At 71.2% G+C, this 112,116-nt stretch carries 108 protein-coding genes and 1 tRNA gene (1 of these 109 running past the window's edge); 52 read left to right on the forward strand and 57 right to left on the reverse strand.

The features are described 5' to 3' along the window. Positions 1-81 precede the first annotated feature (81 nt). Positions 82-1,116, reverse strand: coding sequence for an alcohol dehydrogenase AdhP (gene adhP / locus ACFRAL_RS08775; protein WP_378881846.1), 1,035 nt, complete (start codon positions 1,114-1,116; stop codon positions 82-84). Positions 1,117-1,333: 217 nt separating this feature from the next. On the opposite strand from adhP, the gene ACFRAL_RS08780 reads away from it, so the two are divergent. Together ACFRAL_RS08780 and ACFRAL_RS08785 are read left to right on the forward strand one after the other, a co-directional pair. Then, positions 1,334-2,590 (forward strand): WS/DGAT domain-containing protein, encoded by a 1,257-nt coding sequence (locus tag ACFRAL_RS08780; protein ID WP_378881849.1) that lies wholly within the window; start codon positions 1,334-1,336, stop codon positions 2,588-2,590. Between the two features lie 66 nt (positions 2,591-2,656). Next, complete coding sequence (locus ACFRAL_RS08785; RefSeq protein ID WP_378881852.1) at positions 2,657-3,556, forward strand: hypothetical protein; 900 nt, start codon at positions 2,657-2,659, stop codon at positions 3,554-3,556. A gap of 37 nt (positions 3,557-3,593) precedes the next feature. On the opposite strand, the gene ACFRAL_RS08790 is transcribed toward ACFRAL_RS08785, so the two are convergent. After that, positions 3,594-4,100, reverse strand: a complete 507-nt coding sequence (locus tag ACFRAL_RS08790) for a flavodoxin domain-containing protein (protein WP_336396624.1) — start codon at positions 4,098-4,100, stop codon at positions 3,594-3,596. A gap of 125 nt (positions 4,101-4,225) precedes the next feature. Between ACFRAL_RS08790 and ACFRAL_RS08795 the strand changes: the two genes are divergently transcribed. After that, a complete protein-coding gene (locus ACFRAL_RS08795; RefSeq protein ID WP_378881855.1) occupies positions 4,226-6,199 on the forward strand; it encodes an ABC1 kinase family protein in 1,974 nt (657 codons plus the stop codon). On the opposite strand, the gene ACFRAL_RS08800 is transcribed toward ACFRAL_RS08795, so the two are convergent. Beyond that, on the reverse strand, positions 6,180-8,768 hold the full coding sequence (locus ACFRAL_RS08800; RefSeq protein WP_378881858.1) for a cation-translocating P-type ATPase: 2,589 nt from the start codon (positions 8,766-8,768) through the stop codon (positions 6,180-6,182). The genes ACFRAL_RS08795 and ACFRAL_RS08800 overlap by 20 nt on opposite strands. A gap of 158 nt (positions 8,769-8,926) precedes the next feature. Here ACFRAL_RS08800 and ACFRAL_RS08805 point away from each other — a divergent pair, with 158 nt between their 5' ends. Both ACFRAL_RS08805 and ACFRAL_RS08810 read left to right on the forward strand, forming a co-directional pair. Further along, complete coding sequence (locus ACFRAL_RS08805) at positions 8,927-10,651, forward strand: GAF domain-containing protein (protein ID WP_378881861.1); 1,725 nt, start codon at positions 8,927-8,929, stop codon at positions 10,649-10,651. After that, positions 10,648-11,283 (forward strand): response regulator transcription factor, encoded by a 636-nt coding sequence (locus ACFRAL_RS08810; protein WP_336396628.1) that lies wholly within the window; start codon positions 10,648-10,650, stop codon positions 11,281-11,283. Before ACFRAL_RS08805 ends, ACFRAL_RS08810 begins: the two co-directional genes overlap by 4 nt. Positions 11,284-11,295: 12 nt before the next feature. Here the strand turns inward: ACFRAL_RS08810 and ACFRAL_RS08815 are convergent, their stop codons facing one another. Both ACFRAL_RS08815 and ACFRAL_RS08820 read right to left on the reverse strand, forming a co-directional pair. After that, complete coding sequence (locus ACFRAL_RS08815) at positions 11,296-11,769, reverse strand: hypothetical protein (protein WP_378881863.1); 474 nt, start codon at positions 11,767-11,769, stop codon at positions 11,296-11,298. A 37-nt stretch (positions 11,770-11,806) separates the two neighbouring features. Then, complete coding sequence (locus tag ACFRAL_RS08820) at positions 11,807-12,646, reverse strand: universal stress protein (protein WP_378881866.1); 840 nt, start codon at positions 12,644-12,646, stop codon at positions 11,807-11,809. Between the two features lie 186 nt (positions 12,647-12,832). On the opposite strand from ACFRAL_RS08820, the gene ACFRAL_RS08825 reads away from it, so the two are divergent. The 3 genes from ACFRAL_RS08825 to ACFRAL_RS08835 are packed head-to-tail and all read left to right on the forward strand — an operon-like array spanning position 12,833 to position 15,464. Further along, positions 12,833-13,585: an SDR family NAD(P)-dependent oxidoreductase gene (locus ACFRAL_RS08825; RefSeq protein WP_378881869.1), complete on the forward strand. Its 753-nt coding sequence runs from the start codon at positions 12,833-12,835 to the stop codon at positions 13,583-13,585. A 1-nt stretch (position 13,586) separates the two neighbouring features. After that, complete coding sequence (locus tag ACFRAL_RS08830) at positions 13,587-14,048, forward strand: pyridoxamine 5'-phosphate oxidase family protein (protein WP_378881872.1); 462 nt, start codon at positions 13,587-13,589, stop codon at positions 14,046-14,048. A gap of 51 nt (positions 14,049-14,099) precedes the next feature. After that, positions 14,100-15,464, forward strand: a complete 1,365-nt coding sequence (locus ACFRAL_RS08835; RefSeq protein WP_378881875.1) for an MBL fold metallo-hydrolase RNA specificity domain-containing protein — start codon at positions 14,100-14,102, stop codon at positions 15,462-15,464. A gap of 73 nt (positions 15,465-15,537) precedes the next feature. Here ACFRAL_RS08835 and ACFRAL_RS08840 read toward each other — a convergent pair whose 3' ends face one another. Then, on the reverse strand, positions 15,538-16,029 hold the full coding sequence (locus ACFRAL_RS08840; protein ID WP_378881878.1) for a universal stress protein: 492 nt from the start codon (positions 16,027-16,029) through the stop codon (positions 15,538-15,540). A 138-nt stretch (positions 16,030-16,167) separates the two neighbouring features. On the opposite strand from ACFRAL_RS08840, the gene ACFRAL_RS08845 reads away from it, so the two are divergent. Beyond that, a complete protein-coding gene (locus ACFRAL_RS08845; RefSeq protein WP_336396636.1) occupies positions 16,168-16,371 on the forward strand; it encodes a hypothetical protein in 204 nt (67 codons plus the stop codon). Positions 16,372-16,401: 30 nt separating this feature from the next. Here ACFRAL_RS08845 and ppsA read toward each other — a convergent pair whose 3' ends face one another. Continuing rightward, the gene (gene ppsA / locus ACFRAL_RS08850; protein ID WP_378881882.1) at positions 16,402-18,822 is read right to left on the reverse strand and encodes a phosphoenolpyruvate synthase; all 2,421 of its coding nucleotides are present in this window, start codon (positions 18,820-18,822) and stop codon (positions 16,402-16,404) included. A 199-nt stretch (positions 18,823-19,021) separates the two neighbouring features. Between ppsA and ACFRAL_RS08855 the strand changes: the two genes are divergently transcribed. Next, a complete protein-coding gene (locus tag ACFRAL_RS08855) occupies positions 19,022-19,510 on the forward strand; it encodes a GyrI-like domain-containing protein (protein ID WP_378881885.1) in 489 nt (162 codons plus the stop codon). A gap of 76 nt (positions 19,511-19,586) precedes the next feature. Beyond that, on the forward strand, positions 19,587-20,000 hold the full coding sequence (locus ACFRAL_RS08860) for a DUF5655 domain-containing protein (RefSeq protein ID WP_378881888.1): 414 nt from the start codon (positions 19,587-19,589) through the stop codon (positions 19,998-20,000). A 151-nt stretch (positions 20,001-20,151) separates the two neighbouring features. Here the strand turns inward: ACFRAL_RS08860 and ACFRAL_RS08865 are convergent, their stop codons facing one another. Beyond that, complete coding sequence (locus ACFRAL_RS08865; RefSeq protein ID WP_378881891.1) at positions 20,152-20,433, reverse strand: hypothetical protein; 282 nt, start codon at positions 20,431-20,433, stop codon at positions 20,152-20,154. 198 nt (positions 20,434-20,631) lie between these two features. Between ACFRAL_RS08865 and ACFRAL_RS08870 the strand changes: the two genes are divergently transcribed. Continuing rightward, the gene (locus ACFRAL_RS08870; RefSeq protein ID WP_336396642.1) at positions 20,632-20,961 is read left to right on the forward strand and encodes a hypothetical protein; all 330 of its coding nucleotides are present in this window, start codon (positions 20,632-20,634) and stop codon (positions 20,959-20,961) included. A gap of 18 nt (positions 20,962-20,979) precedes the next feature. Here ACFRAL_RS08870 and ACFRAL_RS08875 read toward each other — a convergent pair whose 3' ends face one another. From ACFRAL_RS08875 to ACFRAL_RS08885, 3 genes are read right to left on the reverse strand one after another with little or no spacing between them, the layout of a single operon-like run. Continuing rightward, positions 20,980-24,405, reverse strand: a complete 3,426-nt coding sequence (locus ACFRAL_RS08875; protein ID WP_378881894.1) for an error-prone DNA polymerase — start codon at positions 24,403-24,405, stop codon at positions 20,980-20,982. A gap of 51 nt (positions 24,406-24,456) precedes the next feature. Beyond that, on the reverse strand, positions 24,457-26,187 hold the full coding sequence (locus tag ACFRAL_RS08880) for a DNA polymerase Y family protein (RefSeq protein ID WP_378881896.1): 1,731 nt from the start codon (positions 26,185-26,187) through the stop codon (positions 24,457-24,459). Between the two features lies 1 nt (position 26,188). Further along, positions 26,189-26,992, reverse strand: a complete 804-nt coding sequence (locus ACFRAL_RS08885; protein ID WP_378881898.1) for a hypothetical protein — start codon at positions 26,990-26,992, stop codon at positions 26,189-26,191. A gap of 108 nt (positions 26,993-27,100) precedes the next feature. Here ACFRAL_RS08885 and ppk2 point away from each other — a divergent pair, with 108 nt between their 5' ends. After that, the gene (gene ppk2 / locus ACFRAL_RS08890; RefSeq protein WP_336396646.1) at positions 27,101-27,913 is read left to right on the forward strand and encodes a polyphosphate kinase 2; all 813 of its coding nucleotides are present in this window, start codon (positions 27,101-27,103) and stop codon (positions 27,911-27,913) included. Here the strand turns inward: ppk2 and ACFRAL_RS08895 are convergent. Beyond that, entirely contained in the window at positions 27,865-28,785 is a 921-nt protein-coding gene (locus ACFRAL_RS08895; RefSeq protein ID WP_378881901.1) for an EamA family transporter, read from the reverse strand. The genes ppk2 and ACFRAL_RS08895 overlap by 49 nt on opposite strands. 39 nt (positions 28,786-28,824) lie before the next feature. Between ACFRAL_RS08895 and ACFRAL_RS08900 the strand changes: the two genes are divergently transcribed. Next, on the forward strand, positions 28,825-29,343 hold the full coding sequence (locus ACFRAL_RS08900; RefSeq protein ID WP_378881903.1) for a MarR family winged helix-turn-helix transcriptional regulator: 519 nt from the start codon (positions 28,825-28,827) through the stop codon (positions 29,341-29,343). 18 nt (positions 29,344-29,361) lie between these two features. On the opposite strand, the gene ACFRAL_RS08905 is transcribed toward ACFRAL_RS08900, so the two are convergent. The 4 genes from ACFRAL_RS08905 to ACFRAL_RS08920 all read right to left on the reverse strand — a co-directional run bounded on the left by ACFRAL_RS08905 (position 29,362) and on the right by ACFRAL_RS08920 (position 33,330). Next, the gene (locus ACFRAL_RS08905; protein ID WP_336396649.1) at positions 29,362-29,859 is read right to left on the reverse strand and encodes an HNH endonuclease; all 498 of its coding nucleotides are present in this window, start codon (positions 29,857-29,859) and stop codon (positions 29,362-29,364) included. 385 nt (positions 29,860-30,244) lie between these two features. Further along, entirely contained in the window at positions 30,245-31,171 is a 927-nt protein-coding gene (locus ACFRAL_RS08910) for a M23 family metallopeptidase (RefSeq protein WP_378881906.1), read from the reverse strand. Between the two features lie 307 nt (positions 31,172-31,478). After that, positions 31,479-32,180 (reverse strand): metal-dependent transcriptional regulator, encoded by a 702-nt coding sequence (locus ACFRAL_RS08915; protein WP_378881908.1) that lies wholly within the window; start codon positions 32,178-32,180, stop codon positions 31,479-31,481. A gap of 316 nt (positions 32,181-32,496) precedes the next feature. Beyond that, positions 32,497-33,330, reverse strand: a complete 834-nt coding sequence (locus tag ACFRAL_RS08920) for an endonuclease domain-containing protein (protein ID WP_378881910.1) — start codon at positions 33,328-33,330, stop codon at positions 32,497-32,499. 493 nt (positions 33,331-33,823) lie between these two features. Between ACFRAL_RS08920 and serC the strand changes: the two genes are divergently transcribed. Next, complete coding sequence (serC, locus tag ACFRAL_RS08925; protein ID WP_378881913.1) at positions 33,824-34,939, forward strand: phosphoserine transaminase; 1,116 nt, start codon at positions 33,824-33,826, stop codon at positions 34,937-34,939. On the opposite strand, the gene ACFRAL_RS08930 is transcribed toward serC, so the two are convergent. Then, complete coding sequence (locus tag ACFRAL_RS08930; RefSeq protein WP_378881916.1) at positions 34,915-35,595, reverse strand: TetR/AcrR family transcriptional regulator; 681 nt, start codon at positions 35,593-35,595, stop codon at positions 34,915-34,917. The two genes, serC and ACFRAL_RS08930, sit on opposite strands and share 25 nt — an antisense overlap. A 200-nt stretch (positions 35,596-35,795) precedes the next feature. Between ACFRAL_RS08930 and ACFRAL_RS08935 the strand changes: the two genes are divergently transcribed. From ACFRAL_RS08935 to ACFRAL_RS08960, 6 genes are all read left to right on the forward strand, one after another. Next, positions 35,796-37,448 (forward strand): ABC transporter substrate-binding protein, encoded by a 1,653-nt coding sequence (locus tag ACFRAL_RS08935; protein ID WP_378881919.1) that lies wholly within the window; start codon positions 35,796-35,798, stop codon positions 37,446-37,448. Positions 37,449-37,557: 109 nt separating this feature from the next. After that, the gene (locus tag ACFRAL_RS08940; protein ID WP_378881922.1) at positions 37,558-38,382 is read left to right on the forward strand and encodes an ABC transporter ATP-binding protein; all 825 of its coding nucleotides are present in this window, start codon (positions 37,558-37,560) and stop codon (positions 38,380-38,382) included. Next, a complete protein-coding gene (locus tag ACFRAL_RS08945) occupies positions 38,379-39,188 on the forward strand; it encodes an ATP-binding cassette domain-containing protein (RefSeq protein WP_336396657.1) in 810 nt (269 codons plus the stop codon). The genes ACFRAL_RS08940 and ACFRAL_RS08945 overlap by 4 nt, the downstream gene beginning before the upstream one ends. After that, entirely contained in the window at positions 39,185-40,264 is a 1,080-nt protein-coding gene (locus tag ACFRAL_RS08950; RefSeq protein WP_336396658.1) for an ABC transporter permease, read from the forward strand. Before ACFRAL_RS08945 ends, ACFRAL_RS08950 begins: the two co-directional genes overlap by 4 nt. 2 nt (positions 40,265-40,266) lie before the next feature. Further along, entirely contained in the window at positions 40,267-41,319 is a 1,053-nt protein-coding gene (locus tag ACFRAL_RS08955) for an ABC transporter permease (RefSeq protein ID WP_378881927.1), read from the forward strand. Beyond that, positions 41,316-43,673, forward strand: coding sequence for a glycoside hydrolase family 3 N-terminal domain-containing protein (locus ACFRAL_RS08960; protein ID WP_378881930.1), 2,358 nt, complete (start codon positions 41,316-41,318; stop codon positions 43,671-43,673). Before ACFRAL_RS08955 ends, ACFRAL_RS08960 begins: the two co-directional genes overlap by 4 nt. A gap of 73 nt (positions 43,674-43,746) precedes the next feature. Here the strand turns inward: ACFRAL_RS08960 and ACFRAL_RS08965 are convergent, their stop codons facing one another. Both ACFRAL_RS08965 and ACFRAL_RS08970 read right to left on the reverse strand, forming a co-directional pair. Further along, the gene (locus ACFRAL_RS08965) at positions 43,747-44,547 is read right to left on the reverse strand and encodes a DUF3027 domain-containing protein (protein ID WP_378881933.1); all 801 of its coding nucleotides are present in this window, start codon (positions 44,545-44,547) and stop codon (positions 43,747-43,749) included. Next, positions 44,531-44,914, reverse strand: coding sequence for a cold shock domain-containing protein (locus tag ACFRAL_RS08970; RefSeq protein ID WP_336396662.1), 384 nt, complete (start codon positions 44,912-44,914; stop codon positions 44,531-44,533). Before ACFRAL_RS08970 ends, ACFRAL_RS08965 begins: the two co-directional genes overlap by 17 nt. 161 nt (positions 44,915-45,075) lie before the next feature. Here ACFRAL_RS08970 and ACFRAL_RS08975 point away from each other — a divergent pair, with 161 nt between their 5' ends. The 3 genes from ACFRAL_RS08975 to ACFRAL_RS08985 all read left to right on the forward strand — a co-directional run bounded on the left by ACFRAL_RS08975 (position 45,076) and on the right by ACFRAL_RS08985 (position 48,793). Then, the gene (locus ACFRAL_RS08975; RefSeq protein WP_336396663.1) at positions 45,076-45,339 is read left to right on the forward strand and encodes a multidrug ABC transporter ATPase; all 264 of its coding nucleotides are present in this window, start codon (positions 45,076-45,078) and stop codon (positions 45,337-45,339) included. A 5-nt stretch (positions 45,340-45,344) separates the two neighbouring features. Continuing rightward, positions 45,345-47,063, forward strand: a complete 1,719-nt coding sequence (locus ACFRAL_RS08980) for a helicase-associated domain-containing protein (protein WP_378881936.1) — start codon at positions 45,345-45,347, stop codon at positions 47,061-47,063. 71 nt (positions 47,064-47,134) lie between these two features. Then, entirely contained in the window at positions 47,135-48,793 is a 1,659-nt protein-coding gene (locus tag ACFRAL_RS08985; RefSeq protein ID WP_336396665.1) for a DNA repair helicase XPB, read from the forward strand. A 36-nt stretch (positions 48,794-48,829) separates the two neighbouring features. Here ACFRAL_RS08985 and ACFRAL_RS08990 read toward each other — a convergent pair whose 3' ends face one another. After that, entirely contained in the window at positions 48,830-49,702 is an 873-nt protein-coding gene (locus ACFRAL_RS08990; RefSeq protein ID WP_378881939.1) for an alpha/beta fold hydrolase, read from the reverse strand. Positions 49,703-49,777: 75 nt separating this feature from the next. Here ACFRAL_RS08990 and ACFRAL_RS08995 point away from each other — a divergent pair, with 75 nt between their 5' ends. Beyond that, the gene (locus tag ACFRAL_RS08995; RefSeq protein WP_336396667.1) at positions 49,778-50,326 is read left to right on the forward strand and encodes a TetR family transcriptional regulator; all 549 of its coding nucleotides are present in this window, start codon (positions 49,778-49,780) and stop codon (positions 50,324-50,326) included. A 6-nt stretch (positions 50,327-50,332) separates the two neighbouring features. Here the strand turns inward: ACFRAL_RS08995 and ACFRAL_RS09000 are convergent, their stop codons facing one another. Continuing rightward, complete coding sequence (locus tag ACFRAL_RS09000; RefSeq protein ID WP_378881943.1) at positions 50,333-51,553, reverse strand: NAD(P)/FAD-dependent oxidoreductase; 1,221 nt, start codon at positions 51,551-51,553, stop codon at positions 50,333-50,335. A 206-nt stretch (positions 51,554-51,759) separates the two neighbouring features. Here ACFRAL_RS09000 and ACFRAL_RS09005 point away from each other — a divergent pair, with 206 nt between their 5' ends. From ACFRAL_RS09005 to ACFRAL_RS09015, 3 genes are all read left to right on the forward strand, one after another. Then, positions 51,760-52,452, forward strand: coding sequence for a response regulator transcription factor (locus ACFRAL_RS09005; RefSeq protein ID WP_336396669.1), 693 nt, complete (start codon positions 51,760-51,762; stop codon positions 52,450-52,452). Between the two features lie 282 nt (positions 52,453-52,734). Next, a complete protein-coding gene (locus ACFRAL_RS09010) occupies positions 52,735-54,231 on the forward strand; it encodes a HAMP domain-containing sensor histidine kinase (protein ID WP_336396670.1) in 1,497 nt (498 codons plus the stop codon). 141 nt (positions 54,232-54,372) lie between these two features. Next, entirely contained in the window at positions 54,373-54,660 is a 288-nt protein-coding gene (locus tag ACFRAL_RS09015; RefSeq protein WP_336396671.1) for a WXG100 family type VII secretion target, read from the forward strand. 76 nt (positions 54,661-54,736) lie between these two features. On the opposite strand, the gene groL is transcribed toward ACFRAL_RS09015, so the two are convergent. The 5 genes from groL to ACFRAL_RS09040 form a co-directional block, all read right to left on the reverse strand. Beyond that, positions 54,737-56,356, reverse strand: a complete 1,620-nt coding sequence (gene groL / locus ACFRAL_RS09020) for a chaperonin GroEL (RefSeq protein ID WP_336396672.1) — start codon at positions 56,354-56,356, stop codon at positions 54,737-54,739. Between the two features lie 187 nt (positions 56,357-56,543). Then, on the reverse strand, positions 56,544-56,744 hold the full coding sequence (locus ACFRAL_RS09025; RefSeq protein ID WP_336396673.1) for a cold-shock protein: 201 nt from the start codon (positions 56,742-56,744) through the stop codon (positions 56,544-56,546). A 150-nt stretch (positions 56,745-56,894) separates the two neighbouring features. Next, positions 56,895-57,464: a LytR C-terminal domain-containing protein gene (locus tag ACFRAL_RS09030; protein WP_378881948.1), complete on the reverse strand. Its 570-nt coding sequence runs from the start codon at positions 57,462-57,464 to the stop codon at positions 56,895-56,897. Between the two features lie 65 nt (positions 57,465-57,529). Beyond that, complete coding sequence (locus ACFRAL_RS09035; protein WP_336396675.1) at positions 57,530-57,778, reverse strand: DUF3263 domain-containing protein; 249 nt, start codon at positions 57,776-57,778, stop codon at positions 57,530-57,532. A gap of 9 nt (positions 57,779-57,787) precedes the next feature. Beyond that, on the reverse strand, positions 57,788-58,822 hold the full coding sequence (locus ACFRAL_RS09040) for a DUF2332 family protein (protein WP_378881952.1): 1,035 nt from the start codon (positions 58,820-58,822) through the stop codon (positions 57,788-57,790). A 127-nt stretch (positions 58,823-58,949) separates the two neighbouring features. On the opposite strand from ACFRAL_RS09040, the gene msrB reads away from it, so the two are divergent. Continuing rightward, positions 58,950-59,366 (forward strand): peptide-methionine (R)-S-oxide reductase MsrB, encoded by a 417-nt coding sequence (gene msrB / locus ACFRAL_RS09045; RefSeq protein WP_336396677.1) that lies wholly within the window; start codon positions 58,950-58,952, stop codon positions 59,364-59,366. Then, complete coding sequence (locus ACFRAL_RS09050; RefSeq protein WP_378881955.1) at positions 59,366-59,902, forward strand: nitroreductase family protein; 537 nt, start codon at positions 59,366-59,368, stop codon at positions 59,900-59,902. Before msrB ends, ACFRAL_RS09050 begins: the two co-directional genes overlap by 1 nt. A gap of 52 nt (positions 59,903-59,954) precedes the next feature. Here the strand turns inward: ACFRAL_RS09050 and pucL are convergent, their stop codons facing one another. From pucL to ACFRAL_RS09095, 9 genes are all read right to left on the reverse strand, one after another. Beyond that, entirely contained in the window at positions 59,955-60,854 is a 900-nt protein-coding gene (gene pucL / locus ACFRAL_RS09055; RefSeq protein ID WP_336396679.1) for a factor-independent urate hydroxylase, read from the reverse strand. A 1-nt stretch (position 60,855) separates the two neighbouring features. Beyond that, on the reverse strand, positions 60,856-61,182 hold the full coding sequence (gene uraH / locus ACFRAL_RS09060; RefSeq protein ID WP_378881958.1) for a hydroxyisourate hydrolase: 327 nt from the start codon (positions 61,180-61,182) through the stop codon (positions 60,856-60,858). Beyond that, the gene (gene uraD, locus ACFRAL_RS09065; RefSeq protein ID WP_336396681.1) at positions 61,179-61,676 is read right to left on the reverse strand and encodes a 2-oxo-4-hydroxy-4-carboxy-5-ureidoimidazoline decarboxylase; all 498 of its coding nucleotides are present in this window, start codon (positions 61,674-61,676) and stop codon (positions 61,179-61,181) included. The genes uraH and uraD overlap by 4 nt, the downstream gene beginning before the upstream one ends. A gap of 109 nt (positions 61,677-61,785) precedes the next feature. Then, a complete protein-coding gene (gene bcp / locus ACFRAL_RS09070; RefSeq protein ID WP_336396682.1) occupies positions 61,786-62,259 on the reverse strand; it encodes a thioredoxin-dependent thiol peroxidase in 474 nt (157 codons plus the stop codon). Positions 62,260-62,295: 36 nt separating this feature from the next. Further along, positions 62,296-63,210 (reverse strand): HpcH/HpaI aldolase/citrate lyase family protein, encoded by a 915-nt coding sequence (locus ACFRAL_RS09075; protein WP_378881963.1) that lies wholly within the window; start codon positions 63,208-63,210, stop codon positions 62,296-62,298. Between the two features lie 55 nt (positions 63,211-63,265). After that, entirely contained in the window at positions 63,266-64,618 is a 1,353-nt protein-coding gene (allB, locus tag ACFRAL_RS09080) for an allantoinase AllB (RefSeq protein ID WP_378881965.1), read from the reverse strand. A 3-nt stretch (positions 64,619-64,621) separates the two neighbouring features. Next, positions 64,622-65,434 (reverse strand): bifunctional allantoicase/(S)-ureidoglycine aminohydrolase, encoded by an 813-nt coding sequence (locus tag ACFRAL_RS09085; protein WP_378881968.1) that lies wholly within the window; start codon positions 65,432-65,434, stop codon positions 64,622-64,624. After that, a complete protein-coding gene (locus ACFRAL_RS09090) occupies positions 65,431-66,705 on the reverse strand; it encodes a DUF6986 family protein (RefSeq protein ID WP_378881971.1) in 1,275 nt (424 codons plus the stop codon). Before ACFRAL_RS09090 ends, ACFRAL_RS09085 begins: the two co-directional genes overlap by 4 nt. A 99-nt stretch (positions 66,706-66,804) precedes the next feature. Next, the gene (locus tag ACFRAL_RS09095; protein WP_336396687.1) at positions 66,805-67,761 is read right to left on the reverse strand and encodes a DMT family transporter; all 957 of its coding nucleotides are present in this window, start codon (positions 67,759-67,761) and stop codon (positions 66,805-66,807) included. A gap of 38 nt (positions 67,762-67,799) precedes the next feature. Between ACFRAL_RS09095 and ACFRAL_RS09100 the strand changes: the two genes are divergently transcribed. Continuing rightward, entirely contained in the window at positions 67,800-68,459 is a 660-nt protein-coding gene (locus tag ACFRAL_RS09100; RefSeq protein ID WP_336396688.1) for a hypothetical protein, read from the forward strand. Positions 68,460-68,498: 39 nt separating this feature from the next. Here ACFRAL_RS09100 and ACFRAL_RS09105 read toward each other — a convergent pair. Both ACFRAL_RS09105 and ACFRAL_RS09110 read right to left on the reverse strand, forming a co-directional pair. After that, positions 68,499-68,571 (reverse strand) — tRNA-Thr (locus ACFRAL_RS09105). Positions 68,572-68,608: 37 nt separating this feature from the next. Continuing rightward, the gene (locus tag ACFRAL_RS09110) at positions 68,609-69,571 is read right to left on the reverse strand and encodes a DsbA family protein (RefSeq protein ID WP_378881976.1); all 963 of its coding nucleotides are present in this window, start codon (positions 69,569-69,571) and stop codon (positions 68,609-68,611) included. 223 nt (positions 69,572-69,794) lie between these two features. Here ACFRAL_RS09110 and ACFRAL_RS09115 point away from each other — a divergent pair, with 223 nt between their 5' ends. Both ACFRAL_RS09115 and ACFRAL_RS09120 read left to right on the forward strand, forming a co-directional pair. Further along, positions 69,795-70,901, forward strand: coding sequence for an ABC transporter ATP-binding protein (locus ACFRAL_RS09115; RefSeq protein WP_378881977.1), 1,107 nt, complete (start codon positions 69,795-69,797; stop codon positions 70,899-70,901). A 69-nt stretch (positions 70,902-70,970) separates the two neighbouring features. After that, positions 70,971-72,278, forward strand: a complete 1,308-nt coding sequence (locus tag ACFRAL_RS09120) for a DUF4032 domain-containing protein (RefSeq protein ID WP_336396691.1) — start codon at positions 70,971-70,973, stop codon at positions 72,276-72,278. 59 nt (positions 72,279-72,337) lie between these two features. Here the strand turns inward: ACFRAL_RS09120 and ACFRAL_RS09125 are convergent, their stop codons facing one another. The 3 genes from ACFRAL_RS09125 to cysS form a co-directional block, all read right to left on the reverse strand. Further along, positions 72,338-72,979: an NAD(P)H-binding protein gene (locus ACFRAL_RS09125; RefSeq protein ID WP_336396692.1), complete on the reverse strand. Its 642-nt coding sequence runs from the start codon at positions 72,977-72,979 to the stop codon at positions 72,338-72,340. Between the two features lie 103 nt (positions 72,980-73,082). Further along, entirely contained in the window at positions 73,083-74,087 is a 1,005-nt protein-coding gene (rlmB, locus tag ACFRAL_RS09130; RefSeq protein WP_378881981.1) for a 23S rRNA (guanosine(2251)-2'-O)-methyltransferase RlmB, read from the reverse strand. After that, positions 74,080-75,501 carry a cysteine--tRNA ligase gene (gene cysS, locus ACFRAL_RS09135; protein WP_378881984.1) on the reverse strand — a complete coding sequence of 474 codons (1,422 nt, stop codon included), beginning with the start codon at positions 75,499-75,501 and terminating at the stop codon, positions 74,080-74,082. The genes rlmB and cysS overlap by 8 nt, the downstream gene beginning before the upstream one ends. Positions 75,502-75,580: 79 nt before the next feature. On the opposite strand from cysS, the gene ACFRAL_RS09140 reads away from it, so the two are divergent. Both ACFRAL_RS09140 and ACFRAL_RS09145 read left to right on the forward strand, forming a co-directional pair. Continuing rightward, positions 75,581-76,513 (forward strand): DMT family transporter, encoded by a 933-nt coding sequence (locus ACFRAL_RS09140; protein WP_378881986.1) that lies wholly within the window; start codon positions 75,581-75,583, stop codon positions 76,511-76,513. A gap of 54 nt (positions 76,514-76,567) precedes the next feature. After that, the gene (locus ACFRAL_RS09145) at positions 76,568-77,035 is read left to right on the forward strand and encodes a GNAT family N-acetyltransferase (protein ID WP_378881988.1); all 468 of its coding nucleotides are present in this window, start codon (positions 76,568-76,570) and stop codon (positions 77,033-77,035) included. Positions 77,036-77,040: 5 nt separating this feature from the next. Here ACFRAL_RS09145 and ispD read toward each other — a convergent pair whose 3' ends face one another. Together ispD and ACFRAL_RS09155 are read right to left on the reverse strand one after the other, a co-directional pair. Then, positions 77,041-78,243, reverse strand: a complete 1,203-nt coding sequence (gene ispD, locus ACFRAL_RS09150) for a 2-C-methyl-D-erythritol 4-phosphate cytidylyltransferase (protein ID WP_378881991.1) — start codon at positions 78,241-78,243, stop codon at positions 77,041-77,043. A gap of 87 nt (positions 78,244-78,330) precedes the next feature. After that, positions 78,331-78,813 carry a CarD family transcriptional regulator gene (locus ACFRAL_RS09155; protein WP_106816803.1) on the reverse strand — a complete coding sequence of 161 codons (483 nt, stop codon included), beginning with the start codon at positions 78,811-78,813 and terminating at the stop codon, positions 78,331-78,333. Positions 78,814-79,071: 258 nt separating this feature from the next. Between ACFRAL_RS09155 and ACFRAL_RS09160 the strand changes: the two genes are divergently transcribed. Further along, positions 79,072-79,518, forward strand: coding sequence for a DNA modification methylase (locus tag ACFRAL_RS09160; protein WP_378881995.1), 447 nt, complete (start codon positions 79,072-79,074; stop codon positions 79,516-79,518). Between the two features lie 69 nt (positions 79,519-79,587). Here the strand turns inward: ACFRAL_RS09160 and ACFRAL_RS09165 are convergent, their stop codons facing one another. Together ACFRAL_RS09165 and ACFRAL_RS09170 are read right to left on the reverse strand one after the other, a co-directional pair. Further along, the gene (locus ACFRAL_RS09165) at positions 79,588-80,271 is read right to left on the reverse strand and encodes a response regulator (RefSeq protein WP_378881998.1); all 684 of its coding nucleotides are present in this window, start codon (positions 80,269-80,271) and stop codon (positions 79,588-79,590) included. After that, positions 80,268-81,677: a sensor histidine kinase gene (locus tag ACFRAL_RS09170; RefSeq protein WP_378882001.1), complete on the reverse strand. Its 1,410-nt coding sequence runs from the start codon at positions 81,675-81,677 to the stop codon at positions 80,268-80,270. The genes ACFRAL_RS09165 and ACFRAL_RS09170 overlap by 4 nt, the downstream gene beginning before the upstream one ends. Positions 81,678-81,844: 167 nt before the next feature. Here ACFRAL_RS09170 and phoU point away from each other — a divergent pair, with 167 nt between their 5' ends. Beyond that, on the forward strand, positions 81,845-82,519 hold the full coding sequence (gene phoU / locus ACFRAL_RS09175; RefSeq protein WP_336396701.1) for a phosphate signaling complex protein PhoU: 675 nt from the start codon (positions 81,845-81,847) through the stop codon (positions 82,517-82,519). A 66-nt stretch (positions 82,520-82,585) separates the two neighbouring features. Here phoU and ACFRAL_RS09180 read toward each other — a convergent pair whose 3' ends face one another. Beyond that, complete coding sequence (locus ACFRAL_RS09180) at positions 82,586-83,335, reverse strand: phosphoglyceromutase (protein WP_336396702.1); 750 nt, start codon at positions 83,333-83,335, stop codon at positions 82,586-82,588. 81 nt (positions 83,336-83,416) lie between these two features. Between ACFRAL_RS09180 and ACFRAL_RS09185 the strand changes: the two genes are divergently transcribed. Next, positions 83,417-84,235, forward strand: coding sequence for a class I SAM-dependent methyltransferase (locus tag ACFRAL_RS09185; RefSeq protein WP_378882005.1), 819 nt, complete (start codon positions 83,417-83,419; stop codon positions 84,233-84,235). 7 nt (positions 84,236-84,242) lie between these two features. On the opposite strand, the gene ACFRAL_RS09190 is transcribed toward ACFRAL_RS09185, so the two are convergent. From ACFRAL_RS09190 to ACFRAL_RS09205, 4 genes are all read right to left on the reverse strand, one after another. Next, positions 84,243-85,355 (reverse strand): aromatic acid exporter family protein, encoded by a 1,113-nt coding sequence (locus ACFRAL_RS09190; protein ID WP_378882008.1) that lies wholly within the window; start codon positions 85,353-85,355, stop codon positions 84,243-84,245. 14 nt (positions 85,356-85,369) lie between these two features. Further along, positions 85,370-86,473: a YgfZ/GcvT domain-containing protein gene (locus tag ACFRAL_RS09195; protein ID WP_378882011.1), complete on the reverse strand. Its 1,104-nt coding sequence runs from the start codon at positions 86,471-86,473 to the stop codon at positions 85,370-85,372. 13 nt (positions 86,474-86,486) lie between these two features. Then, positions 86,487-87,089 carry an FABP family protein gene (locus ACFRAL_RS09200; protein ID WP_378882014.1) on the reverse strand — a complete coding sequence of 201 codons (603 nt, stop codon included), beginning with the start codon at positions 87,087-87,089 and terminating at the stop codon, positions 86,487-86,489. A 134-nt stretch (positions 87,090-87,223) separates the two neighbouring features. After that, positions 87,224-87,514 (reverse strand): hypothetical protein, encoded by a 291-nt coding sequence (locus ACFRAL_RS09205; protein ID WP_336396707.1) that lies wholly within the window; start codon positions 87,512-87,514, stop codon positions 87,224-87,226. Positions 87,515-87,649: 135 nt separating this feature from the next. Between ACFRAL_RS09205 and ACFRAL_RS09210 the strand changes: the two genes are divergently transcribed. From ACFRAL_RS09210 to pstB, 7 genes are all read left to right on the forward strand, one after another. Then, positions 87,650-88,354 (forward strand): response regulator transcription factor, encoded by a 705-nt coding sequence (locus tag ACFRAL_RS09210; RefSeq protein ID WP_336396708.1) that lies wholly within the window; start codon positions 87,650-87,652, stop codon positions 88,352-88,354. 110 nt (positions 88,355-88,464) lie between these two features. Further along, the gene (locus tag ACFRAL_RS09215; RefSeq protein ID WP_336396709.1) at positions 88,465-90,630 is read left to right on the forward strand and encodes an RNA degradosome polyphosphate kinase; all 2,166 of its coding nucleotides are present in this window, start codon (positions 88,465-88,467) and stop codon (positions 90,628-90,630) included. After that, positions 90,627-91,565 (forward strand): NUDIX domain-containing protein, encoded by a 939-nt coding sequence (locus ACFRAL_RS09220; protein ID WP_378882018.1) that lies wholly within the window; start codon positions 90,627-90,629, stop codon positions 91,563-91,565. Before ACFRAL_RS09215 ends, ACFRAL_RS09220 begins: the two co-directional genes overlap by 4 nt. A 163-nt stretch (positions 91,566-91,728) precedes the next feature. Beyond that, complete coding sequence (locus tag ACFRAL_RS09225) at positions 91,729-92,835, forward strand: phosphate ABC transporter substrate-binding protein PstS (protein WP_378882021.1); 1,107 nt, start codon at positions 91,729-91,731, stop codon at positions 92,833-92,835. A gap of 77 nt (positions 92,836-92,912) precedes the next feature. Continuing rightward, entirely contained in the window at positions 92,913-93,854 is a 942-nt protein-coding gene (gene pstC, locus ACFRAL_RS09230) for a phosphate ABC transporter permease subunit PstC (protein WP_378882024.1), read from the forward strand. A 1-nt stretch (position 93,855) separates the two neighbouring features. Further along, positions 93,856-94,962: a phosphate ABC transporter permease PstA gene (gene pstA / locus ACFRAL_RS09235; RefSeq protein ID WP_336396713.1), complete on the forward strand. Its 1,107-nt coding sequence runs from the start codon at positions 93,856-93,858 to the stop codon at positions 94,960-94,962. 32 nt (positions 94,963-94,994) lie between these two features. Beyond that, entirely contained in the window at positions 94,995-95,774 is a 780-nt protein-coding gene (pstB, locus tag ACFRAL_RS09240; protein ID WP_194396018.1) for a phosphate ABC transporter ATP-binding protein PstB, read from the forward strand. Positions 95,775-95,781: 7 nt separating this feature from the next. Here the strand turns inward: pstB and ACFRAL_RS09245 are convergent, their stop codons facing one another. The 6 genes from ACFRAL_RS09245 to sigK all read right to left on the reverse strand — a co-directional run bounded on the left by ACFRAL_RS09245 (position 95,782) and on the right by sigK (position 100,007). Continuing rightward, positions 95,782-96,669: an aminodeoxychorismate lyase gene (locus ACFRAL_RS09245; protein ID WP_336396714.1), complete on the reverse strand. Its 888-nt coding sequence runs from the start codon at positions 96,667-96,669 to the stop codon at positions 95,782-95,784. 169 nt (positions 96,670-96,838) lie between these two features. After that, on the reverse strand, positions 96,839-97,477 hold the full coding sequence (locus ACFRAL_RS09250; RefSeq protein WP_336396715.1) for a DNA-directed RNA polymerase subunit beta: 639 nt from the start codon (positions 97,475-97,477) through the stop codon (positions 96,839-96,841). 98 nt (positions 97,478-97,575) lie between these two features. Next, entirely contained in the window at positions 97,576-97,983 is a 408-nt protein-coding gene (locus ACFRAL_RS09255; RefSeq protein WP_336396716.1) for a VOC family protein, read from the reverse strand. A 78-nt stretch (positions 97,984-98,061) separates the two neighbouring features. Continuing rightward, positions 98,062-98,409 carry a helix-turn-helix transcriptional regulator gene (locus tag ACFRAL_RS09260; RefSeq protein WP_336396772.1) on the reverse strand — a complete coding sequence of 116 codons (348 nt, stop codon included), beginning with the start codon at positions 98,407-98,409 and terminating at the stop codon, positions 98,062-98,064. Positions 98,410-98,502: 93 nt separating this feature from the next. Then, positions 98,503-99,405, reverse strand: coding sequence for an anti-sigma factor domain-containing protein (locus tag ACFRAL_RS09265; RefSeq protein ID WP_378882144.1), 903 nt, complete (start codon positions 99,403-99,405; stop codon positions 98,503-98,505). Beyond that, positions 99,405-100,007: an ECF RNA polymerase sigma factor SigK gene (sigK, locus tag ACFRAL_RS09270; RefSeq protein WP_378882030.1), complete on the reverse strand. Its 603-nt coding sequence runs from the start codon at positions 100,005-100,007 to the stop codon at positions 99,405-99,407. The genes ACFRAL_RS09265 and sigK overlap by 1 nt, the downstream gene beginning before the upstream one ends. A gap of 209 nt (positions 100,008-100,216) precedes the next feature. Between sigK and ACFRAL_RS09275 the strand changes: the two genes are divergently transcribed. Both ACFRAL_RS09275 and ACFRAL_RS09280 read left to right on the forward strand, forming a co-directional pair. Further along, the gene (locus ACFRAL_RS09275; protein ID WP_378882033.1) at positions 100,217-100,882 is read left to right on the forward strand and encodes a fasciclin domain-containing protein; all 666 of its coding nucleotides are present in this window, start codon (positions 100,217-100,219) and stop codon (positions 100,880-100,882) included. 190 nt (positions 100,883-101,072) lie between these two features. Beyond that, on the forward strand, positions 101,073-102,581 hold the full coding sequence (locus tag ACFRAL_RS09280; RefSeq protein WP_378882036.1) for a serine/threonine-protein kinase: 1,509 nt from the start codon (positions 101,073-101,075) through the stop codon (positions 102,579-102,581). Positions 102,582-102,587: 6 nt separating this feature from the next. Here the strand turns inward: ACFRAL_RS09280 and ACFRAL_RS09285 are convergent, their stop codons facing one another. Next, entirely contained in the window at positions 102,588-103,088 is a 501-nt protein-coding gene (locus tag ACFRAL_RS09285) for a hypothetical protein (RefSeq protein WP_336396720.1), read from the reverse strand. Positions 103,089-103,582: 494 nt separating this feature from the next. Between ACFRAL_RS09285 and ACFRAL_RS09290 the strand changes: the two genes are divergently transcribed. Genes ACFRAL_RS09290 through ACFRAL_RS09310 form a run of 5 tightly spaced genes read left to right on the forward strand, consistent with a single transcriptional unit; the run spans position 103,583 to position 111,600 of the window. Further along, complete coding sequence (locus ACFRAL_RS09290; RefSeq protein ID WP_378882038.1) at positions 103,583-107,281, forward strand: nitrate reductase subunit alpha; 3,699 nt, start codon at positions 103,583-103,585, stop codon at positions 107,279-107,281. Beyond that, entirely contained in the window at positions 107,281-108,972 is a 1,692-nt protein-coding gene (narH, locus tag ACFRAL_RS09295) for a nitrate reductase subunit beta (RefSeq protein ID WP_336396722.1), read from the forward strand. Before ACFRAL_RS09290 ends, narH begins: the two co-directional genes overlap by 1 nt. Then, positions 108,969-109,592, forward strand: coding sequence for a nitrate reductase molybdenum cofactor assembly chaperone (narJ, locus tag ACFRAL_RS09300; RefSeq protein ID WP_378882042.1), 624 nt, complete (start codon positions 108,969-108,971; stop codon positions 109,590-109,592). The genes narH and narJ overlap by 4 nt, the downstream gene beginning before the upstream one ends. Beyond that, complete coding sequence (gene narI, locus ACFRAL_RS09305) at positions 109,592-110,377, forward strand: respiratory nitrate reductase subunit gamma (protein ID WP_336396724.1); 786 nt, start codon at positions 109,592-109,594, stop codon at positions 110,375-110,377. The genes narJ and narI overlap by 1 nt, the downstream gene beginning before the upstream one ends. Further along, on the forward strand, positions 110,374-111,600 hold the full coding sequence (locus tag ACFRAL_RS09310) for a nitrate/nitrite transporter (RefSeq protein ID WP_378882046.1): 1,227 nt from the start codon (positions 110,374-110,376) through the stop codon (positions 111,598-111,600). Before narI ends, ACFRAL_RS09310 begins: the two co-directional genes overlap by 4 nt. 112 nt (positions 111,601-111,712) lie before the next feature. Here the strand turns inward: ACFRAL_RS09310 and ACFRAL_RS09315 are convergent, their stop codons facing one another. Then, positions 111,713-112,116 carry the 3' portion of an isochorismatase family protein gene (locus ACFRAL_RS09315; protein WP_336396726.1) on the reverse strand. It continues 184 nt past the right edge of the window, so only the last 404 of its 588 coding nucleotides appear in the window; its start codon lies off the right edge, out of view; the stop codon is at positions 111,713-111,715.

Here is a 112,116-nt window from a genome sequence, read left to right on the forward strand (position 1 = left end):
GCCCCGGGCGCGGGGGGGGGGGGGGGGCCGGGGGGGGGGGGGGGGGGGGCGGCCGGGGGCCCCCCCCCCCCCCCCCGGCCGTCAGCGCTGCATCACGTCCGCGGTGTGGTAGGTGAAGACGAGCCTCGCCGGAACCGTCCCCTCCAGCACCTCGTCGACCGCGCTGTTGACCTGGTCCAGGTCGCGCGTCTCGGTGATGACCCGGGTGCGACCGGCGGCGTGAAGGGTGAAGACCTCGGTGAGGTCCTGGCGGGTCCCCACGATCGAGCCGATCACGCTGATGCCCTTGAGCACCGTCTCGAAGATGGGGAGCGTGATCGTGCCGTCGGCAGGCAGCGACACCAGGACGAGCCGGCCGCCGCGGTTGAGCGCGTCGAACGACTGACGGAAGACCGCCGGAGCGACGGCGAGCACGACGGCGACGTCCGCTCCGCCGAGGTCGCGGATCGCCTCCACCGGATCGGTGGTCCGGGCGTTGACGGTGTGGTCCGCGCCGAGCTCGGTCGCGAGGGCGAGCTTCTCCTCGGTGACGTCGACCGCGATCACCTTCGCGCCCACCAGTCGCGCGTACTGAACCGCGAGGTGGCCGAGGCCGCCGACGCCGAACACGGCGACCGTCTCGCCGGGGATCACGTGCGCGTTCTTGATCGCGGCGTACGTCGTGACGCCGGCGCAGGTGAGCGGCGCAGCATCCAGCGGCGTGACGCCGTCGGGGACCACCACCGCATAGCGCGCGTCGGCGAGCATGTACTCCGCGTACGCTCCGTCGACCGCGTAGCCGTTGTTGTACTGGCTCTCGCAGAGGTTCTCGCGGCCGTCCACGCAGTAGCGGCATTCGCCGCACGCGTGCCCGAGCCACGGCATCGCGACGCGCTGTCCGACCTGACGCGTGGTCACGCCCTCGCCGAGCGCCTCGACGATCCCGACGCCCTCGTGCCCGGGCACCAGGGGCAGGTTCGGCTTCACGGGCCAGTCCCCGCGCATCGCGTGGATGTCGGTGTGGCACAGTCCGCAGGCCTCGAGCCGGATCAGGATCTGTCCGGGCCCCGGCTGCGGGACGGGACGCTCCTCGACCTGGGCCGGCGTTCCGAGCTGTCGGACGACTGCACTTCGCATTTGTCTCTCCTCTGTGGGATCTGTACGGAACCAGCCTTGCGGCATGGCTGCCGCGCCGGTGGGACGTAAGTCCTCCGGCGCCGTGCCGCGCCCGGCGGGACCATCGACCCGCGGGACCGGTGGGCACCGCCGCACACTGGAGCACGCGCCCTCGGTGCCGCGATGCCGTCGGTGAGCGGAACGGATGCCGCACCACGGCGCGGGAGGGAGGCCTCACGTGCGACGGGAGCGAGCACTCAGACCGGCCGACGAGGCCAATCTCGTCCTCGACCACCCCGGCCAGGTCAACGTCTTCCTGGTCGCCGGCCTGCTCGCACCGGGAGGGTTCGTCTCGCACGCCGGCGAGCTCGACGCGGAGGCCGTCCGGGCGGCGGTGGGGCGCCGGGTCGCCGGCATCCCGGAGCTGCGACAGGTGCCCGTCCGCGCCGGCCGCCACCACGAGTGGGCGGAGCGCGAACCGGATCTCGCTGCGCAGGTCCGCGTCGTCCCGGCCATCGAGGGACTCGAGGAGCTCGAGCGAAGGTGCGGTGCCCTCATGGTCGAGCCCCTGCCGCTCACGAGACCGCCGTGGGAGCTGCTTCTCGCGCCGGCACCGGGCGGCGCCGCGATGATCCTCCGGATCCACCACGTCCTCGCGGACGGCATGGCCGCGGCGGACCTCATCCGGAGGCTGCTGGCGGACGCGACGGCGACCGCCGACGAGCCGATCGCTCCGCCGCGCCGCTCGTCCCCCGCCCTGCCGGCGGGCAGCCGCGTCGGCCGCGCACTGTTCGGGCTGCGGCGGACCATGACGACGCTGACCGCGCGGGGCCTTCCCGAGACGGTGCTGCTGGGTGCGCGCAGCAGTCGTCACGGCGTGATCTTCGCCGACGCCGATCTCGGGCGGATCGCCGCGGCCGCCCACGGCGTGGACGCGACCGTGAACGACGCCGCGCTCGCCGTCGCCGCGGCCGGGTACCGGGCCGCCCTCGCGCAGAGCGGTCATCCGGTGCCGTCGGAGCTGCCGGTGTCGGTCCCCGTCGCGCTGACGCGGCGCGGAGATTCCCGCAACCAGGTGGGGGTCATGCTCGTCCGCCTGCCGTTGCGCGGCGAGGAGGTGAGGGACAACGTCGCCCGGATCGCCGTGCAGACGCGGACGGAGAAGGTGCAAGCGCGCCGCCAGGGCACGCTGGAGCTCATGCGCGGACCGGTGGGCGCTCGGATCATGGACCGCATCGCGCACCGGCAGCATCTGGTCGGCGGGTTCGTGACGAATGTGCCCGGTCCGGCTCACGAGCTGCACCTCGCCGGCGCTGCGCTCACCCAGCTCTGGCCGGTCTCGGTGCTGGCCGCGAACGTGCGACTGGGCGTCGCGGTGGTCTCGTATGCCGGACGGCTCTGCGTCGGCGTGCACTTCGACGCCGGCTACATCGACGGAGCCGCTGTGGCATCCGCGGTGCGCACCGAGCTGGCCGCGCTCGAGTCGATCCGGTGAGCACCGCTCTCCTGCGCGGGACCTTCGGCCCGGGAGGGGCGGGCGCCGGCGGCCCAGGCTGGGGTCATGCTCTCATCCCGGCCTGTCGCCGGCTTCCTCGTGCGGGTCACGGTCGCGCACGTCGTGACCTACTTCGCGATCGGTCTCGTCGCGGCGGCGCTGCTCGACTACGAGGAGCTGTTCACCCAACCGGTCATCAGCGACTTCATGCGCCCGTTCGGCTCGGTGGCGGTGATCGTGGGTCCCCTGCTGCAGGTGGTCCGCGGACTGCTCATCGCGGCGGTGCTGCTGCCGTTCCGATCCGTCCTCGCCGGACGGCTCGGGTGGCTCTGGCTGTGGCTGCTGTTCATCGGCATCGGCATCCTCTCGACCCCGGCGGCGGCGCCCGGGTCGTTGGAAGGCGCGGTGTACAGCCAGCTGCCGTGGTGGTACCACCTCATCGGGATGCCGGAGATGCTGGTGCAGACGCTGCTGTTCAGCGTGCTCACGGCGTTCATCGCGCGCCACCCCGAGGGAGTGCTCACCGCCCTTCCTCCGGTGTTCGACCGCACCGTCCGCGCGATCGTGGTGGCGTGCCTGTCGTTCGTCGGCTACGCCGTCGTCTCCGTGGTCTTCGCTCTTGCGGCAGGGGCCGCTGTCGGGGCGTCGGAGAACCTCTCCCCCGCCGTGCAGGGCGTGTTCGTCGCGCCGTTCCTCGCCAACGGGATCATCGCGTTCTTCGCGACCTCCGAGGGCGCGTCGCGTCGTGCCGCCGCTGCCCTCCTCTCGTGGGCCGTCGGCGCGGCCGCCATCATCGCCTATCAGACCGTCGTCTTCGGAAGCGCCGGCGTCCTCTACGCGCTCGTCGCACCCGTTCTTCCGGCGATCATCCTGTGGCTCGCGACCGCCCGCAGGCACCACGACGTCGACGCCGCCGCCCGCGGCCAGGCCGAAGACGCGGCGAGCCGCACCGGCGCATCGCACTGAGAAACCCGGCGGGCCGGGAGCGGTTCGGGACCCGCGCTCACCCCGCGAGCTGCTCGGTCAGGCCATGCCCCCACTCGCGGGCGCGCTGGAGCTCCCCGTCGACGAGGGGTCCCTCGTAGCCCTTCACCAGGAAGCTCGCCGGATCCAGCACGTCGAACCCGAGCTTCCTCGCGAGGCGCGTGGCCGTGTGCGAGGCCGCCCCGGGCAGGAGCGCCATGTCGTCGACGCGCGTGTCGAACGCGGCGAAGGCGTAAGGCCGTTCCGGCGCGGGCAGTGCCTCCAGCCATTCGCGGATGCCTTCGGGCACATCCGTGAACGCGCCGCCGTGACGAGCCGCCTCCCGGCGTGTGACATCCCGGGACAGCGAGAAGACATGGGTGGGCGCCCCGACGACGACCATGTCGACGTCGGCGGGCACCGCGGTGGGCGCATCGACGACGTCCGCGACGGCGACATCCGCTCCGTCCGCCATGCCGTCGGCGATCGCCTGCGCGATGCGACGCGTGTTGCCGAACATCGATTCGTAGACCACCAGCGCGCGCATAGCGACTCCTTCCGTCGGCGGCTCCTGTCGCCGCTCCCCCTCCAGCGTCCTCGTCGGCGCCGCGAGGGATGGGGTCTTTGGTCCTTCCCCGCCGCCGCGGCAGTCGCGTCTGCAAGAATTCGGACATGCCGCAATGGCTCCTGTTCGGTCTGTTCTCGGTAGGTTTCGCCGCGCTCGCAGCCTGGGCCGCGCGGCGTCTTCTGGACGGGTCGGTGGGCTGGGTCCGCTCCGTCGTGACGGCGCTCGTCGTGTTCCTGGCCGCGCTTCCGCTGGCCACCTGGTCGCTGCGGGTCGCCGGCGTGGTGGAGGGCGACCGGATCGTCGCGGACACCCCCGTCGCCCTCTCGTTCCTCGCCCTCACGCTGGGCTGGCTGTTCGCCGCCGTCGTGGCCTGCGTCGTCACCCTCGAGTTCGCCTGGCCGTCGCACGGGCTGCGGAATCCGATCACTTCCATCCGCGAGGCGTTCCGCCGCCGCGACCGCGCGCGGCGGTACACGCAGATCCTCTCGATCGCCTCCCGTCACGGCATCGGGCTGTTCGGCACGCCTCGCACCCCGCCCGCACCGCGGGAGCTGGCGGTCGCCCTCGTCGCCGCCATGAACGAAGCGGGAGTCACCTTCGTCAAGCTGGGGCAGGTGCTCTCCGCCCGCGACGACGTGCTCCCTCGCGAGCTGGTGACGGCGTTCGCGACACTGCAGATGGAGTCGACTCCGATCCCCTGGTCCGAAGCCGAGGCGGCCATCCGCGCCGAGGTGAACGGGACGATCGACGACGTCTTCGCGCACATCGATCCGGAGCCGCTCGCCGCCGCCTCGGTCGCCCAGGTGCACGCGGCGCAGCTGCGCAACGGCGACGACGTCGTCATCAAGATCCAGCGCCCGCTCGCCCGGCGGCAGGTCACCACCGACCTCGACATCCTCCACCGACTGGCCACCGACCTCGAGCGGCGCACGGACTGGGCGAAGGAGTACGGCGCGGTCGCACTCGTCGACGAGTTCGCCCGCGCACTCCACGACGAGCTCGACTACCGCATCGAGCTCGACAACACCGAGATGCTGCGGGCCGCCACTGCGGCCTCCGCCTCGTCGCTGCGCATCCCCCGGACGTATCGCGAGCTCTCGACGGAGCGGATGCTGCTGCTGGAGCGCGTGGTGGGGACCCCGTTCACGCACGTCTCATCGGCGATCCTGCCTCCGGAGGAGTCGTCGGCGATCGCGGACGAGATCGTGAGGTCGGTGTTCGACCAGGTGCTGGTGCGCGGCGTCTTCCACGCCGACCTCCACGCCGGCAATCTCATCCTGGGCGACGCCCGAGAGGACGGAGCCGCGCGCGAGGTCACCCTCATCGACTTCGGGTCGGTCGGGATCGTCGAGAAGAGCCTGCGCCGCCTCCTCATCCCGCTGCTGATCGCGATCTCCAACGAGGACGACGCCGTGACCACGGACCTCGTGCTGCTGATCTGCGGCCACGGCGAATCGCTGAACAAGGCGGCGCTCCAGCGCGACATCGGCGTCGTGATCACCCGCGTGCACAACAGCCCCACACACGAGAACATCTTCCGGCTGCTCCTGGATGCGCTGCGCCGGCACCGCCTGGCCATCCCGCCGTCGCTGCTCCTCGTGCTGCGCACCCTCGGCTCGCTCGAAGGCACGCTGCGGCTGCTCCAGCCGGATTACGACCTCACGCGGCGGGGACTGGAACTCGCTCCGGCCACGGCGCTGCGGCGGATCTCGATGCACGACATGCTCCTGACGGCGCAGTCGCAGGGCGCCGTGCTCATCGAGGGGGCGCGCCGCCTCAGCCGCCGCATCGAGAGCATCTCGCGCGACCTGGACAGTGGCACGTTCTCGGTGCGCGTTCGGATGTTCGAGGGCGGACGGGAGCGCTCGTGGGTCGACGGGATCGTCTCCCGCATGACGATCACGATCGTGGGCGTGACCCTCGTGATCGCCGGCGTCATGCTCAGCGTCAGCGACACCGGCCCCATGGTCACCGACCAGGTGCCGGCGTTCTCGTTCCTGGGCAGCGTGCTCACCCTGGGCGGGCTCCTCCTGCTGCTGCGGAGCCTCAGCCGATCTTTCACGAGCCGCGGGTCGTAGCATCCGGCGCGGTTGATGCCGGGAGCCTCCCCTCCCGCTCGCGGATCCGGCGACGCCGAAGCTTCGAGAGCCCGTCGACCATCACGATCGCGGGCACCGCGAGCGCTGCCAGCCCCCATCCGAGAAGCGGCGGCCAGGCACCGCCGAGGAGGTCCACGAGGAACGGGATGCCGAGGAAGGCGACGAGCAGGACCGCCTGAGCGGCGACCGCGACGAGCAGCAGCCGGTTGGTCCGCGGGTGCATCCGCCACACCGGCCGGACCGTGCTGCGGCACGCGAACGCCGTCGCCATCTGGCCCAGCACGATCGCGGCGAACGCCGTCCCCGAGGCGCCGGCCATCACCGCCGGGTCCACGTCGTCACCCCACTGCCACCCCGCGACGAGCAGGACGCCCAGGAAGGCGCCGAGCGCGACGACGGCCTCGGTGAGCCCGAGCAGGAAGAACGCGCGTGAGAGCAGGGCCCGGTCCACGATCGACCGTCGCGCGGGCCCCTGCATCACGTCATCCCGCGCCGGTTCGGCACCGAGCGCCAGGGCGGGCAGCATGTCGCTCCCGATGTCGAGCGCGATCACCTGCATCACCCCGATCGCGAGCGGGACGGAGCCGCCCGAGAGCGCCCACACCACGAACGGGGCGAGCTCGGCGACGTTGTCGGTGAGGTGGTAGGTGAGGAAGCGCCGGATGTTCTTGAAGGTCGCCCTCCCGAGTTCGACGGCGGCCACGATTGTCGCGAGATGGTCGTCCAGCAGCACCACGTCGGCCGCCTCGCGCGCGACGTCGCTTCCGCTGGCCCCCATGGCGACCCCGACGTCGGCTTCGCGCAGCGCGGGCGCGTCGTTGACGCCGTCCCCCGTCATGGCGACCACGTGCCCGTGGCCGCGAAGGGCCCGGGCGATCCGCAGCTTGTCGGCGGGCGTCGCCCGCGCCACCACCACCCCGTCGTCGTGGTCGACAGCGTCGGCCAGCTCCTCGTCCGTGGTGGGCAGGCTCGGCCCGTCCAGGACGACCCCCCGGGGGCCGAGCAGACCGACCTCGCGGGCGATCGCGGCACCGGTGCGCGGGTGGTCGCCGGTGATCATCGCGATCCGGATGCCGGCATCCCGGCATTTCTCCAGCGCCTCGCGCACCCCCGCGCGGGGCGGATCCTCCAGGGCCAGCACCCCGGCGAAGTCGAGGTCGTGCTCCATCTCGGGCGACGGCGCGGCGGTCCAGGTGCGGGTGGCGACGGCGAGCACGCGCCTGCCCGCGCCCGTCAGCTCGTGCACGGCGTCCGCGATATGAGGGGGAACCGCGCGGCAGCGGGCCAGGACCGCCTCCGTCGCACCGAGCACCGACACCTGATCGCCGTCCAGCGACGAGCTCAGCAGGCGGTCGGCCGTATAGGGCACGCGATGACCTGTGGCCTCGGCATCCGTCCCCACCCGCAGCGCGAGGCTGTGGAACGCCGCCTCCATCGGGTCGCCCGCCGCCTCCCACCGGCCCTCGCGCTCGACCACCCTGCCGGCCACGCACCGCAGCGCGGCCCGCGCGGCGCGGGGAACGAGCGCGACCGCCTCGGGTGGCCCGGCCAGGTCGGCGGTGGGAGCGTACCCCTCGCCGCGGATCCGGACGATCCCCGCAGCCGTCACGACCTCGAGCACGTTCATGCGGTTCTCGGTGAGGGTGCCGGTCTTGTCGGTGCAGATGAAGGTCGTGGCGCCGAGCGTCTCGACGGCGTCCAGCCGGCGCACCAGAGCGTGCTGCTCGGCCATGAGCTCGGCGCCGCGCGCCAGGGAGAGCGTCACCGTCGGCAGCATCCCCTCTGGCACCAGCGCCACCGACACGCCGATGGCGAAGACGAAGGCCTGGGTGAGCCCCAGTCCCAGCAGGAGGGAGGTCGCCCCGAGGCCCACGCCGACGACCGCGGCGATGACGGCGATGACGCGCACGACGCGCTTGAGCTCGAGGGTCATCGGGCTCGGCGGGCGCTGCGCACCGGCGGTGAGACGGCCGATGTCGGCCAGCACCGTCCGCGAGCCGGTGGCCACGACCACGGCGCGCGCCTCACCCTGGACGACGAACGTCCCCCCGCGCAGAAGGTCTCCGGGGGCGTGTCGCACGACGGCGCTCTCCCCCGTCAGGAGCGACTCGTCCAGCGCGAGGTCCGCGGCGCTGACGACATCCAGGTCCGCCGCCACGCGATCGCCCGCCGCCAGCAACACGACGTCCCCCGGCACGAGGTCGGCCGCCGGGACGGTGACCGCCTCGCCGTCACGCATCACGCGGGCTGCCATCGGAAGCAGCCGGCTCAGCCGCTGGGCCGACCTGTCGGCCCGGTACTCCTGCGCGAACGCGAACGCGGCGTTCAGTGCCACGATCACGACGATGGCGATCGCCAGCGCCGGGATGCCGGCCAGCACCGCGAGCGCGGCGGCGATCCACAGCAGCACCGCCAGGAGGTGCGTGAGCTCACGGAGGATCATCCGCCAGGGCGACACGCGTCTGCCGTGGGGCACGACATTCGGCCCGACTTCCGCGAGACGGGCTGCTGCTTCTCTCGACGTGAGGCCGGTGTCGTTCAAGACCACTTCCGTATCGTCTCGCCGAGCCGCCCCGGATGTCGGGACCTTCGTCCCCGCTCCGCCGCGGTTCGGGCGCGCGCTCCGCGGCTGCGCGTCGCCCCAGCCCTGGCGGCACCGGTAGCGGTGTCATACTGTGGGCCTCGGCGCCGAGGGGAGCGGACAGGATGGCGGAGGATGAGCTGGCGTTCCCCGATGGTCCGCGCCTGGACCTCGACGAGGCGCTGGCGACGCTCCTGGTGCAGGCCGAGAGGGTGCGAACCAGCCAGGGACGACTGCGCGCACTGCTGGGCGCCACCCAGGCCGTCGTCGAAGAGAGCGATCTGAGCTCGGTGCTGCGGCGGATCGCGGAAGCTGCGACCTCGCTGGTGAACGCGCAGTACGGTGCCCTGGGGGTGATCGCCCCCGAAGGGGACGCCCTGGAGGAGTTCATCTACGTCGGCCTCTCCCCGGAGCGGGCTTCCCAGATCGGCCATCTGCCGACCGGGCACGGCCTGCTGGGGGCTCTCATCGCCGACCCGCGACCCATCCGCCTTCCGCAGATGTCCGACGACCCGCGGGCGGCGGGATTCCCGGCGCACCACCCGCGGATGGACTCGTTCCTCGGTGTGCCCGTGCGCGTGCGCGGCGAGGTGTTCGGCAACCTCTACCTCACGAACCACCGCGACGGCGCCTTCTCGGACGAGGACGAGAGGCTCGTCGAGGCCCTGGCCACCACCGCGGGGTTCGCGGTGGAGAACGCGCGGCTGCTCGACGAGGCGCGCACCCGCGAGCGGTGGATGACCGCGGCCGCCGAGCTGTCGGCGGCACTGCTGTCGTCGGCCACCGACACCGCGTTCGACCTCATCGCCGGCCGGCTGTTCGACGTGCCCGGCAACGACAAGGTGACCGTCCTGCTCGCCGACGAGTCCACCTCGGCGCTCAAGATCGTCGCCGCGCGGGGTCTCGATGAGGCGGAGCTGCGCGGAAGGGTCGTGGAGACGGATGCCACGTGCGCGGGCGAGGTGGTCACCTCGGGCCGCGCCCGTGCGGTCGGGCGGGAGCCGGCGTCCGCGGACGACCCTGTGCGCATGTGGGAGGACGGCCTGGCGGGACCGATCGCCGCAGCGCCCCTGCGCACCCGCAGCCGGCTGTGGGGCGTGGTGTGCGCAGCGCGTCACCCGGACCGGCGACGCTTCACCGCCACGGAGCTGACGAGCATCGCCGACTTCGCCTCGCGCGCGACCATCGCCCTGGAGCTCGCGTACGCGCGGGAGGAGAGCCAGCGGTCGCTGCTGGCCGAGGACCGCCGGCGCATCGCGCGAGACCTCCACGACCACGTCATCCAGCAGCTGTTCGGCACCGGGCTGACCCTCCAGGCGATCGCCGGCAGCACCGCGCCGGGACCCGATGCCGACCGCCTGAACGAGTCCATCGACCAGCTGGACGATGCGATCTCGCAGATCCGGACCGTCGTGTTCGCCCTGTCGCATCGGGACGAGAGCTCGCTGCGCCACCGGGTGATCGACGTCGTGGCCGATCTGTCGGCCACGCTGCGGCATCCGCCCGCCATCAGGTTCACCGGACCGGTGGACCATGCGATCACCGGCCCGTTCCTCGAGGACGTCGTGGGGGTCGCCCGGGAGCTGCTGAGCAACGCGGTGCGGCACTCCGGCGCCGACCGGATCTCGGTGGAGGTGGCCGTCGTGGAGGACGACGTCGTGGTGCTGGTCGAGGACGACGGAGTGGGAGTGGGCGAGGGCGGACGGCGCAGCGGCCTGGCCAACCTGACCGAGAAGGCGGCGCAGCGCGGCGGAGTCTTCGCGGTCGAGTCCCGCGCCGGCGCGACCGCGGCCCGGTGGAGCGCCCCCCTGCACCCGAGCCGGTCCCAGGGCGAGGGAGGCAACCGGTGATCAGCGTCTTCCTGGTCGACGATCACGAGATCGTCCGTCGCGGGCTCTCCGACCTCGTCCGGTCGCAGGCGGACCTCGAGGTCGTCGGCGAGGCGGGGACCGTACGCCAGGCGATAGGGCGGATCGAGGCCACCGTGCCGGATGTCGCGGTGCTGGACGTGCGCCTGCCCGATGGCAGCGGCATCGACCTGTGCCGCGACATCCGCTCCCGCATCCCCACCGTGGCCTGCCTCATCCTCACCGCCTACGACGACGACGCCGCGGTGAGCGCGTCCGTGCTCGCCGGCGCGGCGGGGTATGTGCTCAAGGACGTCGGCGGGCCCAGGCTCGTCGACGCGATCCGCGCCGTCGCGGCCGGTCGTTCGCTGATGAACGACGCCGTCGTGCAGCGTGCGACGGCCAGAATCCGCGAGCGCGCCGACGACCCCGACCCGCGCCTCGGATCACTGGGGCTGCGGGAACGCCAGATCCTGCGCCTGATCGCCGACGGACTGACCAACCGGCAGATCGGTGAGCAGCTGGGCATCGCCGAGAAGACGGTGAAGAACTACGTCTCCTCGCTGCTGAGCAAGCTCGGGCTGGAACGCCGCACCCAGGCGGCGGTGTTCGAGCTGGAGCACCGTGGCGACTGATCCGCGCGGAGCTCAGCCGTGCGCGTGCGGCGCGCGGCGGGACCGGAGGGGGACGAATGTCGACCGGTGCATCGCCCTCACCTCGTCCAGGAGCCCCAGCATCACCATGGTCAGCGCGAGCTCGACCAGGCCGATGACGAAGTACAGCGCCTGCAGGAAGCTGAACGGGATGTAGGCCATCTGGACGAAGATCCAGACGACGCAGCTGAACCCGCCCGCCGCCGCGAGCAACGTCCCCCACCGGGAGTCGGTCAGCACGGCGACGAACGCCATGGCGTGGACGCCGGCCACGAGCACGACGAGCGCCAGGCCCGGAACGAGGTACGACCGGAAGGGCGAGCCCTCGAGATACTCGGCAGGCGGCATCAGCACCGTTGCGAGCGCCGGATCGATGCTTCCCACGACGAGCGCGAGACCGCCCGCGAGCGCCGTGACGGCCACGAAGGCCTGCACGATCAGCAGGGTCATGCGAGAGACGCGGACCATGGTTCACTCCTCATCGAGTCCGGGACGCAGCGGCGTCTCATCCAGTCCGGGACGCGGCGGCGTCCTGTGGAACGACGGCGACCGGGCATTCGGCGCGCCAGAGCACCTCCTGCACGACCGAGCCGAGCAGGCTCCCCGCCAGCACACCGCGGTGGTGCGTGCCCATGACGAGCATCGAGCTGCGGGGTCCGTAGCGCAGCAGGGCGGCCGACTGGCTGTCGCGCACGAGCTCGGTCTTGAGCTCGAGGGTCGGATACCGCTCCATCACCCAGCTCACCGCGTCGTCGAGCGTCGCGCGGTGCTCGGCCATCGCGCTCTCGGGGGTGAGCACGAGCGCGGTGGCGCCGGAGAAGGACGGAGCGGGCATGAGCCAGGCGTGCACGAGCCGGATCGCGGTGCGGGTGGCGGCCGCCTCTGCAGCCGCGAAGGCGAGCGCGGCGCCGGACGAGTCGTCGTCCGAGATCCCGATGGTGACGGGTTCTCCGAGATCCACCCAGCCGGCCGGCACCATCACGACCGGCACCTGCGCCATGGTGCTGAGCCGCAGCGGGATCGCACCGGCCATCGCCGTGCGGATCGGGTGCCCGGGATTGATGCCGACGACGAGGAGATCGGTGTCGTCCGCGATGTCGGCCAGCGACTCCGGCACCCCGCCCTCGAGCCGGTGCAGCTCGACGCCGATGCCCGGGACGTGCTCGCGGAGGAACTCCTCGGCGTGCGCCAGCTGATCCAGCGCCGACGCGCGGTCCGTCGCCGAACGCCCCACGACGTTCACGAGACCGACGTTCGCGATCTCGCGGCTCGCGCGCCCGGCCACCCAGGACAACGCGGAGACGGATGCCGGACTCCCGTCGTAGCCGAGAACGATGCGTTCCATGAGCCGCTCCCCTGTGTCGCGCGGCAGGTCTGCCGCTGCTGAGAGTCAATCCCCGGCGTCGTCGCCCGCTCGGGCCGAAGGTCCCACGGCCGTCGCCGTGCTGTCCCGGGCCGCGCCGACGGGACCTTCGACCCGAGCCAGGAGACGACGATCGGCTCGGATGAGGGTGACAGGAAAGGGACAGCCATGACTCTCCAATCCCAGCGGTTCACCGGACGCACCGTCGTCGTCACCGGAGCGGGTGCCGGCATCGGTCGTGCGACCGTGGAGCGCCTCGCCGCGGAGGGGTGCCGCGTCATCGCGGTCGATGTCTCCGCCGAACGACTGACCTCCCTCGCCGACGAGATCGGCGGCGACATCGTCACCGTCACCGCCGACATCTCGGACGCGGCGGGCGTCGACGACATCGTCGCCGCGGCGGGGCCCCGCATCGACGGCCTCGCGAATGTGGCGGGCATCATGGACGGCTTCGAGCCGACGGCGGAGATCGCGGATGCCACATGGGAACGAGTCCTCGCGGTGAACCTGACCGGCATGATGATGCTGACCCGCGCCGTGCTGCCGGGGATGATCGCCCGCGGGGCCGGAAGCATCGTCAACGTCGGCTCCGAGGCGGGTCAGCGCGGCTCGGCCGCCGGCACCCCCTACACGACGTCGAAGCACGCGGTGAACGGCTTCACCGTCAGCACCGCCTTCTTCTACACGCCGAAGGGAGTGCGGTGCAACGCCGTGGCTCCGGGTCCGGTGGCCACGAGCATCGAAGCCCCCTTCCGCTCGGAGTGGGCGCAGACCCGCCTCGGGCCGTTCTTCCAGACCAACCTTCCGCCGGTCGCGCAGCCCCCGCAGCTGGCCGCCGCGATCACCTGGCTGCTCAGCGACGATGCGTCGAACGTGTCGGGGGCGGTCATCCCGGTGGACGGCGGATGGGCGGCGATCTGAGATGCCGCGCCGAGACGCCGACCCGGCGCGCATCCTCCCCGCCCCGGTGCACGCCGCGCTGATCGCCACCGCGGTCGACGAGCTGGACGAGGCGGAGTGCTGGATGCTGCTCGCCGGCGCCCACGTCGGCCGCCTGGCCGTGATCGGCTCCGACGAGCGGCCCGACATCTTCCCGATGGACTATCTGGTCTCGGCTGGACGGGTCTTCGTCCGCTCCGGGCCCGGGCAGAAGCTGAAGGACCTCGCCCGCAACCCGCACGTCGCCTTCCAGGCCGACGGGGACGCGGACGGCTTCCGCTGGAGCGTCGTGCTGCGCGGCACCGCTCGCCGCCTCGATCGGGACGACGAGATCGAGGCGTCCGGCGTGCTCGACCTCCAGTCCACCAGCCCGACCGGCAAGTACGACTACGTCGAGATCGCACCGGTCACGGTCACCGGCCGACGATTCCGTCCGCAGCGCTGACGCACCCGCGGCGTCGTCGGAGATGAGAAAGGGGATCTGATGAGCCCGGCGATGAGCGCGCAACTGCGGTTCCTGGGCGCGGCCGACACCGTGACCGGGTCACGCTATCTCGTCACGGTCGGAGAGCGGCGGGTCCTCGTGGACTGCGGCATGTTCCAGGGGTACAAGGTGCTCCGCGACCGCAACCGCGCCGCGTTCCCGGTGCCGCCCTCGTCGATCGACGCCGTCGTGCTGTCGCACGCGCACCTCGATCACTCCGGATACCTGCCGGCCCTCGTCCGCGACGGCTTCCGCGGCCGCGTCCACACCACCGACGGCACCGCAGAGCTGTGCCGCATCATGCTGCCGGACTCCGCACACCTGCTCGAGGAGGAGGCCCGGTACGCGGCCAAGGGAAGGTGGTCCAAGCACGCTCATCCCGAGCCGCTGTACCGGGTGGACGACGCGATGGCCGCGCTCGAGCACCTGCATCCCCAGCCGTTCGGCGAGCAGCGGGCCGTCGCCGACGGCGTCGAACTGGAGCTCGTTCCCGCCGGGCACATCCTGGGAGCCGCGGGCGTGCGCCTTCGCGTCGCCGGCCGCGTGATCCACTTCACGGGCGATCTGGGGCGGGCGGACGACCCCCTCATGCGGCCTCCTGCTCCGATGGCGGCCGCCGACGTCCTCGTCACGGAGTCCACGTACGGCGATCGGCATCACGTCGCCGAGAACCCGGAGCGTCTCCTCGGCGACGTCGTCCGCCGCGTCACCGGTCGCGGCGGCGTGGTGCTGATCCCCGCGTTCGCCGTCGGCCGCACCGAGACGGTCCTGCTGCACCTGTCGAGACTGCTCGACCGCGGCGAGATCCCCGCCGTGCCGATCTACGTCAACAGCCCGATGGCCGTCGACGTGGTCGACGTCTATCGGCGGCATCCCTCGGAGCACCGGATCGCGGTCGACGAACTGGAACGGATGTACCGCCTGCCCACGCTCGTCACCAGCGTCGACGACTCGAAGCTGCTGAATCTTCGCGGAGGGCCGATGGTGATCATCTCGGCGAGCGGGATGCTCACCGGTGGCCGCGTGCTGCATCACCTCGCCGCCTACGGCCCTGGCCTATCGAACGCGATCGTGCTGACCGGGTTCCAGGCCGGGGGAACGCGCGGCGCGGCACTGGCCCGCGGCATCCGGTCGCTGCGGGTCTTCGGCAGGGACGTGCCCATCCGCGCGGAGGTCCACAACCTCGACACCATGTCGGCGCACGCCGACGCCGATGAGCTGATCGAGTGGATGACGTCCGCGCCGCGCGCCCCCGGCGCGGTCTACGTGACGCACGGCGAGCCATCCGCCGCCGACACGCTGCGAGCGCGGATCACCCACGAGCTGGGCTGGCCCGCTCGCGTGCCCGAGCACCTGGAGTCCGTGGCTATCGCGTGACCCGCCGTGCCGGCCGGGACAGGCACGCGAAAACGCGGCCCGGGGCCCCACACCCCGGGCCGCTCCCCCAGCTCTAGTGGTCGCGGACGATGAGGACCGGGCAGTGCGCGTGCGTGGCGCAGGCGGAGCTCACCGAGCCGAGCAAAAGGCCGGTCAGCCCCCCGTGCCCGCGGGTGCCGACGACGAGCATCGCCGCATCCTTCGACGCGGCGACGAGATCGCGGGCCGCACTCCCGTTCCACGCGCTGCCGGTGAACCAGCTCGGCGTGCCGTCCGGGAAGACGCGGGCCGCGGCATCCGCCCCCAGCTCTTCCGCGTTGCGCTGCAGGTCGTCGTAGGTGCCCGGGTAGTACCATCCCAGCCCGTCGCTCCACTGCAGCGTCGGATAGTCCCAGACGACCAGTCCGTGCACGGGAAGGCCGAGCTTGGGCGCGATGTCGGCTGCGTAGGCGAGGGCGTCCAGCGCCTCGGCGGAGCCGTCGACGCCGACGAGGATCCCGGGCTCAGACCAGGGCAGCGGCGGACGTGCCGCGTGACGGTCGGGAGCGGTCTGCGACTCGGACATGCGGCCATCCTCGCGCCCGCCGCGCCGCCCCCCGTAGGCCGAAGGTCCCGCGCGCCGACGGCCCCGGTCCGCGGGACGTTCGACCCGACCGCGAGGGCCCCCGCGGTCGAGTCTGGTGGCGAGCGAAAGGGGTCGGCCATGACCGAGAGCCGCCGCAGCGTCCAGGTGGTCGAGAGCAACGGCACGTGGGGGGTGTTCTTCCTGCTGGCGTACATCGGGGCGGCGATCTACTTCGTCTCGGCGTCCGACGGGTCCTTCTGGGGCGTGATCCTGGGACTCCTGCAGGCGATGGTCTGGCCGGTGTACGTGATCTACCACGTGCTCGTCCTGCTCGGCGCCTGATGTGCGACGGATGCCGCGCCCCGCGCGCCCTCAGGCGCCGACGCGGTCCGGCGCGGCGTCACGGCCCGGTTCGCGCGACGACGGGCGGCCGGCGAGCCGCAGCCAGGTGTCGACGACGGAGTCGGGATTGAGCGAGATCGACTGGATGCCCGCGTCGACGAGCCAGTCGGCGAAGTCGGGGTGATCGGACGGGCCCTGGCCGCAGATCCCCACGTACTTCCCACGACGGTTGCACGCGTCGATCGCCAGGCGCAGGATCTCGAGCACGGCGGGGTCGCGCTCGTCGAACCCCGCCGCGACCAGGTCGGAGTCGCGGTCGATCCCGAGCACGAGCTGCGTCATGTCGTTGGAGCCGATGGAGAAGCCGTCGAAGTGGTCGAGGAAGCGATCGGCCGTCAGCGCGTTGGACGGGATCTCGCACATCATCATGACCTCGAGGCCGTTGCGCCCTCGCTGCAGCCCGTTGGCCTCCAGTGCCGCCGTCACCGCCGCGGCCTCCGCGACGGTCCGCACGAACGGCACCATGATCTTGAGGTTGGTCAGGCCCATCTCGTCGCGGACGAAGCGCAGCGCCTCGCACTCCATGGCGAAGCACTCCTCGAAACTCGGCGTGATGTAGCGCGACGCGCCCCGCCACCCGAGCATCGGGTTCTCCTCGCGCGGCTCGTACCGCTCGCCGCCGAGCAGGTGGGCGTATTCGTTGGATTTGAAGTCGCTCGTGCGCACGATTACCGGCTCGGGCGCGAAGGCCGCGGCGATCGTCGCCACGCCCTCCGCGACGCGCCGGACGAAGAAGTCGCGCGGCGACGGATAGGCGGCGACGCGTCGCACCACCTCCGACCGCAGCGGTTCGTCGAGCGCGTCGGCGTCCAGGAGCGCGCGCGGATGGATGCCGATCTGGTGGCCGACGATGAACTCGAGCCGGGCCAGGCCCACACCCTGGTGCGGCAGCGCCGCGAGCGCGAAGGCCTGCTCGGGCGTGCCGACGTTCATCATCACGCGGACCGGGGGCTGCCCCATCCGCTCGACCGGGATGGTCTGCTCCACGAAGTCGAGCCGGCCGGCGTACACGAAGCCGTCGTCGCCCTCCGCGCACGAGACGGTGACCTCGGTGCCGTCGACGAGGTCGCTCGTCGCGGTGCCCGTTCCCACGACGGCGGGGATGCCGAGCTCGCGCGCGATGATCGCGGCGTGGCACGTGCGACCGCCCCGGTCGGTCACGATCGCGGCGGCCCGCTGCATGACCGGCTCCCAGTCGGGGTCGGTCATCTCGGCCACGAGGATGTCGCCGGGTTCGACCTTCGACATCTGCGCCGGGGAGGTCACCACGCGCACCCGACCCGCGCCCACGCGCTGTCCGATCGCGCGCCCCTCGAGGAGCACCGGCCCGCGCTCGCGCAGGACGAACCGCGTCAGGACGGGCCCGTGTGCGCGTGAGACCACCGTCTCGGGTCGGGCCTGCAGAATGTACAGACTTCCGTCGACCCCGTCTCGAGCCCACTCGATGTCCATGGCTCGGCCGTAATGGTCTTCGATGGTCAGCGCGTACCGGGCGAGCTCGTGCACCTCGTCATCCGAGATGCTGAAACGACGCCGGTCCTCCGCGGCGACGCTGGTCATGGCGGTGCTGGTCCCCACATCGTGCCCCTCCGCGAACCGCAGCGCGACCGCCTTCTCACCCAGCTGCCGCTGCAGGATCGCCGGCCGCCCGTCTCGGAGCGAAGGCTTGTAGACCATGAACTCATCCGGGTTCACCTCGCCCTGCACCACGGCCTCACCCAGTCCGTAGGCGCTCGTGATGAGCACCGCGCGGTCGAAGCCCGACTCGGTGTCCACGGTGAACATCACTCCGGACGCGCCGATGTCCGACCGCACCATCCGCTGCACGGCGGCGGACAGCGCGACGTCGCCGTGGGCGAATCCCTGGTGCACGCGGTAGGCGATGGCGCGATCGTTGTAGAGCGAGGCGAAGACGCTGCGCACCGCGTGCAGCAGATGGTCGATGCCGGCGATGTTCAGGTACGTCTCCTGCTGTCCCGCGAACGATGCGTCGGGCAGATCCTCGGCCGTCGCCGACGAGCGCACAGCCCAGGTCGCACCCTCGGCCGCGGCATCCGTCCCCGTCGACTCGGCGAAGGCGACGCGGATGTCGCGCTCGAGGTCGGCGGGAAGGGGCTGCGCCTCGATCCAGCCGCGGATCACGGCGCCGACACGGCTGAGCTCCACCACGTCCGACACGTCCAGCCGAGCCAGCTCCGCCTCGATGCGGTCGGCCAGGCCGTCGACCGCGAGGAACGAGCGGTACGCATCGGCCGTGGTGGCGAAACCGCCGGGAACCCGGACGCCGGCCGTGCTCAGCGTCGTGATCATCTCGCCCAGTGAGGCGTTCTTCCCGCCGACCTGCGGCAGGTCGGCCATCGTGATCCCGCTCAGCGGAAGGATGTTGGTCATGGGACGACCCTGTCGGCCGGTGGCGGCCGGCGGCGGGTCCAAGGTCCTTTCGATTCCTCCGCAGGCCGGCGGTGCGCGGCGGGACCAACGGCCCGGATGGGTGTGGGTTCGCGCCGCAGCCTGGAGTTACGCAGAGAACCGCCCGCCCGCGAGCGACGCTGAGGCGTTCGCGCGCCGGGCCGATCCGTGAGGAGCCGAGATGACCACCGAGGTGCAGGTGACCGAGCGTGCCGGGGCGCACACCGCCGGAGTGCGCAGGACGGTGCCCATGAACGAACTGACCGACTTCTTCTCGCGCGCCTTCTCCGAGACCATGCGTGTGCTCGGGGCGCAGCGGGTTCAGCCATCCGGACCGCCGTTCGGCAAGTACTACGGCATGCCCGGCGAGACCGTGGATGTGGAGGCGGGATTCCCCGTCGACCGGCCGGTGACCGGCTCCGGAGATGTGGTGCCGGGATCGCTGCCAGGGGGCAGGGTCGTCGAAGCCGTGCACGTCGGCCCGTACGACACCATGCAGCAGACGTACGCCGTCATCGAGCGGTTCTTCGCCGCCGAAGGCTGGACGCCGGCTGACGTCATGTGGGAGAGCTATCTGAGCGATCCCGGGACCGAGCCGGACCCCGCCCGGTGGCGCACTCTCATCTCGTGGCCGGTCGCCGGCGGTGACCGCGACGCCGCGACGGCTTAGCCGCTCGGCGTCGCCCCGTCCACCATCAGTCCGACGATCAGCCGGCGATATCGGCCGGCGATCCGGAGGAGAAAGGATGGATCCCATCACGCCGGAGGAGTACTTCCAGGACAGCCCGCTCGGACTCGCCGTTCATCGCGAGGTGCACCATCTGCTGGTGACGAACTGGCCGGACGTCGCCGTCCGGACGACGAAGAGTCAGGTGGCCTTCCGCCGCGAGCGCGCGTTCGCATTCCTGTGGCGCCCGCGGCAGTATCTGCGCAGCGCTTCCGCGGACGTCGTGCTGTCCCTTGCCCTGTCGCGACGCCTCGAGTCGGTGAGGTTCAAGCAAGTCGTGCAGCCGTCCCGAGGCACCTGGATGCACCACCTCGAGATCGGCGCGGTGGAGGACGTGGACCAGCAGGTCGAGGAGTGGCTCGACGCGGCGGCCGCCGCTGCGGGGCCACGGCTCGGTCCACCGACACCGGACGCGTGGGGGTCGTGCGACTGAGCGGCAGCGGCGGGTCCGCGCGGTGTTCGAGGGACGTTCGTCCCGGCGCGCGAGCATGCGCCGCGCGACGCTGGATGTGCGATCCCGCCGCCGCGCACGTCGGTCCGGGCGGGAGGCGGAGAGGCGGAGATCACCTCCGGCGCGGGTCCGCTCAATAGATCATGTCGTCGTAGACGCCGTCACCGGGCTCGATGCTCGGCGGATGGAACTCCCATTCCTCCACCTGCTCGGGGGTTCGCTCGATCGTCTCGAAGCGGACGCCGATGTACGGCGTGATCATGACCGAGATGCCGGAGCGACCCACGGTCTGGAAGTCGACGAATCCCGCGCCCTGCTGGACGGCCTCGATGATGAGCCGTTGCAGTTCCGCGACGTCCTGCTCGGGGTCGAGGATGAACATCTGTCCGTCGACGCGAGCCCTGACAACCTCCATGGCGCTCCCCTCGGTTCGCCTCCACAGTACGCTCATTCGCTAGCCAAGCTAGTGAATCTCCGAAGCCTCAGGAATCACTCAGACGGGGGTGCCCTTCTCCGTGGGAACCCATGGCTGAGCGCCCTCGCCCTGTACCCCTTCCCTCCCCCGGCTGCAACCCCCCAGAGGTACCGCCGCACCCAGGAGTAGAAAGAGCACGTGAAGAGGGTGATCTACGCGGGAAGCGAATTCATGACCGGGGATGACATCACCTCAGCGCTGCTCAAGTGCAGCCAGGCTCTCGCCGAGGCAGGTGAAGCCGAAACGGTGTCGGTGCCCATCGTCGAGCCTGACGGGAGCGTCACGACGATGACGGTGCTCATCGGCCCTGCCAGTCAGATCGTCGCCAAGGAGGCGAAGGTGGAGGTGGATGAGCTCGTGGATGTCACCGCTGTGGAGCGACTGAACGCCATCCAGCGCCGGCTCCACCCGGTGGCGGTCGTCGACGCCGAGCCGCCCAGCGAACGGGACTGGGACGCGCTGGATTAGGAAATCCTCCGTACGGCATCAGCGGAAGTCCCGCGCCTTGTGCTGCACACCCACGCGGAGGTCTTCGAAGCCGTCGGCGACGAGGTTGGTGACCCCCTCCGGGGAGCGCTCGAGAATGCCCCGCGCGATGAGCGCCGGAGAGTCGCGGACGATCCGCCGGTACCTGTTCCACACCCCGACCGAGCACACGATGTTCACGAGGCCGTGCTCGTCCTCGAGATTGATGAACGTGACACCGGATGCCGTCGCCGGCCGCTGCCGATGGGTCACGAGTCCTGCGACCTCCACCCGCCGACCGGTCTCGTGGCCGCGCAGTTCGCGCGAGGTGAGGACGCCGCGGGCATCCAGTCCGGAGCGGTAGTGCGTCATCGGGTGGTCGTCGGTCGAGATCCCGGTGGCCCACAGATCTGCTGCGAGACGCTCGTAGCTGGTGGGGTCCGCGAACAGCGGCGGCTGCACCGCGATCAGCGAGTTCGGCAGGTACTCGGGGCGGTCCTGCGCCGCCGATCCGGCGAGCCAGATCGCCTCGCGCCTGCTGAGTCCCAGGCACTCCAGCGCCCCCGCGGTGGCGAGGGCCTCGACCTGCGCGGCGGTGATGCTGGTGCGACGCACGAGATCACGCAGGTCCCGGAACAGCCCTCCGGAGGCACGGGCGTCGACGATGCGCTGGGCGACCTTGGCGCCGATGCCCTTCACTCCTGCGAGGCCGAGCCGCACCGCGAACCCCGTGTCACGGCGATGCGCCGCCGACTCGTCGGGCGCATCGATGTCGAAGGTCCCGACGGGCGGCTGATGGCGTCGGAGGCACGAATCCAGGCCGGTGGGCCCCGCGACGGGCTCGGCGGCCGACGCGCCGCCGACCGCCTCGAGCACCGCCTCGACGTCTGACAGGTGCAGGTCAGGCCGCCGCACGTCCACACCGTGGCGGCGCGCGTCGGCGACGAGCGTCGCCGGCGAGTAGAAGCCCATCGGCTGTGCGCGCAGCAGCCCCGCGAGGAACGCCCCCGGGTAGTGCAGCTTGATCCACGAGCTGGCGTACACGAGCAGCGCGAACGACAGCGAGTGCGACTCGGCGAACCCGAAGTTCGCGAACGCCTGGATCTTGGCGTAGATGGCGTCGGCGGCATCCCCCACCAGCCCGTTCTCGGCCATGCCGGAGTAGAGCTTGTCGCGCAGCGACTCGATGCGCTCGATGCCGCGCTTGGAACCCATGGCCCGGCGCAGCAGATCGGCGTCCTCGCCGCTGAGTCCGCCGATGACCATGCCCATCTGCATGAGCTGCTCCTGGAAGACGGGGATGCCCTTGGTGCGCTCCAGGACCGCCTTGAGCTTCTCGTGCGGATAGGTGACCGGCTCCTGGCCGAGCTTGCGGCGCACGAACGGGTGCACGGCGCCGCCCTGGATGGGTCCGGGGCGGATGAGGGCGATCTCGATGGCCAGGTCGTAGAACTCGCGAGGCTGCAGCCGCGGAAGCAGCCCCATCTGCGCCCGCGACTCGACCTGGAACACCCCGACCGCGTCCGCGCGGCACAGCATGTCGTAGACCGCCTTCTCCTCTTTGGGGATCGTCGAGAGCTCCCAGTCCTCCCCCGTGGAGGCGCGGATCATGTCGAAGCAGTATTGGATGGCCGCGAGCATCCCCAGGCCGAGCAGGTCGAACTTCACCAGCCCCATCCACGCCGCGTCGTCCTTGTCCCACTGGATCACCGTGCGGTTCTCCATGCGCGCGTGCTCGATCGGCACCACCTCGCCGACGGGCCGGTCGGTGAGCACCATGCCGCCGGAGTGGATGCCGAGGTGCCGCGGCGCCTTGAGCAGCTCGCCGGCGAACTCGATCACCTGATCGGGGATGTCGTGCCCGGCTGCCGTGTCGAGGTGGGCGCCCCACCCCTCGACCTGCTTCGACCACGCGTCCTGCTGTCCCGGCGAGTGGCCGAGCGCCTTGGCCATGTCGCGGACGGCGTTCTTCGGCCGGTACTGGATGACGTTCGCGACCTGCGCCGCACGATCCCGGCCGTACTCCTGGTAGACCCACTGGATGATCTCCTCGCGGCGATCGGAGTCGAAGTCGACGTCGATGTCGGGCTCCTCGTCGCGCAGCGACGACAGGAAGCGCTCGAACGGCAGCCGGTAGTAGATGGCGTCGATCGCGGTGATGTCGAGCAGGTAGCAGACGGCGCTGTTGGCGGCAGAGCCTCGCCCCTGGCACAGGATGCCTCGCCGCCGCGCCTCCTGGACGATGCCGTGGACGATGAGGAAGTAACCGGGGAAATCCTTCATCTCGATCACGCCGAGCTCGCGTTCGATGCGCTCCCGGTCCTCCGGACGGAGATCGGGATACTTCCGCGGCACCGCATCCCATACGAGCGAGCGCAGCCACGACATCGGCGTGTGCCCCTCGGGCACCTCCTGCTTCGGCAGCGCGGGCTTCGCGCGCCGCAGCGGGAAGGCGAGCTCGTCGGCGAGCGTGACGGTGCGGGCGACGGCGTCCGGGAACCGGACGAACCGCTCCGCCATCTCGGCGCCGGACCGCAGGTGCGCGCCGGCATGGGCGGGCAGCCAGCCGTCGAGCTCATCGAGCCCGCGATTGGCGCGCACCGCCGCGACGGCGGCCGCCAGCAGCTGCCGCTGCGGCACCGCGTAGTGCACGTTGTTCGTGGCGAGGAGCGGGAGTCCGCGCTCCCGGGCGAGACCCGCCAGCACGTCGTTGTGGCGGGTGTCGAGCGGATTGCCGTGGTCGATGAGCTCGACGTGGACGGCGTCGCGCCCGAACAGGGCGATCAGCCGGTCGAGCTCGTAGGCGGCCGCGTCGGCCCCCGCCCTTCCGGGAGACGACATCAGGGCCTGGCGGACGGCGCCCTTGCGGCATCCGGTGAGGACGGCCCACTCCCCCGCCGCCTGCGCCGCCAGCTCGTCGAGGTCGTACACCGGGCGCCCCTTCTCGGCGCCCTGCAGCTGCGCGTGCGTGATGGCGCCGGCGAGCCGGTGGTAGCCCTCCTCGCCGCGGGCGAGCACCAGCAGGTGGCCGCCCACCGGGTCGGCTTCGCCGTTCTGGGGCTTGGGCAGCTCGAGTGACAGCTCGGCACCGAAGACCGTCTTCAGGTCGAGCGCTTCGGCGGCCTCGGCGAAGTGGACGATGCCGTAGAAGCCGTCGTGGTCGGTGATCGCGAGCGCGTGGAGCCCGAGCCGCTCCGCCTCTTCGGCGAGCTCTTCGGGTGAGGACGCCCCGTCGAGGAACGAGAACGAGGAATGGGCGTGCAGCTCGGCGTAGGGGATGACCTCGGCCGGTCGCTCGATCCTGGGCGGCACATAGGGCCCGCGCTTGTGCGACCAGGCGGGGCTGTCGCCGCCGTCCGCGCCGGCCGGCCGCGCGTCCGGCCGACGCCGGTCGCTGAGCACGCGCTCGATCTCCGACCACGACACACCGGGGTTGTTGAAGCCCATCAGCCGCTCCTCGATCGGCTGCTGAGCCCGTGGGAGCACAGGTACCGGGGGTCAGTCATAGGTCGCCTCCGCGGTCCAGGCGTCGCCATCGCACACGAGCAGCCATGCGCCTCCGTCGGCGTCGACGACCTGGAACCGGTACGCACGGCGCGAGCGCGCGGCATCCCATCCCCGCTCCACCACCGGCCACGGACCCGCCCACGCCTCGATCGGACGCCGGCGCCCGCTCTCGATGAAGAACGCGGGCACGGCGGCGACATTGCCCCGGTCATCGACGTCGACGAGCTCGCCGCCCAGCGCCCGCACGTCGACCGGCACCGGATCGGCGAACACCGTCGACGGCAGCGGCTCGGGAAGGCTCCCCGGCCACGGCCGCGCGCGCTGCGCCGCGAGTCCGCCCCCGCTCTTCGCCTGCCGATCGCGCTCGTCGCGGTCGCCCCACGGGACGAGCACCTGTCGTTCCGCGAGCCACCTCCCGCCGCCGATCGCAGGGGTCACGACGCCGCGGTGCCCGAGCATCGCCTGCACCCGCGACAGCGCGTGGTGCACCCTCTCTTCGGGGCCGCCGCCGAACAGCGCGGGGGCATGGTGGGATGCCGCGTCGACCGCCTCCGGTGAGATCCGCACGAGCGTGACCCCGCTGCGGAGCCCGGCTGCCGGATCACCGGCGCCGACGTCCTCCGCGAGCTGCCAGCGCACACGGTCGACGACCGCCGCCGCGTCGAACGAGCCGGGATGAAGCCACACCCGTTCGCTGCGCTCCCCGCGATCCCCGACGAGCTCGACGCGCAGCTCGGTGCACACGAGGTCGACCGCGCCGAGCCCTGCGACGAAGTCGTCGGCGGTGACGCGCATCGCGAACGCGACCTGATCGGCGATCTCGAGGGGCGGCTCGAACGCGATCTCGCGCTCCAGCTCGGGCGGCGGCGTGCGGGGCTGCACGGGCCGGGAGTCGCGCCCGGCGGCGAGCGCATGGAACCGGACGCCCCGTTCACCGAACCGCTCGCGCACCCTGTCGGCCTCCATCGCGGCGAACCCGCCGAGGGTCTGCACGCCCAGCCGCGCGAGCAGACCCACCAGATCGGTCGCCGCCGTGACCTCCTCCGCCCGGCCCCCGAGCATCGCCGACGCGTCGAGCACCGAGATCGGCAGCGGTGCGAGGAAACCGGCCGCACCGCCGGCGGGCACGACGAAGACCGGGTCGTCGGCGCTCGTGCCGCCCCTGGCCGCCTGCTCCGCCGTGAACGGCCCGTCGGCGACGCCGGCCCGCACGTCGTCGAGCCCGGCTTCGCGCAGCACGCCGATCAGCACGCGGGCCGCCTCGATCTCACCGCCGTAGTAGCGCGCCGGGCCACGGATGCGCAGCGCGCACAGTCCCGGCCTCACCAGCTGCACACCCGGCGCGCTCTCCTCGATCAGCGACACGATCGACGCGAAGGCGCGGTGATCGCGCGCGGCATCCGCGTTCACCAGGACCAGTCCGGGACAGCGCGCCTGCGCATCGCGCCGCCGCATCCCCCGGCGCACCCCCTCCCCGCGCGCATCGACTGAGCACGCGACGATGAGATTGCGCTCCACCACGGCGATCGGATGCCGCCTCCCCTCGCCCCGGTGCGGACGGTCGTCGCCCGGGCGTTCGCCCGCCGCAGTCATCACCGCTTCGGGGGCACCGCCCGAGGAGCCCGGGCGCCCTGCGCCTGCGCCCGCCTCCCGTTCGAGCGCCGTCACAGGCCAATCGGGGAACCACAGCACGAGGCTCCGGACCGGTGTTCCGGGCGTCATGTCACCCCACCGCCCTCGCCTCGAGCGGATAGGACTCCGGTGCTGCGACCGCGTGCAGTCTCTCGACCGGACGCATGCGCTCGGGCGCGACGGAGACGTGCCCGGCGGCATCCGGAAGCAGGACACGCGTCCGGCGCGACCGCGGCCATCGTCGGCTCGACGAGGTCAGCGTGACCTCCCGGCCGGAGAGGTACCCGTGCCCCCGGCCCACGCCCTCCCATGCCGGCTCACCCACCTCGATCACGGCTTCGGCCTGCGGCCACGGCCCCTGCACGAGCAGCACGGCGCCGCGATCGCGCAGTCGCGCCGCGAGGCGCGCCACCTCGCCGTCGGCGGCACGCCCGGACGGCCGCACCGCGACCACCGGCAGCACTTCGGCGACGGTCGCGGTGACGGCGAGCCATCGCGCACCGGGATCGGGGATGAGGACGAGCCGCGACAGATCCACCCCCAGCCCCTCCGCCGCCTCGGCGCCGAGACGCGGCATGCCGATCACGCCGCACCACGACCCGGACTGCGACGGCTGGGCGAGCAGCGCCAGCAGTACCGACGTCGAGCGCGGCAGGCAGTAGGCGGATCCGGGCCGCAGTCCCCCGCCGGGCAGCAGCGAGGCGAGGGCGGGATGCACCGGCAGTACGGGGGCATCGAGGCGCCGGCCCTGCACTCGCTCGAGCTGGGCGCGCAGGCGTGCCACGGTGCCCGTCGATCCGCCAGGCGATGCGAGACCGGCGGGATCTGGCGCCGTCGGCTCGTGCTCGACGGGCTCGTGCACATGCTGTGCGGTGAGCTGCACGATCGCCCCCATTTCCACAGGCTAGAACAGATGTTCTAACTTCTCAACCGGTAGGGAACGAGAGTACCTCCTGCTTCCGACACTTTTGTTCGACCCCGCGCCGCCGTGTAGCCTCTGGCCATGAGCGAGCGACGGATCCCCAAGCCGGCCTACGAGCGGGAGCTGCGCCGACTTCAGGCCCAGCTCGTCGACATGCAGGCCTGGGTCCAGGCGACCGGCGCCCGCATCGTGGTGATCTTCGAAGGGCGCGATGCGGCGGGCAAGGGGTCGACGATCAAGCGCGTGTCGGAGTACCTGAACCCCCGCGTCACGCGCATCGTGGCCCTGCCCACCCCGACCGAGCGCGAGCGCACCCAGTGGTACTTCCAGCGATACGTCCCGCACCTTCCCGCCGCGGGCGAGATCGTGCTGATGGACCGATCCTGGTACAACCGGGCGGGCGTCGAGTACGTCATGGGCTACTGCACCAACGCCGAGTACCACCGGTTCCTCCACCAGGCGCCGATCTTCGAGCGGATGCTCGTCGAAGACGGCATCCTGCTGCTGAAGTACTGGTTCAGCGTCTCACCGGACGAGCAGGAGGCGCGCTTCCGGTCGCGGGCCGACGACCCGATGCGCCGCTGGAAGCTGAGCTCCAACGACGTGCTGTCGATCACGAAGTGGGAGGACTACTCCCGCGCGAAGGACAGCATGTTCGTGCACACCGACATCCCCGAGGCCCCCTGGCACGAGGTGCCCTCGGTCGACAAGCGTCGCAGCCGCATCAACATGATCTCCCACCTGCTCTCGCGGATCCCCTACGACGTCGTCGACCGCGAAGAGGTCGTGATCCCGCCGCGTCCGCCGTCGCGCGGCTACGAACGCCCGCCGAGGAACCTCGAGAACTACGTGCCCGACGTCGCGTCCAGGCTTCTCGGCACGCGCGACAGCTGACGGACGCCGCCCTCGGCGCGACGAGCCGGACGCGCTGCGCCCACCACGATCCCGGCGAGGACGAGCGCGATGCCGACCGCCTGAGGCACACCGAACGCCTCCCCGGCGACGATGACGCCGAGCACCACGCCGGTGACCGGATTGAGCAGCCCGATCACGCCGACGACCCCCGGTGACAGGCGCCGCAGTCCCGCGAACCACGCCGCGTACGCGAGCGCGGTGGCGACGAGCGCCAGGTAGGCGAACCCCAGGGCGGACGACACGGTCAGCACCGGCGGAGCGCCCTCGACCAGCACCGCGACCGGCATCAGCACGATGGCGCCTCCGACCAGCTGCCATGCCGCCATCGGCAGCGCAGGCACATCGGCGCCCCAGCGCGAGGTCAGCACGAACCCGAGCGAGGACGCCACCATCGCCCCCACGGAGGCGACGACGCCCCACGGATCCGCCCCCGCCGCATCGAAGCCCAGCATCACGCCCACCCCGACGAGCCCGACCCCGGCCCCCGCCACGGCCGCGAGCCGCGGCCTGCGTCGCAGCAGCACCCACGCGAACAGCAGCATGCACGCCGCGGATGCCGACATCAGCGTCGCGGCGAGACCCGACGTCAGGCGCTGGCCGGCGATGTAGACGAGCACGAAGAAGCCTCCGACATTGAGGGTTCCCAGCACGAGCGAGCGCCACCACCAGGATCCGCGCGGAAGCCGGCGGGCGATCAGCAGCACGATGATGCCGGCCGGAAGCGCCCGCAGCACCCCTCCCCACAGCGGCGCCTCGGCCGGGAGCAGGGCATGCGTGACCACGTACCCGCTCCCCCATGCGATCGGAGCGATCGCCGTGAGGGCGATCCATACCCACCGTTTATCTTCCATGGAAGACACTTTATCTTACTGGGAAGATAAAGTGGACCCATGGCCGAAGACCGTCTCCCCGACGACGCGCTCGACCGCGTCGCACAGATCCAGCGCGAGTGGCGGCGCGAGCGGCCCGACCTCGATCCCTCCCCTCAGGGCGTCATCGGCCGGCTGCACCTGGTGGCCCTCGAGCTGACCGAGCGACTGGTCGACGTCTATGGCCGGTTCGGTCTCAGCGAGGGCGAGTTCGACGTGCTCGCCACGCTCCGTCGGGCCGGCACGCCGTACGAGCGGCCGGCGGGCGAGCTCGCCGACCACACGCTCGTCACCACGGGCGGGCTCACCAAGCGCGTCGACCGGCTGGAGGCGCGGGGTCTGGTCGAGCGCCGGACCGAGGCATCCGACGCACGAAAGCGCCTCGTGCGACTCACGCCGGAGGGCCGCCGGCTCATCGATCAGGCGATCGCCGCCCACCTCGAGAACGAGCATCGCATCGTCGACGAGCTGGGGAGAGCGGATGCCGCGACCCTCGAGCGCATCCTCACGCGCTGGCTGCGCATCTTCGACGGGCGCTGAACCGGCTTCGAGGGGAAATCAGGCCGCGAGCGCCAGATACGGCTCCCACCGCGGGTCCGTGCGCTCGGTGCCCCGAACGGTCCACTGCGCGCCGCGAGGCGGGCGCGGCGTGAAGCGGAGCTGCCAGTCCATCTCCTGCGGCGTGCGGTCGCCCTTGACGTTGTTGCAGCGCAGGCAGCACGCGACGAGGTTCTCCCACGAGTCCGCGCCGCTGCGCGAACGCGGCAGCACGTGGTCGATGGTCGACGCGGCCTTGCCGCAGTACGCGCAGCGGTGGTTGTCGCGACGGAGCACCCCGCGACGCGTGACCGGCACGTGCCGACCGCCCGGCACGCGCACGTAGCGGGTCAGGATGATGACCGCCGGGCGTTCGTACGCACGTCTGGTCCCCCACACCGGATCGGTCTCGGTGTGTTCCACCACGGTGGCCTTCTCGTTCATCACGAGCACCAGCGCCCGTTTGAACGACACGACAGCGAGCGGCTCATAGCCCGCGTTCAGCACCAGAGTGCGCATTGATCATCCTCTCGAATGGCCGGGACGGCTTCTCGGTATTCGACATGCGACGATCAAGGGCGCAGGGGCATGAAAAAAGGCGCTGTCTTATAGACAGCGCCTTGGAACCACGGCAATGCCGCGGCATCCGCTCGTGCAATGCCGAAGGACGAGGCGTCCGAGCGCATCCATGGTGCGGATGCGTGGTGTGCAGCCCATCGGCTCCCTCCGCTCTCTCAGCGTCGGGACTCAGGCTAACGCACTGGGCAGACACCGGGGCCGCAGCGGTGTGAACGACCCGTGGCGTGTCGAAGAACGGATGCCTCCACCCGGCCGGGTGGAGGCATCCGTTCCGCTGTGATGCAGGAGCCGGTCCGACGTCCGCGACGGGCTCGGGGTTTCGGGCTCAGCCGGCGTTGGACTGCAGCCACGCCCAGGGATCGACGACAGAGCCGTTGATGTGGACCTCGAAGTGCAGGTGGCAGGCGGTGGAGCTACCCGTGCTGCCGACGAACCCGATGAGCTGTCCGGCCGAGACGGTCTGACCGACCGAGACCTGCCGGCTGCCGTAGGTCATGTGGCCGTACAGCGTGTTGACGCGCTGACCGCCGATGACGTGGTCGATGGTGACGCCGACGCCGTAGCCGCCGTAGCTCTCCTGCGAGACCTTGACGACACCGGCCGCCGCCGCATAGAGGGGCGTGCCGCACGAGGCGAGGAGGTCGACACCCTGGTGGTACCCGGAGTCCCACAGGCCGCGGCCCTTGGTGAAGTTGAGGATCGGCCAACGCACCTCGCCGTTGCCCGGCGACGTCATGGCGATGTTGACCGGGGCTGAGCTCCGAGACGCGGCAGCGGCGGCAGCGGCGGCAGCAGCAGCGGCGGCTCGCGCGCGCTCGGCGGCGGCCTCTTCGGCCTTCTTCTTCTCGATCTCCTCCGCGGTCGTGGCCGCGTAGCTCTCGCGAGTCAGCTCCGACGCGTTGGCGTCGGACGCGGCGACGAACGTCTGGGCGTCGTCGACGGCCATCTGCTGGACCGTCACGGGCGCCTCATCGGTCTTCGCGGCACCCGCGGCGAAGGCCGGCAGAGCGACCGTGGCGACCAGTCCGCCGACCATGCTGAGGACCACGAGGCTCCGCAACGGCTTCGCCACGCGGCTCGGCCCCTTCTTCGGCGGCACGGCGCGTGCGACGCCACGGGGCGTCGAGCTCGAGGTCGCGGGCACGGTGGATCGGGGTCGCTGAGCGGGGGTCCGGCGATCGCGCGCGCGGCGGCTCAGGCGCGCCGCGTCGTTCTCGGGTCCGTTCGCGGGCGACTCGATATGTTCAGCCAAGCTTGTCCTCCGGCGCCTCCGCGCCCTGGGGCGCCTGGCTCGTCAGCACTCGATGTCGGGGCACGATGTGCGGGCTTCACCACATGTGGACGACGAGCCGGAGAGGCAATCCACGTGGGGTCCGGTCGGCGGGCTTCTCGCCTGTGGACTGTTCGAGGCTACCCGAAGGTCACGATTCTGTCACGCTGTGCGACTGGCAATTCTCTGGACGGCTCGTCGACGGATGCCTCGATCCCCGGCCGGGCGCGGCTTCACACGGCCACACAGGGCCCCACCGCCGGGGCCCTGGCGGGCGAGCGCTATCCGGTCAACGAGTCTCGTCGACGAGGAAGATGTGGGAGGCGACCTCGACGGGAAGCTCGAGGCCCTCGTCGCTGCCCTGCATCTGCACGAGCACGTAGCCCTCGCTGTAGCGGTAGTCGCCGACGGCGCCGGGCACGACGCCCGCGCCCTTGAGCTGCTGCAGCAGCTCGGGGTCGACCTGGGCCGGCTCGGCGAGGCGGCGGACCGTTCCCGTGATCGGCTCGCCGGCGTCGTTCAGCCTGCGGACGAGCCCCACGACGCCCTGTTCGAACCCGCTCGTCGGCATGTCGCCGAGCTGGTCCAGCCCCGGGATCGGGTTGCCGTAGGGCGACTCGGTGGGGTGTCCGAGCAGCTCGACGAGGCGACGCTCGACCTGCTCGCTCATGACATGCTCCCAGCGGCATGCCTCTTCGTGCACGTACGCCCAGTCGAGGCCGATCACGTCGGAGAGCAGGCGCTCGGCCAGCCGGTGCTTGCGCATGACGTCGACGGCCTTCTGCCGGCCGGCGTCGGTGAGCTCGAGGGTGCGGTCGTCCGAGACGACGACGAGCCCGTCGCGCTCCATGCGCCCGATCGTCTGCGACACCGTGGGACCCGAGTGTCCGAGACGCTCCGAGATGCGCGCGCGCAGCGGCACGATGTTCTCCTCTTCGAGCTCGAGGATCGTACGCAGGTACATCTCAGTGGTGTCGATCAGGTCGGTCATGTCGCGGCATCCTCGATGTCTGGAGTGTAAGGACAGCCTATCTTCTGGCGTGGTCACCAAGGCGGGGCCGGAGCGGAGCCGGCGGCCGGCGGGCGCCTTCGGCGGCGGCCGGCGGCCAGCGGGCGCCTTCGGCGGCGGCCGGCGGGCGCCTTCGGCGCTCTGCCTGGCCTCGGGGCTCTCAACAGGTCAACCGCGCTTCCACAGGAGGTTGGAAGGATTCAACCTCCTGTCGAAGGCCGGTTGACCTGTTGCACAGAGTCGGCGGAGGGCGACGAGCAACCGGGGACCGACCAACTGCGACCGGCGACGCGGAGAATCAGCGCGGTCGGTCGAGGCCCTGCGCGATTGCTCGCATGATGAGTTCCTGCACCTCGTGCCAGCGGTCGATGATCTGGGCATAGGTCACCCGAATCACGTGGTACCCCAGCAGGGTGAGCGCCGCGTCGTGCGCGACGTCTTGGGCGCGCTGGAGTCCCACGTGGTGCCCGCCGTCGATCTGGACCACGAGCCGCTCTCCGATCAGGAAGTCGACACGATGCTCGAGTATCCAGATCTGCGCCCGGATCGGAAGCCGCAGCCACTTCAGTCGGATCGCGAAGATCGTCTCGAGTCCGGAATCCGAGAACGGGGTCGCGGCGTCGAGCACCCGCCGGGCGGCCGGTCGCAGCGGCAGGCGGGCGAGCTCCATCGTGGTGACCAGTCCACGATTGAGCGCTGAGTCCCACACTGCCAACGCCGCCTCGTACGGCTGGCATCCCGCGACGATCACGAGCGCGTTCAGGATGCCGTCCTCCAAGGCACCGGGCTCACGCGGCTGGACCGGAACCGACCAATGCACCTTCGTCATCGGATTCTGCAGACTCAGTCGGGAGGCGGACGGGGGCGCGCCGACGTGCGGCGCCTCGTCGGTGAGCACCCACAGCCCCAGCCTCTTCGCCCGGGTGACGCAGGTCAGCACGACGCCGGCCCTCGCCGCGGCCACGAGGTAGGGGTCGGCATCGACCCCCGCGACCCAACCGCGGCGAGGAACGGTGAGGATGCCTTCCGCGACCGCGCCGGCAACCGTCAGGCGACTGAATCCTTCGTCGAGAAGCGCCCGCACGCGTGCGACGCCGCCCTGACGGGTCACCGCGTCGATCAGTCCGGTCATCTTGGAACAATCGCGGGCCGCGCGACCCGTGGGTCACGTCTCCTGGGCCGTGGTGAACAACTCGTGCGCGCGGCATCCGCTCGCTCTCCTGTGGAGGAGGCGCCCGACAGGTCAACCGCGCCTCTACAGGACGCTGGAAGGTTCGAACCTCCTGTAGAAGCCCGGCTGACCTGTTGGCGACGGATGCCGCGCCGCAGCGCGGTGCGCGACGCCACGCCGCAGCGCGGTGCGCGACGCCGCGGCCAGCCTGGCGACAACGAGCTGATCCCGGCATCGGTCCGCCCTCCTGTGGAGGAGGCGCCCGACAGGTCAACCGCGCCTCTGCAGGACGCTGGAAGGTTCCAACCTCCTGTGGAAGCCCGGTTGACCTGTTGGCGACGGATGCCGCGACCCGCGGTCGCACCCCCTGTCGGGCACCCCCGCGCAGGCCCGCGCGCGTCACGGGCTGTCACGGGGGCGAGGCCGGCGGCCGGCGCCTCTCTAGAATCGACGCATGTCCCACGTGCTGCTTCCCCGCGAGATCCTGCCCGCCGACGGACGCTTCGGGTGCGGCCCGTCGAAGATCGCGCCCGCGCATCTTGAGGCGCTGGCAGGACCGGGTTCCGCGCTGCTGGGCACGTCGCACCGCCAGGCGCCCGTCAAGAACCTGGTGGGCCAGGTGCGCGCCGAGCTGAACCAGCTGTTCCGCCTGCCGAACGGGTACGAGGTGATCCTCGGCAACGGCGGCTCGACCGCGTTCTGGGATGCCGCGGCCTTCGGCCTCATCGAGAAGCGCAGCCAGAACCTCGTGTTCGGCGAGTTCGGCGGCAAGTTCGCCGCCGCGGCGAAGACGCCGTGGCTCGAGGCTCCCGACGTCCGCAAGGCCGAGCCGGGCACCAGCACGGTTGCCGAAGCCGTCGAGGGCGTCGACGTCTACGCCTGGCCGCACAACGAGACCTCCACCGGCGTCTCGACCGCGGTCACGCGCGTGCACGGCGACGAGGGCGCCCTCACCGTCATCGATGCGACCAGTGCGGCGGGCGGCATCGACTTCTCGGTGCACGAGGCCGACGTCTACTACTTCGCACCCCAGAAGAACCTCGGCTCCGACGGCGGCCTGTGGTTCGCGCTGGTCTCGCCGGCGGCGATCGATCGCATCGAGCGCATCGCAGCGTCGGGTCGCTACATCCCCGAGTTCCTGAGCCTCAAGAACGCCCTCGACAACTCGCGCCTCAACCAGACCCTCAACACCCCGGCGCTCGCGACGCTGTTCCTCCTCGACAAGCAGCTCGACTGGATCCTCTCGTCGGGTGGCCTGCAGTGGGCCGACACCCGCACGCGCGAGTCGTCGCAGGCGCTCTACGACTGGGCCGAGGCATCCGCCTACGCGACGCCCTTCGTCGCCGACCCCGCGGACCGTTCACCGGTCGTCGTGACGATCGACTTCGACGAGTCGGTGGATGCCGCGGCCGTGGCCAAGAGCCTCCGCGCGAACGGCATCGTCGACACCGAGCCGTACCGCAAGCTCGGCCGCAATCAGCTGCGCGTGGCGACGTTCGTGTCGATCGAGCCCGACGACGTGCGTCAGCTCATCCGCTGCATCGACTACACGGTCGAGCGACTGGGCTGATCCGCTTCTTCTTCGTCGGCCCTGTCCACCAGAGGTGACGGGGCCGGCGACAGCACCGCGGAGACGATCGCCTCGATCGCGAACTCCGACGCGCGCGCCAGGTCGACGGCGTCGGGGTCGAGCAGCCACTGCACCTGGAGCCCGTCCATCACGGCGAGGATGGCCGCCGAGGCCACGTCGACGGTGTCGGGAGCGGTGACGCCCCGCTCGGCGCAGACGACCGCGAAGGCGTGCGCGACCTCCGCGCGCAGCGTGCGATAGCGCTTCTCGAAGAATTCGCGACCCGGGTGGTCGTCGGTCACCGACTCGGCCGAGAGCACGACGTAGGCCTGCACGATGCCCGCGCGGTGGGCGTTGACGAACGCCGTGCGCACAAGATGGCGGAACAGGGGCATTCCGTCGGGGATGTGCTGTTCCTCGAGGTCGGCGACGTCGGTCTCGTCACGGTGCTGCAGCACTTCGAGCAGCAGCTCGTGCTTCGAGCCGAAGTGATGGAGGATCCCCGCGTGGGTCATGCCGACCTGGTCGGCGATCTCCTGGAGCGTGCCTCCGCTGAAACCCTTGCTGCCGAAGATCTCGACCGCGGCGTCGAGGATGTCGCGCCTGCGGGCGAGGGTCTCGGGTCGCGAACGCGGCTGCCGGCGCGGTGCGGCCATGGGTCGGCACCCCCTTCTTCGCCGGTGCGTCGGATCGGTTCTTGCCGGCGACTGCGAGTCTACGCACGCCCTGCCCGCGCGTTCTGGTGCACCGTGGTTGCAAAAGTTACTTACTTGATTGTAAGTTAATCCGGCAATCACCCCGACGGCGCCGTCACTGCAGGAGACACGACGTCGTGCTCACACATCAAGGAGAAGCAATGAGGCTCAGAACAACGCTCGCCGCCGCCGGTGTCGCCGCGGCGCTGGTGCTCACCGGCTGCGCCGGCGGCGGCGGCGACGACGCGGACTCCGGCGGAGCGGCGCTCACCATCGCCAAGCCCGACGGCGCGATCACCACCGAGTCGAACAACCCCTACCTGGGCGACTCATCCGCCTCGAAGTACGGCTACGGCAAGGTCATCTTCGAGTCCCTCGCCCTCGTGAACCCGACCGGCGACCTCGGAACCACGCCCTGGCTCGCCGAATCCGTGGAATGGAACGACGACTACACGCAGCTCACCGTCGTCGCGCGCAGCGGCGTGACCTGGAGCGACGGCGAGGACTTCACGGCCGACGACATCGCGTTCTCGTTCAACCAGGTGCTCGACGGCAAGCTCAACGACACCAACGCGCTCGACCTCGAGAACGTCGCCGTCGACGGCGACACCGTCACCATCGACTTCAACAGCTCGAAGTACACCCAGCAGGCGCGCGTGCTGCACTTCCAGATCGTGCCCGAGCACATCTGGCGGGACATCGACGACCCGAACACCGACCCGGTCACCGGCGAGGGCCAGGCCGTCGGCACCGGTCCGTACGTGCTCGACTCGTGGACCACCGAGTCCGTCACCCTCACGGCGAACCCCGACTACTGGGGCGGGGAGCTGGCAGTGCCCGAGCTGCACTACGTCTCCTACGGTGACAACGCTGCCCTGACGACCGCGCTCGCGACCGGCGAGGCGGACTGGGCGCAGGCGTTCATCCCGCAGATCCAGGAGAGCTACCTGTCGGCCGATCCCGACAACAAGTTCCTCGTCTCGCCCACGGCGGGCGCGGGCACGCTGTTCATGAACCTGCAGACCAAGCCCTTCAACGACCCCGCGCTCCGCCAGGCACTCGCGTGGACGATCGATCGTCAGGCTTACGTCGACATCGCCCGTGAAGGCGCGAGCGAGGCGGTCTGGAGCGTCACCGGTCTCGGCGCCCTGCTCCAGGACGAGGTCATCCCCGAATACGCCGGCCAGGAGTACTCGGTCGACGTCGACAAGGCCCGTCAGATCCTGACCGACGCCGGCTACACCTGGCAGGGCGAGACGCTCATCGACCCGGACGGCGAGGCCGTGTCGTTCTCGATCTCGGTCCCGGCCGGCTGGAGCGACTGGAACACCGAGCAGGCGCTGATCGCCGAGGAGCTCAAGGAGGGCCTCGGCATCGAGGTCAAGGTCGACCAGCCGGACTGGGGCGGCTGGGACGCCGCGCGCCAGGAGGGCACCTTCCAGGCGATCATCCACTGGCTCGAAGACACCGGCAACGCGTATGGCCTGTACACCTCGACGATGGACCCGAAGTGGATCGTCGACGGCAAGGCGGCGTTCAACTTCGGCCGCTTCGACGACCCGGCGGTCACCGACGCGCTGAACACCTACGCGAACGCCTCGTCGGACGCGGACCGTGACGCCGCGCTCGCGGTGATGCAGACGGCGTTCGTCGAGAACGTGCCGGCCATCCCGCTTGGAGCGCACCCGCTCCTCGGCGAGTTCAACACGCGCAACTACGTCGGCTGGCCCTCGGAGGAGGACCAGTACGCCTCGGCAGACCCGACGCAGCCCGCGATCGTGCAGATCCTCACCGAGCTGCAGCCCGCCGACTGACACTCCGCGGGCGGGACGGATGCTGCGGCATCCGTCCCGCCCGTCGGAACCGCTGCCTCGGCATCCGCCCCGCCCGCACGTCGGCCTCCACGAAAGCGAACCAGCACCGATGAGAGACCCGCTGCTCTCCGTCCACGACTTCTCGATCGTCTACGACGTCGATCCCCCCGTGAAAGCGGTCAAGAACGTCTCCCTCGAGCTCCAGCGCGGCGAGATCCTCGGACTCGCCGGCGAAAGCGGGTGCGGCAAGACCACCCTCGCCTACGGCATCCAGCGCCTCCTCAAGCCCCCGGCGGTCATCACCGGCGGGTCCGTCACCTTCCACGACGCGAACGGCGAGGACGTCGACATCAATGGACTCGAGGCCGAGGAGATGCGCCGCTTCCGCTGGGACAAGATCTCGATGGTCTTCCAGGGCGCGATGAACTCGCTGAACCCGGTGGCCACCATCGGCTCCCAGCTCGAGGACGTCTTCGAGGTCCACCGTCCGAGCTTCACCCGCTCGCAGCGGCGCGACGCGGCCATCGAGCTTCTCGACATCGTGAAGGTCGGCGCGCAGCGCTACCGCTCGTACCCGCACGAACTGTCGGGCGGCATGCGCCAGCGCGTCATGATCGCCATGGCGCTTGCGCTGCGCCCGCAGCTGATGGTGATGGACGAGCCGACGACGGCACTGGACGTGCTCGTGCAGCGCGAGATCCTGCGCCAGATCTCCCACCTGCGCCACGAGTTCGGCTTCTCGGTCATCTTCATCACCCACGACCTGCCGCTGCTGCTCGAGATCAGCGACCGCATCGCGATCATGCGCGAGGGACAGATCGTCGAGCTCGACGCCGCGGAGCGAGTCTGGACCGATCCGCAGGACGAGTACACCCGGACGCTGCTCGCCTCGTTCCCCCGACTCACCGGAGAGAGAGGGGTGGTCCACCGATGACCGTCCTCGAATTCGACGCCGTCACCAAGGTGTACTCCGTGCGCGGCGCCGGGCAGATCAAGGCGCTCGACGACGTGAGCTTCACGCTCCGCTCCGGCCAGACGATCGGGCTCGTCGGCCAGTCCGGCAGCGGCAAGTCGACGATCGCGAAGATCCTCACCCAGCTCGAGACGCCCACGAGCGGCGAGGTCCGCTTCGACGGTGCGCCCATCCCCCGTCGCGGCAAGGGACTGCGCGCCTACCGGCAGCAGCTGCGCATGGTCTTCCAGGATCCGTTCGCGTCACTGAACCCGTATCACACCATCCGCTACGCCATCCAGCGGCCGCTGCAGCTCGACCGCGTCGTGCCGAAGGACCGACTGGACGACGAGGTGCGCCGCCTCCTCGGACGCGTCCGCCTCGACGCCGACGCCGTCATCGACCGCCGGCCGCACGAGCTCTCGGGAGGGCAGCGCCAGCGCGTCGCGATCGCCCGCGCGCTCGCCTCCCGCCCGAAGCTGCTCGTGGCCGACGAACCGGTCTCGATGCTCGACGTCTCGATCCGCCTGGGGGTGCTGAACCTGCTCGCCGATCTGCAGCGCGAGCATGGGCTGGGGGTGCTCTACATCACGCACGACCTGGCCACCGCCCGGCACTTCAGCGACGAGGTCCTCGTGCTCAACCAAGGGCGCGTCGTCGAGCGCGGCCCCGCGGACGACGTGATCCTGCGTCCTCAGAACCCGTACACCCAGGAGCTGCGCGCGGCATCCCCCGATCCCGACACCTACTTCGCGCACGCAGCCGGCATTCTCGGAGGTGAGAGATGAGCGCCCTCGCCCCTCAGCTGCCGTCCCCGGACTTCGACGCGATCGAGGCGGGCACGACCGCGACAAGCGTCGTCAAGGGCCGCGCCCGCGTCCCCTGGCGCTTCCTCGGCAACCGCGCCCTGTTCTACCTGTTCACGCTCTGGGCGGCCATCACCATCAACTTCTTCCTGCCGCGCCTGATGAAGGGCGACGCGGTGAGCGCGTATCTCGCGCGCAACCGCAACGTCACGCCGGAGGCGGCTGAGGCTCTGCGCACCCTGCTCGGGATGGATGCCGACACCTCGCTCTGGCAGCAGTACGTCGATTACTGGGGCCTCCTCCTGCGCGGCGATCTCGGCATCTCGCTGCTGCACGGCATGCGGCCGGTGACCGAGGTGGTCGGCCAGTCACTGATCTGGACGGTCGGCCTCGTCGGCTTCGCGACGCTCCTCGCATTCGCGATCGGCACCATCGGCGGCGCGATCGTCGGCTGGCGCCGGGGCAGCAGACTCGATGTCCTCATCCCCATCACCACCTTCTTCAGCACCATCCCGTACTTCTGGCTGGGGCTGCTCGCGATCTCGGTCTTCTCGGTCGCGCTCGGGTGGTTCCCGATCGGCAAGGCCTACGGCGTCGGCGTGGCGCCCGAGTGGTCGTGGGAGTTCATCGGCGACGTGATACATCACGGCTTCCTCCCCGCGGGGACGATCGTCATCGCCTCGCTCGGCGGCTGGATGCTGGGCATGCGGAACATGATGCTCACGGTGCTCGACGAGGACTACGTCACCGTCGCGCAGGCCAAGGGCATGCCCAACGACCGGGTGCTCTGGCGCTACGCCGCCCGCAACGCCGTGCTCCCTCAGATCCAGAGCTTCGCGCTGGCGCTCGGCTTCATCGTCGGCGGCACGATCGTGATGGAAGTGGTGTTCAGCTACCCCGGCATCGGCAAGCTCCTGCTGGACGCCACCAACGCGAAGGACTACGCCCTGATGCAGGGGGTGTTCCTCGTGATCACGATCTCGGTGCTCCTGGCGAACCTCCTCGCCGACGTCGCCTACGCGTTCCTCGACCCGCGCACGCGCCAGACGGAGGCCTGAGCATGAACACGATCGTCAACGACACGACGGCGCAGCGTCCGGCGCGCACGCCGGCGACCGCCACCGTCCGCAGGCCCGCCCCCGCCCGCAAGGCGCCCGGGAAGCCGACCTTCTGGTCCAGGCTGGGTGCCGCATTCGCGATGTTCCGCAACAGGAAGTCGATCACGGGCCTGTCGATCCTCGGATTCTTCGTGCTCGTCGCGATCTTCGCGGACGTGCTGGCCCCGTACTCCCCCACGAAGGTCGACAACACCGCGCGCTTCCAGCCGCCTTCGGCGGAGCACTGGCTGGGCACGACGCACATCGGCGAGGACGTGCTGAGCCAGGTCATCCACGGCACCCGCGGCGTCATCGTGGTCGGTTTCCTCGCAGCGATCATCGCCACGGTCATCGCGATCGTCGTCGGTGTGCTCTCCGGCTACCTGCGCGGGTGGCGCAGCGAGGGCCTGTCGGCTCTCACGAACGTCTTCCTGGTGATTCCCGGCATCCCGTTGATCATCATCGTGGCGTCGATGTTCGAGGATCCGCCCCTCATCCTCGTCGCGGGAGTGCTCGGCCTCATCGGCTGGGCGTGGGGCGCGCGCGTGCTGCGCGCGCAGACGATGTCGCTGCGCAGCCGGGACTTCGTGCAGGCCGCCCGCGCCAACGGCGAACCCCTCCGGCGGATCATCGCCGTCGAGATGCTCCCGAACCTCATGGCACTGATCGCCGCCAGCTTCGTGGGCACCGTGACGGCCGCGATCATCGGCCTCACGACCCTGTCGTACATCGGGATCATCCCGGTGACGACCTACAACTGGGGCACGATCCTCAACTGGGCGAGCGCGCAGGGGGCCTTCCGCCAGGGCCAGTGGTGGTGGTTCCTGCCTCCGGGTCTGTGCATCGCCGCCATCGGCGTTGCCCTCTCGCTGATCAACTTCGGCATCGACGAGTACGTCAACCCGCGCCTGCGGTCCGCCGGTGAACGCGCCCGTGCCATGAAGAAGAAGGGCATGAACGTCAACGACGCCGTCACGGTCGTGCGAACGAACACGAACACGCAGGAGACCTCGTGACCGCCACCTCACATCACCACGGAGGGCGCCCGGCCTACCTCGACGTCTCCCTTCCGGTCGCCGACCGCATCGCCGACCTCCTCGGTCGCATGACGGTCGAGGAGAAGATCGGGCAGATGCTGCAGCTCGACGCGCGTGACGACCTGGAGGAACAGGTGGTGCGCATGCACGCCGGGTCGATCCTGCACGCCTCCCCCGAGAAGGTGCTGCACGCCCGCGAGCTGACCCTGCAGACGCGCCTGCAGATCCCGCTGCTCGTCGCCGAGGACTGCATCCACGGGCACTCCTTCTGGGAGGGCGCGACGATCTATCCCACCCAGCTCGGCATGGCCGCGTCATGGGATGCCGGCCTCGCCGAGCGCGTCGCGCGCGCGACCGCCGTCGAGGTCTCGGCGACGGGCATCCACTGGACGTTCTCGCCGGTGCTGTGCATCGCCCGCGACCTGCGCTGGGGCCGCGTCGACGAGACGTTCGGCGAGGATCCGTTCCTCATCGGCGAGCTCGCCTCGGCGATGGTGCGCGGCTACCAGGGCGGCGGCCTCGATGATCCGACCGCGATCCTCGCAACGGCGAAGCACTTCGCCGGGTACTCCGAAACGCAGGGCGGCCGTGACGCGAGCGAGGCCGACATCTCGCGCCGCAAGCTCCGGTCATGGTTCCTGCCGCCGTTCGAGCGGGTGGCGAAGGAGGGATGCCGCACCTTCATGCTCGGCTACCAGACCACCGACGGGGTGCCGATCACGGTCAACGACTGGCTGCTGAACGACGTGCTGCGCGGCGAGTGGGGCTACACCGGCACCCTCATCACGGACTGGGACAACGTCGGACGCATGGTGTGGGAGCAGAAGGTGCAGCCCGACTACGCCCACGCCGCCGCGGCCGCCGTGCTCGCGGGCAACGACATGATCATGACGACGCCCGGGTTCTTCCAGGGCGCCCAGGACGCCCTGGCGCAGGGACTCATGACCGAGGAGGCGCTCGACCGGGCTGTCACCCGCATCCTTCTGCTGAAGTTCGAGTTCGGCCTCTTCGAGGATCCGCGCCTTCCTGACCGCGATCGCATCGCGATGGCCGTCGGGTCCGCCGCGCACACGGCGCTCAACCTCGAGGTCGCGCGTCGCTCGCTGGTGCTGCTGCGCAACGACGGCACGCTGCCGCTCGCCGGCGGGCTCACCGCCGATGCATCCGGACGAGCGGTGGCCGCAGCATCCGGTCGCCGTCGTATCGCGGTGGTCGGCCCGCTCGCCGACGACGCGCAGACGCAGCTGGGAGACTGGGCCGGCTCGTCCGGTCAGGTCGACTGGATCCGCGACGGGCACCCGCGCGAGATGATCACGACGGTGCTCGACGGACTGCGCGCGCACGCTCCCGAGGACTGGGAGATCACGCACGCGCAGGGCGCCGGCATCCTCACCCTCGAGGAGGACCCGGCGGGCGCGTTCTTCCCCGACGGACAGCCGCGGCCCCAGGTGGTCGTGCCGAGCGCACCGGACGCGGACCGCATCGCCGAGGCGGTCGCCGCCGCAGAGGCGGCCGACTACGTCGTCGCCGTGGTGGGCGACCGCATCGAGCTCGTCGGCGAAGGCCGGTCGACCGCGACGCTCGAGCTCGTCGGCGGGCAGATCGCCCTGCTCGACGCGCTCGCGGCGACCGGGACGCCCCTCATCGTGGTGCTGCTCGCCTCGAAGCCGCATGTGCTCCCACCGGCGGTGACGGATGCCGCAGCCGTGGTGTGGGCGGCGAACCCCGGCATGCGCGGGGGCCAGGCCGTCGCCGAGCTGCTGCTGGGCCTGATCGAGCCGGGCGGCCGCCTGCCGCTCTCGTTCGCCCGCCATGCCGGCCAACTGCCGATCTACTACAACCAGATCCGCGGCCAGCACGGCGAGCGCTACGCCGACCTGACGCAGAGCCCCGCGTTCGCCTTCGGCGAGGGCCTGTCGTACACGACGGTCGAGTACTCGGGCCTGCGCATCGTCGAATCCCACGTCGGTCGGGGCGACACCGTGCGCGCCTTCGTCGAGCTGCGCAACACGGGCCACCGGCCGGCGCACGAGATCGTCCAGGTCTACGTGCGTGACAGTGTGACCTCGGTCAGCTGGGCCGACAAGGAGCTCAAGGCCTACCGTCACGTCGACGTGCAGCCCGGCGAGACCGCGACGGTCGAGCTGTCGCTGCCCGTCGCGGAGTGCACGATCGTGGATGCCGCGGGCCGGCGCCTTGTCGAAGCCGGCGACTTCGAACTGCTCGTCGGGCCGTCGTCGCGCGATGACGTGCTGCTGAGCGCACGCTTCCACGTCGCCGATGCGGTGGCGCGCCCGGCGGCGCCCGCCGAGCACGCGGTCGATCGCCGCTGAGAGAACGCGAAGGGGTGGATCCCACCGCGCTGCGGGCGGCGGGAGTCCACCCCTTCGTCATGTCTGGAGGAGGTCAGGCACGTTCGGAGTCGAAGTCCTCGTCGTCGTCCTCGTCACCGCCGTCTTCGTCGTCGAAGTCGTCCTCGTCCTCGTCGTCGTCGTCGTCGGAGTCGTCGTCGGAGTCGTCCTCGTCGTCGGAGTCGTCCTCGTCGTCGACCTCCTCGTCGGAGTCGTCCTCGTGGAGGTCGGCCAGCTCGTCGATGTCGACGCCGTCGACATCGCCGGCGTGGAGGATGGGCGAACCGTCGTCGTCGAAGTCGGCTGCATCGAGGTCGTCGACGTCGTCGAGCTCCTCGCCCTCGGCCGTCTCGTCGTCGTCATCCGCGGCCGACTCCGCCTGCGCGGCGGCCTGCGCGGCGTGGTAATCGGCCAGGCGCACGGCCCAAGGCACCCAGTCCGGCGCGATGAGCGCTCCCTCGCCGGGCAGCAGCTCGACCTCGAGAACGGTCGGCTCGGCGTCCTCGACGCGCGCGAGGCTGACAGTCCAGAACCAGCCCGGATACCCGGCGAGCCGGTTGGTGAACCGCAGCGAGACGACGCCGTCGGCCTCCATCCGGTAGTCCGCGGGCTCGCCGATCGTCGATGCCGGCGTGATCTCACGCAGGGCCGCGAGCGCCAGGTCATGGGCCTCGAGCAGCCGCGGGTCGGGCGACGCGGGCTCCGCCGCCTCGTCAGCGGGCGCCGCCGCCTCGTCAGCGGGCGCCGACGCCTCGGCAGGCGGCTCCGCCGGCTCGGCAGCGGGCTCGACCGGATCGACGACCGGATCCAGGAGGAAGTCGGCGTCGGGATCGATGGGATCAGGCGTCGAGCTCATCGGCCACCTTGCGCAGGACTGCGGCCACCTTCTTGGCGTGCGAGCCGCTGGGATAGCGGCCGCGACGCAGGTCGCCGCCGATGCCGTCGAGCAGCTTCACCAGGTCTTCGACGATGATCGCCATGTCGTCCGCGGGCTTGCGGGAGCGCTTGGCGAGGCTGACGGGAGCCTCGAGCACTCGGACCGAGAGCGCCTGCGGCCCGCGCTTGCCGTCGGCGATGCCGAACTCCAGCCGCGTGCCCGTCTTCAGAGCGGGAGTGCCGGCGGGCAGGGCGGTGGCGTGCAGGAAGACGTCCTGACCGTCGTCGGAGGAGATGAAGCCGAAGCCCTTCTCCTCGTCGTAGAACCTGACCTTGCCGGTGGGCATGGAAACCTCGCTGGATCGGGCGCCGCGCCCACGCGCGGCGGCATGACGAAATCGGGGTTCTGAACCCCACCCACCAGCCTAATGGCACGCCCTGGCGGCAGGCCCCACCGGCTCGGCATCGTCCCTCCGCAAGGTCAGCGCCAGCGGGTAGGCTGGAGCGGATGAGCACGAATCCCTCCGGCGACGTCCCCGTCCGCCGCATCGACCGCGTCCTGGCCTTCATGTCGCTCGGGCTGCTCGTGCTCTCTATCGTCTGCTTCTTCGCGATCATGATCGCGTCGGCCGCGGGCGCGGACTTCAGCGCCGGAATCTGGCCGCTGGTGGGCGTGCTCGTGTACATCGCGCCGATCGTGGCGTTCGGGCTGCTGCTCGCCGTGCTGATCATGAGTCTCGTCCGGAGGTCGCGGGCCAACAGAGGGGGCTGACCGGGTTGGTCTCCGACGCGCGCGCACTCGCGACACGACTCGCCGATCTCGGGGATGCCGCGCTCGCGGCGACGCTCGCGGCACGTGGCGTGTCTGCCCAGGCCGGATGGCACGACTTCTTCGACGCCGCGGAGAGCCTGCTCGAGTCCTCATCGGTCGACCGTGCGCTGACCCGCCTCGACCGCCGCGATCTCATCGCCCTGCGGGACGGGCGAAGCCGGGCCGACGGCACAGCGTCGCTCCTCGCGCTCGTCGACGCCGACGGTGCGCCGTACGCGGTGGTGGCCGAACGGGTGGCCGCCGCGGCGGCCACCTCCCCCGAGGCGTTCACCCCCGCCGCCGACGAGCGCGAGCCGGCGCCCGCCGAGCCGCGATCCTCCGCCGGGGCCGCAGAGCGGGCGTTCACGACGGCCGGCTCCCTCGCCGACGTGCTCCTCGCGTGTCTGCACGCCCCTCTCGCGCGGACGGGCGCCGGTCCGGTGAGCGCGGCGGACCGCCGCCGGCTCATGGATGCCGGGGCCATCGAGTTCTCGGACGACCTCGAGGATCTGCTGACCTCCGCCGCGGGAGCGGGCCTCGCCGTCGCGCACGACCGCGAGTGGGTCGTGACCGACCTGGGCGAACGGTGGCTGGAGGCGCCTACTCCGCAGCGCTGGGAGGCGATCGCCGAGGGGCTGCGCGCCAGCCTGCCCGCGGGGCTGCGCACCCCGGCGGGCGGATTCGCCTCGCCCGCCTCGTGGCCGACGGCGTACCCGCTCGACCCGGACTGGCCGGCGCGCGCCGGTGAGCTCCACCGCCTCGGCGTGCGCTGGGGCCTGTTCGACCCCGCCGGCGCCGCCGAGTTCCCCTGGACCGCGGCGCTGCGCGCGGGCGAAGCGGCCGACGCCGCCACGATGGCGCCGTACCTCCCCGCCGAGATCGACAGGGTGTATCTTCAGGCCGATCTCACCGCGATCGCGCCAGGGCCGCTCGCGCCCGCACTCGACCTCCGGCTGCGCTCCATGGCCGCACGCGAATCGCGCGCGCAGGCGTCGACCTACCGCTTCACCGCCGCGTCGCTCGCCGCCGGCATGACCGAGGGCGAGACGGCGGAGTCGATGCGGGCCTTCCTCGCCTCGCTGTCGCTCACCGGGATCCCCCAGCCGCTGGAGTACCTGATCGAGAGCACGGCAGCACGACACGGCATGGTGCGTGTGCGCGCCCACGAGGGTGCCGGCCGCACCCGGGTCGAGAGTCCCGACGCGAGCCTGCTCGACGCCATCGCGATCGATCAGGCGCTTCGTCCGCTCGGACTCGTGCCCGACGGCGAGGCCCTCACCTCGCGCGTGGCCAGGGACGCGGTCTACTGGACGCTCGCAGACGCCCGGTATCCGGTGATCGCGCTCGATGCGGCAGGACGCCCGGAGTCGATCCACCGGCGCACCTCGGGCACGCCCTCGGAACCCGCGGCGACGGCGGAGCAGGCGTACGCACGACTCATCGCCATCCTCCGCGGCGGGCACGGCACGGACGGCGAGGCGGGGTGGCTCGAGCGCGAGCTCGAGCAGGCCGTGCGCAGCCGCGCCGAGATCATCGTGGTGGTGCGCATGCCTGACGGCGCGGAGCGCTCCTTCACCCTCGAGGCGGCCGGGCTCGGCGGCGGCCGCCTGCGCGGACGCGACCGCGCCGCCGACATCGAACGCACCCTGCCCGTGTCGAGCATCGTCAGCGTCGGCGTCGCGTGAGTCGCGGCATCCGCCTCGCCCTCCGAGCCGTCACGCCCGTCCCGCCCGGGGCGCCGGTAAACTAGCTCGTTATGGCTGACGGCCCCCTCATCGTCCAGAGCGACCGCACGGTGCTCCTCGAAGTCGCACATCCCGACGCCGAGAGCGCCCGCCACGAGCTGGCGATCTTCGCCGAGCTCGAGCGCGCCCCCGAGCACATCCACACCTACCGCATCACGCGGCTCGGGCTGTGGAACGCACGGGCCGCCGGGCACGACGCGCAGGACATGCTCGCGACGCTCGACCGGTGGTCGCGGTTCCCGGTGCCCCCGTCGGTTTCGATCGACATCTCCGAGACGGTGGGCCGGTACGGGCGTCTGGTCATCGAGCGCACCCCGGTCGCCGAGGACGGCAGCGGAGGCGAGCTGATCCTGCGATCGACGGATGCCGCGGTCCTGGCGGAGGTGTCGAAGAACAAGCGCATCCAGCCGCTGCTGATCGGCCACCCCTCCCCCGACGTCTACGTCGTCGACGCGTGGGCCCGCGGCCAGATCAAGCAGGAGCTGCTGAAGATCGGCTGGCCGGCCGAGGACCTCGCCGGCTACACGCCGGGGACGCCTCACCCCATCGACCTCGCGGAGGACGGCTGGGAACTGCGGCCGTATCAGCGGCAGGCGGTCGACATCTTCACCGACGGCGGGTCGGGCGTCGTGGTGCTCCCCTGCGGCGCCGGCAAGACCCTCGTGGGCGCGGGCGCCATGGCCGAGACGAAGACGACGACCCTCATCCTCGTGACGAACACGGTCAGCGCGCGCCAATGGCGCGACGAGCTGCTCAAGCGCACGTCGCTGACCCCGGAGGAGATCGGCGAGTACTCGGGGCAGGTCAAGGAGATCAAGCCGGTCACGATCGCGACCTACCAGATCCTCACCGCGAAGCGGAAGGGACAGTACGCCCACCTCGCGCTGCTGGACGCCCTGGACTGGGGTCTGATCGTCTACGACGAGGTGCACCTCCTGCCGGCGCCGGTGTTCAAGCTCACCGCCGACCTGCAGGCGCGGCGACGGCTGGGCCTGACGGCGACCCTCGTGCGCGAGGACGGCCGCGAGGGCGACGTCTTCAGCCTCATCGGCCCCAAGCGGTTCGACGCGCCGTGGAAGGAGATCGAGGCTCAGGGCTTCATCTCCCCCGCCGTCTGCTACGAGGTGCGCGTCGACCTGCCGGCCGGCGACCGCCTCGAGTACGCCGCCGCGGCCGACGACGAGCGGTACCGTCTCGCCGCCACGGCGCCGGCGAAGATCGGCGTCGTGCGTCAGCTCGTGGAGCGGCACGAGGGCGAGCGCATCCTCATCATCGGGCAGTACCTCGATCAGATCGACGTGCTCGCCGAGGCGCTGAACGCCCCGAAGATCACCGGGCAGACGCCGGTCGACGAGCGCGAGGAGCTGTACCAGGCCTTCCGTGTGGGCGAGATCTCCGTGCTCGTGGTGTCGAAGGTCGCGAACTTCTCGATCGACCTGCCCGAGGCATCCGTCGCCATCCAGGTCTCGGGCTCGTTCGGGTCGCGCCAGGAGGAGGCCCAGCGCCTCGGCCGGCTCCTGCGCCCGAAGCAGTCGAACCACACCGCCAGCTTCTACACGCTCATCGCGCGCGATACCGTCGACCAGGACTTCGCGCAGAACCGGCAGCGGTTCCTCGCCGAGCAGGGCTACGCCTACACGATCCTGGACGCGCACTCCCTCGCGGCCTGAGCGGCCACATCCAAGGACAGGCCGGCCCTTTTCCGATCAGACCCCGAGGAACTCGCCGATGCGCCGCGCCACCTCGGCGGGGTTCTCGTCGACGACATAGTGCCCGCCGCCGGGCACGTATTCGATGGTCGTATGCGGGGCGTCGTCGGGACTCACCTCGAGCGCATCCTTGGGGAGCAGCCCGTCATCCGCGCCGAAGAGCACCAGCGTCGGCGTGCTCAGCACCCGCCCGCGGTAGGAGCCGTTCACCGCCCTCATGAAACCGGGGAGTATCAGTCCGCGGTACAGCTTGGACGCTGCGCGGGCGCGCGCCGGATCGGCCAGCGCGCGCAGATAGGCCGCCTCGTCGGCCTCCGCCTTCGGGCGCACCTGGAAGGCGTGGAGGATGTAGTTCGCGAGCCGCTGCCGACCCCGCGACAGCAGGGCGGGCCCGAGGCCGGGGGTGGCCACTGCCCACTGGAACCAGAGGTGCGGCAGTGCTTTCATCAGCCCGAGCGCGAGCCCGCTGTTCATGCGCAGATACGGGGCGGGCACCGCGATGGCGACGTACCTCCGCACCCGCTCGGGATGCGTCAGGCACAGATCGAATCCGACGATCGCGCCCCAGTCGTGGGCGACGAGATCGACCTGCTCCAGACCCAGCTCGTCCAGCAGTGCGATGACATCGCGCTGCACCGTCTCGGAGTCGTAGCCCGAGCTCGGCGCGTCGGTCTCCCCCGCTCCTCGCAGATCCGGCGCGATGAGCCGCGCCCGATCCGACAGCGCCGCCATGACGGGCGCCCACTCCCTGGAGCTCTGGGGGAACCCGTGCAGCATGAGCACGGGCCTTCCCGTTCCGGCCTCCGTGACGCGCATACGCAGTCCGTTCGCGGTGAGCATCGACGAGCGGATGCCGGCGATATCGGTCATGCGACGAAGGTTACTACTTTCATAGTGGATTGTCACTACTTCTATAGTAGGTCGGTGTCGCCTACAGTCGGGATCATGGCATCGACACGCGAGCGAGCACTCGACGCCGCGCTCGCACTCGTCGGCGAACAGGGCATCCGGGCGCTGACCCACGCGCGCGTCGACGAGCGCGCGGGTCTGCCGAAGGGATCCACGTCGAACTGGTTCCGCACTCGCGATGCGCTCGTGGCGGGGGTCGTGGCGTGGCTCGCCGAGACCGAGCGGGCGGAGTTCGCGGCCGGCGGCACATCCCCGGTGGAGACGCCCGGCCAGCTGGTCGAGGCGCTCAGCGCCCTGATCGAGTGGCAGACGGGACCGCTCGCGAAACGCACGCGGGCCCGCTACGCCCTGTTCCTCGAGGGCGCCGGCGATGCCGAGCTCCTCGCCCCGCTCCTGGACCAGCGCCGCGCGTACGTCGAGTGGACCACGGCGATCCTCGCGCGCGTGGGGGCGAACGCGCCCGATCAGGCCGTCCGCACGCTGATGGCCGCGGGCGACGGACTCGTCCTGCACCGCGTGACGGTCGATCCGGATGCCGAGGTCCGGCCGGTCGTCGAGCGCGCGGTACGTGCGTGCCTGGACTGACGACCTTCAGCCGAGGAGCCCCTCCAGCGGCACGTTCTCGTCGCCCAGCCGCTCGCGGTCCACCCGATCGCCCGAGCGGATCAGCGCCTGCACGGTCTTGGTGGTCTTCGGCACATTGACGCTCATGGCGCCCACCACCGTGTCCTCACCCACCCAGAAGGCGATGAACTGCCGCGCCTCCGCATCGCCGCGCACGACGAGCTCGGCATCCCGCATCAGCGGCGGATAGCCCGACAGCTCCATCGACACGTCGAACTGGTCGGTGTAGAAGTACGGGATGGAATCGTGGGATGCCTCGATCCCGAGCATCGATCGCGCCGCGACGGCGCCGCCCTTGAGGGCGTTTTCCCAGTGCTCGCTGCGGAGGCGACGCCGGATACCCGGGTGGAACGCGTTGGCGACGTCGCCGGCCGCGTACACGCCGGGGGCGTCGGTGCGCAGACCCGCGTCGGTCAGAATGCCGTTGTCGACGGCGATGCCGGCCTCCTCGGCGAGCGCGAGGTTCGGGGCCGCGCCGACGCCCACGACGACGAGGTCTGCTGCGACCTCCTCGCCGTCCACGACCACCGCGGTGACCCGGTCGCCGCCGAGGATCCGGTCGACGCCGACGGAGGCGCGGAGGTCGACGCCGTGGGCCCGGTGGAGGTCGCGGAACACGGCCCCCATCTCCGCACCGATGGCCGAAGCCAGTGGAACCTCGCCTCGCTCGAGCACCGTGACGTCGTTGCCCAGCGTCCGCGCGGTCGCCGCCACCTCCATCCCGATCCATCCGGATCCGATCACCACGAGCCGTCTGCCGCCGTCGCGCAGGTCGGCCGCGAGCGCGTCGGCGTCGTCGAGCGTGCGGAGCGTCCGCACCCCGGGCAGCTCGGCGCCCTCGAGCGGGAGGCGTCGCGGCGACGACCCCGTCGCCAGGAGCAGAGCATCGAAGGCGAGCGTCGTGCCGTCGTCCAGCACGACCCGCCCGTCGCCGGGCTCCACAGCGACCGCGACGGTGCCGGTGCGAAGATCCGCCATCCCGTCGGCGTACCACTCCGAGGGGTGCAGCACGACCGCATCCGGCCCCTCGACCCCCTGCAGATACCCTTTCGACAGCGGCGGACGCTGATATGGCGGATGCCGCTCCGCGGTCACGACCGTGACGTCGCCGTCGAAACCCTCTGTGCGGAGCCGCTCCACGGCCTTGCCCGCGGCGAGCCCGCCTCCGACGATCACGAAGTGCGCCATGATGCCTCCTCGAGCACGGTCGCATCGCGCGGCGGGCCCTCGTCCCCCGTGGCCTGCGGCAGCGTGCGCGCGCGGGTCTGTGATCGCCATGCTCCCCCTGCCCGCCCGCTTGTTCAAGGGGCGCTCCTCCGTGCCGGGCGCGCGGGGAAGCCGGACTCGGGAGCGATATCCAGACATCCCATGGCATCCGCCGACATAATGAGGGCATGACCGCACCGCGCATCCTCGTCGTGGACGACGAACCGAACATCCGCGACCTGCTGATCACGAGCCTGCGATTCGCCGGGTTCCAGGTCCGCGCCGTGTCGAATGGCGCGCAGACGATCTCGGCCGTCCTCGAAGAGGAGCCCGATCTCATCATCCTCGACGTGATGCTGCCCGACATGAACGGCTTCAGCGTCACCAAGCGCCTGCGCGGAGCCGGATACACCGCCCCGATCCTCTTCCTCACCGCCAAGGACGAGACCGAGGACAAGATCACCGGACTCAACGCCGGAGGCGACGACTACGTCACGAAGCCCTTCAGCCTCGACGAGATCGTCGCACGCATCCAGGCGATCCTGCGGCGCACCATGCAGGCCGACGAGGAGTCGATCATCCGGGCGGGCGAGCTGACGATGGATCAGGACACGCACGACGTGCAGGTCGGGGACGTCTCGATCGACCTCAGCCCGACCGAGTTCAAGCTGCTGCGCTACCTCATGCTCAATCCCAACCGGGTGCTGTCGAAGGCCCAGATCCTCGACCACGTGTGGGAGTACGACTTCAACGGCGATGCCGGCATCGTGGAGAGCTACATCTCGTACCTCCGCCGCAAGATCGACCCGCACTCGTCCGAGCCGCTCATCCAGACCAAGCGCGGCTTCGGCTACATGCTGAAGGCCGGCAAGACCGCCTGACGGCGGACCCGGAAACGGAGGGGCGACCTGGCTCACCAGCCCGATGCGGTCACCCGGTGGTGGCGCGGCACGAGTCTGCGCGCGAAGGTCACCGGGGTCACCGTCGCGCTCCTGGCCGTCGGCCTGTTCGCTGCCGGACTCGGCACGGCGGTCTTCCTGCGCAACGCCCTGGTCGCCAGCGTCGACGAGCAGACCCAGCAGCTGGCCGCCACCGATGTCGCCAGCACGCTCTTCGACATCGAGATCACTGCGACCGGCCCGCGGTTCACGAAGAAGACCGATGTGCCCTCCCCGTCGTACTTCGTCGCGATCTACGGTCCCGACGGCGCCTTCGAGACGAGCGCCGGCGGCAACGGCGGGCCTCCCCCCGACTTCCCCGAGGTGATGACCATCGAGGAGGTCACCATCCGCGGTGTGTCGACCTTCCCGCTCACCAACGCCGAGACCGGCAACACCTATCTCGCGAGCACCGACCTGTATCTCATCGAGAGCGTCTCGGACTACTACACGCAGCTCGTGGCGCTCCCGCTGGCGCCCAGCAACCAGATCGTCGCCCAGTACATCGGCATCTACGGCATCCTCGCGCTCGTCATCCTCGTCGTCGGCGCGGTCGCCACCCGCTACCTCGTCACCCTCACGTTCCGCAGCCTCGGTCAGGTCGAGTCGACCGCCGACGCGATCGCGGCGGGCGACCTCAGCCAGCGCATGACGGACATCGAACCGACCACGACCGAGGTCGGCAGGCTCAAGACCGCCATCAACGCGATGCTCGATCGCGTGGACAGCGCGATCTCGCAGCGCGATGCCACGGTGCGTCAGATGCGGCGCTTCATCGGCGACGCCAGCCACGAACTGCGCACGCCGCTGGTCACCGTCCGCGGGTACGCCGAGCTCTACCGCATGGGCGCGGTGCGCGGCGAGGACGACGTCGCCCAGTCGATGGACCGCATCGAGAAGGAGGCCGTGCGCATGGGCCTGCTCGTCGAGGACCTGCTCGCGCTGGCGCGTCTCGACGAACGGCGCGACGTGATCATCGCTCCCGTCGACCTGCGACCCATCGCCCGTGACGCCGCTCTGGATGTGCGGGCCGCCTCCCCCCGACGCCCGGTCACCACGATCGACACCACGATCGTGGAGCCCGCGCTCCCACCCGACGAAGAGGACGACGCCGTCAACCCCGACGCGAAGCGGCGGACCGGCGGCCCGTCGGCGATCTCGCGGGCAGGCGCGACGCTGTCGCTGCTGCGGAGACGCCCGAAGCCCGTCCCGGCCTCCAGCGCGAACGGGTCCAGCGAGATGCCGTCCGTGCTGCCCGAATCGGAGCCTTCGCCGCGCGCCGGCGCCCTCGCGCCGATCGTGCTGGGAGATGAGAACCGCATCCGGCAGGTCGTGACGAACCTGCTCGGCAATGCGCGCCGCTTCACGCCGGAGGACTCCCCCATCGAGCTGCGGGTCGGCATCGACGCACGGGCGCACATGGGCTGGATCGAGGTCGTCGATCACGGCGAGGGTGTGCCCGACCAGATCAAGGAGAAGATCTTCCAGCGCTTCTGGCGCGCCGACACGTCGCGCACGCGCGAGACGGGCGGCTCGGGCCTCGGGCTGTCGATCGTGGCGTCGATCGTCGAGGCGCTGCACGGCTCGGTCGGGGTCGTCGACACCCCCGGAGGCGGAGCGACCTTCCGCGTGTCGTTCCCGCTGGCCGACATCCGCGACGCCGCCGAGCACCTCGATACGCCGACGCAGCCGCTCGCCCGCCTCGCCGACGCCTCGGAGTGACGGGGCTCCTCCCCATCCCGGCCCCGCGACGCCCGGTGCACAGATGAGGGCGGATGCCGCACCTCCCCCCGTGCCGCGCGCTTAGCGTTGCGGGCACGGCGGGTTCGGCATCCGGCCACCGCACATCGATCAGGAGCACCTATGGCCGTCTTCACCGTCGACAGCGACACCATCCTCGCCTCCACCACCTCCGTGCGGGGCACGATCGACCGGCTCCAGGCCGAATCCGACGCGATGCTGGCCCAGCTGACGCAGCTGCAGTCGTCGTGGACGGGAGCGGCGTCCGCCGCCTTCGCGGGCGTCGTCGAGCAGTGGCGCGCAACCCAGCGCCAGGTGGAGGAGTCGCTGGCGCAGATCAACGCCGCACTCGCGTCCGCCGCGCGCCAGTACGCCGACACCGAGCTCGCGGCGACCAGCATGTTCCGCTGACCCCCCGGGGAACACAGAACGGCCCCTCCAAGCGGAGGGGCCGTTCTGTGGAGACGCTACGCGGTCGTGGACTTGGTCAGAAGTCCATGCCACCGGTCGGGTCGCCGGCCGGGGCCGCGACCTTCTCGGGCTTGTCGGCGACGACGGCCTCGGTCGTGAGGAACAGACCGGCGATCGACGCGGCGTTCTGCAGCGCCGAGCGGGTCACCTTGGCGGGGTCGATGATGCCCTGCGCGAACAGGTCGCCGTACTCGCCCGTGGCGGCGTTCAGGCCGTGACCCGCGGGGAGCTCCGACACCTTGTTCGCCACGACGCCCGGCTCGAGACCGGCGTTGAGGGCGATCTGCTTCAGCGGAGCCTCGATCGCGACACGCACGATGTTGGCGCCGGTCGCCTCGTCACCCGTCAGCTCGAGGGCGTCGAGCGCCTTCTTGCCGGACTGGATCAGGGCGACCCCACCACCGGGGACGATGCCCTCCTCGACGGCCGCCTTCGCGTTGCGAACGGCGTCCTCGATGCGGTGCTTGCGCTCCTTCAGCTCGACCTCGGTGGCCGCACCCGCCTTGATGACGGCCACGCCGCCGGCGAGCTTGGCAAGACGCTCCTGGAGCTTCTCGCGGTCGTAGTCGCTGTCGGTGTTGTCGATCTCGCGGCGGATCTGGGTCACGCGACCCTCGATCGCAGCGGCGTCGCCCACACCCTCGATGATCGTGGTCTCGTCCTTGGTGACGATGACCTTGCGCGCACGGCCGAGCAGGTCGAGGGTGGCGTTCTCGAGCTTGAGACCGACCTCCTCGGTGATGACCTGGCCGCCGGTGAGGATCGCGATGTCCTGCAGCTGCGCCTTGCGACGGTCGCCGAAGCCGGGAGCCTTGACGGCGACCGACTTGAAGATGCCGCGGATCTTGTTGAGCACGAGCGTCGCGAGAGCCTCACCCTCGACGTCCTCGGCGATGATGACGAGCTCCTTGCCGTCCTGGATCACCTTGTCGACGACGGGCAGAAGGTCCTTGATGTTCGAGATCTTCTGGTTCGCGATGAGGATGTACGGGTCCTCGAAGACGGCCTCCTGGCGCTCCGGGTCCGTGACGAAGTAGGGGTTGATGTAGCCCTTGTCGAAGCGCATGCCCTCGGTGAGCTCGAGCTCGGTGCCGAAGGTCTGCGACTCCTCGACGGTGACGACGCCCTCCTTGCCGACCTTGTCGATGGCCTCGGCGATGAGCTGGCCGATCTCCGGGTCAGCGGCCGAGATCGACGCCGTGGCGGCGATCTGGTCCTTGGACTCGACCTCCTTGGCGGACTCGAGCAGCTCGGCGGTGATGGCGGCGACGGCCTTCTCGATGCCCTTCTTGAGCGAGATGGGGTCGGCGCCGGCTGCGACGTTGCGCAGACCCTCGCGCACGAGCGCCTGAGCGAGGACGGTCGCGGTGGTCGTGCCGTCACCGGCGACGTCGTCGGTCTTCTTGGCGACCTCCTTGACGAGCTCCGCGCCGATCTTCTCGTACGGGTCGTCCAGCTCGATCTCCTTGGCGATGGAGACACCGTCGTTCGTGATCGTGGGGGCGCCCCACTTCTTCTCGAGCACGACGTTGCGACCGCGCGGGCCGAGCGTCACCTTGACGGCGTCGGCCAGGATGTTGAGGCCGCGCTCGAGGCCGCGACGGGCCTCCTCGTCGAAAGCGATGATCTTTGCCATGTGTGTGTCGTCCCTCCGGAACGTTGGCTTTGGGAATTAGCACTCAATGAAGACGAGTGCTAAATCATTCTGGCACTCGACCCTACCGAGTGCAAGCCGCGGGAAGGGGATGCCGAAACGCAGAGAGACGGAGTGCCGTGAGGCACTCCGTCTCGGGTGTCGTAGCGTCGGGCGCTGAGCCGAGGGCTCAGACGACGCGCACCGCCTCGGCCTGAGGACCCTTCTGGCCCGCCCCGACCGTGAACTCCACTGTCTGCCCCTCCTCGAGCACGCGGAAACCCGTCATGTCGATGTTGGAGTAGTGGACGAAGACGTCCTGGCCGTCGGCGACGGTGATGAAGCCGAATCCCTTCTCGGCGTTGAACCATTTGACGGTGCCCTGGGTCATGCGTTTCTCCTGTTGCCGGCGTTGCTGGGCTTCATCGTATGCAGGCGCGCGGACGCCGATCGGGCGATTCGTCACTTGTTGACATGCCGGCACACAAGTGTTTACCGGCGCGAAACACACTCCCGCGCGAGCGCTGCAGAGCGGTGCGCGTCAGGGTGTGGGGGCGGGCGTCTGTCCGGCGGCCGTGCGGTCCAGGCCGACGACGACGGTCAGCTGCGGCGTGTCGGGCGAGGTCGACGGGTAGGCGTCGCTCTGCTCGATGGCGGCGCCCCCGATCACCTCCGCCAGGCCGGCGGCCGCGGCCTCGTCGGCGGCGGCGCTGTAGAAGACGGTGGTCGTCGGGAAGTCCTCGGAGCCCGCCTCTCCCGCCGTCACGGCATCGTCGGACCACCCGGCGGCGACCACGACGTCCTTCAGCTGGGTGGCGAGCCCCTGCTCGGGAGTCGCGTTGAGGATCATCACCGCGTAGGTCGTGTCGACGACCGGTGTCACCTCGGGAACCGGCTCGACGGTCGGCACCGGGGTGGGTGCCAGCTCGATGCGGCCCGAGGCGATCAGGGTGCCGAAGATGCCGACTGCGATGAGCACGAGGGTGGCCAGCGCGGCCCACAGCAGCACGACCCAGCCCCGCATGCGCGGGTTCTCCGCCCGGTGCGCGCCGACGCGGTCCGTCTCCGGCACGTCGTCGAAACGATCGCGGGGGAAGCTCGTGGTCGGCACCCGACGATGCTACCGGGCGAACGCGGGGTGTTCAGGACCGGCGGACCCGCGACCCCGCCGGGCGATCAGCGGGCGTCGGCGGCGCGCGCCGCGCGGTCGTGCACCCGCGCGTCCCGCAGGCGCCGCAGGCGCTTCACCAGCATCGGGTCGTGCTCCTGCGCGTCGGCCGTGTCGATCAGACGGCCGAGCAGCTGGTAGTAGCGCGCGGGTGAGATGCCGAGGTCGGCCCGGATCGCCTCCTCCTTGGCCCCCGCGTGGCGGCGCCACTCCGCCTCGAAGTCGAGGATGGCGCGGTCGCGGTCGGTCAGAGGCACGCGTCCACGCTAGCCCGCGGCATCCGTCTCTCCGTGGCGCGACGCGCGCCAGCGCACGAACGCGCCGAGCGGATCGACGGCGGCGAGCGCGCGGCCGTCGACGCCGAGGACGAACCCGCCCCACGTCGCAGGGTCGACGGCGGGCTGCCACTCCCAGGATGCTGCGGAGTGCAGGCCGGGCGGGTCGATCGTGACCCAGACGGCGTCCAGCCCCCTCACGGTCTCGACGAGGCGCTCGCGCTCCGGGCGGGCGATGTGGGGCAGCACGCCCGGCGTGGTCACCACGAGCGTCGCCTCCGGCGGCGCGAGGGCGGCGGCGGCGCGCAGCGTGTCGGGGTCGGCGGCGTCCCCGGCGCGCAGCAGCGGAGGGTCGGCGGCGACGATGTCGAGCGCGGCGAGGATCCTGCCGCCGCGTCCGCGCTCCCCCGGCCAGACGAGACTCGTGAGGAAGCGGCGGTCCGCAGGGTCGCCGGCGTCGAGCGGCTCGAGATCGAGGCCCGCGCGCCACACCACGTCCGGCATCCGCAACGGCACGTCGCCGGTGACCTCGCAGTCCAGCACCACGGTCGACGGTCCGTCGACCGGATCGAGCGCCACGACCGCCCCTTCGGTGCGGTATCGGTAGGAGTAGCGGTCCGGGTACAGGCAGAGCCCCGCGCTCGCGCCGACCTCGAGCAGGGCGATCGGGCCCTCGACGGCCGCGAGCGCGGGAAGGAGCGCCGCGCACCGCTGCGGCTCGTTCGTCTGCAGTCGGCGACGGGATGCCTCCGCCACGACCGCGTCCGCGTGCACCTGCAGCCACTCCGCCCAGGCGGGGAACCCCGCTTTCGGGGCGCCGAGCATGCGGCTGACGGCGAAGACGAGGGGCGGCTGTCGCCGCGTCGCGGGGATCCGGGCGAGGACGGCCGCCGTCGCGGGGTCCGCGGCGACGCCCGCCGCCCACTGGGCGTACAGCGCGGAGCGGCCGGGCGCCTCGTCTCGGGCGAACCGCGCGTATCGCTCCGCGACGTCGGCCGCATCCTGGTCCCGGTTCTGGTCCGCCACCCCGCCATCCTGGCGGATCGGCGGATGCCTCGCAGTTCTGGGGGTTCCCCCAGCGGGCATCGACCGCGCCTCGTCATGCTGCGGAAGAATGGACTGCGTGCCCGCATCCGCGGCAGAGGAGGGACCCATGACCTACGCCGTCGACAAGAGCGACGCCGAGTGGCGCGCCGAACTGACCCCCGAGCAGTACGCCGTGCTGCGAGAAGCCGGGACGGAGCGACCCTGGACGGGTGAACTGCTCGATGAGAGCCGTGCCGGCCTGTACACGTGCGCGGCGTGCGGCGCCGAGCTCTTCCAGAGCGGCACGAAGTTCGACTCGCACTGCGGCTGGCCGAGCTTCTACGAGTCGATCCGGCCCGAGGCGGTCGACCTCATCGAGGACCGCAGTCACGGCATGGTGCGCACCGAGGTGCGCTGCGCGAACTGCGGCTCGCATCTCGGACACGTCTTCCCCGACGGCTTCGGCACGCCGACGGGCGACCGCTACTGCATGAACTCGATCTCGCTGAACTTCACGCCGGGCGACGGTCCGGTCCAGGCCTGATGCCCGGCGCCCTCGATGCCGCGCTGGCGCGGCGCTCGTGGTCGAAGGTCACCGACGAGGCGCCGACGCACGAGCAGCTGCTGGAGCTCGTGGCCGCGGCGGGCCGCGTCGCCGACCACTCGTCGCTGCAGCCGTGGCGGATCATCGAGCTGCGCGGCGACGACAGAGAGCGGCTCGGCCGTGCGATCAACAAGGCGCAGGGCGACAAGGGCGTCTCGTCCAAACCTCTGCGCGCCCCGCTGCTCGTGGCGGTCGTCGCGAGCTATCGCAAGAGCCACAAGGTGCCGCGATGGGAGCAGGAGGCGGTGGCCTCCGGCGTCGCCCACATGCTGAGCCTGCTGCTCGACGAGGCCGGCTGGGGCGTGATCTGGCGAACCGGGCACTACACCCGCGCGAAGGCGGTGGCCAAGGCGCACGGCCTGAAGAAGAACGAGGAGCTGCTCGGCTGGCTCTACGTCGGGGGCAAGCCCCGCACGTCGCGCCCCGAGCGGCGCAAGACGGTGGACGCGCGCAGATTCGTCACCCGCATGCCCTGAGACGGATGCCACGCCCCGCCGCGCCGCTCACCAGGCCGGCGGAGGCATCCGCTCAGCAGAAGCCGGCCATGCCGCGCCACGCGGGATGATCGCCGTCGGCGCCCTCGCGCAGCACCGCCGCCTCGATGAGCCCGTACGGACGGTCGGCGGGAAAGAAGACCTCGCCGGGGTTGTCGAGCCCGAAGGGACTGAGGTCCACGGCGAAGTGGTGCAGGTTCGGCATCGACAGCCGCACCTCGTCGATCTCGGAGTGCGCGGCCAGGGTGTGCCGTGCCATCTCGAAGAGCGTCTGCTGGAGTGCCAGCGAATGCGTCTGGGCGAAGGTCTCCAGCAGGACCCGGCGCACGTCGGCGTACGTCTGGTCGAAGTCGACGTCGAGTCGGTTGTACCGCCATCGCGCTCTCACGCGGGTCGCCAGCACGCGATCGGTCACGTCGGCCAGCGTCGTGAAGCGGTCCCGCGGGAAGCCGCGGAACTCCGACCCCGTCGTCTTCAGGAGGGCGAGGTCCTGCAGTCCCGCGACGACCGTCTCGTCGCGCCCGTCGATCGTGACCACCGCCACGCGGGTCTCCGTCCCGCCGCGGACGAACGAGTGCTCGTGCCCCTCGCCGCCCACCGGGATCCGGCTCCACGCGGCCTGCTCCGCCTCCCATCGCCCGCCGCTCACCCACGGGAAGCTTCCCGTGAAGTGACGGCCCAGCCGCAGCAGGAAGGCCTCCGGCGATCCGACGTCGTCGCGGGCGAGCGCGTAGACGGTGTTCTTCTGGGTGTCGGTGGCTACGATCCGCGCGTTGTCGCCGCGGACGTGAGCGGCTTCGAAGTCCCCGCGCAGCTGCGAGGTCACGGTGAGATCGGTGATCTCGTGGCGCGGGGTCGCCCGGTCGATGCGGACGAGCCGCACCTCCGCCTTGCCGTACTGGTTGGCACCGAGGACGAACGCGCTGTCCTCCATCTCAGTTCCCGCGATACGTGGAGTACGAGAACGGGCTGATCAGCAGGGGCACGTGGTAGTGCTCGTCGGCGTCGGCGACGCTGAAGTCGATCGACACCGCCGGGTAGAACGTCTCCCGCCCGGAGGCTGCGAAGTAGTCGCCGATGGCGAAGGACAGCCGGTACGCGCCCGGCTCGAGCCGCTCGGGCCCCAGCTCGGCGACGCGCCCGCGCTCGTCGGTCACGCCGGCGGCGATCCCGACGCCGTCGCCCGTGGCGAGGGAGACGCGGACCCCGGAGGCGGGTCTGCCGGTCGAGGCATCCAGGACGTGGGTGGTGATGTGGCTCATGCGGTGAGGATCCCTTCCATCCGGAGGGCGGCGATCTGCCGGAGCTGCTCGGCGATCACCGGGATCTCCTCGGCTTCGGAATGCGTCAGTCGTTCCTGCAGCGCCTCGAGGATCTCCTCGGCGCTCCGACCGGCTGCACGGATGAGGAACACGCGTGAGAACGTCGCCTCATACGCCCGGTTCCCGGCGGCGAGCGCCGCGGCGACATCGGCGGACGCCGTCCCGACGCCGGCCTGCTCGGCACGCGACAGTGCGGCCTCGGCATCCGCGCCGCCCGCCTGCTCGCCGATCCGCGGATGACGTGCCAGCGCGCGGTCGATCTCGGCCGTCGTCCAGGGCCGCGCCGCCGTGCGGGCGGACTCGACCGCCGCCGCGAGGTCACGGTACGGGCGGCCGGCGACGACGGCGTGCACCCACCGATCGATGTCGAGGCACGGTCGCAGCAGCTCGGCCGCCGACCGCGCGTCGAGCCGGTTGAACTCCTCGAGCTCCATCGCCCGCCCTTCGCCGCCTCACGAGCCATCGTGTCGCGCCGGCGGGCCTGCGTCCAGCATCGCGGGAAAGGGATCCGGCGCGACGAGGAGCGGATCGCGGCGCGGCGCCTCAGGCCGCGAGCTGCGCGCGGAGCCGGTCGACGTGCCCGTTCGGGTCGACGCCGTACTCAGCGGACTCGATCGTTCCGTCGGGTGCGAGCACGAAGGTCGAGCGGATGAGCCCGATGCGCTCCTGGCCCTTCACCACCTTCGGTCCCCACGCACCCCACGCCTCGGCGACGGCGTGGTCCTCGTCGGACAGCAGCGGGAACTCGAGCCGCTCGGCCTCGGCCCACTCCGCCAGCCGCTCGACCGAGTCCGGCGAGATGCCGACGACCGCGACCCCTGCTGCCTGCAGCGAGGCGAGGTTGTCGCGGAAGTCGCAGGCCTCGGTGGTGCAGCCCGGGGTGAACGCGGCCGGGTAGAAGTACACGATGAGGCGGCGCCCGGCGAAGTCCTCCGGCCGGACCGCGGCACCGGTGGAGTCGGGCAGCGCGAAGCCCGGATTCGGTGCGCCCTCGCTCAGCCGATTGCCTTCAGTCATGTCGTACGTCCCTTTCGCTCTCTGCTCGGTGGCGGCTCACGACGTCGGGTGGACGCCGAACGCGAGAGCCAGCTTCTCGATCTTCTGCGCACGGCCGAGACGCGGCAAGTCGCTGCCGTCGCGGATGACGCGCCCGCGGCCCTCGAAGTCGGCGAGGAAGTCCAACGCCCACTCCACCTCGCTCGGCGTCGGGCAGATCACCTCGTTGATGACGGGCGCCTGCTCGGCGGCCAGGCACAGCTTCCCCGTCATGCCCATCGACACCGTGATCGCGGAGTGCTCGCGCAGCGTCGGCATGCCGGTGCCCACCGTCGGCCCGTCGATGGGACCGGGGAGGTCGCCGACGCGGCTGGCGACGACCAGACGGGCGCGCGGGTACGCCATCGCCTCGGCATCCGCGCTCATGCCCGTGTCGCGGCGGAAGTCGCCGCTGCCGAACGCGAGCCGGAAGGCGCCGCGTGCGCGGGCGATGTGGGCGGCGTCCTCCATGCCGATCGCCGACTCGATGAGGGCGACCACCGGCGCGTTGCCGCCGAGCCGGTCGAAGGAGCTCGTCACCTGGTCGGGCGACTCGGTCTTGGCCAGCATGACGCCCAGGAGCGACGGGATGCCGGCGAGCGCTGCGAGGTCGTCCGACCAGAAGGGGCTCGCGGCGTCGTTGACCCGCACCCACGCCCGTCCCCCCGCCCGCAGCCAGTCGACCACGTCCGCCCGGGCCTGCGGCTTCTTGCTGGGGTCGACGGCGTCCTCGATGTCGAGCACCACCGCGTCGGCCCGCGACGCCGCCATGTCGTCGAACATGTCGGGACGGGTGCCGGGCACCAGCAGCCAGGACCGGGCGATGGCGGGGTCGACGGCACGGTGGCGTCCTGGACGCGTCGCGACCGGCCTGCGGAGGTCGGTGTCGGCGTCGAGGAGGTCGGGGCCACCGCCGTAGGGATCTGCGGACATGTCACTCTTCTTCCGGGCTTGTCGGTCTGCGGTCAGGCGACCGCGGACTCGGCGCTCACGCGGCGCCGCGGCGCAGCAGGCGTCCGCCGGGCTCGGCGAAGTCCACGCGCCGCCCCCGCACGAACGTCTCCCGCACGACGCCCGACAGCGTGCGGCCGTCGTACGGGGTGAGGGGGTTCCTGTGGTACAGGCGGTGGACGTCGACGACGAACTCGCTGTCCGGTGCGAACACGACGAGGTCGGCGTCGAAGCCGAGCGCGATGCCGCCCTTTCGGGCAAGACCCGCCAGGGCCGCCGGTCGCGCCGACGTCCATTCCACCACCTTCTCGAGTCGGATGCCGCGCCGCCGCGCCTCCGACCACACCAGCGGCAGTCCCAGCTGCAGCGATGCGATGCCTCCCCAGGCCGCCGCGAAGTCGCCGTCGTCGATGTGCTTGAGGTCGACGGTCGAGGGCGAGTGGTCGCTCACGACCGCGTCGATCGTGCCGTCGGCGAGTCCGCGCCACAGCCCCTCGCGGTTGGGCGCCTCGCGGATCGGCGGGCAGCATTTGAACGCGGTCCCGCCCTCGGGGATCTCCTCCGCGACGAGCGTCAAGTAGTGCGGGCACGTCTCGACGCTGAGGCGGACGCCCTCGCGCTTCGCGCGCGCGAGCATCGGGAGGGCGTCCGACGACGACAGGTGCAGGATGTGGGTGCGCGCGCCGGTGCGGCGGGCCAGCCGCACCACATCGGCGATCGCGCGGTCCTCGGCGGCGCGAGGACGTGACGCCAGGAAGGCGCCGTAGCCGGTGCCCGCGGCGGCGGGTGCCTGCGCGAGGGCGTCGGCGTCCTCGGCGTGGACGATGAGCAGCGAGCCCAGGCGGGCGGTCTCGGCCATGGCGCGCTCCATCTCGCGGGCGTCCAGCGGGGGGAACTCCGCCACGCCCGACGGTGCCAGGAAGCACTTGAAGCCGAACACGCCCGCGTCGTGCAGCGACGCGAGATCGCCGGTGTTGCCCGGCACCGCTCCGCCCCAGAATCCGACGTCGACGAAGACCTGACCGGCCGCCGCGCTGCGCTTGCGCTCCAGCGCGGGGACCGAGACGGTCGGCGGCACGCTGTTCAGCGGCATGTCGATGATGGTGGTGACCCCTCCGGCGGCCGCCGCCTTCGTCGCCGTCTCGAACCCCTCCCACGCCGTGCGCCCGGGCTCGTTGACGTGGACGTGCGTGTCGACGAGTCCGGGAAGGAGCACCTCGTCCTCGAGCAGCGTGACGAGTCTTCGGCCGGGGAGCGAACGCCCCAGCGGCTCGATGGCGGCGATCGCCCCGTCATCGACGCCCAGCTCGCAGGCTCGGACGGCGCCGCCGACGAGGACGCGCCCGCCCCGCACGACGAGGTCGTACGTGTGCTCGTCGAGATCCGTCACGGCTCAGGTCAGCCGGATCTGCCGGTTGACGTCCTTGTACAGCAGGTACCGGAACGGCTCCGGCCCGCCGGCGTAACAGGCCTGCGGGCAGAACGCCCGCAGCAGCATGTAGTCCCCCGCCTCGCACTCCACCCAGTCCTCGTTGAGCCGGTATACCGCCTTGCCCTGCAGCACGAACAGACCGTGCTCCATGACGTGCGTCTCGGCGAACGGGATGGAGCCGCCCGGCTGGAAGGTCACGATGTTGACGTGCATGTCGTGCGCGAGATCGTCCGGGTCCACGAAGCGCGTGGTCGCCCACGCGCCGCCGGTCCCGGGCATCGGCTGCGGCTCGACGTCCTGGTCGCGGGTGACGAACGACCCGGGCGCGGGGACGCCGGGGATCGGCTCGTAGGCCTTGCGGATCCAGTGCAGGCCGACGGGCTCGTCGCCCTCGTTGGCCAGCGACCAGTCCGCCCCGGCGGCCACGTACGCGTAGCCGCCCGGCTCCAGTGCGTGCCTCGTGCCCTCGACCGTGAGGCTGAGGACGCCGGCGGTGACGAACAGCACGCCCTCCACCCCGCTCTCCGCCTCCGGCGCGTCGGACCCCCCTCCGGGTACGATCTCGAGGATGAGCTGCGCGAACGTCGTCGCCGATCCGGCGACCGGCCGGGCGAGGACCCATGCCCGCGTGCGCTCGAATCCGGGCAGGCTGCTCGTGACGATGTCGCGCAGCACGCCCCGCGGGATGAACGTGTACGCCTGCGTGACGACGGCGCGGTCGGTCAGCAGGTCCGTCTGGGGCGGCAGACCGCCCCGGGGCGTGTAGTAGCTCATGCGGACTCCCTGCGGGCGGTCTCCGGGTGTGCCAGGACGGCGAGCGTCGCGATCTCGATGCCGGCGGCATCCGTCGCCTCTTCGGCCGTGATCGCCCCGCATGCGACGCCCCGGGCGACGAACGCGGCGAGCGCACGGGCGGTGGCGGGCTCGTCACGGACGGGACCGTCGAGCCGCCGCGCCCAGTCCCGCAGCCGCGCTGCGGCCGGTGCGAGCCCCTCGCGAAAGAACAGCCCGTTCGCGGCGAACCGGGGCACGAGCTGGGCGGGGTGCAGATCCCACCCCTGGAAGAAGCCGCGCTCCAGCGACCGCCGGACCAGACGCGCGCTCAGCCGCCACGCCGAGCGCACCGACTCCGGATCCCCGACGGGGAGGATGTTCGTCGAGCCGTCCGACAGCCGCACCCCGGTCTCGGCGGCGGCGACCTGCATGACGCTCTTCGCGTGATCGGCGGCGGGATGCTCCATCGACTGGTGCGCGGGGGCGATCCCCAGCGATGCGCTGTAGTCGTAGGTCCCGTAGTGCAGCCCGCTCAGGCGACCGCCGGCCGCGGCGATCGCACGCGGCAGCGGCGAGATGCCGCCAGGGCCGAGCACGAGCTGCGGCGTCTCGACCTGGACCTCGAAGCGCAGACGCCCGGGCGCGAGCCCGCAGCGCTCCTCCAGCCGGCCGCATACCGCTGCCATCGCCGCGACCTGCGCCGAGGTCGTCACCTTCGGCAGCGTCAGGATCAGCCCGTCCGGCAGGTCTCCGCCTTCTCGAAGTCCGGCGAGGAAGAGCTCGAGAGATCGGATGCCGCGACCGCGCGTGTGGGCCTCGAGGCCCTTGATGCGCACGCCGACGAGCTTCGGCGCCGTCCCTTCCGCCACCGCCGCGACCACCCGTTCCGCGGCGCGGCGCACATCGGCGTCCTCGACCTCGTCACCGCGATCGCCGTAGCCGTCCTCGAGATCCAGCCGGAGGTCGTCGATCGGCTCGGCGGCCAGCCTGCGCCCGACGAACGCGCCGACGGCACCGGCATGGGCGTCGGGGATCCCGAGCTCCCGCATCGCCGACGCCATCCCGCCCTGCCGCTCGATCGCCTCGAGCGCCGCCTCGCCCCACTCGCGCGGCAGCGCGGGCGTGTAGCGGTCGGCGGGCACGTACACGGTGTGCAGGGGCTGGCGGGAGCCGTCGTCCCCCGGGTAGCGCTCGGCGAGCAGCTCATCGGTGGGCGCGAGCATCCGGTCGAGCTCGGCGAGATCGTCCGCCCGCAGCAGCGGGCGCGTCATCGCGCGACCGCCCGCGGGTCGCGAACGAGGGGTGACACCTTCGGCACGATGACCAGCTTGCCACCAGGAGGTCCCCGGCGGGGCGGCTCGGGTGCCGGGTCAGCGCCCGGAGCGGGGCATCCGTCTCCAGGGCACGACGGCCACCACGACCGAGAGGATCGCGAGCGACGACATGAGCAGCGACGACAGCAGTCCCGGTGCGGCGCTCGTCGGCCATGCCGCATCGATCGCCACGGACGTCACGACCTGTCCGACGACCGTTCCGAGCCCGAGCAGCAGCACACCGGTGTAGGGCACGAGGGCGGCCGCGAGGAAGATGTAGGCGACGCCCATCACGCCGCCGAGGTATAGCCACGGATCCGGCGGGAAGGACGTCGGCGGACCGGCGATCGCGGTGTGGATCAGCTCGGCCACGGCCAGCACCGCGGTGCCGCCGATGAAATTGACGAGGGTCGCGGTAAGCGGTGATCCCACCCGCTGGCGCAGGCGGCCGTTGACGGCGGACTGCCACGCGATGCCGGCGCCCACGAGGAACGGCAGCACCATGAGCGCGACGGGAGCCTCGACTCCACCCGCCAGCGACACCGCGACCGCGAGCAGCGACAAGGCGCCGCCCGCGAGGCGCGCCGGCGTCACCGCGACGGTGCCGGCGGGGCCGATCCCCGACCGGTCGAGGAGCAGACCGCTCACCGCCTGGCCGGCGACGACCCCCACCGTGAACAGCGCCACGCCGATGATCCCGACGGCCAGCGACTGCGTGGCGACCGAGAGCGCACCCGCGACGCCGCCGCAGAGCATCCACACCGGGATCCGGCGCTCGCGCAGTCCGGTGGCCAGGGCGGCGAAGCCCCGGCGGCCCCGCGGAAGCCCGACGGAGAGCACGACCAGCACGAGCAGGCCCGACCCGAACGAGATGACGGCGGCGGCGAACCCGTCGCCGATGCGCAACCCGAGCTCACCGTTGATGCGCGCCTGGGCGGCGGTCAGGACGCCGATCAGGACAGCTCCGCCGATGCCGATCCATGCGGGCAGTCGGCGAGAGGTCACCTGATCCATCTTGCCGTGCCGCGCGCGGCCCCCGGTTACGCTGAGACGTGGCCACCCGCTCCCGCACCCGCGCGCTCCTCGCCTGGCTGCCCGCCGCGGTGCTCGCCCTGATCATCATCGGCGCGGTCGTGGCGGCGCTGGCCATCCAGGGGTCGTGGTGGACGCAGGAGCGCCCCGCCGCCTCCGACGACCAGAAGGCCGCCGACGGATCGAGCATGCTCACCGACGCGGGCTTCGACTACGTCAACGTCGAGGGCACGCTGCGCATCCGCGTGGGCTCGGGCGGTCTCTCGGCGACCGAGCTCGGGCTCCCGGCGGACGGCGAGAAGTCCGCCGAGTTCCGCAGGCCGGTCAGGGCGATCATCGCCGCCGGCGACGAGGTGTACGTGCTCGACGACGTCTCGGGGCTGACGGTGAACGCCGAGGACGATCGACTGGTCGCCGTCACCCTCTCGCCCGACGTCGTGCGCGGCTGGGCGGGGGCGCTGGATCATCTGCGCGCGCTCGCGCCCGAGCTGGGGTGGGACCCCGCGGAGCTGGAGCCGCTCGACGAGCGGCTGGGCGAGTTCAACCGCAGTGCGGACGGCGACACCTTCACCGCCACCATCGGACCGTCGACCGGCCCCGCGCGCGTGACCGGGACGCTGGTGTACGACCGGGCCACCGGCGCGGCGCCCGTGACGATCACCTTCGAGCCCGCTCCCTGAGAGGCGGCGCGAGCCGCCGTCTCGTGCGGGTGATTCCGGTGCCGGCTACAGGACTTGAACCTGCAACCCCCTAATTACAAGTTAGGTGCGCTACCAATTGCGCCAAGCCGGCAGAGCGCCCAGTCTACCGGCGCGCCGCTCCGACCCGATCAGGGGGTCGGCGTGGGCGTCGAGGTGGGCGTCGGCGTCGCCTTGAAGTACGCGTCGCTGGCGACCGTCAGGACGAACTGCGCGAACTCCTTGGGGTCGTCGAGCGCGCCGACGTACTGCGTGCCGTTGACCATCACCATCGGCGTCGTCGTCAGGGCGATGCCGTCCGTGCCGGGAAGCTCCTTGAGCGCGCGCTCCGTCTCCGTCTTGGCCCACGAGGTGTAGGCCTGCTCCTCGATGCAGCTGCGCACGACCTTCGACCCGTCCACACCCGTCGCGATCGCGAGGGCGGCGAGCTCGCTGTCGCTGTAGCCGTCGGAGTCCAGGTCGGGCTGCTCCCGCAGCAGGGCGTCGTTGAACGCGAAGAAGTAGTCCGGGGAGTTCTGGGCCACGCACGCGGCGGCGCCGGCGGCGCGCAGCGAATACTTCGTGCCGTTCGACTTCGCGGTCAGCATGGCCACCGGATGGTACGTGAGCGTCGCGGCGCCCTCGCCGACCCACTCCGACAGCTGCGTCATGTTGGCCAGCTGGAAGTCGCGCGAGCCGGTGGACAGGTAGTCCACGTACACGTGGATGTCGACGGCGGGCGTCTCGGTCGGGGATGCGGTGGGCGTAGGGGTCGGCGCAGGCGTGGTGGGGGTGGGCGTGGGAGTGGCGTCGCCCTGCACCTGGCCGTCGGCCCCGGAGGCGTCCGACGCGATGCCGAGGCCTGTGACGCCCGTCACCATGAACCCGCCGTCCACGTCGTTGCCCGGGCTCATGGTCGGCTTGGACGCGCTCGAGGACACCGTCCACGTCACCACGACCGCGATGACCGCCACGAACGCCACCGCGACGGCAGCGAGCGAGGCGCTGCGGATGAGTCGCGCACGGGACTGGCGCGCCTTCACCTGCTGAGCCTTCTCGCGCACGGCGTCGCGGCGCTCGCGCGGCGCTGCGTTCGGTGACTCGTCGCTGGACATGGAACCTCTCGGGACGTGAAGAAGGCCGGGATTCCGGCGGGCCGGACGGGAAAAGGGCCGCTCACGATGCTAGCCAGCCACCCTGGGAAATGCCCAGACGCAACCTCCGCGCGCGCCGTGTCATACTGTTCGTGCGCCCGATGGCGGGCGTGCGGGTCAAGCCCCCGCTCATTCCTCACTACGGATCGTCCGGCACGTACCTGCCGGTGAAGGAGAAGAGAACATGGCGTCCGTCACGTTTGACAACGCAACTCGTCTGTACCCCGGGGGCACCCGCCCCGCCGTCGACAAGCTCAACCTCGAGGTCGGTGACGGGGAGTTCCTCGTTCTCGTCGGCCCGTCGGGCTGTGGCAAGTCCACCTCGCTGCGCATGCTGGCCGGCCTCGAAGAGGTCAACTCCGGCCGCATCCTCATCGGCGACCGCGACGTCACCGACGTCCCGCCGAAGGACCGCGACATCGCGATGGTCTTCCAGAACTACGCGCTGTACCCCCACATGACGGTGGCCGAGAACATGGGCTTCGCGCTCAAGATCGCCGGTGTCGGCAAGGAGGAGCGCGCCGCGCGCGTCCTCGAGGCCGCCAAGCTGCTCGACCTCGAGCAGTACCTCACCCGCAAGCCGAAGGCCCTCTCGGGTGGTCAGCGTCAGCGTGTCGCCATGGGCCGCGCGATCGTCCGCCAGCCGCAGGTGTTCCTCATGGACGAGCCGCTGTCGAACCTCGACGCCAAGCTCCGCGTCCAGACCCGTACTCAGATCGCGTCGCTGCAGCGCCGCCTCGGCGTCACCACCGTCTACGTCACGCACGACCAGACCGAGGCCCTCACCATGGGCGACCGCATCGCGGTCCTCAAGGACGGCCTCCTCCAGCAGGTGGGCACCCCGCGCGACCTCTACGAGAAGCCGAACAACGTGTTCGTCGCCGGCTTCATCGGCTCGCCCGCGATGAACCTCTTCCCGGCAGCGCTCGCCGAGGGCGGCGTGCAGTTCGGCAGCGAGGTCGTCCCGCTCGACCGCGACACCGTCGGCCGCGCCCACGGCAGCGAGGTCACCATCGGCGTCCGCCCCGAGGACATCGTGGTCGGCCCGGCCGACGGCAAGGGCCTGTCGGTGGTCGTCGACCTCGTCGAGGAGCTCGGCGCCGACGGCTACCTGTACGGCCACACCGACATCAACGGCAAGCGCACCGACATCGTGGCGCGCGTCGACGGACGCAGCCACCCGCACGCGGGCGAGACCGTCACGCTCGCGGCGACCGCGGGGCACGTGCACGCCTTCGACATCGAGTCGGGCGAGCGCCTCAACGACGCCCCGGTGGTCTCGGGCGCCTGACGTCATCCATCGCGACGGCGCGGGTGGGAGCCATCCCCCCGCGCCGTCGCGCTGTCCCCAGGAGTTGATGTGTCCGAGGCCCTGAGCATCACCGCCAGCAGCGTCGATCCGGGGCTGCTGACCCTCCCCTGGTCGACGCCGCTGGGCGACTGGCCGTCGAACCACATCGTCTTCCTGCCCAAGGGCATCTCGCGGCACCTGGTGCGCTTCGCCAATCTCTCGGGACGCGTCGTCGCCATCAAGGAGACGACCCAGGCCATGGCGCAGCGCGAGTACGACATGCTCGGCAACCTGGCCCGTCTGGACGTCCCCTGCGTCGAGCGCGTCGCGGTGATCGCGGGGCGGACGGATGCCGCGGGCGAGCCGCTGCCGGCCGCCCTGGTGACGGCGCACCTGAAGTTCTCACTGCCCTACCGCGCGCTGTTCACGCAGGTCCTGCGGCCCGACACGGCCACCCGGCTGGTGGACGCGCTCGCGCTGCTGCTCGTCCGCCTGCACAACGTCGGCTTCTTCTGGGGCGACGTGTCGCTGTCGAACACGCTGTTCCGCCGTGACGCGGGGGCGTTCGCCGCGTACCTCGTCGACGCGGAGACCGGCGAGCTCCATGAGAGCGGGCTCACCCGCGGTCAGCGCGCGCACGACCTCGACGTCGCCCGCACGAACATCGCCGGCGAGATCATGGATCTGGAGGCCGGCGGCCGGCTGGAGGGCGGTGTCGACGCGATCGAGATCGCCGACGGGATCGTGTCGTCCTATCACGCGCTGTGGGCCGCGCTCACCGACGAGGAGACGTTCCGCGCCGACGAGGCGTGGCGGCTCACCGAGCGCGTCCAGCGTCTCAACGACCTCGGCTTCGACATCGGCGAGATGTCCATCCACGCCACCACCGACGGCACCAAGGTGTCCATCCAGCCGAAGGTGGTCGACTCCGGCCACCACCAGCGGCGGCTCCTGCGCCTGACCGGCCTGGACGTCGAGGAGAACCAGGCCAGGCGGCTGCTGAACGATCTGGACGAGTTCCGCGCCCGCATCTCGCGCCTGGGCTCCGACGAGGAGATGGTCGCGCACGAGTGGCTGACACGCGTGTTCGAGCCGGTGGTGAAGGCGATCCCGTGGGACCTGCGCTCCAAGCTCGAACCCGCCGAGGTGTTCCATCAGCTGCTGGAGCACCGCTGGTACCTCTCGCAGGCGAAGGGCAAGTCGGTGCCGCTCGCCGAGACGCTGACGAGCTACATCGACAACGTGCTGCGGCACCGTCGCGACGAGGCGACGCTCATGGGTCCCTCCACCGAGACGGTCTCGCTCCCGGTCATCACGTCGCCGAATCCGGTCCTGGACGACGACGAGGCCGCGATCGACTGGCGCGACCTCGTCTGACCTGCCCGAGGGGAAGGGCTGCCGTCCGCGGACGGCAACCCCTCCTCGTCAGCGGGAAGTCAGTACCCGACGGTGAATCGCCGGCGCGGGTGCTTCGGGTGCTCGATCTCGTCGAGGACGGCGACCGCGAAGTCCTCCCCGGAGATGAAGGACTCACCCTCGGCATCCGTCACGATGACGTCGCCCCCGGTGCGGTACGAGCCGGTGCGCTCGCCCGGGTTGTACGCGCCGAAGCCACCCGCCGGGTGGATGTAGAACCAGTCCAGCGACTCGGGGCCCGCCTGCAGGTCCTCGAGCACGCCGATCGCCTCCAGCGCCTCGGCCTTGTAATCCTCGGCGAACGACGGCAGGTCCACGACGCGCTGGCCGTCCTCGGTGACGAGGCTCCCGCCGGCGCCGCCGATGACGCCCAGGCGGACGCCCTCGGGCAGGAGCGACGCGAGCGCGCCCAGGTTGGGCCGCACGAGCCCTTGCATGTCGCCGCGAGGTGCGACGGCCGACACCACCACGTCGACGCCCTCGAGCTGGGCCAGGAGGTCGGGCACGTCGGTCAGCGAGCCCTCGGTGTACAGCGCGCCCTCGTGACGTTCGGCGGGGATGCGGCGCGCGATGGAGAGCACCGTGTGGCCGCGACTCACCGCCTCGGCGACGATGTGGCGGCCGGCGTAGCCGGAGCCTCCGATGACGGCGATGCGTGCCATGGTGTGCCTTTCGACGAGTCGTTGCGCCGGCGTCGGCCGGCCCTTCGTGTGACAAGCCCGCGCGGCGCCGGTGCATTCCCCGGAATGGGAATGCGTCGCCGCGTCAGGTGGTCGGGGCGCTGCGGAGCGTGGAGACCTGGTACAGGGCGACGGATGCCGCGATCCCCGCGTTGAGCGACTCGGCGGCCGCCGAGATCGGGATCGAGACGATCTGGTCGCAGGTCTCGGTCACCAGGCGCGAGAGCCCCTTGCCCTCCGAGCCGACGACGACCACGACGGGGCGGTCGGCGAGCTGCAGCGCGGGCAGCGAGACGTCGCCGTCGCCGTCGAGGCCGAGGACGAACACGCCCTGCTTCTTGAACTCCTTGAGCATCGTGGTGAGGTTGGCGGCGACGGCCACCGGGATCCGGGCCGCGGCGCCCGCGCTCGTCTTCCACGCCGCCGAGTTCACCCCGGCGGACCGGCGCTGCGGCACGATGACGCCCTGTCCGCCGAACGCCGCCGTCGAGCGGATGATCGCACCCAGGTTGCGCGGGTCGGTGACGCCGTCGAGCGCCACCAGCAGCGGCACCTCGCCGCGGTCGAGGATCTGCTCGAGGAGGTCCTGCGGATGCGCGTACTGGTACGGGGGCACCTTCAGCGCGACGCCCTGGTGCACGCCGTCGAAGCCCGCCATCCGATCGAGCTCCGGCCGCGTCACCTCGAGCACCGGGATCTCGCGATGCGTCGCGAGGGCCAGCATCTCCTTGACGCGGTCGTCCATCTCGACGCGCTGCGCGATGTAGAGCGCCGTCGCGGGGATCTTCGCGCGCAGCGCCTCCAGCACCGAGTTGCGGCCGGTGACCGTCTCGGTGTCGTCGCCCGCCTTCGTCTTGGCGCGGTTCGGGCCCGCGCCCTGCGGTGGCCGCTGCCCGGGCTTGCCCTTGCCGCCGGCGGCCGCGTAGCGCTCGGCGGCTGCCTTGCGCTTGCCCGCGACGTGCCAGCCGCGGTCCTCCGCCTTCGGGGTGGGGCCCTTGCCTTCGAGGGACTTGCGGCCGTGGCCGCCGGTGCCCTTCATGGCGCCCTTCTTCTTGCTGTTGCCCGCTCCGGGGCGTGCCGGCTTAGCCATCGATCAAACTCCAGTGTGTTCCGTCTGCGGTGTCTTCCAGGGCGATCCCGGCCGCCGCGATCGCGTCGCGGATGCGGTCGGCCGCCGCCCAGTCCTTCGCGGCGCGCGCGTCGGCGCGCTGCGCGATCATCGCCCCCACCAGCGCGTCGAGGGCGGATGCCTCGGCCGAGGCGTCCGCCGCGTGCCAGTGCGGGTCGAGGGGGTCGATTCCGAGCACGCCGGCCATCACGGCGACGTCGGCGAAGGCTCTGAGCGCGGCGTCCCGGTCGCCGGCATCCAGTGCCGAGTTGCCGTCCCGCACCGTCTCGTGCAGGACGGCGAGCGCCTGCGGGACGCCGAGGTCGTCGTCGAGGGCGGCAGCGAAGGCGAGGGGCACCTCGGCCGTCAGCCGCAGGTCGTCCGTGTCGTCGCGAAGCGTGCGCAGCGCCCTCTCGAGGAACGTGCGGATGCGCCCGATCGCCGCCTCGGCCTCGTCGAACGTCGACGTGGTGATGTCGAGGCTGGAGCGGTAGTGGGCGGCGGCGAGGGCGTAGCGGATGACGAGCGGGTCGCGCTCGCGGAGCACGTCCTCGGCGAGGATGAAGTTGAACAGCGACTTCGACATCTTCTGCGCGCCGACGGTGACCAGGCCGTTGTGCACCCAATAGCGGGCGAACCCGTCGCCCGCGGCGGTGGACTGCGCGAGCTCGTTCTCGTGGTGCGGGAAGCGCAGGTCGAGACCTCCGCCGTGGATGTCGAACTCGGCGCCGAGGTACCGCCGCGACATGGCGGAGCATTCGATGTGCCAGCCCGGCCGTCCCGGCCCCCACGGCGAGTCCCACATCGCGGAGGACGGCTCGTCGGCCTTAGCGCCCTTCCACAGCGCGAAGTCGCGGGGGTCGCGCTTGCCGCGCGAGTCCGCGTCGGCGGCGGGCTCCATGGCGTCGATGCTCTGGCGGGTCAGCGACCCGTAGTCCGCCCACGAGCGCACGTCGAAGTACACGTCGCCGGCGGCGGTGCCGCCGGCGGCGTACGCGTGACCGGACTCGATGAGCCGGGCGATGAGCTCCTGCATCTGCGGGATGGACGCCGTCGCGCGCGGCTCGTACGTCGGAGGAAGGATGCCGATGGCCGTGTAGGCGCGGGTGAACTCGAGCTCCATGCGATAGGCCAGGGCCCACCACGGCTCCCCGTCGGTCGCGTTGAGCAGCACCTTGTCGTCGATGTCGGTGACGTTGCGGACGAAGGTGACCCGACCGTAGCGGTGCGTCAGCCAGCGGCGGAGGATGTCGAAGCTCAGCGCGCCGCGGAGGTGGCCGATGTGGGGTCCGGACTGCACCGTGGGACCGCAGACGTAGACCGTGACGTTCTCTGGGTCGAGTGGCACGAAGTCGCGCAGGGCCTGCGCCTTGGTGTCGTACAGCTGAACCGTCACCGCACCAGCCTACCGGCGGGTCGTGCGGGGTCACTGGGCGAAGGCCCCGCGCAACCGCCGGCGCGCGGGATATAAACGGATGGTGCATGTGCTCGCCGTCCTCGCCGCCGCCGTGCTGTTCGGCACCACGGGCACCTCCCAGGCCCTCGGCCCCGACGGCACCACGCCGCTGTCGATCGGCGTCATGCGCATGGTGATCGGCGGCACCGGTCTCGCCGTCATCGCGTTCTCCCTCGCCGCCCGCCACGCACGCCGGCGGCCCTCGGCGGCGACGCGCCCCCGTCTCACGCTCCAGCCGCTGTCACTGATGGTTCTCACCGGCGCATGCCTCGCGCTGTACCAGCCGCTGTTCTTCCTCGGCACCGCCCGCAACGGCGTGGCCGTCGGCACGGTCGTCGCGCTCGGGTCGGCGCCGATCCTGGCCGGTCTCCTGGAGTGGGCGCTCACCCGGCGGACACCGACCCCGACCTGGATGGCGGCGACGGCGCTCGCGACGCTCGGGGTGGTGCTGCTGGGGTTCGGCGGCGAGGCGGGCGACGGCTCGGGGACGGACCCCCTCGGTCTTCTCGGCTCCGTGGGGGCGGGCGCGTCCTTCGCGGTCATCGCGAACGCCCAGCGGCGGCTGCTCGACGCCGGGTGGGATCCCTTCACCGTGGTGGGTGCGATGGGTGCGAGCTCGGCGGCGATCTGCGCCTTCGCGCTGCCGTTCGTCGACCTCGCGTGGCTCGGCACGGGCTCGGGCGTCGCGATGGCGTTGTGGCTGGGCCTGGGCACCATCTCGATCGCGTACGTGCTGTTCACATGGGGGCTCAGCGGGCTCACCGCGGCGACGGCGGCGACCCTGACCCTCGGCGAGCCGCTGACGGCCAGCGTCCTCGGGATCGTCGTGCTGGGCGAACGGCTGTCGGCGCTGGCCGTCGTCGGGCTCGTCGTGCTCGCCGCCGGTCTGGCGCTGCTCGCCTGGGGATCACGCGTACCGCGGGACCCCGCACCCTACGCCGTGGAGGCGTGACGGCGCGCGGGCCGAAACACGGCGGCAATCCGGCGATGGCACACTGGGCGGGACATGCAGCGCACCATCGAGATCCGCACCGACGACCTGAGCGGCGAGGCGACCAGACGCCTCATCGCCCGCCACCTCGCCGGCATGCACGACACCTCTCCTCCCGACAGCGTGCACGCGCTCGACATCGACGCGCTGCGGCATCCGTCCCTCTCGGTCTGGTCGGCGTGGATCGACGGCGAGCTGGCGGGCGTGGGCGCGCTGAAGGCGCTGGACGCCGACCGAGGCGAGATCAAGTCGATGCGCGTCGACGACCGCTTCCTCGGGTTCGGGGTGGGCCGGGCGCTGCTGCGGCACATCATGGACGACGCGCGCCGGCGCGGGATGGGCACGCTGTGGCTCGAGACCGGGACGACGCCCGAGTTCCTGCCCGCGCAGCGGCTCTACGAGAGCGAGGGATTCACGCACTGCGGACCGTTCGGGGACTACGCGCTCGACCCGTTCTCGGTCTTCATGACCCGCGTGCTCTGATCCGCTCAGGCGGGCACGACGAGCGCCACCGCGAACGCCGACACGCCTTCGCCCGCTCCGGCGAAGCCCAGACCGTCGGTGGTCGTGGCCGAGACCGACACCGGCGCTCCCCCGAGCGACGCCGACAGCGCGCTCTCGGCCTCGAGGCGACGTGCGGCGAACCGGGGGCGATTGGCCTGCACCTGTACCGACACGTTGCCCACCCGCCACCCCGCCTCGCCGAGGATCGCGGCGGTCCTGGTGAGGAAGGCGTCGGCATGCGCACCGGCGTACTCGGGGTGATCCGTTCCGAAGTGGGTGCCGATGTCGCCGAGTCCGGCCGCAGCCAGCAGCGCGTCGACGATCGCGTGCGCGACGGCGTCGCCGTCGGAATGGCCCGAGAGAGGCACCTCGCCCGGCCACTCCAGGCCAGCGAGCCAGAGCGTCCCGTCGCCGCCGAACGCGTGCACGTCGGTGCCGACGCCCACCCGCGGCGCGACCGCAGCAGGCGCGGGATGCGATGCGTCGGGCGATTGCGGCGCCGCGACGAGGTGGCGGGCGCGTTCCAGGTCCGCGGGCGTGGTGATCTTGAAGGCGAGCGGATGCCCCGGCACGGCCACGACGGGATGACCGGCCGCCGCGACGAGGGCGGCGTCGTCGGTGAACTCCACGGCGGCGCCGGCATATGCCGCGTCCAGCACCTCCCGCCGGAAGCCCTGCGGCGTCTGGGCCGCCGCGAGTTCTGCACGGTCCACGGCTGCCACGATCTCGTCGCCGGACACGCGCTTGATGGTGTCGATGACCGGGAGCACCGGGATCGCACCGTCGGCTCCGGCGACGACGGCGCCGACGACGCGGGCGAACACCTCGGCGGGGGTCAGCGCGCGGGCCGCGTCGTGGACGAGCACGACCTCGACGTCCTCCCGCAGTGCCCGCAGGCCGGCAGCGACGGACCCCTGGCGGGTGCCGGCGCCCGTGACGACGGAGACGAGGTCGCGTTGACCGGCCGCGGCGACCAGGGCCTCGTCGAGCGCATCCTCCTCGCGGCCCTCCGGCGCCACGATGACGACCTGTGCGGGCGCCGCGGCGAGCACGCCGAGCAGGGCGTGCCGGAGGATGCTCCGGCCGTCGATCCGGGCGAACGCCTTCGGCGTCGATGCACCCAGGCGGGTTCCGGAGCCGGCGGCCACGACGATGACGCCGACGTGCGGCACGGGGGTGATGCTCACCCGTTCACGCTATCGCGACCGGGGATCGCATTCTCCCGGGGCAGACAGCGGAACGGCGCCCCGTGGGGCGCCGTTCCGGTGTCTGTCTCAGCTTGCGAGGACCTCGTCGAGGAGGACGCTGGCCTGCTCCTCGTCGGTCTTCTCGGCGAGAGCGAGCTCGGAGATGAGGATCTGCTTCGCCTTGGCGAGCATGCGCTTCTCACCCGCGGACAGGCCGCGGTCCTGATCGCGGCGCCACAGGTCGCGGACGACCTCGCTGACCTTGATCACATCGCCGGAGGCGAGCTTCTCGAGGTTCGCCTTGTAGCGGCGGGACCAGTTCGTGGGCTCTTCCGTGAACGGCGCGCGCAGCACCTCGAAGACCTTGTCGAGGCCCTCCTTGCCGATGACATCGCGGACGCCGACCAGGTCGACGTTCTCTGCGGGTACTTCGATGATGAGATCACCCTGCGTGACGTTGAGCTTCAGGTACTTCTTCGTCTCGCCCTTGATGATCCGGTCTTTGACCTCGATGATCGTTGCCGCCCCGTGGTGGGGGTAGACGACCGTCTCGCCAACCTCAAAAAGCATGGAGTTATGTCCTTTCGGCAACCTCCAGGATACCACAGGAGAAATACGCTAAGGTTCTCCGCCCCACCCCTCCCCGGCCGCGCCTCGCACGTGCGGCGTGGTCCGTTCCGGCGGTGCCGAACCCCCTAGAATGCTGGAGAACCGTCATCCGTCTTGGGAGGATCCGTGATCTCGATACACCGCCGCAACGGTTTTGCGAACGGCCGATTCGCGGCGGCACCGGGTTCGAGGGGTCGACGGCTCGTCGCGTCGCTCGCCATGGGCGGCGCCCTCGCCCTGACCGCGACCGGCTGCGCGATGATCTCGCCGCAGGCGACCACGATCTCGTACTCGGCTGCGGAGGGCACCAACGTCGTCGGCGCCGGCCCCGTGCAGGTGCGCAACGCCCAGATCGTCGCGAACGAGGACGGCTCCGAGGGCAACTTCGTGGCGGCGCTGGTGAACGACACCGACGAGACCCAGACCCTCAACATCGACTTCGGGGGCGAGGATTCCGACATCTCGCTGACGGTCCGGGTTCCCGCTGACACCGTGCTCAGCCTGGGCGCCGAGGACGGCGAGGAGCCGATCCTCATCGAGGACCTCGACACCATGCCGGGCGCGTACATCGACGCGTACTTCCAGTCCGGCGACGCCGAGGGCGAGCTCGTCTCGGTCCCCGTGCTCGACGGCACCCTGGACTATCTCACGGCGCTCGCGCCGTGACCTGACCGACTCCGCGAACGCGAAGAGGGCGCCCCGGTGGGGCGCCCTCTTCGCGTATGCCGTGGGTGCTCAGCCTTCGAAGCGGTAGCCGAGGCCCCGCACCGTGACCAGCATCTCAGGGGCACCGGGGTTCTTCTCGATGCGCGAGCGGATGCGCTTGATGTGCACGTCGAGCGTCTTGGTGTCGCCGAAGTAGTCGCTCCCCCACACGCGGTCGATGAGCTGACCGCGGGTGAGCACCCGGCCGGCGTTGCGCATCAGAACCTCCAGCAGCTCGAATTCCTTCAACGGCATGTTGATCTCGCCGCCGTCGACGGCCACGGTGTGCCGATCGATGTCGAGCACCACCCGGCCGCCCTCCAGGACGCGGTCCTCGAGGTCCGCGTCGAGCTGCGAGAAGCGTCGCAGCACCGCCCGCATGCGGGCGAGGAGCTCGCGCGCCGAGTAGGGCTTGGTGACGTAGTCGTCGGCGCCCAGTTCGAGTCCCACCACGATGTCGACCTCCGAGTCCTTCGCGGTGAGCATGATGATCGGCACAGACGATGTCGTGCGGATCTGCCGGCACACCTCGGTTCCGGGCATCCCGGGCAGCATCAGGTCGAGCAGCACGATGTCGGCGCCGCGCTCGCGGAACGCCGTCAGCGCGGCCGGGCCGTCCTCGGCGATCTCGACGTCGTACCCTTCGCGACGGAGGAGGTAGGCGAGCGGGTCGGCGAGGTCGGGCTCGTCCTCGACGATCAGGACGCGGGTCATGCGGGATCTCCATTTCCGGCGGAAGCATGTTCGGCACGAGAGGCGGACGGGGCTTTGCGGGGACGCCTGGGCTTCGCAGGGACGTCGCGCGCCGCTGCGGGCGCAGCCACGGGCGCCGCAGGCGCCGGGGCGGGAGCGGGCGCAGCGGGGGCGGCGGAACCGGCGGGCGCGGGAGCGGCGGAGCCGGCGGGGGCCTTCTGCACAGCGCTCGCGTCGGCCGAGGACGCCCGCCGCTTCTTGCGTCCCCGCTTCGGCGCGGGGCCGACCTCAGGGGCGTCCGCCTGCGGCAGGCGGATGGTGAAGGTGGAGCCACGGCCGGGCCGCGACCACAGCCGCACCTCGCCGCCGTGACGCTGGACGGCGTGCTTCACGATCGAGAGGCCGAGGCCGCTCCCGCCCGTGCGGCGGGCCCGTGCCGGGTCGGCGCGATAGAAGCGCTCGAACACGCGGTCCTGCTCACCTTCGGCGATGCCGATGCCGCGGTCGGTCACCGCGATCTCGACGACGCGGTCGGCGACCTTGATGCCGATGCCCACGCTCGATCCCCGCGGCGAATACGCGATCGCGTTCGCGATCAGGTTGCCGACGGCCTCGCTCAGCACCTGCGCGTCCCCGAGCACGTACAGGCCGCGCGCGCCGCCGCGCACCACCTCGACGCCGGCGGAGTCCGCCTGGATCGCGTGGGCGTCCAGGGCGCCGGCTACGACCTCGTCGATCGAGACGATCCGGGCCGGCAGCTCATCGGCCGCCTGCAGCCGCGAGAGGTTCATGATGCGCGAGGTCAGCAGGGCGAGCCGTGCGGCCTCGGCCTGCAGGCGCGTCGCGAAGATGCGCACCTGGGGCGGGTCGTCGGCGGCGGACTCGATGGCCTCGGCGAGCAGGCTCACCGCGCCCACGGGCGTCTTCAGCTCATGGCTCGTGTTGGCGACGAAGTCGCGGCGCATCTCCTCGACGCGCTCGCGCTCGGTGATGTCGCGCAGCACGAGGAGGGTGAGCCGCGGCGAGATGCGCGACGCTCGCACCGAGACCAGCCGGGGTTCGGCCGGCGGCGCCCCGCGACGCAGCCGCATCGTCTGGGTCGCCGTCGTCTCGGTCGCGATCGCGTCGCTGGTGCGCACGCGACGGGCGAGGGCCCGCAGCTCGTCGGTCGGAAGCGAGCCGCCCTCCGCGAGCTCGAACGCGGCGGCCGCCGACGAGGCGGCCAGGACGGTGAACGAGGCGTCCACGACGATCGCGGCGTCGTCCATGCCGTGGAGCACGCCGCGCACTCCGTCAGGGACCTCCACCGAGCTCTCGATGAGAGCGCGATCGCGCGCCCGCATCGCCGCGACGACGAGGGCGGAGACCGAGCCGCCGACGACGATGCCCGCGAGGAGGGCGAGCAGCGCGAGCTGCGTCGTGTCCATGCCACCAGCGTACGGGCACGCCCACGGCGCCGTCGGACGGCGGCGGTGACGACGGCGCACGCGCCCGCCAGTGTTCACCGATGCGGCACCATCCGTTAACCTTCCCTGACGAGAATCGCCGGGGCGCTGGCTTGTGCCTTCCCCGGAACCACGAAAGGTGCATCGGAATGCGCGAAGTCTTCCACCAGTCTCTCGAGGACGTGCAGGGGCGTCTCGTCGAGATCGCCGAGCTCGTCACGATCGCCATCGACAAGGCGACGCGTGCGTTCGGCACGAGCGACGTGTCGCTCGCGGAGGAGGTCATCGAGGCCGACGCCGTCATCGACGAGAAGGCGATCGCGCTCGACGAGCTCGCGATCGAGATCCTGGCCCGTCAGCAGCCGGTGGCGCGGGATCTGCGCATCGTGGTGAGCGCGCTGCGCATGAGCGCGTCGCTCGAGCGCATGGGCGACATCGCCGAGCACATCGCTCAGCTCACCCGCATGCGCTTCCCCGAGCGGGCCATCCCCAAGGGCCTGAAGTCGACCTTCCTGCGGATGGGCGAGCTCGACGTCGAGGCCGCGCGCCAGCTGACCGAGCTGCTGCGCACCCAGGACGGCGACCTCATCGACGAGATCCGCAACGCTGACGACAAGCTCGACGAGCTGCACGTCTCGGTGTTCGAGAAGGTGCTGAGCGACAGCTGGCAGGGCGATCCGTCGGCGACCGTCGACGCGACCCTCGCCAGCCGTTACCACGAGCGCTTCGGCGACCATGCCGTCTCGGTGGCGAAGAAGGTCGCCTACCTGTCGACGGGCGACTGGACCAGCAGCACCGACACCATCGACGTCATCCACGGCTGAGCCCACGGACGGAAGAAGGGACCGGATGCCTCAGCCGAGGCATCCGGTCCCTTCTGCTCGCCGGTGCTACTTCTTGCCCTGGTTGGCGACCGCGGCGGCGCCCGCGGCGGCGGCCTCCGGGTCGAGGTACTCCCCCGGGCTGAGCGGCTCGAGGTTCTCGTCGAGGCGGTAGACCAGCGGGATGCCGGTCGGGATGTTCAGCTCGGCGATGTCGGCGTCGCTGATGCCGTCGAGGTGCTTCACCAGGCCGCGCAGCGAGTTGCCGTGCGCCGTCACGAGAACGGTTTTGCCCGCCTTCAGGTCGGGCACGATGTCGCTGTGCCAGTACGGCAGCATGCGGTCGATGACGATCTTGAGCGACTCGGTGTCGGGCACCTCGCCGTCGATGTCGGCGTAGCGCGGGTCGCCGACCTGGCTGTACTGGTCGTCGGCCGGCAGCGGCGGCGGCGGCACGTCGAACGAGCGGCGCCACAGCATGAACTGGTCCTGGCCGAACTCCTCGAGCGTCTGGGCCTTGTCCTTGCCCTGCAGCGCGCCGTAGTGACGTTCGTTCAGGCGCCACGAGCGCTTGACCGGGATCCACAGGCGGTCGGCGGCGTCCAGCGCGATGTCGGCGGTCTGGATGGCGCGGCTGAGCACGGAGGTGTGGAGGACGTCGGGAAGGATGCCGGACTCGGCGAGCAGCTCGCCGCCGCGCTGGGCCTCGGCCTTGCCCTGCTCGGTGAGTCGGACGTCGACCCAGCCGGTGAACTGGTTGGTCTTGTTCCACTCGCTCTGGCCGTGTCGAAGGAGGATCAGCGTGTAGGGCGCGGTCATGCGCCCCATGATATCGGCGCGGGGCGGCCCTCCCCCGTCCTGTGTCCCCGGCATGGCACTCCCCGCTGGCATCATGGGGGGATGGCGCGGGGACCGGTCGGGCAGATCACGCGCGGCACCACCGGGACGAACCGGCTGCGGCGGGTGGACCGCTGGATCGCCCGGCACCCCGCCCTGCGCCGCTCGACCGATCCGCTCGTGATCGACCTCGGGTACGGCGCAAGCGGTGTCACCGCACTCGAGCTGTACGCCCGCCTCGTCCGTGCGCGCCCCGACGTCGAGGTCCTGGGCCTCGAGATCGATCCCGGCCGCGTCGCCCGCGCCCGAACCCAGCTCGCGGCGGTGCGCGCGGGCGAGACGACGTTCCCGGCCGATGCGCGGGTGTCGTTCGCCCGCGGCGGGTTCGAGGTGCCGGTGCCGGACGGGCGGCGTCCGGCGGTGATCCGGGCCTTCAACGTGCTGCGGCAGTACGACGAGCCGGAGGTGGCGGGCGCGTGGACGGCGATGGCGTCGCGCCTCGCGCCGGGCGGGCTGCTCGTGGAGGGCACCTGCGACGAGATCGGCCGCATCGCGACGTGGGTCGCCCTGGGGACCGACGCCGCGCCGCGCACCCTCACCGTGTCGCTGCGGCTGGCCGGGCTGCAGCATCCGTCCGTCGCCGCGGAGCGGCTTCCGAAGGCGCTCATCCACCGCAACGTGCCGGGGCAGCGCGTTCACGCGTTCCTGTCGGCGCTCGACGCGGAATGGGACCGCGCCGCCGCAGTCGCCCCGTTCGGGCCCGTGCACCGGTGGCGCACGGCGCTGGCGGCGCTCGTCGACGGCGGGTGGCCGGTTCTCGAGCGCTCCCGCTGGCGGCTCGGCGAGGCGACGGTGCCGTGGGAGGCCGTGGCTCCGTGGTGACGCGAGGCTAGACGCGCGGCAGCACGGCGCGCGCGTCGGCCGAGGTCATGCCCGTCGCGGTCAGCAGGTCGACGGCGAGCGGGCGGAGCGCCGTGAGGAGGTTCAGCTCGGTCTGCGTGCCGTCCGGGAGGATCCGCGCGGGATCCAGCCGCGCCGCCACGGCGGCGACGGCCTCCCGCGCCGGCGGCTGCAGCGAGATGTCGTCGAGGCTCTCCCCCACCAGCTCCGCCGCGCGCATGAGCTCGGCCAGCACGTCGGCCGGCACGGGGCGGCGCTGCCCGTCCTCGCACAGGTAGACCGCGCGCCGCGCGACGACCCGCAGGTTGCGCGTCGCGAAGTCCATCGCCTGCAGCACGCCGTGGTGCCGCCGCAGCTCGGCCCGCTGGGGGCGGAGCCACGGTGAGAAGCCGGCGACCGCCAGACTCGAGTCCAGCGACGCCCGCCAGTCATCGACGCGCGGCGCGATCGCGCGCGCCTTCTCCAGGCCCCTGGCCGCCCGGATCGGGTCGCCTCGACGCAGCGCCTGCACGATGGTGCGCGCCGCCGAGTCCGCCGCCGCGAACACCGCATGGCCGTCCCGCGCCTCTTCGCGGCGGGGGTTGCGCGGGATGAGCGCGGTCACCAGCAGCGCCGCGACCCCGCCGACGACGCCGTCGACGACGCGCGCGAACGGCTGGCTCGCCGGCAGCGACATCACGATCGACGCCTGGATGCCGGCCATGATCGCGAAGGGCGGGAAGGGCGAGAGGAAGCGGGCGACCACCAGCGTCACCCCGAGGGCCAGCGCCAGCTGCCACCACCCCGGCCCCACCACCACGACGAAGGCCTCCGCGACCAGGATCCCGACGATCATGCCCACCACGGTCTCGAGCACCCGCTTCGGGCGGGCATCGCGGACGAGCCCGAGGCTCGAGATGGTGACGGTGGCGGCCAGCAGCGGCGCGGGATGGCCGACCACGTAGTGCGCGAAGGCCCATGCCGCGGTCGCCGCCACCGTGATCTGCACGATGGCCAGCGCCGAGCCGCGGACGCGGGTGAGCGGCGGCCGGAGGTCGAAGCGGGCGCGCCATCCGGTCGGAACGGCTTGCGTGATCGCGGCGGTGTCGCCGTCTCCGCTCACCGTCGGACCCTCGCCTACTGCGCCGCGCTGCGGCGCGAGAGCCGGGTGATCCTGGGCACGTTCGCCGTGGCGCCGGCGTCGGGCGGCACGATGACCTCCTGCGCCGCGGCGACGGGACCGTCTTCGGTGTCGACGGTGAGGGCGGCGTCGACGGGGGTCGTGCGCCGCACCACGGCCAGGGCGATCGGCCCCTCCTCGTGGTGCAGGGCGGCGGAGGTCACGATGCCCACCTCGGCGTCGCCGAGCCGCACCGCGGCGCCGTGCGCGGGCAGCACGCTGCCGGAGCCGTCCAGCTGCAGCGCGACCATCCGCCGCGGCGGGTGGCCGAGGTTGTGCACCTTGGCGACGGTCTCCTGACCGCGGTAGCAGCCCTTCTCGAGATGCACGGCCGTGCGCAGCCAGTCCAGCTCGTGCGGCAGCGCCCGCTCGTCGACGTCGGTCGTCCACCGCGGGCGCCATGCCGCGACGCGCAGCGCGTCGACCGCGGCGAGGCCGGCGAGCTCGAGCTCGCCGCGGGCTGCGGCATCCGCGATCCGTCGCTCCTCGTCGCGCGTGACGATCGCCTCGGCCCAGTCGCGGTCGGCGCCGGGGTGGGGGTCGACCGGCGCGTAGGCATGGCCGCCGGGCATGACATCGGGCCACGGATCCTGCCAGACCAGCGGCACTCCGGACGGCGCGGCCGGCGTGATGCGCGCGAGCGCCGACGCCGTGCCCCCGACCACCGCGAACTCGTCGGCGATCCGCGGGTCCACGCGGAGCCGGAAGCGCATCCTGCGCAGCCAGCCGTGCAGGCCTTCGACATCGCCGCGGTCGGCGATGAGCCAGGTCGTCTCGCCGTCGTCGACGACGGATGCCGCGTGCTCGACGTGCCCCTGGGGGTCGAGGATCAGCAGCTCGGTGCCGACGCCGGGCTGCAGAGGGGCGAGGGCCTGCGACGAGAGCGAGTCGAGCCAGGTGAGCCGGTCCTCGCCGGGGACGGCGATGACGGCACGGTCCCCGAGCGGCGCCACGGCCGCGCCCGCGGCGAGGCGCCGCTGCTCGACGAGCGGATTGCCCACGTGCTGGAGACCCGCGTCGTCGACGACGGCCCCGGGGAGGGCGGCGAACAGGTCGGTCATCGGTGCTCCCCGCTCAGTCGGCCCGGGCGAGCCGCGCGGACGCGTGCGCGGCGAGCTCGTAGCCGAGCGCGGCGATGTCCCACGCCCACAGCAGGTGCCCGTCGACGAGTCCGTACATGCGGGTGGCCGCCGCGTAGTTCTTCGCGCCCGCCGGCCGCACGACGGCATCGGTGGCGATGTCGATCCGCGGGCCCTTGATCTGGCCGAGGTACAGCTCGCTCACGCCGTCGGCATGCACGATCGCCGCCTCGATGTCGAAGCCGCCGTCGGCGTTGCGCAGCCGTTCGATGTCTTCGGCGCCGCGCGCGACCGGTGCGGCCGTCGGCGGAAGGAGACCGGGGCCGGCATCGGCGTCGGTGGCCGGACGGGACAGGCGCCAGTAGCCGAGCTCGGCGACCAGGCGCGTGCGCGACCCCGGGTCGTCGGCGTCGTGCAACCACGCCTCGGCCGAGTAGTTGAGGTAGTCGCCGCCGTCATGGCTGAAGCTGACCCGGTGGGTGAACTCACCGGTCAGCGAGTGCTCCCCGTAATCGATGACGCCGGTGCCCTCCCAGACCCCGATGAGCCAGGACAGCGGGACGAGTTCGGCGGGGAGGTCGGTCGGGATGTCGATCACGACGGACCCGTCAGCGCTGGCCGCGGTACAGGTTCTTGAGGACGACCGCGGAGACGAAGGCGATCGCGAGCGAAGCCAGACCGAGCAGGCCCACGTAGAAGAGTTCGAGCGCGACGAGATCCATGGCAAGGAGTCTAGCCGGGAACGAGGGCGGCGAGTCCGAAGCCCAGGCTGATGACGCCCATCACGAGGGCGGCGCCGAGCATGCTGGCCGCGACCCGCTCGGTGAAGCCCTGCGAGCGGCCCGGCCAGAGCTGGATCGCGAACGCCGCGATGAGGCATCCGCCCAGTCCCACCGCCAGCCATGCCCCGCGCCAATCGGGGGTGGCCAGGACGCCGATCACGATCGCGATCACGGCCGCGAGCACCCACACGGCGATGATCCCGCCGAGCGTGCGCCGGGGTGCGAGGTCGGGGATGGCCACGGCTCCATCATCCCGCATGACGGCGCGTGGCGCACGCTTCGGCGGCGGCGTCGGGCTCTCGCGATCGGAGCGCACGGCCGCCACGCCCTACACTGGGGTTCGCGGCGCGCCCCCACGTGCCGGGAAGGCGATCCATTGGCACAGCTCCTGGTTCTCAGTTCCACGCACGGAGGCGGTCCCGTCCTGCCCTCGCTCGAACTGCTGAGTCACCGCGTGCGCCAGATCCCGGCCGAGCCGGCGCAGCTCGTCAACGCGCCGAGCGCCGACGTCATCTTCGTCGACGCGCGCGTGGACCTCGTCGGCGCCAAGTCGCTGTGCAAGATCCTCAACACGACGGGCCTGGATGCCCCGCTCCTGCTGATCGTCACCGAGGGCGGGCTCACCGCGGTGTCGCCCGACTGGGGCGTCGACGACGTCATCCTCTTCACCGCCGGACCCGCCGAGGTCGACGCCCGGATCCGCCTGGCCGTCGGCCGCCAGTCGGCCGAGCAGGTCTCGACGCGCATCCAGACCTCGGGCATCACGATCGACGAGTCCTCGTACTCGGCCAAGGTGCACGGCCGCGCGCTGGACCTCACGTACAAGGAGTTCCAGCTCCTCCACTTCTTCGCCACGCACCCCTCCCGGGTGTTCACGCGCGAGCAGCTGCTGAGCGAGGTGTGGGGGTACGACTACTTCGGCGGCACCCGCACCGTCGACGTGCACGTCCGGCGTCTGCGCGCCAAGCTCGGCGACATGGAGCAGCTCATCGGCACCGTGCGCAACGTGGGCTACCGCTTCAACGTCTACGAGGACGAGCCGGAGCCTGCTCCGGTGCCGCGCGAGCGCAGCGACGCCTGAGACGGATGCCGCGGCCCGCCGCGGCATCCGCCCATCCGCTGCTGCGGGGGCGTCGCCGGCGGCCCCGACTCGTTCACACTCTCGACACGCGACCCTGCAATGATGAGGGGATGATCGAACCCGAGGTGCTCGACGCCGGCCTGGGCGACGCGGACGACGACGACTTCGACCTCGAGGAGGTCTTCGACTCCCAGCTGCCCGATCACCGGTACCTGGATCGCGAGGTCAGCTGGCTCTCGTTCAACCAGCGGGTGCTCGAGCTCGCGGAGGATCACCGTCTGCCGGTGCTCGAGCGGGCGAACTTCCTCGCGATCTTCGCGAGCAACCTCGACGAGTTCTTCATGGTGCGCGTGGCAGGCCTCAAGCGCCGCATCGTCACCGGCCTCGCCGTTCCCACGAACGTCGGCCGCTCCCCCGCGGACGTCCTCGCCGACATCTCGGCCGACGCCCACCGCCTGCAGCTGCGCCATGCCGAGACGTGGAAGAGCCACGTCAAGCCCGCCATGGCCGAGGCGGGCATCGAGGTCGTCTCGTACGAGACGCTCCAGGCGGACGAGCGCGCCCAGCTCTACGAGTACTTCCAGGCGCAGGTCTTCCCGGTCCTCATGCCGCTCGCGGTAGACCCCGCCCACCCGTTCCCCTACATCTCGGGCCTGTCGCTCAACCTCGCGATCCGCATCCGCAGCGCGCGCACCGGGCGCCAGGAGTTCGCCCGCCTCAAGGTGCCGCCCATGCTCCCCCGGTTCGTCGAGCTTCCCCCGGCTGACGGCGCGGTGCGCTACCTGCCGCTGGAGGACCTGATCTCCAACCACCTCGACGACCTCTTCCCGGGGATGGAGGTGCTCGACCACCACGCCTTCCGCCTCACCCGCAACGAAGACGTCGTGATCGAGGAGGACGAGACGGAGAACCTCATCCAGGCGCTCGAGGCGGAGCTGCTGCGGCGGCGCTTCGGCCCGCCGATCCGCCTGGAGATCACCGATGACATGGACGACGTGACGCTCGACCTCCTCATCAAGGAGCTCGACATCACCGAGCAGGAGGTCTACCGCCTCCCCGGCCCGCTCGATCTGCGCGGGCTGTTCGACCTGTCGCGCATCAACCGGCCCGACCTGCACTACAAGCCGCACGTGCCCACGACCGCCCTGGCGTTCCAACCCGGCGACAACAACGAGCGCCCCGACATCTTCTCGTCGATCCGCAAGGGCGACGTGCTCGTGCAGCACCCGTACGAGTCGTTCGCGACCAGCGTGCAGGCGTTCCTGGAGCAGGCGGCCAAGGACCCGCACGTCCTGGCCATCAAGCAGACGCTGTACCGCACCTCCGGTGACAGCCCGATCGTGGAGGCGCTGATCGACGCCGCCGAGGCCGGGAAGCAGGTGCTCGCCCTCGTCGAGATCAAGGCCCGCTTCGACGAGGCGAACAACATCGTGTGGGCGCGCAAGCTCGAGAAGGCCGGCGTGCACGTCGTCTACGGGCTCGTGGGCCTGAAGACCCATTGCAAGCTCGCCCTGGTGATCCGCGAGGAGAACGGCGTGCTGCGCAGCTACAGCCACGTCGGCACCGGCAACTACAACCCCAAGACGAGCCGCATCTACGAGGACTACGGCCTGTTCACGGCCGACGACCAGGTCGGTCGCGACCTGACGCGCCTGTTCAACGAGCTCAGCGGCTACGCCATCGAGAAGAAGTTCAAGCGCCTCCTGGTGGCGCCGCTGCACCTGCGCAAGGGGCTGCTCCGCCTGATCGACAAGGAGCGGCGCAACGCGCAGGCCGGCAAGCCCGCGAGCGTGCGCATCAAGGTGAACTCGATCGTCGACGAGCAGATCATCGACGCGCTGTACCGCGCCAGCCAGGCGGGCGTGAAGGTGGAGGTGTGGGTGCGCGGCATCTGCGCGCTCAAGCCCGGCGTCGAAGGGGTCAGCGACAACATCACGGTGCGCTCCATCCTCGGCCGGTACCTCGAGCATTCGCGGATCTTCGCGTTCCACAACGACGGCGACCCGATCGTGTACATCGGCAGCGCCGACATGATGCACCGCAACCTCGACCGCCGGGTCGAGGCCCTGGTGCGGGTGTCGTCCCCCGCCCACGTGAAAGAGATGAACGACCTCTTCACGCTCGCGATGAGCGACACGACCAGTTCGTGGCACCTCGGCCCGGACGGCGAGTGGGTCAGGCACCACACCGACGCCGACGGCAAGCCGCTGCTGGACATCCAGGACCGCCGGATGACCAACGTCCAGCGCCGCCGGCGCGCGCGGGCGGTGCGATGACCGAGACCGCGATCTACGCGGCCGGCGGGGTGGTCTGGCGCATCGTCGACGAGAAGGTGCTCATCCTCCTCATCCACCGCACCAAGTACCGCGACGTCACGCTGCCCAAGGGCAAGGTCGACCCGGGCGAGATGCTCGCCGAGACTGCGGTCCGCGAGATCCACGAGGAGACCGGCATCCGCGTCGCCCTCGGGGTGGCAGTCGGCGTCTCGCGATACCGGCTCCCCAGCAAGCGCACCAAGATCGTGCACTACTGGGCCGCCGAGGCGACCGACGCCGCGATCCGCGCGTCGGCGTTCGTGCCGAACAAGGAGATCGCCGCGCTTGAGTGGGTCTCGCCCAAGAAGGCCCTCAAGCGGCTCAGCTATCCCGTCGACCGCGAGATCGTCGAGCACTTCCTCCGGCTCATGGACGAAGGCGTCCTGCGCACCTTCCCCATCATCGCGCTGCGCCACGCCAAGGCCCTCGCGCGCGAGGAGTGGAAGGGGAAGGATGCCGCGCGCCCGCTGTCGCCCCGCGGCCGCAAGCAGGCGAGCGCCATCGTCGGTCCGCTCCAGGCGTTCGGCGTGAGACGCATCATCTCGAGCCCGGCGACGCGCTGCGCCGACACCGTGAAGCCGCTGGCCGCCGCGCTCGGTCGGCGGATCGAGCTCACCAAGCTCATCAGCCAGGACGCGTGGGAGGACGGCAAGTCCGACGCCCGCACGATCATCGGCGAGCGCGTGCGTGCGCGCAAGCCCGCCGTCCTGTGCAGCCACGGACCGGTGCTCCCCGACATCCTGAGCGAGCTCGCCCTGGCCACCGGCACGCTGCGCGGCTCGTACCTCGGCAGCGCGTCCGCCCTGGAGACGGGAGCGTTCTCTGTGGCCCACCTCTCGGTCGACAATCCCGGTTCCGGCATCGTCGCGATCGAGACCCACGAGCCGAAGGTCTGACCGGGGGCGCCCCCCGCGCACCCCTGCCCGTTCACCTCCCGTTCACCTGCGCAGCGCACTCTCTTAAGAGTCCGAGCCTACGTTTCAGAGCGAACCCCGCACCGGGTTCCCACCCGAAGGTCCTGCACGGACCTGATTCCCTGACACGTGAAGGATTCACACAGTGAAGATCTCCCGCATCGCCCAGGTGGGCGCTGTCGCCGCTGTCGCGGCCCTCGCCCTTGCCGGCTGCGCCGCCAATGAGACCGCTCCCGGCGACACCGGCGGCACCACCTCCGACCTCTCCGGCGAGATCGCCGGCGGCGGATCGTCGGCGCAGGAGGTGGCGGTCCAGGCCTGGACCGCCGGTTTCCAGACCGCGAACCCCGACGTCACCATCACCTACGACCCGTCCGGCTCCGGCGCTGGCCGCGAGTCGTTCCAGGCGGGCGCCTTCCCGTTCGCGGGCTCGGACCGCGCCTTCACCATCGAGGAGATCGAGGCCGGCCCGTTCGACGCGTGCGTGGACGGCTCGGGCATCATCGAGCTCCCGACCTACATCTCGCCGATCGCGGTCATCTTCAACATCGAGGGCGTGGACGCGCTGAACCTCGACGCCGCCGCGATCGCGGGCCTCATGGCCGGCACGATCACCAACTGGAACGACCCGGCGATCGCCGCGCTCAACGAGGGCGTGACGCTTCCCGATCTGGCCGTGACGCCGGTGCACCGCGCCGACGACTCGGGCACCACCGAGAACTTCACCGACTACCTGTTCCAGGCCGCCGGTGACGTCTGGACGAGCGAGCCCGACGGTGTCTGGCCGCTCTCGTCCGGCGAGGCTGCGCAGGGCACCTCGGGTGTCGTCTCGGCCGTCGCAGGCGGCAACGGCACCATCGGCTACGCCGACGCCTCCCGCGCTGCCGAGGAGGGCCTCTCGACCGCCGCCGTCAAGGTCGGCGACGAGTTCGTCGAGTACTCGCCCGAGGCCGCTGCGGCGATCGTCGACGCGTCGCCGCTCGAGGAGGGCCGCGGTGAGGGCGACCTCGCCATCGAGCTCCAGCGCACCTCGGACGAGGCCGGCGTCTACCCCATCGTCCTCGTCAGCTACATGATCGCGTGCCAGGAGTACGCCGACGCGGCGGTCGCACCGATCGTCAAGGGCTACCTGCAGCACGTCGCCAGCGCCGAGGGCCAGGACGCCGCGGCCGAGGCCGCCGGCAGCGCCCCGATCTCGGACACCCTGCGCGAGCAGGTCAACGCGGCGATCGACCTGATCGTCACGGACTGAGAACATCGATGCCCGGCCCGGTCGTCCACGACCGGGCCGGGCATCGCCCCTGAGAAGACCCGAACCCGAAGGACACCATGACGACGACCACCGCCCCCGCGGCCAAGGTCAAGCAGAGACCAGGAGACCGCTGGTTCTCGGGGACCGCACTCTCGGCCGGCCTGATGATCCTCGTCACGCTGGCCGCCGTCGCGCTGTTCCTCATCATCCAGTCCATCCCGGGCCTCACCGCCACGAGCGAGACCGCGAGCATCCTCACCGGGAACTTCTGGGAGTATGTGTGGCCCCTCGTGTTCGGCACGGTGTGGGCGTCGTTCCTGGCGCTGCTCATGGCTGTCCCGCTCGCGGTCGCCGTCGCGCTCTTCATCTCGCACTACGCACCGCGTCGCCTGGCGCAGGGTCTCGGCTACGTCGTCGACCTGCTGGCCGCGGTGCCCTCCGTCGTCTTCGGCCTCTGGGGCATCCTCGTGCTCGCCCCCGCCGTCCAGCCGGTCTATGCCTGGCTCAACGCCAACATGGGGTGGTTCCCCCTCTTCGGCGGCACGGTGTCCAGCACCGGCCGGACGATCTTCACCGCTGCGATCGTGCTGGCCGTCATGGTCGTCCCCATCATCACCGCCATCTGCCGCGAGATCTTCCTGCAGACTCCCGTCCTCCACGAGGAGGCCGCGCTCGCGCTGGGCGCCACCCGCTGGGAGATGATCCGCATGGCTGTGTTCCCGTTCGGGCGCAGCGGCATCGTCTCGGCCTCGATGCTCGGCCTGGGCCGCGCCCTGGGCGAGACGATGGCCGTCGCCATGGTGCTCTCGGCGACCGGCGTCGTGACCTTCCAGCTCTTCACGTCGGAGAACCCCAGCACGATCCCCGCGAACATCGCGCTCACGTTCCCCGAGGCGTACGGCACCAACATCAACGTGCTGATCGCCACGGGCCTCATCCTCTTCATCGTCACCTTCGCGGTCAACGCCATCGCCCGATGGATCGTCAGCCGTCGCAAGGAATTCTCGGGGGCGAACTGACATGACCGTGACGACCGCTCCTCCCGAGGCGCCGCAGCAGGCGCCGGTGCGCGAGACACCGCGCCTGACCAGCGGGCACCTGCCCGCATGGGGGCCGTGGGCCATCCTCGCCGGCAGCCTCGCCATCAGCGCGATCCTGTTCGGCGTCCTCTCGATCGGCTCGGGCGAGGGCTTCAACCTCGCCGGGTGGGGCGTCGTGGCCGCCCTGCTCTACCTCGCGCTCATCACGACCACCTCCTCGCTCGTCGAAGGACGCCGCAAGGGCGTCGACCGGCTCGTGACGGGCGTCGTCACGATCGCCTTCCTCGTGGCCATGGTGCCGCTCGTCTCGCTCGCGATCACCGTGCTGGTCAACGGCGTCGCGGGCCTGTCCGCCGAATTCTTCACCTCGTCGATGCGCAACGTCGTGGGCGAGGGCGGCGGCGCGCTGCACGCGATCGTCGGCACCCTGCTCATCACGCTGGCGGCGGCGGTCATCTCGATCCCGATCGGCATCTTCGCCGCGATCTACCTCGTGGAGTACGGCGCGGGGAACCGGGTCGCACGCGGCATCACCTTCCTCGTCGACGTGATGACCGGCATCCCGTCGATCGTGGCCGGCCTCTTCGCGTACGCCGTCTTCGCGCTGTTCTTCGGTCCCGGCATCCGCATGGGCATCATGGGCTCGATCGCGCTGGCGGTGCTGATGATCCCCGTCGTCGTGCGATCCACCGAGGAGATGCTCCGCCTCGTGCCCAACGAGCTGCGCGAGGCGTCGTACGCGCTCGGCGTGCCGAAGTGGCGCACCATCGCCAAGGTCGTCCTCCCGACGTCGGTCGCCGGAATCACCACCGGCGTCATGCTGTCGATCTCGCGCGTCATCGGCGAGACGGCGCCGCTGCTGCTCACTGCCGGCGTCGCCACCTCGATGAACTACAACCTCTTCGACGGGCGCATGATGACGCTCCCGGTGTTCGTCTACACGCAGTACATGAACGCGGGCATCCCCGTCGAGGCGTACCACAACCGCGCCTGGGCCGCCGCGCTCGTCCTCATCGTCATCGTCATGCTCCTCAACCTCATCGCGCGCATCGTCGCGAGGGTCTTCTCGCCGAAGCTCGGCCGCTGAGCATCCCCAACCCGAAAGCACCGACGGAAATCATGTCCAAGAGCATCGAAGTCAACGACCTCAACGTCTACTACGGCGACTTCCTGGCCGTCGAGGGTGTCTCCCTCGACATCGAGCCGCGCAGCGTCACCGCCTTCATCGGCCCCTCCGGCTGCGGCAAGTCGACCTTCCTGCGCACCCTCAACCGCATGCACGAGGTGATCCCCGGCGCCCGCGTCGAGGGCGAGGTGCTGCTCGACGGCGACAACCTGTACGCGCCCAACGTCGACCCGGTGCTCGTGCGCCGCCAGGTCGGCATGGTGTTCCAGCGCCCCAACCCGTTCCCGACGATGTCGATCAAGGAGAACGTGCTGGCGGGCGTGAAGCTCAACAACAAGAAGATGTCGAAGTCGGACGCCGACGCCCTCGTCGAGAAGTCGCTGCGCGGCGCGAACCTCTGGAACGAGGTCAAGGACCGCCTCGACAAGCCCGGCTCGGGCCTTTCGGGCGGTCAGCAGCAGCGTCTGTGCATCGCGCGCGCCATCGCCGTCTCGCCCGAGGTGATCCTCATGGACGAGCCCTGCTCGGCGCTCGACCCGATCTCCACGTACGCCATCGAGGAGCTGATCGGCGAGCTCAAGAACGACTACACCGTCGTCATCGTGACCCACAACATGCAGCAGGCGTCGCGCGTGAGCGACAAGACCGCGTTCTTCAACATCGCGGGCACCGGCAAGCCCGGCAAGCTCATCGAGTACGACGAGACCAGGACCATCTTCACCACGCCGTCCGTGCAGGCGACCGAGGACTACGTCTCGGGTCGATTCGGCTGATCGGCGGTCAGTCGCGCGGGGTGAGCAGGTAGCGGTTGAAGGACGCCGTCAGCTCACCGTCGACGGGCACGTCCCTGCCGTCGATCGCGCGGATGGGCGCGGCCAGGCGGACGCTCGACACCAGCCACGCGGCATCCGCCCGGGCCAGCGCCGAGACGGGGATCGTCTCGTACGCGGTCTCGGCGCCCCGCTCCTCCAGGTGCGCGAACAGACTGAGCTGGGTCGTGCCGTGCAGGATCCCGCCGTTGGGCGCGGGCGTGAGGAACCGGCCGTCGACGCGGAGGATGAGCGAGGCCGTGGGCGCCTCCAGGACGAAGCCGTCGGAGGTGACGAAGATCGCGTCGTCGGCGCCCCTGCGCTTCGCCTCGCGGATCGCCGCCATGTTGACGGCGTACGACAGCGTCTTCGCCCCGAGGAGCAGCCACGGCGCCCTCCGCGGCGTGTCGATCCCGTAGCCGCGGTCCAGCGTGACGACGCGGATGCCGCGTTCGCGCACCGCGGCGTTGTCGGGGGCCTCCGCGGCCGTCACCCACGCCGTCGGCGTCGGCCCGTGCTCCACCCCACGGCTCAGGATGAGCTTGATGACCGCCTCGGCGTCGGGCGGGCAGTGCTGGGCGGCCACGGCGATCGCCTGCCGCCACTGTTCCCGGTGCGGAGCGGGAAGGTCGCACAGGGCCGCCGAATGCGCGAGGCGATCGAGGTGGGGACCGACCTCCTGCGCGTGGCCGTCGACCACCCCGATGGATTCGAAGATCCCGTCGCCGCGCTGCGTGCTCATCTCCCCGACGCTCAGCGCCGGTGCGGTCACATCGATCGGTGTGAAGGTGTCGGAGAAGTCCGAGCGCGGGTCGTCGGATGCCGCGGGGTCGATCACGAGGGCGAAGCGCCAAGCCATGTCAAGAGCTTAGGCCGGGGAATACGGTCCCCTGGGCCTCGGTTAGACTGTATCGGCCGGGCCGCAGTAACCCCGGGCTCCATCTTCTGCCGCTGCGAGCGGCCTCGCGCCGAGAGGCGTTCTGCGGCCCGGCACTCGCATTCCCGGCCACGGCCGCCCGCCGGATGGCTCAGCTCAGCGCGTCGCGCCGCCACAGGGCGGCGCAGGCCGACAGATCGGCGGCGAAGTCCGAGAGCCGCAGCGCCCGCGTGGTGAACGCGGAGGCGCGGTCGGGCTCGGTGACCTCGTAGTCGTCGGCGAGATGCGTGGCGCCCGACGCCTGCACGCGGCAGAACGCCGCCGCCCTGTCCAGCGCCACGGCGAAGTCGCCCTCGAACAGGCCGCGGAGGATGGTGTCCACCAGCGCGACCAGCTCGTCGGGTCCGGCGGGCGACGGCGCTCCGGCCACCACGTCGTCCGCGGAGGAGAGCTCGGCACGGCCGCGCTCGTAGAGCAGCGCAGAGGTGCGGGGGTCGTCGTGGATCATCAGCTGCACGAGGTACAGCCGCCACAGCGCACCCGGGAGGGTCTTCGCCGGCGACCGCGACCACAGCTCGGCGATGTCGTCGATGCCGTGCTCGTCGGTGAACGCCACGAGGCGGTCGACGATCGCGCCGTCCGGGTCGGCACGGACGCGTGCCAGCAGCGCGTGCGCGGTGGAGTGGGCGACGCGGGACACCTCGGCCGGATCCTCGGCCGAGAACCGCCGGTCGAAGAGTTCGGCCGGCCGCCGGACGGGCTTGTGGAAATCCCGGGACGCGTCGCTCATTCCGTCCAGGCTACTCGCCGCCACGAGCACCGGCTCGCGCAGCTCCTGGTCCCGCTTCAGCGCCGCGGCCCACGGCAGGCACACGGGGCAGCGCCGCTTCAGACCTGGTTGATGCGGATGTGGTTGCCCGCGGGATCGCGGAACGCGGCATCCCGCGGTCCCCATCCCTGCTCCTTCGGCTCCTGCAGGACCTCGGCGCCGAACGCCCGCAGCTTCTCGAACGTCCCGTCCAGGTCGGTCGTCGTGAAGACGTACGGGCCGGGGCCGGATCCCTTCGCGATGAGCCGCTCGAGCGCTTCGCCGTCGTCGGGCGAGCGTCCGGCCGTCGGGTCGGACACGACGAGCGAGAGGCCGGGCTGCCCCGGGAATCCGAAGCTCACCCAGCGGTGGCCGTCGTACGACACGTCGTTGACGACCTCGAGGCCGAGTCCGTCGCGGTAGAAGGGGATGGCGGCGTCGACGTCGTCGACCGTGATGGGGCTGTACGCGAGTGCGATGTTCGTCATGACAGCCACGCTAGGGGGCGACGGGAAAGCGCGCTTCTCCGATCCTGCTCGGTCTGAGCCGCGGCGCGGCCCCTCGCGCTACGCGTAGCGCGTCGGCCGCGTGAGGATCTTCGCCACGCACAGCGGCATGGCCTCCGCGGCGTCGTGCGGCCGCGCGCGGTACGAGCTGGGGGTCTCCCCGACGATCTCCGTGAACGTCGAGCTGAACGAGCCCAGCGACGTCGCACCCACGGCGGTGCAGGCATCCGTCACCGACATCCCCTCGCGCAGCAGCGCCATCGCGCGCTCGATGCGGCGGGTCATCAGGTACGCGTACGGCGTCTCGCCGTACGCGGCCTTGAACTCGCGCGAGAAGTGCGCGGGCGACATGAGCGCCTGCGCCGCCATCGTGGGCACGTCGAGGGGCTGGGCGTAGTCGCGGTCCATCAGATCGCGGGCGCGGCGCAGGTGCGCGAGCGTCTGGATCGTCTGCCGGGCGGATGCCACGCCCTCACGCTACCCGCATCCCCCGTCGGCGGCTCACGCCGTGGGGATCTGCACGATCGGCTGGGACGACGGCTCGCCGGTCGGCGAGCCGCCCTGCGGCTCGACGGTGATCGCGATCACATCACCCGACTCGACGGCGCCGTCCAGCAGCGCGGTCGTGGTCAGGCCCTCGGGGTCGAAGGTGCCGGCCGACTCGGCCGCCCCGTCGCGGACGAACCACATCTCGTAGGTCTCGTCGTCGGCGATCTGCGGCAGCCCCTGCGAGACCAGCACCGCCTTGCCGACCGACTCGGACCAGTGGGCCGTCGCGGAGCCGCCCTCGACGACGTCGACGGTGGCCGACTGGGCGTCGGGCGCCCCTTCGATCTCCTGCAGCGCGACCACCGCGGGCGGCCGGTTGAGATAGTCGTTGACCATCGCGGCGCCGAGCCCGAGCGCCACGAGCAGCACCATCGAGGCGGCGAGCGCGACGATGCCCCGCGTCCAGTTGCGGCGGGAGACCGCCTGGATCGTCGCAGTGGTGGGCGGAGGCTCCGTCGCCCGGCCGGAGGCGGGGACATCCGCGGGCTGCGCAGGCGCGCGGGCGCCGGCGGGTGCGTCGTCGTCGGGGCCGGGCGCCTCGGCCGACGCAGGTTCTTCCGCGCCGGCCCGGGGCCACGCGCCCACCGGCGCGGCGGCCGCGGCGACCGACGCGTCGATCGACGGAAGCTGCGGGGTCGTCGCGATGCGCGCGAGCAGCGTGGAACGCAGCGTGAGCGGAGGAAGGGCGTCCGGTACGTCGTCGGCGAGCGAGGCGACGGTGGCGGCATCCGCCCGGACCCAGTGCTCCCACTCCGGGTGCTCGCGACGCGCCACGTCGAATGCCGCGCGATCGGCCGGCGACAGCGCGTTCAGCGCAGCTCCTGCTGCCAGCTCGGCGAACTCCTGCTCGTCCATCACGCGGTCACCCCCATCTCGACCCTCAGGCGGGACAGTCCGTCCCGCATCCTCGTCTTCACCGTCCCCAGCGGCGCGCCCACCAGGGCCGCGATCTCGCTCTGACTGTAACCCCCGTAATACGCGAGGGTCAGCGCCTCCCGCTGCGCCTCGGGGAGGGCGGAGAGCGCGCTGGCGACCCTCTCCCCCTCGATGCGCAGCTCGACCTGCTCGGAGACCCCGTCATGGGCCACATCCAGGTCCCGGAAGCCCGCACGCACATCACGGTCCGTGCTCGCCTGCGATGAACGCACGCGATCGACGGCCCGGCGATGCGCGATCGTGAGCACCCACGACCTCCCTTGCCCTCTGTTCGGAGCGAACCGGGAGGCGGATTGCCAGACCTCGAGGAAGACCTCCTGCAGGACCTCCTCGCTCTGGGAGCGATCCACGAGGACGCGGAGGATGAGGCCGAAGACCCGCGGCGACAGCAGGTCGTACACGCGCGCGAACGCCGTCTGGTCGCCGGCTGCCACCTGCTGGAGAAGGGCGCCGATGCGGTCGACGGGCTCGGTGCCGTCCTCCGGCACGTCGATTCCGTCGATCACCACGTCCACCAGCATGCCAAACTCCTCCCCCTTTGTCGGTGCGCGCGACGGCCCGATCGTGAATGAGTACACTTCCGCCCCCGCTGACACGGCGGTGGCGGCATCCGATTCCGTCCAATCCGATCCGGGAAGCCTTCCGAACAGTCCGTGCAGCCGCTTCTGCGGCCCGCCCCCCACCGGGGTCCACCAGATCGCGGCCCGACGGCCGCACGCAGGAGGAAGACATGTCTCGCATCACCAGGAAGCGCCTCTCAGCAGGGCTCACCCTCGCGGTCGCCGCGACGTTCGCACTGTCGGCGTGCTCGATGGGCGCCGCGACGGAGGCCGAGCCCTCCGCCGAGCCCTCGGCGCCCGCCATGGAGGAGACCGAGGAGCCGATGACGGCCGACCCCGCCGGGAATCTGGTCGGGCCCGGCTGCGCCGACTACGCCGAGGCTGTTCCCGACGGCGCCGGCTCGATCGAGGGCATGTCGGCCGACCCCGTCGCGGTCGCGGCATCCAACAACCCGCTGCTGACGACGCTCGTCTCGGCGGTCAGCGGTCAGCTCAACCCCGAGGTCGACCTCGTCGACACGCTCAACGGCGACGAGTTCACGGTGTTCGCGCCCGTCGACGACGCGTTCGCCGCGATCGACCCCGCCACGATCGAGTCGCTCAAGACCGACACTGCGACGCTGACGTCGATCCTCACCTACCACGTGGTGCCCGGACAGATCGAGCCGGCCGACATCGCCGGGACCCACACGACCGTGCAGGGCGCGGACCTCGAGGTGACCGGCGACGGCGAGATGTGGATGGTCAACGACGCCAACGTCGTCTGCGGCGGCGTCCAGACCGCCAACGCCGTGGTCTACCTCATCGACTCGGTCCTGATGCCGCCGGCTCAGTGACCGACCGCCGGCCTCGGCCGGCATGCAGGGGGGTGCGAGGCCGCCGACGTTCTGTCGGCGGCCTCGTGGCGCGCTGCTTGCATGCCCGCGCCGATCCGTCAAGTCCTTATCGGCTTCTCCGCGGTGCGCCTACCGTGAGAGCAGTCCGAAGTCGCGCCGGAGGGGTCCGGACGCCGGACGGGAGGGGCATGTGACAGACCTGCGCGAGTCGGGCGAAGTCTCGACAGGCGAACTGCTGGACAATCGCTACGTCCTGCAGGAGCGGATCGGCGAGGGCGGAATGGCGCGCGTGTACCGCGCCGACGACACGCACCTCCAGCGCTCCGTCGCGGTCAAGGTCTTCCGCGAGCCCACCGACGGCATCGACTCCGTCCAGCGGGCGCTGTCGGAGACGACGCTCCTCGCCTCCCTCAGCCATCACTCGCTCGTCACGGTCTTCGATGCGCGCATCGGCACGGACGACGCCAGCTATCTAGTCATGGAGCACGTCGACGGCATCACGCTGCGCGACCTGATCGCCCGAGGCCCCGTCGACCCGAGGATCGTCGCGTCGGTCGCGATCGACGTCGCGGAGGGCCTGCACGTCGCGCACGAGCACGGGGTCGTCCACCGCGACATCAAACCCTCGAACGTCCTGCTGTGGGAGTCGCCGAGGCCCGGGTGGGAGTGGCGAGCCAAGCTGGCCGATTTCGGCATCGCGTACCTCACGGACTCCGCCCGCGTGACCACGCCCGGCGTCATCGTCGGCACCATGGCCTACGTCGCCCCCGAGCAGGCGCAGGGCGCGATCCCCGCCGCGCCGGCCGACATCTACGCGTTCGGCCTCCTGCTGATCGAGGCGCTGACCGGCGAGCGGCCGTTCGGCGATGCGGAGGGCATCGGCACCGTCGTCGCCCGGCTGTCTGCGGCTCCCAGCATCCCGGAGACCCTGCACCCGGCATGGCAGGGGCTGCTGCGCGGCATGACCGCCATCCGCCCGGACGATCGGCCCACGGCGCTCGAGGTCGTATCGGCCGCATCCCGACTGGCCGCGATGGAGAACACCATCGCCCGCGAGAAGGCGGACCCGTCCACCGCACCGGTCGCGACGCCTGTCGCCGCGGCTCCTGTTGCCGCCTCCGTCGGGACGTCCGCCGCAGCGCCCGTCGCCGCGAATCCCACCACCGGCCCCACCCAGGCCTTCGTCCAACCCACGCCCGCGGCGGCAGCGGCCACGCCCGCGGAACGAGGAGCTCTCCGCCGCGATGCCCGTATCGCCGCCGTCGCCGCAGCGGCGGCGTCACCGCAGACGGATGCCGCGGCATCCGTCCTGCCGACCGTCCCGGACGAGGATCGCCGGCCCTCTCGCCGTGCCGTGGTGATCGGAGCGATCGTCGCGGCCCTGCTCGTGCTCGGGCTCGTCCTCGGGGTGCTCTGGCTGTCGTCCGCATGGTCGGCCCTGCCGGAGCCTGCGCCGACGGCACCCGCCGAGGAGCAGCCCGCACCGGCGCCGACGGAGGATACGCCCGCCGAGGAAGCACCGGCCGAAGAGGAGCCGGCCGCTCCCGTTGAGCAGGCGCCGGTGGAGCAGGCGCCCGCCGAGGACGTGCAGCCGGTCGAGACCGGCGGAGGCGGGACCGACAACAGCGGGCCCGGCAACAACAACGGCAACGGCAACGGCCCGGGCGGCAACAGCGGCAACGGCAAGGGCAACCGCTGACGGCGGTTACCCGTTTTTCGCTCGACGCATCGCCTCAGAACGCCAGTTGGCCCCGCCGCGCTCCAGGGTCACGATCGCGTGACAGTTGCGGCACCGCACATCGCACTTGGCGATCTCCTCCTCGATCTTGGCGATGCTGAAGCCCTCGCGCACCATCGCCATCACATCCTTCCGCTTCGCCGTGCCGGGTCGGTGATCGAAGTCGAGGACCCGGAGATCGGTGTTGCCGCAATCGACGCAGGCATGCTCCGCGAGGTAGTCGGCGAGGAAGACCTTGGATTCCATGCGACGCCTCGCCGTGCGCGCGACGATGACCTGTACGTGCCGCTCACGGTTGCGCGCATAGTATGCGCGGGAGGATTCGCGATTGCAGTCTCGGCAAACCTCCTGGAGGCCGTCGGGACGAGCGGACTTACGGTTGAAATCGGCCAGCGGCTTGACCTGATGGCAGGTTCCGCAGCGCTTGAGCACCTCGTCACCCTCCTCGCCTGCCTCCGTCCGGAGCACACCGCCGATGGTAGAGCGGGCCACCGACGTGCCCGGTACCAAGAGGCATTGCTAGGGTGGGAACGCCCCTATAGCTCAGTTGGTTAGAGCAACGGACTTCAACAACAAAATGGAGCGCCGGCGCAGAAATGCGTCGGATGACCGCCGCTATATGCTGGAACACCCTGATAGCCCGAGGTACTCGCCACGTGTCTGAACGACACCTGGCAGTGAAAATCCGAGGGATTGGGCAATCAGCAGGTAACCGCAAGGGAACCTCAGAGACTACACGCGGCGCACCTGACCGGCCCGGCCGAAGGTGAAGATATAGTCCAGACTGCAAGCCGGAGACGGTGGCTGGGGAAACTCAGTGCAGCAGGTTAATCCGTGGGTCCAGGGTTCGAGCCCCTGTGGGGGCACCACGCCGTCTCGGCTCCTTGCGCCACGCGCCTCATGCCACGCGCCTGGCCCGCCCCTCTGGCGCGTTGGGCAGGCCATTCGCTAGGGTCCGTGGCATGACGCCCCAGATCGGTGTGGACGGGCCGGCTTCCGATGCGCTGCTGGCGGCAGGGCGCTTCTTCACCAGATGGGACCAGACCGCCGATCACCGCGCGGCGTTCCTGGAGGGCGGGCGCGAGGGCGACGCCTTCTACCGCGACCGATGGAGTCACGACAAGGTCGTGCGCTCGACGCACGGCGTGAACTGCACGGGCTCGTGTTCGTGGAAGGTGTACGTCAAGGACGGCATCATCACGTGGGAGGCCCAGGAGACCGACTACCCGAGCGTCGGGCCCGACCGTCCCGAGTACGAGCCCCGCGGCTGCCCCCGCGGGGCTGCGTTCTCGTGGTACACCTACTCGCCGACCCGCGTCCGCTACCCGTACGTCCGCGGCGTGCTGCTCGAGGAGTACCGGGCCGCCAAGGCGCGCGGCAACGACCCCGTCGAAGCGTTCGGCGAGATCACGAAGGACCCCGAGAGGCGCCGCCGCTATCAGCGGGCCCGCGGCAAGGGCGGGCTCGTGCGCGCGTCGTGGCACGAGGCGGTCGAGCTCGTCGCGGCCGGCTACGTCCACACCATCAAGGAGTACGGACCCGACCGGGTCGCCGGCTTCTCGCCCATCCCGGCGATGTCGATGGTCTCGCACTGCATCGGCACGCGCTTCACGCAGCTGGTCGGCGGGGTCATGACGTCGTTCTACGACTGGTACGCCGACCTGCCCGTCGCGAGCCCGCAGGTCTTCGGCGATCAGACGGACGTTCCCGAGTCCGGCGACTGGTGGGACGCCACGTACCTCATGATGTGGGGCTCGAACGTGCCCGTCACCCGCACGCCCGACGCGCACTGGATGGCGGAGGTGCGCTATCGCGGCACGAAGGTCGTGACGGTGAGCCCCGACTACGCCGACAACACGAAGTTCGCCGACGAGTGGCTGCCCTGCCAGGCGGGCACCGACGCGGCGCTGGCGATGGCGATGGGGCACGTCGTGCTGAAGGAGAACTACGTCGACCGCCGTGTGCCGTTCTTCGCCGACTTCGCCCGGCAGTACACCGACCTCCCCCACCTCGTCCGTCTCGTCGAGCGAGACGGCGCCTTCGTGCCGGGGAGGTTCCTCACTTCGAAGGACCTCGGCGGCGACACCCCCGAGGACGCGTGGAAGACGGTGGTGCTGGATGCCGCGACCGGCGGACCGCGCGTCCCCAACGGATCGATGGGCTTCCGGTACGCCGCGTCGGGTGAGGGCCGCTGGAACCTCGATCTCGAGGGCGTCGAGCCGGCGCTGTCGATCGCCGACCTCGGCACGCCGGGCGAGCCGGTCGAGGTGCTGCTCCCCCGCTTCGACTCGGCGGACGGGTCGGGCGGGGTGCTGCGCCGCGGGGTTCCCGCGACCCGCGTCGACGGCATCCTCGTCACGACCGTGCTCGACCTCATGCTCGCCCAGTACGGCGTCGCGCGCGACGGGCTGCCCGGCGAATGGCCGTCGGGGCTCGACGACGCCGAGACGCCGTACACGCCCGCCTGGCAGGAGGAGATCACCGGCGTGCCCGCGCAGGCGTGCACGCGCATCGCGCGGGAGTTCGCAGCCAACGCCGTCGAGTCCGGCGGCCGCTCGATGATCATCATGGGCGCCGGGATCTGCCAGTGGTTCCACGGGGATGCCACGTACCGGGCGATCCTCGCGCTGCTGATCCTGACGGGGTCGATGGGCCGCAACGGCGGCGGCTGGGCGCACTACGTCGGGCAGGAGAAGTGCCGCCCGATCACGGGCTGGCTCTCGCTCGCGAACGCCCTGGACTGGTCCAGGCCGCCCCGCACGATGATCGGCACGGCCTACTGGTACATGCACACCGACCAGTGGCGCTTCGACGGGTACTCCGCCGACGCCCTCGCCTCGCCCCTGGCCGAGGGCAACCTCGCCGGCATGCACACCGCCGACACGATCGCCCAGTCCGCGCGCCTGGGCTGGATGCCGTTCTACCCGCAGTTCGACGTCAACCCGCTCGACCTCGCCGATCGGGCCGATGCGGCGGTGGCGAACGGGGAGGCGGCGGATGCGGCATCCTTCGTCGCCTCGCAGCTCCAGTCCGGCGACCTGCAGCCGGCGATCTCCGACGTCGACGCCCCGCAGAACTGGCCGCGTCTGCTCACGCTGTGGCGGTCCAACCTCATGGGCTCCAGCGCGAAGGGCAACGAGTACTTCCTGAAGTACCTGCTCGGCACGCACAGCAACGTCATGGCCACCGACGAGGCGAGCGTGCGGCCGAACGACGTCGCCTGGCGCGACGAGATCCCCGAGGGCAAGCTCGACCTGCTGGTGTCGGCCGACTTCCGCATGACCTCGACGACCCTGCTGTCGGACGTCGTCTTCCCCGCGGCCACGTGGTACGAGAAGCACGACCTGTCGTCGACCGACATGCACCCGTTCGTGCACGCGTTCACCCCGGCGATCGACCCGCCCTGGGAGGCGAAGAGCGACTTCGACCTGTTCCACGCGATCGCCGAGGAGTTCTCGGCGCAGGCGCGCACCCACCTCGGCACCCGCCGCGACCTGGTGTCGGTGCCGATGCAGCACGACACGCCCGGTGAGACGTCGCAGCCGGGCGGGGAGGTGCGCGACTGGGCGCGCGGGGACGGCGCCGGCGTCCCGGGCAGGACCATGCCGCAGTTCACGGTGGTCGAACGGGACTACACCGCGATCGCCGACAAGCTCGCCGCCGTCGGGCCGCTGGCCGACACGCTCGGGTTCACGATCAAGAACGTGACCTACGACGTCGCGCACGAGGCCGTGCGACTGGCGCAGAAGAACGGGGTGATGCTCGGCGGCGCGGCCGACGGCCGCCCCGCGATGGACACCGACGTCAAGATGGCCGAGGCGATCCTCGCCTTCTCGGGCACGACCAACGGCGAGCTGGCCGCCCAGGGGTTCCGCACGCTGGAGAAGCGCGTCGGCAAGCCCCTCGCCGACCTCGCCGAGGGCTCCGAGGAGAAGCGGATCACGTTCGCGATGACGCAGGCGGCGCCCGTGCCGGTGATCACGTCGCCGGAGTGGTCGGGCTCCGAGACCGGCGGGCGGCGGTATGCGCCGTTCACGGTGAACATCGAGCGCCTGAAGCCGTTCCACACCCTCACCGGCCGCATGCACTTCTACCTCGACCACGCGTGGATGCGCGATCTCGGCGAGGCGCTGCCGATCTACCGCCCGCCCCTGGACATGCACCGGCTGTTCGGCGAGCCCAAGCTCGGTCCGGACGGTGCGCAGCAGGTGGTGGTGCGCTACCTCACTCCGCACTCCAAGTGGTCGATCCACTCGGAGTACCAGGACAACCTCTTCATGCTGTCGCTGTCGCGCGGCGGCCCGACGGTGTGGATGAGCCCCGCGGATGCCGCGGCCATCGGCGCCGCCGACAACGACTGGGTCGAGTGCGTCAACTCGAACGGCGTGCTCGTGGCGCGGGCGATCGTGTCGCACCGCATGCCCACGGGCGTGGTCTACGTGCACCACGCGCAGGAGCGCACGATCGACGTGCCCAAGTCCGAGGCGACCGGCCGGCGCGGCGGCATCCACAATTCCGTCACGAGGCTGCTGGTCAAGCCCACGCACCTCATCGGCGGGTACGCGCAGCTGTCGTACGCGTTCAACTATCTGGGACCGACGGGGAACCAGCGCGACATGGTGGCGACGGTGCGCCGCCGCTCGCAGGAGGTGGTGTTCTGATGCGCGTGATGGCCCAGATGGGCATGGTGATGAACCTGGACAAGTGCATCGGATGCCACACCTGCTCGGTCACGTGCAAGCAGGCGTGGACGAACCGGGCAGGCACCGAGTACGTGTGGTTCAACAACGTCGAGACGCGCCCCGGCCAGGGCTATCCCCGCCGCTACGAGGACCAGGAGCAGTGGCGCGGCGGCTGGACGCTCAACAAGCGCGGCCGGCTGTCGCTGCGCACCGGCAGCCGCCTGAAGCGCCTCCTCACGATCTTCTCCTCGCCCGTGCAGCCGAAGCTCGAGGACTACTACGAGCCCTGGACCTACGACTACGAGACGCTCATCGACGCGCCCCTGGGCGACGACTTCCCGGTCGCCCGGCCGAAGTCCCTCATCACCGGCGAGGACACGAAGATCACGTGGTCGGCGAACTGGGACGACGACCTCGGCGGGGCCTCGGAGATGGGACACCTCGATCCCATCGTCCAGCGCGTGCGGCGCGAGTCCGAAGACAAGATCAAGCTGCAGTTCGAGAAGACGTTCATGTTCTACCTGCCCCGGATCTGCGAGCACTGTCTCAATCCGTCGTGCATGGCTTCGTGCCCGTCGGGCGCGATCTACAAGCGCGCCGAGGACGGCATCGTGCTCGTCGATCAGGACCGCTGCCGCGGCTGGCGCCAGTGCATCACCGGCTGCCCGTACAAGAAGATCTACTTCAACCACAAGACCGGCAAGGCCGAGAAGTGCACGCTGTGCTACCCGCGCCTCGAGGTCGGCATCCCGACGGTCTGCTCCGAGACGTGCGTCGGACGACTGCGCTACCTCGGCCTGTTCCTCTACGACGCCGACCGCGTCACCGAGGCTGCCTCCACGCCCGATCCGAAGGATCTCTACGAGGCGCAGCTCGACCTCATGCTGGACCCGAACGACCCCGAGGTGATCGCGGCGGCCCGCGCGCAGGGCGACATCCCCGAGGACTGGATGGATGCCGCCCGCCGCTCCCCCGTCTACGCCCTGGCGAAGACCTACAAGGTGGCGCTGCCGCTGCACCCCGAGTACCGCACGATGCCGATGGTCTGGTACATCCCGCCGCTGTCGCCGATCGTCGACCTGCTGCGCGACCAGGGCCACGACTCGGAGGCCGCCGGCACGCTGTTCGGAGCCATCGAGGCGCTGCGCATCCCGGTCGAGTACTTGGCCGAGCTCTTCACCGCCGGCGACACCGACGTCATCACCGGCGTCCTGTGGCGCCTGGCGGCCATGCGCTCGTACCTGCGCGACATCACGCTCGACCGCGAGCGCGACGAGTCCATCCCCGCGGCCGTCGGCATGACCGGCGAGTCGATCTACGCGATGTACCGGCTCCTCGCGATCGCGAAGTACGAGGACCGCTACGTGATCCCGACCGCCCACTACGAGCGGGCGCACGAGCTCGAGGAGCTCGGGTGCTCGCTCGACTTCGACGGCGGGCCGTACGGCAACGAACCGGGCATGTTCGGCGAGGCCAGCGGCCGGCCGGTGCCGGTCGCGGTCGAGACCTTCCATGCCCTCAAGGAGCGACAGACCTCCGACGCCGCGGCGAGCGACGAGTCGCTGCGAGGCCGTGTCAATCTCCTGAACTGGGACGGCAACGGCGCGCCGCCCGGCCTGTTCCCCCCTCGGGATCAGGGGACGGATGCCGCTGCCGGAGGCGCTCCGTGAACGTCCGGGTGGTCTACCAGGCGGCGTCGCTGTGCCTGAGCTACCCCGACGACGGCGTGCTGGGGTCGTCGGCGCTGATCGGCCGGGCCGTGAGCGAAGCGGCGCCGCGGGCCGCGGCATCCTTCGCCCCTGTGCTCGAATGGTGGGCGAACACCCCGGCCGCCGACGTGCAGGCCGTGTATGTCGACACGTTCGACATGTCGCGTCGCCACGCGCTGTATCTCAGCTACTGGACCGACGGCGACACCCGCCGGCGCGGTGCCGTGCTGGCCGATCTGAAGCGCCGCTACCGCGAAGCGGGGCTGGCGATCGACGGCACGGGCGAGCTGCCCGACTTCCTGCCGCTCGTGCTCGAGTTCGCCCGGCATGCGCCCGGCGAAGGGGCCGCCCTGCTGCAGGAGTATCGCCCGAGCCTGGAGCTCATCCGGCTGGCGCTCGGCGAGCGCGGATCGCCGTACGCCGGCGTGGTGGCCGCGGTGTGCGACACCCTCCCCGGCCGCTCCCCCGCGGACCGCCAGCAGGCGATGGCGATGGCCGCCGCCGGACCGCCGCGCGAGTCGGTCGGGCTCGACGCGCATGACCCGCGGCTCCTGCCGCTCGAGCCGGTCGGGAGGCGCTGATGGAGCTCTTCCTGTGGGGCATCCTGCCGTACCTCATGGTCGCGGTGCTCATCGGCGGCACGGTCTGGCGCTACCGCTACGACCAGTTCGGCTGGACGACGCGCTCCTCGCAGCTGTACGAGTCGCGGCTGCTGCGCATCGGCTCGCCGCTGTTCCACTTCGGGATCCTCGTCGTGATCATCGGGCACGTCGTGGGGCTCGTCATCCCGAAAGCGTGGACCGACGCGCTCGGCGTCTCGGAGGACATGTACCACCTCGCCGCGCTCGGCCTGGGGACGGTGGCCGGCTTCGCCACGCTCGTCGGGGTCGGCATCCTGATCTACCGCCGCCGCACCACCGGACCGGTGTTCATGGCGACGACGAAGAACGACAAGACCATGTACGTCGTGCTGGTGGCGGCGATCGTCGCGGGCCTGGCCACGACGGTGCTGAGCGTCATCGGCCCGCCGCACGAGACGACGTACCGCGAGACGGTGGCCCCGTGGTTCCGGTCGCTGTTCGTGTTCCAGCCGGACATCGCGGCGATGAGCCATGCGACGCTCGACTTCCAGATCCACACCGTCATCGGCATGGTGCTCTTCATGATCTGGCCGTTCACGCGGCTCGTGCACGCATTCACGGCGCCGGTGCACTACCTGTTCCGCCCGTACATCGTCTACCGCTCGCGTGACGGGCGACCGACGACGGCGCGCGGCATCCGCCGCGGCTGGGCGCCCGTGGGCACCACCGACCGCACTCCCGACCGCAAGGCCTCGACCACGGGCAAGACCGGAGGACGACGATGACCACGGATGCTGCCGCCACCGCCGCGACGGGCACTCGAGAGCTGCCGGGCCGCACGAAGAACCTCCTCCTCGCCCTGCTGGCGTTCACCATCACGTTCTGGGCGTGGAACATGGTCGCGCCGCTCGCGGTGCAGTACACCGCCGAGATGGGACTGACGTCGACGGAGGCCTCGCTCCTCATCGCGACACCGGTGCTGGTCGGTTCGCTCGGCCGCATCCTCACCGGCGCGTTCACCGATCGGTTCGGCGGCCGACTCATGTTCACGATCCTGACCGCGGCGTCGGCCGTGCCCGTCGTGCTCGTCGCACTGGCGGGCGTGTGGGGGTCCTACGCGCTCATGATCGCCTTCGGCTTTCTGCTCGGTATCGCCGGCACGACCTTCGCGATCGGCATCCCCTTCGTCAACGCCTGGTACGAGCCCGCCAAACGCGGCTTCGCCACGGGCCTCTTCGGCGCCGGTATGGGCGGCACCGCGCTGTCGTCGTTCTTCACCCCGCGCATGGTCGCGTGGTTCGGCTACGTCGCGACGCACGTCATCATCGCTGTCGCCCTGCTGGTGGTCGCGGTCATCGTGTGGCTGTTCCTGCGTGACTCGCCGCTGTGGAAGCCGAACAAGGCGCCGGTCATGCCGAAGCTCAAGGCCGCGTCGAAGCTCGCCGTCACGTGGCAGATGGCGTTCCTCTACGCGGTGACGTTCGGCGGCTTCGTGGCCTTCTCGACCTACCTGCCGACCTACCTCAAAGAGGTCTACGGGTACGACCTCGCCGACGCCGGCGCGCGCACCGCGGGCTTCGCGATCGCGGCGGTGATCGCCCGGCCCGTCGGCGGCTGGCTGTCGGACCGCATCGGACCGGCGACCGTGCTCAGCATCTCGCTCGGCGGCGCCGCGGTGATGGCCGTCGTGATCGCCCTCCAGCCGCCTCCCGAGCTGGCGGCGGGAGCATCGTTCGTGCTGATGGCCCTGTTCCTCGGCCTCGGCACCGGCGCGGTGTTCACGTGGGTCGCGCAGCGCGCCCCCTCCGAACGGGTCGGCACGGTCACCGGCATCGTCGGCGCCGCCGGCGGACTCGGCGGCTACTTCCCGCCGCTCGTCATGGGCGCGACGTACAACGCGGAGGCCCATAGCTACACAATCGGGCTCAGCCTGCTGTGCCTCACCGCCCTCGTGGCGCTGGGCTTCGTGATCTTCCTGGCACGGCGGGATCGCCGGGCCGCGTCCTAGCCGGGCACAGCATCGGAGGTCGCGAGCGCCACGCCGGGTCGGCGGCCGGGCGCTCGGCGTGTCGGCGGAAACCTCCGACGCTGTGCACGCCGCCCGCCAGACGCCGGGTCACCTACCGCCCGGTGAGACCGGATTCCGCCAGCTCGGCTCCCGCGTGCGCCAACTCGGCCAGGGCCGCGTCGCTGGATTCGGCGGCGACGCCCGCGACGAGGTCGGTGAGGATGCGCACGTGCCGTCCGTGCTCGATCGCGTCGAGTGCCGACGCGCGCACGCAGTAGTCGGTCGCGATGCCGGCGATGTCGACGTCCACCACGCCGTTCTCCTCGAGCAGGTGCGCGACCGTCTCGCCGTCGTCGGTCGTGCCTTCGAACAGCGAGTACGCCGGCACGCCCTGCCCCTTCTTGACGTGGTGCGTCACCGCCGACGTGTCGAACCCCGGGTCGTACTCCGCCCCCTCGGTGCCGCCCACGCAGTGCACCGGCCACGTGTCGACGAAGTCGGGCTCCGAGTGGAAGT

Source organism: Microbacterium sp. NPDC056736 (genome assembly GCF_042790415.1).
GTDB lineage: Bacteria > Actinomycetota > Actinomycetes > Actinomycetales > Microbacteriaceae > Microbacterium.

Coding starts and splice junctions, on each gene's coding strand:
- ACFRAL_RS08950 (WP_336396658.1), top strand. CDS start 39,185: ATGAGCGCCCTCGCCCCTCAGCTGCCGTCCCCGGACTTCGACGCGATC.
- ACFRAL_RS08970 (WP_336396662.1), bottom strand. CDS start 44,914: ATGCCCACCGGCAAGGTCAGGTTCTACGACGAGGAGAAGGGCTTCGGC.
- ACFRAL_RS08975 (WP_336396663.1), top strand. CDS start 45,076: ATGAGCACGAATCCCTCCGGCGACGTCCCCGTCCGCCGCATCGACCGC.
- ACFRAL_RS08935 (WP_378881919.1), top strand. CDS start 35,796: ATGAGGCTCAGAACAACGCTCGCCGCCGCCGGTGTCGCCGCGGCGCTG.
- ACFRAL_RS09260 (WP_336396772.1), bottom strand. CDS start 98,409: ATGGACCGCGACTACGCCCAGCCCCTCGACGTGCCCACGATGGCGGCG.
- ACFRAL_RS08860 (WP_378881888.1), top strand. CDS start 19,587: ATGGATCCCATCACGCCGGAGGAGTACTTCCAGGACAGCCCGCTCGGA.
- ACFRAL_RS08830 (WP_378881872.1), top strand. CDS start 13,587: ATGCCGCGCCGAGACGCCGACCCGGCGCGCATCCTCCCCGCCCCGGTG.
- ACFRAL_RS09170 (WP_378882001.1), bottom strand. CDS start 81,677: ATGGACACGACGCAGCTCGCGCTGCTCGCCCTCCTCGCGGGCATCGTC.
- pstA (WP_336396713.1), top strand. CDS start 93,856: ATGACCGTGACGACCGCTCCTCCCGAGGCGCCGCAGCAGGCGCCGGTG.
- ACFRAL_RS08940 (WP_378881922.1), top strand. CDS start 37,558: ATGAGAGACCCGCTGCTCTCCGTCCACGACTTCTCGATCGTCTACGAC.
- ACFRAL_RS08995 (WP_336396667.1), top strand. CDS start 49,778: ATGGCATCGACACGCGAGCGAGCACTCGACGCCGCGCTCGCACTCGTC.
- ACFRAL_RS08945 (WP_336396657.1), top strand. CDS start 38,379: ATGACCGTCCTCGAATTCGACGCCGTCACCAAGGTGTACTCCGTGCGC.
- ACFRAL_RS08900 (WP_378881903.1), top strand. CDS start 28,825: ATGGCCGAAGACCGTCTCCCCGACGACGCGCTCGACCGCGTCGCACAG.
- narH (WP_336396722.1), top strand. CDS start 107,281: ATGCGCGTGATGGCCCAGATGGGCATGGTGATGAACCTGGACAAGTGC.
- ACFRAL_RS08885 (WP_378881898.1), bottom strand. CDS start 26,992: ATGGGGGCGATCGTGCAGCTCACCGCACAGCATGTGCACGAGCCCGTC.
- ACFRAL_RS08815 (WP_378881863.1), bottom strand. CDS start 11,769: ATGGTCCGCGTCTCTCGCATGACCCTGCTGATCGTGCAGGCCTTCGTG.
- ACFRAL_RS09165 (WP_378881998.1), bottom strand. CDS start 80,271: ATGACCCGCGTCCTGATCGTCGAGGACGAGCCCGACCTCGCCGACCCG.
- ACFRAL_RS09085 (WP_378881968.1), bottom strand. CDS start 65,434: ATGAGCTACTACACGCCCCGGGGCGGTCTGCCGCCCCAGACGGACCTG.
- ACFRAL_RS08955 (WP_378881927.1), top strand. CDS start 40,267: ATGAACACGATCGTCAACGACACGACGGCGCAGCGTCCGGCGCGCACG.
- ACFRAL_RS08805 (WP_378881861.1), top strand. CDS start 8,927: ATGGCGGAGGATGAGCTGGCGTTCCCCGATGGTCCGCGCCTGGACCTC.
- pstB (WP_194396018.1), top strand. CDS start 94,995: ATGTCCAAGAGCATCGAAGTCAACGACCTCAACGTCTACTACGGCGAC.
- ACFRAL_RS09025 (WP_336396673.1), bottom strand. CDS start 56,744: ATGACCCAGGGCACCGTCAAATGGTTCAACGCCGAGAAGGGATTCGGC.
- ACFRAL_RS08785 (WP_378881852.1), top strand. CDS start 2,657: ATGCTCTCATCCCGGCCTGTCGCCGGCTTCCTCGTGCGGGTCACGGTC.
- ACFRAL_RS08990 (WP_378881939.1), bottom strand. CDS start 49,702: ATGACCGATATCGCCGGCATCCGCTCGTCGATGCTCACCGCGAACGGA.
- rlmB (WP_378881981.1), bottom strand. CDS start 74,087: ATGGCTAAGCCGGCACGCCCCGGAGCGGGCAACAGCAAGAAGAAGGGC.
- uraD (WP_336396681.1), bottom strand. CDS start 61,676: ATGGAGCTCGAGGAGTTCAACCGGCTCGACGCGCGGTCGGCGGCCGAG.
- ppsA (WP_378881882.1), bottom strand. CDS start 18,822: ATGACCAACATCCTTCCGCTGAGCGGGATCACGATGGCCGACCTGCCG.
- ACFRAL_RS09075 (WP_378881963.1), bottom strand. CDS start 63,210: ATGTCCGCAGATCCCTACGGCGGTGGCCCCGACCTCCTCGACGCCGAC.
- bcp (WP_336396682.1), bottom strand. CDS start 62,259: ATGACTGAAGGCAATCGGCTGAGCGAGGGCGCACCGAATCCGGGCTTC.
- ACFRAL_RS09160 (WP_378881995.1), top strand. CDS start 79,072: ATGGGCGGCGCCCTCGCCCTGACCGCGACCGGCTGCGCGATGATCTCG.
- sigK (WP_378882030.1), bottom strand. CDS start 100,007: ATGCTGGTGGACGTGGTGATCGACGGAATCGACGTGCCGGAGGACGGC.
- ACFRAL_RS08825 (WP_378881869.1), top strand. CDS start 12,833: ATGACTCTCCAATCCCAGCGGTTCACCGGACGCACCGTCGTCGTCACC.
- uraH (WP_378881958.1), bottom strand. CDS start 61,182: ATGAGCCACATCACCACCCACGTCCTGGATGCCTCGACCGGCAGACCC.
- ACFRAL_RS09255 (WP_336396716.1), bottom strand. CDS start 97,983: ATGACGAACATCGCACTCGCGTACAGCCCCATCACGGTCGACGACGTC.
- ACFRAL_RS09115 (WP_378881977.1), top strand. CDS start 69,795: ATGGCGTCCGTCACGTTTGACAACGCAACTCGTCTGTACCCCGGGGGC.
- serC (WP_378881913.1), top strand. CDS start 33,824: ATGTCCCACGTGCTGCTTCCCCGCGAGATCCTGCCCGCCGACGGACGC.
- ACFRAL_RS08790 (WP_336396624.1), bottom strand. CDS start 4,100: ATGCGCGCGCTGGTGGTCTACGAATCGATGTTCGGCAACACGCGTCGC.
- ACFRAL_RS09000 (WP_378881943.1), bottom strand. CDS start 51,553: ATGGCGCACTTCGTGATCGTCGGAGGCGGGCTCGCCGCGGGCAAGGCC.
- ACFRAL_RS08895 (WP_378881901.1), bottom strand. CDS start 28,785: ATGGAAGATAAACGGTGGGTATGGATCGCCCTCACGGCGATCGCTCCG.
- ACFRAL_RS09265 (WP_378882144.1), bottom strand. CDS start 99,405: ATGGACGAGCAGGAGTTCGCCGAGCTGGCAGCAGGAGCTGCGCTGAAC.
- ACFRAL_RS09110 (WP_378881976.1), bottom strand. CDS start 69,571: ATGTCCAGCGACGAGTCACCGAACGCAGCGCCGCGCGAGCGCCGCGAC.
- ACFRAL_RS09215 (WP_336396709.1), top strand. CDS start 88,465: ATGATCGAACCCGAGGTGCTCGACGCCGGCCTGGGCGACGCGGACGAC.
- ACFRAL_RS08845 (WP_336396636.1), top strand. CDS start 16,168: ATGACCGAGAGCCGCCGCAGCGTCCAGGTGGTCGAGAGCAACGGCACG.
- ACFRAL_RS08875 (WP_378881894.1), bottom strand. CDS start 24,405: ATGGGCTTCAACAACCCCGGTGTGTCGTGGTCGGAGATCGAGCGCGTG.
- ACFRAL_RS08795 (WP_378881855.1), top strand. CDS start 4,226: ATGCCGCAATGGCTCCTGTTCGGTCTGTTCTCGGTAGGTTTCGCCGCG.
- ACFRAL_RS08835 (WP_378881875.1), top strand. CDS start 14,100: ATGAGCGCGCAACTGCGGTTCCTGGGCGCGGCCGACACCGTGACCGGG.
- ACFRAL_RS09155 (WP_106816803.1), bottom strand. CDS start 78,813: ATGCTTTTTGAGGTTGGCGAGACGGTCGTCTACCCCCACCACGGGGCG.
- ACFRAL_RS09250 (WP_336396715.1), bottom strand. CDS start 97,477: ATGAGCGACGCGTCCCGGGATTTCCACAAGCCCGTCCGGCGGCCGGCC.
- ACFRAL_RS09095 (WP_336396687.1), bottom strand. CDS start 67,761: ATGGATCAGGTGACCTCTCGCCGACTGCCCGCATGGATCGGCATCGGC.
- ACFRAL_RS09275 (WP_378882033.1), top strand. CDS start 100,217: ATGTCTCGCATCACCAGGAAGCGCCTCTCAGCAGGGCTCACCCTCGCG.
- ACFRAL_RS09290 (WP_378882038.1), top strand. CDS start 103,583: ATGACGCCCCAGATCGGTGTGGACGGGCCGGCTTCCGATGCGCTGCTG.
- ACFRAL_RS09090 (WP_378881971.1), bottom strand. CDS start 66,705: ATGACGCGCCCGCTGCTGCGGGCGGACGATCTCGCCGAGCTCGACCGG.
- ACFRAL_RS08840 (WP_378881878.1), bottom strand. CDS start 16,029: ATGTCCGAGTCGCAGACCGCTCCCGACCGTCACGCGGCACGTCCGCCG.
- ACFRAL_RS08905 (WP_336396649.1), bottom strand. CDS start 29,859: ATGCGCACTCTGGTGCTGAACGCGGGCTATGAGCCGCTCGCTGTCGTG.
- ppk2 (WP_336396646.1), top strand. CDS start 27,101: ATGAGCGAGCGACGGATCCCCAAGCCGGCCTACGAGCGGGAGCTGCGC.
- pucL (WP_336396679.1), bottom strand. CDS start 60,854: ATGGAGGACAGCGCGTTCGTCCTCGGTGCCAACCAGTACGGCAAGGCG.
- phoU (WP_336396701.1), top strand. CDS start 81,845: ATGCGCGAAGTCTTCCACCAGTCTCTCGAGGACGTGCAGGGGCGTCTC.
- ACFRAL_RS09180 (WP_336396702.1), bottom strand. CDS start 83,335: ATGACCGCGCCCTACACGCTGATCCTCCTTCGACACGGCCAGAGCGAG.
- ACFRAL_RS08820 (WP_378881866.1), bottom strand. CDS start 12,646: ATGGAACGCATCGTTCTCGGCTACGACGGGAGTCCGGCATCCGTCTCC.
- ACFRAL_RS09140 (WP_378881986.1), top strand. CDS start 75,581: ATGGTGCATGTGCTCGCCGTCCTCGCCGCCGCCGTGCTGTTCGGCACC.
- ACFRAL_RS09125 (WP_336396692.1), bottom strand. CDS start 72,979: ATGGCACGCATCGCCGTCATCGGAGGCTCCGGCTACGCCGGCCGCCAC.
- pstC (WP_378882024.1), top strand. CDS start 92,913: ATGACGACGACCACCGCCCCCGCGGCCAAGGTCAAGCAGAGACCAGGA.
- narI (WP_336396724.1), top strand. CDS start 109,592: ATGGAGCTCTTCCTGTGGGGCATCCTGCCGTACCTCATGGTCGCGGTG.
- ACFRAL_RS09185 (WP_378882005.1), top strand. CDS start 83,417: ATGGCGCGGGGACCGGTCGGGCAGATCACGCGCGGCACCACCGGGACG.
- ACFRAL_RS09245 (WP_336396714.1), bottom strand. CDS start 96,669: ATGGCTTGGCGCTTCGCCCTCGTGATCGACCCCGCGGCATCCGACGAC.
- ACFRAL_RS08865 (WP_378881891.1), bottom strand. CDS start 20,433: ATGGAGGTTGTCAGGGCTCGCGTCGACGGACAGATGTTCATCCTCGAC.
- msrB (WP_336396677.1), top strand. CDS start 58,950: ATGACCTACGCCGTCGACAAGAGCGACGCCGAGTGGCGCGCCGAACTG.
- ACFRAL_RS09005 (WP_336396669.1), top strand. CDS start 51,760: ATGACCGCACCGCGCATCCTCGTCGTGGACGACGAACCGAACATCCGC.
- ACFRAL_RS08855 (WP_378881885.1), top strand. CDS start 19,022: ATGACCACCGAGGTGCAGGTGACCGAGCGTGCCGGGGCGCACACCGCC.
- ACFRAL_RS09050 (WP_378881955.1), top strand. CDS start 59,366: ATGCCCGGCGCCCTCGATGCCGCGCTGGCGCGGCGCTCGTGGTCGAAG.
- ACFRAL_RS08930 (WP_378881916.1), bottom strand. CDS start 35,595: ATGGCCGCACCGCGCCGGCAGCCGCGTTCGCGACCCGAGACCCTCGCC.
- groL (WP_336396672.1), bottom strand. CDS start 56,356: ATGGCAAAGATCATCGCTTTCGACGAGGAGGCCCGTCGCGGCCTCGAG.
- ACFRAL_RS08915 (WP_378881908.1), bottom strand. CDS start 32,180: ATGACCGACCTGATCGACACCACTGAGATGTACCTGCGTACGATCCTC.
- ACFRAL_RS09310 (WP_378882046.1), top strand. CDS start 110,374: ATGACCACGGATGCTGCCGCCACCGCCGCGACGGGCACTCGAGAGCTG.
- ACFRAL_RS09015 (WP_336396671.1), top strand. CDS start 54,373: ATGGCCGTCTTCACCGTCGACAGCGACACCATCCTCGCCTCCACCACC.
- ACFRAL_RS08985 (WP_336396665.1), top strand. CDS start 47,135: ATGGCTGACGGCCCCCTCATCGTCCAGAGCGACCGCACGGTGCTCCTC.
- ACFRAL_RS09220 (WP_378882018.1), top strand. CDS start 90,627: ATGACCGAGACCGCGATCTACGCGGCCGGCGGGGTGGTCTGGCGCATC.
- adhP (WP_378881846.1), bottom strand. CDS start 1,116: ATGCGAAGTGCAGTCGTCCGACAGCTCGGAACGCCGGCCCAGGTCGAG.
- ACFRAL_RS09145 (WP_378881988.1), top strand. CDS start 76,568: ATGCAGCGCACCATCGAGATCCGCACCGACGACCTGAGCGGCGAGGCG.
- ACFRAL_RS08965 (WP_378881933.1), bottom strand. CDS start 44,547: ATGAGCTCGACGCCTGATCCCATCGATCCCGACGCCGACTTCCTCCTG.
- ACFRAL_RS08880 (WP_378881896.1), bottom strand. CDS start 26,187: ATGACGCCCGGAACACCGGTCCGGAGCCTCGTGCTGTGGTTCCCCGAT.
- ACFRAL_RS08920 (WP_378881910.1), bottom strand. CDS start 33,330: ATGACCGGACTGATCGACGCGGTGACCCGTCAGGGCGGCGTCGCACGC.
- ACFRAL_RS09195 (WP_378882011.1), bottom strand. CDS start 86,473: ATGACCGACCTGTTCGCCGCCCTCCCCGGGGCCGTCGTCGACGACGCG.